Here is a 115343-nt window from a genome sequence, read left to right as displayed (position 1 = left end):
CTTCTTCGATTGCTAGATTAACTCTTGTTAAGCTTTGATACACAATGCGTCCTGCACCGATATTCAAGTGGCCTACTTCAGAGTTCCCCATTTGGCCGTCTGGAAGACCAACTGCTTTTCCACTCGCTTGTAGGGTAGCGTGTGGGTAGTTGTTCCAGTAACGATCAAAATTTGGTTTCTTTGCATGTGCTACGGCATTTCCTTTTTCCTCATCTCGAAGGCCAAAGCCATCTAAGATGATCAAAGCTTCTGGCTTTTTAGGCATTCTGACCAGCCTCCAAAAGCTGTAGGAAAGATTTTGCATCAAGGCTAGCTCCGCCAACTAAAGCACCATCAATATCGGATTTACCCATAAGCTCGTCAATGTTACCAGGTTTCACACTGCCGCCATATTGGATACGGACCGCATTAGCTGTTTCGTCAGTCGTTTCGTCTTTAAGGACGCCGCGGATAAATGCACATACATCATTAGCTTGATCGCTTGTTGCTGTTTTACCAGTTCCAATGGCCCAGATTGGCTCATATGCGATAACAGATTGAGCTACCTGTTCATTTGTTAATCCAGCGATTGCTTTTTGAACTTGTGCTTTGACGATATCTTCTGTTACGTCGCTCTCACGCTGTTCAAGCGTTTCACCGACACAAATGATTGGCGTTAGGTTATGTTTGAACGCTGCATGAGTTTTTTGATTCACGATCTCATCCGTTTCACCAAATAGCTCACGACGTTCAGAGTGACCAAGTATGACATAGCCTACTCCAAGGTCGTTAAGTGCTACAGGGCTAATTTCACCTGTAAACGCGCCGCTTTCTTCAAAGTGCATATTTTGAGCACCAACTTGAAGTGCTGTACCCTCTAGCTCATCCGTTAAATAATCAAGGAAAAGAGCAGGAGCACAGACAACGGAATCTACGCGATTGCCATCAGGAATAAGTCCTTTCACTTCGTCAACAAAGCTTTTTGTTTCCGTAAGTGTTTTGTTCATCTTCCAGTTACCTGCGATGATTGGTTTGCGCATGTTCACTCACCATCCTTTATAAGATTAAAAACATAAGTATTTTATTTGTCGTTAAGTGCGACAACACCTGGAAGTTCTTTGCCTTCCATGAACTCAAGAGAAGCACCGCCACCAGTAGAGATGTGGCTCATTTGATCAGCATAGCCAAATTTCTCAACCGCTGCTGCAGAGTCACCGCCACCAATAACGGAATACGTATCTTCTGCGTTCGCAAGTGCTTCAGCTACTGCTTTCGTACCATTAGCATAAACGTCTAGTTCAAATACCCCCATTGGTCCGTTCCAGATAACGAGTTTCGAGTCAGCGATTACTTTGCTATACGTTTCTCTCGTTTTCGGTCCGATATCAAGAGCTTCCCAATCGGAAGGAATTTCTTCAATGCTTACCACTTTCGTGTTGGCATCATTTGAGAAATCATCACCAATGATAACGTCTTGTGGCATATAGAAATTGACGCCTTTTTCTTTTGCTTTATCCATGAATGATTTCGCTAGATCGATTTTATCTTCCTCAAGAAGAGACAAACCAACTTCATGGCCAAGTGCTTTTACAAATGTATAAGCAAGACCACCACCGATGATCAAGTTATCTACTTTATCAAGTAGGTGATCAATCACACCGATTTTATCTTTTACTTTTGCTCCACCAACAATAGCTGTGAATGGACGGGAAGGTTCTGTTAGAGCACTTCCAAGAACTTCAAGTTCTTTCTCCATAAGAAAACCAGCTACAGCAGGAATATGATGAGCGATACCTTCTGTTGAAGCGTGAGCACGGTGTGCTGCGCCAAAAGCATCATTTACGTAAAGATCTGCCATTGCAGCAAATTTTTTCGCAAGGTCTTCATCATTCTTCTCTTCTCCAGCTTCGAAACGAACATTCTCAATAAGAAGAAGGTCGCCATCTTCTAGATCTGCAATCGCACGGTCAACTTCTTCACCATAGACTGCATCTGTTTTTGTAACGGTTTTGCCAATGAGGTCGCTTAAGCGGTCTGCAACCGGATCAAGACGTAGCTCATCAACAGCTTCACCTTTTGGACGTCCAAGGTGGCTTGCAAGAATGACTTTCGCTCCCTGATCAGACAAATGCTTGATCGTAGGAAGTGCTGCTTTAATGCGCGTTTCATCTGTTACCTTTCCATCTTCCATAGGTACATTGAAATCCACGCGGCAGAATACCTTTTTGCCTTTTAACTCAACGTCACGAATTGATTTTTTGTTCATCACGCACGTCCTCCTCTGCACAAAGTTTTAAAAGGTTCACCTTTTAAATAAAGCTATATCGTTAGTAAAGACAATGGAAAAGGAGGAAGGCCCAAGACTTCCTCCTCCTCTATTAACAATTCTTATTATAGCCCTTTTGCAGCGATGTAGTCGACTAGATCTACTACACGGTTAGAATAGCCCCACTCGTTGTCATACCAAGAGATAACTTTAACCATGTTTCCATCGATACCCATTGTAGAAAGACCATCTACGATTGAAGAGTTCGGGTTACCGTTGTAGTCTTTTGATACTAGTGGCTCGTCGCTGTAACCAAGGTATCCTTTAAGATCGCCTTCAGCAGCTTCTTTAAGAGCAGCGTTTACTTCATCAACTGAAACGTCTTGATCAAGTTCAGCTACAAGGTCAACGATTGATACGTTTGGTGTAGGTACACGCATAGCCATACCATTCAACTTACCATCAAGCTCTGGAAGTACAAGAGATACTGCTTTAGCAGCGCCTGTAGATGTTGGAATGATGTTTTCAGCTGCTGCACGAGCACGACGGTAGTCTTTGTGTGGAAGATCAAGAATTTGCTGATCGTTTGTATATGAGTGAGTTGTTGTCATAAGACCACGCTTAATACCGAACTTGTCGTTCAATACTTTAGCTACTGGTGCAAGACAGTTTGTCGTACAAGATGCGTTAGAGATAACGTGATGGCTAGCTGCATCGTACTTGTCTTCGTTAACACCTAGAACAACTGTAATGTCTTCGTCTTTAGCTGGTGCGGAGATGACAACTTTCTTAGCTCCTGCTTCAAGGTGCTTCGCAGCATCGTCACGGTTTGTGAAACGGCCAGTGGATTCGATTACCACTTCAACACCAAGATCTCCCCATCCAAGTTGTGCTGGGTCGCGCTCAGAAAGAACTTTGATTTCAGTTCCGTTAACAACAAGATTCTCGCCGTTAACTTCAACTTCTACATTAAGTTCTCCATGTACGGAATCGTATTTAAGAAGATGTGCAAGCATGTTTGCATCTGTAAGATCGTTTACAGCTACAACATCAACACCAGGGTTGTTTAATGCTGCACGGAATACGTTACGTCCAATACGTCCAAAACCGTTAATACCTACTTTTGTTGCCATTGTGTAGTTCCTCCTTGAATTTCCTCGTTTCCCGAGGTGTGTTTTATTTAATAAAGGGAATCTCCCTCTAATAACGCTTTAGCGGCACCTTCATCTGTAACAAGAATGCTTTGAATCCCTGTCTTTAGATAAGCTGCGATGGCTTTTGCTTTCGAACGACCGCCGGCTACCGCAATGACTAATTCGCTACGCTCTAAATCTTCGAGTTGCAGCCCGATTGTCTTCACTTTGTGAACAACTTCTCCTGACTGATTGAAGTAATACCCAAACGCTTCAGCAACAGCATGTTCTCGCTCGATTTTTTCAACAACATCAAGCGTCGACTTACGTCTTTGTGCCATCGTTCTAGCTTCCCCAATCCCATGAACCACAATACCGGCTGACTTAATAATCTCAAGGATATCTTTGACGCCCGGTTCTTCGATAAGGGATTGGTATGCTTCTTCACTCAACTGATCTGGAACATGGAGCAAACGATAGTCAGTATGGGCTTTTCTTGCCATCTTCGCACATATCGTGTTCGCCTGATTTTCTACCTGTTCACCAAGACCTCCTCGGGCTGGGACAAACAGCGTTCCTTCCATTTCTGAAGAAGGAATCATCATATCAGCTACACCTGCGAGCGTGGTACCGCCCGTTACAGCAATTACTCTATCTTTTAGCTGAAACTTTTTCAAGCGTCCCACAGCGGCTCGACCCATTTCTTTTTTTACCCAGGGTATATCATCACTATCACCAGGGACAATAAACACTTCCGGTATGCCTAGCTTATCTTTCAGACGCTTTTCAAGGTTATCGAGACCGGACACTTCATTCATAACCGGTTCAAGTTCCAACAAAAGCTGTTCACCCTCTTCTGTCAGGTGCATACCTTGTATCGACATATGTAGTAGCCCCTGATCTTTCAAGAACGTTACTTCGCTTCTGAGAACCCGCTCGGTGATATCCAAACTGTTCGCAAGACTTCTACGTCCAATAGGCTGCATAAGTCTTAATTGTCTCAATACCCGATAGCGCTTATTCATAACTTCTAGCATGTCCGGCAATAATTTTTGTTGAAGTGACAATAATGAGCGCATAATTCGTCTCCCCTGCTGTTCTTCTTTTTTCCCGAGACGTAATATGTCCCGCTTAGACATTTTCAGTCCCACCTGGATCAAAAAGAACTTCTTACAGTTTTCATTGTAGCAGTTGCCAAAAGCATGGGCAACTATGTTATACTTAAAATTTTAAAGTAAGCGTTTTCTTATTGTTTTTTTTGAGATTTGACCATAATCTACGATTTCACCTTCGATTTCGACAACTGGAATCATGAGCATAAATTTTTCCAAGAGCGCCTCATCACTATAAATATCTACCGTTTGTAGTGAGAACGTCACTTCCTCCTGTAACTCCTCAAGAAGATAAGCTGCTTCATCACAAAGTGGACATGTCGCCTTCGAATATAAAGTAACCGATTTACTCATCAATTAAACCTCCCTTCTTTCAATTTTCTAGTTTACTTAACAAGGTATTTAAACGCAAAAAAAGAGCCACCTTCCCGGCAGCTGTTACGTAAATCGCTTTCGCTTAGATGAACTTAAGATCTTTAATTCGTCTCGATATTTTGCAATTGTTCGTCTTGATACTTCAATTCCACGCTGGATATGAAGAGCTTCTACAATTTTCTGGTCTGATAACGGTTTGAGTTTATTCTCATTCTCCACAAGTTCTTTAATAAAGAGCTTAACACTGGAAGAAGAAGCCCCTTCCCCAGATTCACTCGCTAACTTTGAAGTGAATAAATCTTTTAGTGGGTACAAACCATGTGGCGTTTGAACATATTTACTTTTAATTGCCCGACTTACTGTCGATTCATGGACATGAGCTTCATTAGCTACTTCTTTCAATGTGATCGGTACAAGGTCACTCATGCCATTTCTTAAAAATCCTTGTTGATGGACAATCACAACGCCCATAATTGCCCTTAACGTCTGCTTTCTTTGTTCAATGCTTTTCATTAACCAGCTGACTTGCTGGTATTTGTCCTTCAAATAGTCGGCTGCTTCATTATGTTTAAATGAACGATACGTGTTGCTCACTTTCATTGCCGGCAAATCATCATCAAGCAGTGTAACCGTAAATCGTCCATTTTTCTCTTGGATCATAACATCCGGTACGATGTACGTTGTTTTCTCAGTAAACCACTTCGTTCCTGGACGCGGGTCAAGGTCTGCTACCAAATCTGCCGCCTGTTGAATGTGCTCGACAGGAACGTGGTACTGCTTCGAAAGCTCACGGTATTTCTTTTCTGCTAACGCTTTCAAATGATCAGATACGAGCAATCGAGCAAGTTCAAAGACCTCCCCCTCTTGATTTAGCTGTAAAGAAAGACATTCCGATAAAGAGCGAGCCCCTATACCTGGAGGGTCGAGTAACTGAACCTGTCGTATCGCTTCAGTTAACTCAAATTTGTCACAGTCTAAACAACTCATCACTTCTGTTTCGTTGATTCGTAAGTAGCCACTTTCATCGATGTTATCAATTAAATAATGGACAATTCCAGTTATTTTTTTTGGAAGGTTTATGCACCTCGTCTGCTCGTGAAGCTCATCGTGCAGACTTCTTCTTGTTTCCGCATATTCCAGCGGGTCTTGTCTAGTCCCATTCTCGTAGGAACGTTTTGAAGAACGAACGCCGCTCTCCCATGATGGTGACTGTAATTCAATAAGTGGATTTTCAAGAGCCTGTTCTTTCACGTACTCCAGTAATTCAGCCGTAGAATATTGGAGTATAGAAATCGCTTGATGCAACTGGGTTGTCATGACTAGTTTCGTTGTCTGCTTTTGTATCAATCCTAATTCCATCGCAATCCCTCCACCTTCATCATACTATATCGTTTCATTTTATGGTATGAAAAATCGAAAATGAGCAGAATTTTCTGTTTTTTAATGATGGTTCTTGACACCATTTTTAATAACAATGATGAAATCGCCCGTCCCTCAGTCAAATTTCTACATAAACTGTCTTATAGAGAGAAAAAAGGAGGCAAATGCCATGGATTTAGCGGTATATGGAATTGCTTTGCTTCCAGTCATCATTGGAGTAGTACATCTCTTCAAGGTGTTTGGTTTTCCGGTAAGATTTTTACCCATCCTTTCAATCATCATCGGAATTGTGATGAGTCATGTTTACGTCGAACCGGAAGATTTCAAAAAAGCCTTCTTTATCGGATTATGGCTCGGACTATGCGCTACTGGTATGCACTCAGGCTTTAAACACACGATGAGTGGAACAGGCAGCAAAAGACATGATGATGATCGTGATTGTTAGAAGGCACGACGGATAGCAGAAAGAGTGGACGAGTTCTACTCTTTTTTTCTTTTTCTTATTCAAGAAATCAATCAACAACCGATCGCGTTCTTCTGAATTTGTCTACCATACATAATATAATAAAGTATAAAAAATCCCTCTCGCATCAGCGAAAGGGATTGGAATTATGTATATGGTGCGCCCGGAGGGATTCGAACCCCCGACTGACGCGGTACCGGAAACCACCGCTCTATCCGACTGAGCTACGGGCGCGCTTTATTAGCGCAAAGATTATTATACGGGATCACCCCTTTTTTTGCAAGGTATTTTCCCTGTACCGTTCTTTCATTTGAATGACTTCGTTACTTAAGTCTGAAGCTCTTGACGTGTCAATTATCTCATAGTAAAGTAAAACCAAACACATGTTCTGTTAGGCGGTGGCGATCGTGTTCCAATTAAGTAAAGAAGAATCGAAGGCATTAAGAAACTATCTCTTACTTCCTTACGTAAAAAGAGTGCTGGAAATAGATATGAAATGGGTACAACATTCTAGAGTGAAGCTTCCGCGCCCTTACCTGGAACTGATTCGATCAGCTATGTCACTTGCCTCAACTGATTTAAAATGGGCAAAAGCCATTCTCCATGAAAAAGGAATTCGCGTGTACATTGAAGAAACTAAAGAAGACGTTATCATTTGCAAAGTCTTTTGCCGTGGCTACAATCAAACATACCGATATTCATCTATCCAAATTCGTAACCAGGTAGAGAGAAGAATTCTAACTTATTTTGTATCAGATGAGCGCCTCAAAAAAAGGAGCACGCGGTCTGTTTAAAATAAGGTGAGGCGGGGAAAATGGATGTAGATAGAGAAAGAAAAACACTACTACCTTACCCTTTTCAAAAATAGCACAGCACATTATTTGACCTATATTGACCTTTTAGGTATGATGAACGTACAGCAACTACATATTCCATAAAAATAAAGGAGGAATTTTAAATGGTTTTAATTCCAACGGTAATTGAACAAACAAACCGCGGTGAAAGAGCGTACGACATTTATTCTCGTCTTCTTAAGGACCGTATTATTATGCTAGGAACAGCAATTGACGACAACGTTTCTAACGCTGTAGTCGCTCAGCTTCTTTTCCTTGCTGCAGAAGATCCTGATAAAGATATCTCACTTTACATTAACAGCCCTGGTGGTTCAATCACAGCAGGTATGGCGATTTACGATACAATGCAATTCATCAAGCCTAAAGTATCAACAATCTGTATCGGTATGGCTGCATCCATGGGTGCCTTCCTTCTTGCTGCTGGTGAGCCTGGAAAGCGTTATGCGCTCCCAAACAGTGAAGTAATGATTCACCAACCGCTCGGTGGTACCCAAGGTCAGGCTTCTGACATTGAAATTCACGCAAAACGCATTATTCAAATGCGCGAAAAGCTGAACAAAATTCTTTCTGAACGTACAGGTCAACCACTTGAAACAATTGATCGCGACACAGATCGTGACCGTTTCATGGAAGCAACAGAAGCGAAAGAATACGGCTTAATTGATGAAGTAATGGAAAAGAAAGCATAAACTAGTTTGAATCGAGCCTTTCCTCACTGAGGAAAGGCTCTTTTTTACGCAAAAATTCTTTAGGACAACAAAAAAACGAAGGCTACCGCTTGCACTTAGCGGTAAGCCTTCGCTCTTTAATCTTTCTGCACAAAATCCATGAGTGATGACATAGCATCCTCTTCGTCATTACCATCGACAGTTAAAATAACAGAAGCTCCTGTTCCAACTGCAAGGCTCATGATACCCATAATGCTTTTGGCGTTCACTTTCTTTCCATCTTTTTCAAGGAAAATATCCGCGTTAAAACGGTTTGCTTCCTGTACGAAAAGGGCTGCAGGTCGAGCTTGTAATCCTGTCTCTAATGTCACAACAACTTCTTTTTGAACCACTTGTTCATTCCTCCCCTTATTTATAACTGCTGATAAGAAAAACGGATCGAGGACTCTTATTTAGCGAGTGTAAAAACGAGTATCAGCAGATGGTCGTTTTCCCTCAAAATAAGTAAGCGCTATCTCAGACTGTGAAAAATTTAGAAAAACCTCATTCCCTGCGCTATGAGGGAATGAATGTTTTTCTTTAACCCTGCTTTCCTTCTAGTCGGAAAGCTACTGTCCACCAGTAGTCAAGACTATGGTGAGGACGACTATGAAATTGGCTTACCGTTACGAAGCTTATCAGCAATTTGGTCAATTTTTCTCAATCTGTGATTGATTCCGGATTTGCTAATTGCTCCACCCGTGACCATCTCGCCAAGCTCTTTTAATGTTACATCCTGGTGTTTCACTCGAAGTTCCGCAATCTCCCTTAATTTATCAGGAAGAATTTCAAGCCCAACTTCTTTTTGGATAAAGCGGATGTTCTCAACCTGCCGAAAAGCTGCACCGACTGTCTTATTCAAATTGGCTGTCTCACAATTCACAATCCGATTAACAGAATTTCGCATATCTTTCATGATGCGGACATCTTCAAAGTAAAGCAGCGCCTGATGGGCCCCGACAACACTTAAAAACTCTGTAATCTTTTCACCTTCTTTGATATAGACGATGTAACCTTTCTTTCGCTCAAGCATCTTCGCATTTAAACCAAATTCATTCATTAAGTTACAAAGTGACTCTGTATGCTCTTCATACATGGAGAAGATCTCCAGATGGTAAGAGGTTTCAGGGTGATTAATGGAACCCCCAGCAAGAAATGCTCCTCTTAGATAAGAGCGTTTACAACAGGCCTTTTTCGTAAAGTCACTCGAAATCGTTCTAGTAAACGTAAATGCATTATCCATAATGCCGAGATCTTCAAGAAGCTCTCTCGCTTTTGCTGAGACCCGAACAATGTAAACATTGTTTTTCTTCAATCTCATCTTCTTACGGACAAGCAGTTCAACATCATAATTATAAATCCGCTTAATAAGCGTATAAATCCTTCTTGCAATGGCAGCATGTTCTGTCGGAATGTTTAAAATCAACTGTCTGTTTCCAAACGAAATGGATCCATTCATTCGTATAAGAGCTGCTAGTTCTGATCTTGCACAACAAGGTTTGCTTTCTAACTGCGTTAATTCTTTCTTTGTATCAGCAGCAAATGACATTGCCATCCCCCCTTTTTCATGCAGGGGCCCCACTGACCCATCATGCTCTTCTATCGTCTAATAAAGATAGAAGAATCGATGATATTTTTTTCGCATCATGGCGTACATATTTCTCATCGTATTGGATAATTTTATCACTGATTACATGAAAACCAAAGCTCTTCAGACGATTTTCGTCATATTGCACAACCTCTGCTCGTTCTTGTGCATAACGTTTTTCATAAAAAGAGGGAATCATTTCTTCATTTACAATAATCGTATCCATAAGTTTATAGCCAATGTGATCAATGAGTGCCTGCACGTGGTCACTCGCCGTATAATTTTCTGTTTCGCCTAACTGAGTCATAACGTTACAAACATATACTTTTCTTGCTTTTGCCTGCTGAATTTCTTTCGCGATGCCTGGCACAAGTAAATTCGGTAAAATGCTTGTATATAAACTACCTGGTCCAAGTACAATTAAATCTGCTTCACGAATGGCTCGAATCGATTCGGGTAGCGCTTTGATCCCTGGTGGTGAAAGAAACACTCGTTTAATTGCTTTGTTTGCCTTTGGAATTTGGGATTCACCTTGTACAAACGTTCCATCACGCATTTCCGCATGTAACACAATGCTTTGATTCGATGCAGGGAGAACTTCACCACGTACGTTCAAGACGCGACACATTTCTCTTACGCCTTTTACAAAGTCTCCGGTAATATCGGTCATGGCTGCGAGCATTAAGTTGCCAAGAGAATGACCAGACAAACCATTTCCGTTTTTAAAACGATGCTGCATCAATCCCTCTAATAATGGTTCAACTTCAGATAAAGCTGTAATAACATTTCGCACATCGCCTGGAGGAGGAATATCAAACTCGTCACGCAATCGACCTGAACTACCTCCATCGTCGGCTACTGTTACTATGGCAGTGATGTCGACAGGAAACTTTTTAAGTCCACGTAGAAGTACCGATAGGCCTGTTCCTCCGCCAATGACGACAGCCTTTGGCAGATTAGTCTCATCCATATTATTTGTGACCCTTCCCTTTTTCAATATCCCGATGCGTAATATTTGTTCGATACTCTGATTCAAAGTGATGGCCGATGTGTTCAGCAAAAGCAACAGAACGATGCTTTCCGCCCGTGCAGCCAATGCCGATAACTAGCTGACTCTTTCCTTCTCTCTTATATTGCGGGAGCATATAGGCAAGCATATCAATTAACTTCTCAAGAAAGATTTGTGTTTCCTTCCACTTAAATACATAGTTCGCGACTTCTTCTTCCACACCTGTTTTTGGACGCAAATGCTCCACATAATGAGGGTTTGGAAGAAAGCGAATATCAAATACAAGGTCAGCATCAATCGGAATGCCGTATTTAAAGCCAAATGACATCACGTTTACGCCAAAGTTTTCTTTTTCATTGTTCGAAAAGCGCTCCATGATTTTCTCTCGAAGTTGCACCGGTTTAATATCGCTTGTATCAATAATTTGTTGAGAGCGGCCTTTCAACTCTTCCAACATTTCACGTTCTTTTTGGATACCTTCCAGTGGCAAACCTTCTGGTGCCAGCGGATGAGAGCGCCTTGTTTCTTTATAGCGTCTGACGAGTGTGGAGTCTTTTGAATCAAGGAAGAGCACTTCTGCATCCAAGCGATCATGTGAATCCAAATGATCAACGGCTTCCACTAGATGATCAAAGAAATCTCCGCCGCGTAAGTCCATCACGAGCGCTACTTTATTTAACTTTCCTTCTGATCCGTCAACCATTTCAACGAACTTCGGTAAGAGAGCTGGCGGCAGGTTATCAATACAGAAGTAGCCAATATCCTCAAAACACTGCATCGCAACCGTTTTACCCGCACCACTCATTCCTGTAATAATGACCATATGAATGCGTTTATCGATTAAATCGGTCATTTTCCCCACTCCGTTTCTCAATTTCTCTTATTGGTACACGTTTTATTAAGACGGGTCTAGTCGATAAGAAAGTAATTTGAAGTCGGGGGTATAGGTGAACGTTCCATAAATAATTCCATGGCCTTTCATCATATAGTCAAGAATATGATAATCTCCCGGAGCCATTGGAAGGTCACTCACATCATCTGTTTTTACCCAAGCTACTTTTCCTTCTGCTGACTTTTCTACTGATTCCCCATCGTATTCCGTTGCAAGAAACGTAAACATCATCCATTCAGACTTAGTTACTTCATTTTCTTTAATAATGAATGTGAAAATCCCCTTAAGTTTAGGGTTCTTTAAATAGACACCAGTTTCTTCTCGGAACTCGCGAATCACCGAATCACGGATGGATTCTTCCGATTCCATCTTTCCACCTGGTGCAACCCACCAACCTCGGCGCGGCTTTTGTAGTAAGAGTACGCGATCATTTGCTTCGTCGTTTAAAATGCAGTTTGTTACTCGTTGCACAATTGTCACCTCAATTCAATCATCCTGTTAGTATACGAAAGCCTGAAAGAAGCTCAGACTTCAAGATTTTCTACCCATAGTATACTATGATTGCTGACCATGAACAATGAGAGCGGTTTGGATTAGCCATGAAGATTTATCTCATTCAGGCAAAAAAAGAGCACGGTGCATAAATGCCCGTGCAAAAGAGTGAATCTATTTAAAGGGGGTTAAATCTATTACTAGTTTACCCCATTTGTATTTCACCGCTGTTACAGCAAAATTAAAAGGGAATGACGCGGTGACAGGCACCACCCGATACCGCTCGAAGGCTGTCGAAACGGGTTTTAATGCAAGCTATAAAGAAAAAGCAGAGGGTCGCCCTCTGCTTTTATACCGAATTAGACTAGCGCTTCTTTTCCAGCATCTTCTAATGATTCAATGTAGTGCTGAACAGATTGCGCAGCAATACTACCATCGCCAGTTGCCGTTACGATTTGACGAAGCATTTTGTCACGAATGTCACCTGCTGCATAGATACCAGGAACCTTCGTCGCCATGTTTTCGTCTGTCACGATATAGCCTTCTTCGTTTGTAATATTAAGACCGCTAACAGCTTGGTTTAATGGAAGCATACCGATGTAAATAAAGACACCATCCGCGCTGAATTCACGCTCTTCACCAGTTACTGTGTTTACAAGAAGCGTTTTATTCACTTTACCATTTTCACCCAGAATCTCTTTCACCGTATGGTTCCAGATGAAATCAATTTTTTCGTTATCAAACGCGCGCTGTTGAAGAATTTTCTGTGCTCGTAGCTGATCACGTCTGTGTACAATGGTTACTTTAGAAGCAAACCGTGTAAGATACACGCCTTCCTCAACGGCTGAATCTCCACCACCTACGACAACAAGCTCTTTGTTCTTAAAGAAAGCTCCGTCACAAACCGCGCAATAAGAAACACCACGGCCGCTATACTCTGCTTCTCCAGGAACACCAATCTTCTTGTATTCTGCACCACTCGTTACAATAATGGCTTTTGCATGAAATTCTTGATTTCCTGATACGACTGTCTTGTAGTCACCGTTATCACGAATTTCTTTCACATCACCATATTGATATTGAGCGCCAAATTTCTTCGCGTGCTCAAACATTTTCGTAGAAAGGTCTGGACCAAGAATGCTATCAAAACCTGGATAGTTTTCTACATCTTCTGTATTTGCCATTTGTCCGCCCGGAATCCCGCGTTCAATCATAAGAACGTCGAGATTAGCACGAGAAGTGTATACAGCTGCAGTCATACCTGCAGGTCCGGCACCGACAATAATGACATCATAAATTTTTTCACTCATCTGCTTCACTTCCTTCACGTTTCTATCATTAGATTATATTGATTATCAAAAAATAATATTTCTTATTTAGAATCATATCTGATTGTTGGTCAAAAGTCTACCAGTCTGCTCAAACGCCCTTTGTTTCAAGTAAGTCCGTTAACTTTTTACGATACGCATAGACAGTCGATCCAGAGACATCAAATGCTTTGGCGACTTCGATTTGAGTGACATTGGTTTGTTTTACTTTATGCCACATGTAAAACATCGCAGCAGCAGTTGCTTTCACGTTTTGAAAGGCTTTGCCACTACTTGAAAGTTTAACATAACAAGGTAACCAGATCATCGCAATTAGCTCATGCAAATCTGAGTCACTAATATCAGTCTGTTCGAGCTCAGCGATAATACGCATACCTGATCGTACGTACTCAGGAAAATCGGTCTGCGTTCGAACGGTATACGCTTTTTCTCCATCGACGATTTGAACGGCATCGTCAGAAAGTGTAATGGCAATATACGCCGAAAGCTCCTTAACAAGAAGAGGTTCATCCTTACGTTTACAATAAGTTTGTAAGATTGAAGCACTTTCTGGATCTCGCCTCGTATAGAGAAGCATGAGATGAGTCATTCTGGCGTGATAATCATGTTTTCCGTCATGCTTCTCATCTTCTTGAGGCATTTGAGACCGATAGCTAACCTGGCTTTTAAGAAGCGTACCTGCTTCTAGCTCTGTGAGATAACGCGACGCCATTTCATTTGCCGCGTCAACACGTTGAACCTTCTTCCAGTAGCGTTTTGCAAGGTCAGGACGATCAAGCTGAAACGCTGAAACAGCGATCCAATGATAAAAGGGCACGTCCCACACATGTCTTGTATTCTCCACTTTACGAAGCCAGTGAAAAGCAAGTTCATGTTCACCTAAAAACCCAAACGTGCTTCCTAATTTATAAGAATGATCTGGATGGATCGGATAGACATTTTTCAGTCTTTCGAGCATCACATCACGTTTAACATATTGTCCAAGGAAATCATAGAAAAGCGTTAAGTTACAAACCGCGTTTAGATTCCCTTCATTTTTCGTTAAGACGTCATCGAGTACTTCGACGGCTTCCTCATACTGCTCACTATAAAAATAAGCGAGGGCAAGGTTATTGTAAGCAGGCCAAAACTCAGAATAAACTTCTGTCATCCGCTCAAGTAACTCAATCGCTTCAAGAAAATGTCCCGCTTCAATCGCTTTACGAGCGGCTTCATGCTCTTGAATCAGCTGTTCTTCTTCGCCGATTTCTTGTGGAATATTCTCAGATTGCTCGAACAAAATCAGATCAACTAACTCTTCGGCATCTTCCATGAACTCACCTTCTGGTTCATACTCAAGATAAGCTCTTGCATGCTCTTCCGTTTGTTTAAACAGACCCATATGTGCAAAGTTGTTCGCAAGGAAAAAGTAGCAATCATAGTATTCAGGATCTAGATCGTCAAGAACAAATTTCAGCCATTCATTTGATGCTTCATATTCGCCTAATTCCGACAGGACCGCTGCAAGTTGACATATATAATCGACTTCTTCGGGGACAAGTTTAACCGCACGTTCAAGATGCTGTCTTGCTTTATCCAAATTCCGTTGCTGATAGGCTCTCATAGCCTTTTTATAAAAATAATCTCCGTCCTGAACGAACGGAATCAGTCGGCCTTTCATTTCCGAAGAAGCATGAAGTTCTTTCCTCATGTTTCCCCCCAATAATCTTTCTTCAAGTAATTCTATTACCAGTCATATCCGTTCAAAAGTATAACATACATCTACTTCCAATCGTAAAAGAAAATAAGTAGAAAAAACTGGCTAAATGCTCAGGTACGCTCTTCGAATCGTTTTGGTCTAATGCACCCCAAAATAAAAACGAGCTCTTCGGCTCGTTTTTATTTCCACATATCTTTTTTGCGCTTTGAGATTTCTTGCGCAATAAAACCAATTCCCATTCCAAGCAGCACACCAGGGCCTGGTTCACCGAGAAAAAGTCCAATAGCAAGTCCCACAAACATGAACCCTACAAACATGTAACCTCTCTCCATTTCTCGTAATTGAATTTACTCTTGTCTACGAATGGGAGAGAAAGAAGTTTCATTATTTTGAAGCGTGTCGTTCCTCAAGTACCTGAAGAACGTCATCGAGCGCACATTCCTGCTCTCTCAACAACACCATCAAATGGAAAATCAAGTCGGCTGATTCCCACGTAAGTTCTTGGTGGTCGCGGTTTTTTGCTGCAATGATGACTTCGGAAGCTTCTTCGCCAACCTTCTTTAGAATCTTATCAACACCTTCATTAAAGAGATATGTTGTATAAGCTCCATCAGGACGCTCAGCTTCTCTTTTAGCAATCGTTTGTTCGAGTGTATTGAGGATAGCAAAACGATCCCCATTTGACTTTGGTTCTTCTGAAAGAAGAGATTCACTGAAACAAGAGTAAGTCCCTTTATGACAGGCCGGTCCCTCGGGATTTACAAGCACAAGCACTGCGTCTTGATCACAATCATAGCGAAGATCAAGAACGGTCTGCGTATTGCCTGAAGTCTCTCCCTTATGCCAGAGTTCTTCGCGTGAACGGCTGTAAAACCACGTTTCCTTTGTTTCAATTGTTTTCGTTAGTGACTCTTTGTTCATATAAGCTAGCGTTAACACTTCTTTACTCGCTACATCCTGTACAATCGCTGGCACAAGGCCTTTTTCATCAAATTGAATCATTTCGGTATTCATCGAATCGCCACCCCGTTTTGTTTTAAGTAATCTTTCACATGCGATAGTGAGGTTTCTTTATAGTGGAAGATTGATGCGGCTAAAGCAGCATCTGCTGAAGCATCGTGGAAGACCTCGAGAAAGTCTTCAGAAGACCCTGCTCCTCCTGATGCAATGACAGGAATGGAAACAGCTTCGCCAATCGCTTTCGTTAGAGGAACATCAAACCCATCTTTACTTCCGTCCGCATTCATACTTGTTAATAGAATTTCGCCAGCACCCATTTCCTGAGCTTTGATCGCCCACTCAACAGCATCCCATTCCGTTGCCGTACGACCACCGTGGGTATAAACGCGCCATGAATTTGTTTCTTCTTCCCACTTTGCGTCAATTGCAACGACCATGCACTGTGTTCCAAAATAATCGGCGCCTTCACGAATTAATTCCGGACGAAGAACAGCGGCTGTATTCATCGATACTTTATCAGCTCCGGCACGAAGCACTCGTTTCATATCTTCAAGCTTATTAATTCCACCGCCAACGGTAAAAGGAATAGCAAGTTCCGCTGCCACCTGTCGCACTACATCGACCATCGTTTCTCTTCCTTCATGAGAAGCAGAGATATCTAAAAAAACAAGCTCGTCTGCACCTTCCTCATCGTACACTCTCGCTAATTCAACAGGATCACCGGCATCTCTAAGCCCTACAAACTGGATGCCTTTCACAACGCGGCCGTCTTTCACATCCAGGCACGGGATAATTCGTTTCGTCAGCATCCCTAGACCTCCAGCGCTTGTTTTAAAGTAAATTGATTCGTGTAGAGAGCTTTTCCGATAATTGCACCACTAATGGAATCACTTCTTTGTTCAAGACTTTTCACATCATCAAGGTTGCTGATCCCACCTGAAGCAATCACGTCTTTACCGGTAGCCTCACCAAGCTCAGCAATTGCTTCAACGTTTGGACCTGATAGCATTCCGTCTTTTGAAATATCCGTAAAAATGAAAACCTCTGCGCCATGCTCAGCAAGCTCTTTTCCAAGATCGACTGCTTTGATTTCGGATGTTTTTAGCCAGCCTTCAACTGCGACATATCCATCTCTTGCATCAATTCCGATCGCAATCTTTTCTTTATATTTCGCGAGCATTCTTTTCACAAAGTCTGGATCAGATATGGCACTGCTACCGAGAATAATCCGATCAACACCGTTTTCAAGGTAATAAGCAACGTCTTCTTCCGTTCGAATTCCTCCTCCAACTTGAACACGCGCCGATAAGTTGTTGGCCACCTCAAGAACGTGGCGATCATTTACACGCTTTCCCTCTCTTGCCCCGTCAAGATCAACCATATGAATCCACTCGGCTCCATCATCAGCAAATTGCTTTGCCATATCAAAAGGCGAATCGCCGTAAACCGTTTCTTTATCGTAATCACCTTGCAAAAGACGTACACATTTGCCGCCTCTCATATCAATAGCAGGATAAATGGTAATTGGCATCTTATGCGTCATTCCTTTCTACGTATTGGGCATAGTTTTTTAGAATCGTAAGACCAGCATGACTGCTTTTCTCCGGATGGAACTGGGTGCCAAACACCTTCCCTTTACCAACAACAGCCGGAACTTCCTCAGCATAATCAGCTGTTGAAATTAAAACATCACGATCATCTGTATCCACATAATAGGAGTGCACAAAATACACGTGCTCATCACCGACACCATTCATTAAAAAGGAATCAGGCTGATGAATCACTAGCTTGTTCCACCCCATATGCGGAACTTTATAGGCATTACCAAACGCATCTTTGCCAGGAAACTTCTTTACTTTACCCGGTAAAAAAGAGAAGCCCTCCGCATACCCATTTTCATCACTTTCTTCAAAAAGAAGCTGCATGCCAAGACAAATGCCAAGTAACGGTTTACCTGCTTCCACTTCTTTTTCAATAAAAGCTTTTAACCCCGTTTCCGTTAAAATCGCCATCGCATCACGAAAAGAACCAACTCCAGGAAGGAGAAGTCCAGTCGCTTTGGCGAGCTCCTTCTCATCCTCTGAAACAAAATAGTCATAACCGAGACGCTCTAGTGCCTTACTTACGCTGTATAAATTCCCCATCCCGTAGTCAATAATACCGATCATTTAAAGCATTCCTTTCGTTGATGGCACACCTTTTACTCTGGGATCGATTAGCGTTGCCTCATCTAGAGCACGTCCGAGTGCTTTAAAAATAGCTTCAATAATGTGGTGTGTATTGTGTCCGTAGTGAACAATCACGTGTAAGTTCATTCTTGCTTCAATCGCAAGCTTCCACAAAAACTCATGCACCAATTCAGTATCAAACGTTCCAACACGATTCGATGGAAGTTCCACACGATATTCAAGGTGTGGTCGGTTGCTTAGATCTACGACAACCTGAGCAAGCGCATCATCCATCGGAACAAACGCATTGCCATATCGCTTAATGCCTTCTTTTGACCCAAGCGCCTGTTTTAGTGCTTCACCAAGGCAAATTCCAATGTCTTCTGTTGTGTGGTGATCATCAACTTCTGTGTCCCCATTTGCCGCAATCGCTAAATCAAACTTGCCATGCTTCGTGAACAAATCAAGCATGTGAGTAAGAAAAGGGACACCGGTTTGCAAATCAGTTTTTCCACTTCCGTCTACCCCAAAGGATAAGTTAATCGATGTTTCAGAGGTTTCTCTTGAAATGGAACTTTTTCTTTCTTCGCTCATTTTAAATCCTCCAATCGAAGTTCAACAGCTCTTGCGTGAGCATCAAGCCCTTCAAGCTTAGCCAGCGCTGCGATGCTGTTACCGTTCTTTCTCAATGCTTCTTTACTATAAGAAATAACGCTTGATTTTTTAATAAAGTCATCTACTGACAATGGACTTGAAAATCGGGCGGTTCCATTCGTTGGGAGAACGTGATTAGGTCCAGCAAAATAATCCCCAACTGGCTCGGAGCTATATGGCCCAAGGAAAATCGCTCCAGCGTGACGAATTTTCCCTAGCAGCGTCATCGGCTCATCGACCATAATTTCAAGGTGCTCAGGCGCAAGTTCATTTACAGCTTCAACCGCTTCCGCAAGGTGATCCACAACATAAATCATGCCATAATCCTCAATCGACGTTGCGGCAATGTCGGCGCGCGGAAGTGCAACGAGCTGTTGCTTCACTTCTTCCTGTACGCGCTCAGCAAGAGCAGATGATGTTGTGACAAGAACGGCGCTTGCCCGCTCATCATGTTCAGCTTGGGATAAAAGATCTGCTGCAACATAAGCTGGATTCGCCTGTTCATCAGCTAACACAACGATTTCACTTGGACCAGCGATCATATCAATATCGACGATCCCAAACACTTCTCGTTTCGCAAGTGCAACGAAGATGTTACCCGGTCCTACAATTTTATCAACCGGGGAAATTGTTTCGGTCCCGTATGCGAGTGCCGCAACTGCTTGAGCGCCGCCTACTTTAAAAATTTCCGTAACGCCTACTTCATTTGCTGCAACAAGAACACCAGAAGGGACATTTCCCTCTGCATCAGGCGGTGTGACCATTGCAATTCGCTTTACACCCGCAGCGATGGCCGGAATGACGTTCATGAGTACCGAAGAGGGATAAGCGGCTTTTCCACCAGGAACATAGACGCCAACAGAATCAAGTGGCGTCACTTTTTGTCCTAGCATTGTACCGTCTTCAGCCGTCGTAAACCAGGACTGACGGCGCTGACGCTCGTGAAACGTTTGGATGTTCTTTGCAGCCTGTCTAATCGTTGTGATGAGTTCATCAGATAAATCGGTATAGGCGCTTTCGATTTCTTCAGCTGAAACGCGCAGTTCAGTTAAGTCTGCTCCATCAAACTTCTTTGTGTTTTCCTTAATCGCTTCATCACCAGTCGCTTTCACTTGTGAAAGAATCGAAAGAACAGCCTGACGCTGCTCTTCCGTTCCTTGCTCAATCGAGCGTTTAATGGAAATGCCTTCATTACGATTAACGATTTTCATCTGCACTCTCTCCTTCCACAACTGCTGAAAGACGTTCGACCATATCGTCAATAATGGCATCTTTCGTTCGATAGCTTACTGGGTTCACAATAAAGCGCGATGTGATTGGCTCAATAAATGCCGTTTCCATTAAGCCGTTTTCTGTTAAGGTTCGACCTGTTGAAACAATATCAACGATGCGATCCGCTAGACCAATCAGTGGCGCAAGCTCAATCGATCCGTTTAGCTTAATGATTTCAACTTGCTCACCCTGCTGACGGAAGTAATTTGACGCAACGTTCGGATATTTTGTTGCGATTTTCGGTGCCACCCCTTTAATAGGACCATCTGAGAGTCCTGCAACCGCGAGATAACAACCGCTAATTTTCAGATCAAGCACTTCATACACATTCCGTTCTTCTTCAAGCATCACGTCTTTCCCAGCGATTCCAACGTCAGCTACGCCGTGTTCCACATAAGTTGGAACATCCATTGGTTTCGCTAAAATAAAACGAAGATTTTCTTCTTCTATATCAATGATTAACTTCCGTGAATCATCAAACTCAGGGGGAAGTTGATAACCTGCATTTCGAAGCAATTCAACTGCTTCTTCAAAAATACGCCCTTTCGGCATGGCCATCGTTAGCATGATTACATCCCCTTTCCGCTCTTACCGATTAAATAGGTTACATCTTCAAAACGCTCAGAGTAAGCATCAAGATTCGTTATACCGCTTAACTCCTGCACAACAACTTTCTCGCCATCCGCTCGTCGTTCTGACGCCTGTTGAATGGCTTCTTCTCTTCGTTCAGGGCTGAAGATAATGGCATTAGGCAAGCGCTCATGATCCGTTACCCCTAGTGCTTCCGCAAGATGATCAAGGCGAATACCAAAACCCGTTGCCTGAGCTGGACGATCAAAGCGCTCGAGCAACTCATCGTAACGTCCTCCATTACTTAGAGGCACGCCAAGGTTGTTCGCATACCCTTCAAATACAACGCCTGTGTAATAACTCATATGACTTACAAGTGTAAAATCAAATTTTACTTGATCTGAAACACCATAAGCTTTGAGCGTATGTAAGAGTGTGCGAAGCTCATTAAGCACTCGTTCACCAGCTTCATTTGGAAGAAGTTCAATCGCTTCTTCTAATTTTGATCCATCACCACGAATCGTCAGTAATGCCATTAATCTTTTTTGATCAATTGTGGATAGCGGCATTTCCCGAACATGCTGACGGTAGCCTACATAATTTTTCTCATATAAATAACGGCGAAGGACAGCCGCTCGTTCTTCATTTCCAACGATTGAAAGAAACAGTTCTTGAATAAAACCAACGTGCCCAATGGCGATTTGAAAATCTTCAAGGCCTGCTTCTTCTAAAACAGCAGCCATTAATGCAATCACTTCTGCATCAGCACTAGTTGTCCGATCTCCGATTAACTCGACGCCGATTTGTTCAAATTCAGCGGGTTTCCCACCTTCGTCTTCCTGTGCGCGAAACACATTGGAATCATAGGCAAGCCGTAGTGGAAACGGTTCGTTTTTAAGACTTGAAGCTGCCACACGAGCAATTGGGGCCGTCATGTCGGGTCTTAAGACGAGCGTATTGCCACGCTGGTCAAGTAGTTTAAAAAGCTGCTGATCAAGAATGGCAGAAGCTTCGCCTACCGTTTCATAGTACTCTAGCGTGGGGGTGTTCATAAAACGATAGCCCCATCCCTCTGTTACACGCTGAATCTTTTCACGAATGCTTGTTTTCAAGTCATATAGGACCGGTAGCGTATCGCGCATACCGAGCGGTTTCTCAAATACGAATGGTCTTGTCATTTTGTGCACCTCACATTTCCTTTAGTTCGCTAACATACTAACAAGATGAAGTTATTTGTAGTTTACACGGCTTTATTTTTTTCGTCAACCAATAAGGGGCATTATTCCCTTTACTCCTTTTCTGTACTCCAATGTGAATTACCTTTATTTTTTAGGTGATCTTAAAGAATGATGTCGATTTTTGGGTTACTGTCTCATAATTGTGATCACTTCTTCGTAGATTGGGGTAATAACTATGATAGAAACTTTCTTTTCCAAATAATGAAATCTATAATGAGGAAAAGATTAAATGATGAAAAGAGAGGATGTGCCACGTGGTTAATAAAATTTTCTTTTTCCTCGTGATCATCGGCGTTCCCCTATCCGTTGCAGGAAGTCTTCTTCATTGGTCACAAACACTCATGTTTGTCGTCTATTGCTTAACCATTGTTTCTCTTGCCGCTTATATGGGAAGAGCAACCGAAAGTCTTGCAGTAATCTCAGGACCAAGGATTGGTGGCTTGCTTAACGCAACCTTTGGAAATGCAGTTGAACTTATCATTTCAATTTTTGCATTAAGAGAAGGTTTAATTGAAATTGTACTTGCTTCACTAACAGGATCAGTTCTAGGAAACCTGCTCCTTGTTGCTGGTTTGTCATTCTTCGTTGGAGGATTAAAGTTTAAAAGACAAAAATTCAACGTCTATGACGCCAGGCACAATTCCGGACTGTTAATGTTTGGAGTGATTGTGGCATTTGTTATACCTGAAGTGTTCTCAATGGACATGAGTGACGCAGAAGCGATTTCATTAAGTACAGGCATATCCATCATTCTTATCGTTCTTTACCTTGCTGCACTCTTCTTTAAGCTCGTAACCCATCGAGGTGTCTACCAGCACGTTTCTAATCAAGAAGGGAGCGATGCCGGCGGCAAACACGCTCACGAAGAACCTGAGTGGAGTCGAAAAAAAGCGATGCTTGTGCTAGCTCTGTCGACTGCTGCAGTGGCCTATGTATCAGAAAGTCTTGTGCATACATTTGAAACAGTTGGGGATACATTTGGCTGGAGTGAATTATTTATTGGGGTCATCATTGTAGCCATTGTAGGAAATGCGGCTGAGCACGCTTCCGCTATCATCATGGCTTACAAAAATAAAATGGATGTAGCTGTTGAAATTGCAGTTGGTTCAACCTTACAGGTGGCCATGTTTGTTGCGCCACTACTCGTCCTTATCTCCCTTTTCTTCCCGGTGCAAATGCCACTTGTCTTTACGTTACCAGAGCTAGTGACGATGGTAACAGCCGTATTGCTAATGATTGTCATCAGTAATGATGGCGAAACGAACTGGTTTGAAGGAGCGACGTTACTCGCTGCTTACTTAATTATGGGGATCGGATTTTATTTACTTTAATCAAGAAGCCTGCAATTTGCGGGCTTTTTTGTTACAGTAACTGAGGGAAGATCTTCCGCATAACGTGTTAGAAATTGGACTTCATCCTCTTCAGGATGATGGAATGTCCACCTAACGGATCGAACGAAAACGCAGAAAGTAGGCGAAAACATGATTCACCGTAAAACAAGTCGAGAAATTCAATTAATGAAAGAAGCTGGAGAGGTTCTGGCTGATTGCCACAAAGAACTTCGTAGCATTATTAAACCAGGTGTTACAACGAAACAAATTGATGATTTTGTTGAACTCTTTTTAGAAGAACGCGGGGCGACACCAGAGCAAAAAGGCTATCAAGATTACCCTTACGCCACATGTGCTTCTGTTAATGATGTCATTTGTCACGGGTTCCCAGGTTCAAGAAAACTGAAAGAAGGCGACATCGTTACAATCGACATGGTTGTGAATTTAAATGGCGCACTCGCTGATTCTGCATGGACGTATGCAGTAGGAGAAATTTCAGAAGAAAAGCAGCATTTGCTTGAAACGACGAAAAAATCTCTCTACTTAGGTATCGAGCAAGCCGTCATTGGCAACCGCATTGGCGACATCGGCCATGCGATTCAAAAATATGCTGAAGCAGAAGGATTTGGCGTTGTTCGAGATTTCACTGGACACGGCATTGGACCGACTCTTCACGAAGAACCGATGATTCCACATTTCGGTCAGCCCGGTACAGGCGCTAGACTGAAAGAAGGTATGGTGATTACAATTGAACCGATGCTAAACATTGGTAAACCATACAGCACGATTGACGAAGATGGCTGGACAGCTCGCACAGTGGATGGCTCTACATCCGCTCAGTATGAACATACACTAGCCATTACAAAAGACGGCCCAGTTATTCTAACAGATCAGGGTGACGAGTAATTACAAGAAAGCCCGCAGCATCTGCTGCGGGCTTTTATATATCGTGCTTTGCTCGTTCTTCTTTCGTATAGATGACCTGCATTGGATTTCCACCAACAAAAGCCCCTGCTGGCACACTTTTATGAACAAGCGTCCCAGCTGATACAATCGCCCCATCACCAATCGTAATGCCCGGCAACAATGTACTATTCGCCCCAATCATCACCCCATCACCAATGACAACATCGCCAAGGCGATACTCATCTATCAAATATTCATGAGCTAATATCGTTGTATTGTAGCCTATAATGGAGTTTTTTCCGACTGAAATCTTTTCCGGAAACATAATGTCGAGCATCACCATAAGGGCAAATGCCGTTTGGTCACCAATTTTCACACCTAGGAAGGTTTTATACAACCAATTCTTCATAGGAATAAAAGGAGTGTATCGAGCGAGCTGGATCACAATAAAGTTCTTCACGACCTTCCAAAACGGAACGGTTTTATAAATTTGCCAGAGAGCATTGCTACCAGTAACGGGGTACCGCTCTGTGTTTCTCACTTATCGGCTCCAGCAATCGAAAGAATTTCTCCCATATGATCAACCAGGTAATCTGGCTTAAATGAGGCAAGAAAGTCGGATCCTTTAATCGTCCAGGACACACCAACTGTCGTTACACCCGCATTTTGTCCAGCGAGAATATCATATTGGCTATCACCAACCATCAGCGTTTCTTCACGAACAGAACCCAGTTTGTTCATGGCTGTTTCAAGCTGCTCTGGATGTGGCTTAGGATGTTCAACTTCATCAACTGTGATAACGACAGGGAAGAATTGATCAAGCTTTGTTAGCTTTAATCCCATTTCTACCGTGTTTCTCATTTTTGACGTTACGATTGCTAGTTTGTATCCTTTTTCAGATAACGTCTTCACCGTTTCAAATACGCCATCAAATTCCGTGACAAGGTGATCATGATTCGTAATATTATGATCACGATAAAAAGCGACCATTTCTTCTGCACGACTTTCATCATGCTTTGCGAACGTTAAGTAAAGCGGCTCTCCAATAAACTGTTTTAATTCTTCATCCTCATAACGTCCGGGATAAAAATGATCAAACGTATGTTTAAATGAAGCCATAATTAAATCATTTGTATTAATTAATGTTCCGTCTAAATCAAATAAAAGGGTGTTAATACTCATACGATGGATCCTTTCTTTTTGAAGCATTTAGTTCACGACGTTTCCATATAACTGAGATGATTACCGTTAAAAGAATGGCTGTTACTAATCGAACGAGAAGCAACCAGATGACCGGAATCCCGAGTGGAATAAATATGAGGGTATCCTCAATGACAGCATGACACGCCACGAGAAAAATAAACGCTAAATAAAGATCTTTCTTCTCAACGCCATCTTCTTTTGCAGCCTGAATCATAACCCCTGCTCCGTATGCAAGGCCAAAGACAAGTCCTGCAGCAAGCGTTGTCGATGTGTTTTCTTTCATGCCAAGGCTTCTCGTCACAGGTGCCATCCAGCGTGAAAAGGTTGTAAGCCAGGATAAATCTTTCATAACCTGAATGAAAATCATTAGTGGAATGACGATCATAGCAAGCTGCAGAACGCCTAATGACGCTTTTTCCAACCCTTGAAGAAGAATGGGTCCAAAGCCGCTCACCGTTTCATTCGTTTGAGAAACAAGTCCATAAGCTGCCTGCTCGCTCCCACCTTGCCAAACAAGATTGATAGCAAAAGCCGATACGACGGCAAGTCCAATTCTTACAGCAAGAATGACCCAAAGCTTTACACCAACTCTTGCCGCAACGCCCGATTCAATCAGCAAATTATGGGAGAAGGATAGCATAACAGCTAAAATGAAAACTTCTTTAACCGTTAAGTCTAGTGTTAAGATTGCCCCGATTCCAGCATAAAGATTTAAGAAATTTCCTATTACTAAAGGAATGGCAGCGTCCCCTGACAAACCGATCCATTTCATCACAGGAGCGATCAGCGCAACGATCCATTCGAGGACAGGAGTATACCGAAGGAGGGTCATTACTAACGTAATCGGAAAAATGATTTTTCCAAGTTCCCACGTTGTCATCAGTCCTGCTTTTAAACCACGTCGCAAAATCCCCACACTGACACGCCTCCTAGCTTTTTTCGTTATATGGCTTAGCTTTCATCACCTTGCGTCGATAAATAATCAAGGCAACCGATACAATAATCAATACGACTGAGATTACCTGTGCCACTCGAAGCGATTCGGTTAACATTAGGCTATCTGTTCGTAATCCTTCAATAAAATAGCGTCCAAATGAATACCAAATAACGTAAGAAAGGAAAACTTCGCCTTTCTTCACTGACGTTCGTTGCAGAATCACAAGCAACACAACGCCAGCTAAGTTCCAAAGGGATTCATATAGAAACGTAGGGTGATAATACGTACCGTCAATATACATTTGATTAATAATAAATTCTGGCAGCATCAGGTTTTCAAGAAACGCTCTTGTAACAGGCCCCCCATGTGCTTCCTGGTTCATAAAGTTTCCCCAGCGACCAATTGCTTGCCCAAGAAGGATACTTGGTGCAGCGATATCAGCAATTTTCCAGAAAGAGAGACCACGCTTTCTTGTGAAAATGATTGCGGTAATAACGGAACCAATCAGAGCACCGTGAATCGCAATTCCACCTTCCCAAATCGCAAAGATATCACCTGGATTATCTTTATAATAGCTCCATTGGAACGTGACGTAGTAAATACGGGCAGAAATGATTGCAATCGGTACAGCCCATAAGATTAAATCAACAAACGTTTCTTTCGGCAATCCCTGTCTTTGTGTTTCCTTGATGGCTAAAAGCAAACCAAGGTAAGCACCTAGTGCAATGATGATGCCATACCAGTAGATTGAGATCGGTCCAAGCTCTAGCGCGACACGATCAAGTGGCTGTATTGAGGCTAACATGTCGTTGTCTCTCCTTTATCGATATCCTACTTAAGATTAGATGCTATCGTGTTCGTCCCCATCTTCAATTTCTCGCGTCAATCGTTCTGAAAATTGTTTCGCTGCATTCATCCCCATATTTTTCAAACGGAAGTTCATCGCCGCTACTTCAATAATAATGGCAAGGTTTCGGCCAGGTCGAACAGGTACGACAAGTCTTGGCACATTTGAATCAATGATTTTCATGTACTCTTCTTCAAGCCCAAGGCGATCATACACTTTCTTAGAATCCCAAAGTTCAAGATTCATAACAAGAGAAATCTTCTTATAGTTTCGGATTGCACCTGCACCAAATAACGTCATAACGTTAATGATTCCAAGGCCGCGAATTTCTAGAAGGTGTTGAATTAATTCAGGAGCACTTCCTACAAGCGTATTTTCTGCTTCTTGGCGGATTTCTACTGAATCATCAGCTACGAGCCGATGGCCACGTTTTACAAGTTCAAGAGCTGTCTCACTTTTTCCAACACCACTTGAACCCGTAATTAAAACTCCGACACCATAAATATCAACAAGCACGCCGTGGATAGCCGTGTTCGGCGCAAGCTGACTTTCAAGATAGTTTGTTAAACGGCTGCTCAAACGAGTGGTTGTCATCGTTGACCGTATAATGGGAACATCCTTTTCTTTCGATGCCTGAATCAGTTCTTCAGGAACGTCCATTTCTCTCGAAAGTACGATACCTGGTGTCTCGTCTGTACAAAGCTTTTGCATACGCTCCATCTTTTGTTCCTCAGTGAGACCATGAAAGAAAGACATCTCCGTTTTTCCAAGTAGCTGCAAACGCTCTGCAGGATAATAAGTGAAAAAACCTGCCATTTCAAGTCCTGGACGTGAGATATCACTCGTTGTGATCGGTCGATGGATCCCTTCTTCACCACTCACTAATTCTAAATTGAACTTTTCAATCACATCTTTCATACGAACTTTAACCATTCGTAAACCTCCTATGTATGAACCAAAGCAACGGTTCCAATTCAACTTCCCCTATTGTACCATTTCCTATTTCAAAGCACATATAGATTAAAACCAATTTATGATAGGGATTACGCACCTCCCGACCCCAACAAAAAAACCGAAGCATCTGCTCCGGTTTTTTAAGTCTTATTTTACTTTCAACGGTACAACCGCATCGTGCATTTGCTTATCGAGTTCCTGAATGTGTGCTTGCTTCATTTCGTTTGACCAGTTAAGTCGCTTCGCCATGTACTCAATGACAGGCTCTTTCCAACGACGGACCCAATCAATATCAAAGTAAAGTGCACTTGTTCTACGGTTGAAGTAATCAAGCGGCGTTGCCACCATCTCTTCTTCGATCCCATAAATAAGGGTTGAGAACACTTCAAGACTTAAGTGATGGAAGCTTGCCTCTGTTCCAATCGTTTCAATGATTTGATAAATTCGTTCAATATTAGAACCGTAACGCTGTACGAGCGTTTCTGCTTCTTTCACGCTTAAACCAAGCGTAGTTCCGCGTCGTACTTGTTCCGTTGCGTATTCTTTAAAACCTTTGCTTCCGCCAACGTACCCGCCTGATAGCACCATGTTTTTCGTTGTCGAAGCTGGGAACTTTTTATATTTTTCTTCTTTAAATTGATCTGTAATCAGATTGACCACTTTCTCAGCCATTTTACGGTAGCCCGTAAGTTTACCGCCAGCAATTGTAATTAAACCAGAGTCAGAAAGGAAGATTTCATCTTTACGAGAAATTTCAGATGGATCTTTTCCTTCTTCGTGAATCAATGGACGAACACCAGACCAGCTTGATTCCACATCTTCTTTCGTTACATTAATGCCAGGGAACATGAAGTTCGCTGCATCAACAATATAGTCTCTATCTTCGACCGTCATCTGAGGATGTACAGGGTTTTTCGTATATTGTGTATCCGTTGTACCGATGTACGTCTTACCAGCACGTGGGATCGCAAACATCATCCGACCATCATCAAACGGTGTATCGAAATACACGGCTTGCTGGAGCGGGAATTTAGACTGATCAAAAACAAGGTGAACACCTTTCGTTAGGAACATGTGCTTTCCTTTTTTCGATTGATCAAGCTCGCGAATTTCATCTACCCATGGTCCCGCTGCGTTTACGACTTTTTTCGCGCGGATTTCACGTGTTTCACCCGTTACAACGTCTTTCGCGCGAACGCCAACTACTTTCCCATCTTCATATAGAAGCTGTTCCGCTTTCACATAGTTAACCGCTTTTCCACCGCGATGAACAGCTTCCTTCATAATTTCTAGCGTTAGACGAGCATCGTCCGTGCGGTATTCTACATAATACCCGCCGCCTTTTATATCACTTTTACGAAGAAGCGGTTCTTTATCTAACGTCTCTTTCTTCGACAACATACTTCTTCTTTCTTTTCGTTTCACACCAGCTAATCTGTCATAAAGAGCCAAACCTGCTCCAGTAGAGAACTTCCCAAACGTACCGCCTTTAATAATTGGTAGTAGCATCCATTCCGGCGTTGTGACATGTGGCGCGTTTTCATACACAATCGCACGCTCTTTCCCCACTTCAGCAACTAGCCCTACTTCGAAATTTTTAAGGTAGCGAAGACCACCGTGTACGAGCTTCGTTGAACGACTTGACGTACCAGCAGCGAAATCCTGCATTTCGATAACAGCTGCGTTCATTCCTCTCGAAGCTGAGTCAAGTAAAATCCCTGCACCGGTAATTCCTCCACCTACAACGAGGACATCTAGCTCCTCTGAGACGATTTGATCAAGTACTACGCTTCTTTGCAATCCTGAAAATGGTTTAACCAAGATGAACACTCCCTTTTGTTATATGAACAATTACTTAATTAACTTCAGTTTCTATAATTCTTCTCCTCAGTACTTTACCCCTAATAGAGGGTTTCTTAAGCATTGGTTTAAACATTCCTACAAAAACTCGATTAAAGAACAAAAAAAGACCACAACACACCAGAGCATGACAATCCATGCTTGGGCGCTGTGGTCTTCTCCTATTCTCCGACCAGAACACTATTAACTTAAGTTCATTATAGCATAACCTGTATGCTATGCCTAGAAAAATGGATTATTTAAAAGCCATTGTTGCATTTACAGCTTTTTTCCATCCTCCATATAGCTCTTCTCGCTCTTCTTCTTTCATTTTAGGATCAAACGTCTTATCAATCATCCACTGCTGCTTAATTTCTTCTTTATCTTTCCAGTAACCAGTTGCAAGTCCTGCAAGATAAGCCGCACCAAGTGCTGTTGTCTCACTTACCGTTGGTCGTTCAACAGGGACACCAATAATATCGCTCTGGAATTGCATAAGGAAGTTGTTATTTACAACACCTCCATCAACGCGGAGTGTTTTAAGGTCAATGCCAGAATCAGTGGTCATCGCATCAAGCACATCTCTCGTTTGATAAGCAAGCGATTCAAGCGTTGCGCGTACAAAGTGCTCTTTACTAGTTCCTCTTGTTAGACCAAAGACAGCTCCCTTTACATCACTATCCCAATACGGCGTTCCTAGTCCAACAAACGCTGGCACCATATAAACGCCATCAGTGGACTCAACACGTTCTGCATAACGCTCACTTTCAGGTGCTTCGTTAAACATGCGTAAACCGTCACGTAGCCATTGGATTGCAGATCCTGCAACAAAGATACTACCTTCTAAAGCGTATTCCACTTTACCATCAACGCCCCACGCGATCGTTGTAAGAAGACCATTTTCAGACTTAACCGCTTTTTCACCGGTATTCATAAGCATAAAGCAGCCCGTACCATACGTATTTTTCGCCATTCCTTTATCATAACAAGCCTGTCCGAATAGAGCTGCTTGTTGGTCACCTGCCACACCAGCAATCGGAACATTTTGACCAAAGAAATGATAATCAACAGTATTTGCGTAGACTTCAGACGAAGGACGAACTTCAGGAAGCATCGATTTAGGAACATTTAACATTTCAAGCAACTCTTCGTCCCACTTTAAGTCATAAATGTTATACATCATCGTGCGAGAAGCATTTGTGTAATCGGTCACGTGGGCTTCTCCACCGGAAAGTTTCCAGATCAACCACGAATCAATTGTTCCGAAAAGAAGGTCACCATTTTCCGCTTTTTCGCGCGCTCCATCTACATTGTCCAAAATCCATTTAACCTTTGTTCCAGAGAAGTAAGCATCAATTAAAAGACCTGTCTTGTTTCGAACCATGTCTTCATGACCCTGATCTTTTAGCTCCTTAACGATACCAGCCGTTTGACGAGACTGCCACACAATCGCGTTGTAAATCGGTTTTCCGGTATTTTTATCCCAAACCACTGTTGTTTCACGCTGATTCGTAATTCCGATCGCTTCAATATCTTTGGCAGATAAATCAGAAGCAGAAGAGAGAACCTGTGCCATTACCGAAAGAATTGAGCTCCAGATTTCTTGAGCATCGTGTTCAACCCAACCAGATTTAGGAAAATGCTGCTTGAATTCTTTTTGAGCAACGTTTACAATTTCACCTTTCTTATTAAAAAGAATCGCACGTGAGCTTGTCGTTCCTTGATCCAATGATAAAATGTACTTTTTTGACATGTTGTTTCCTCCCTAAATAGAATTAAATGATTAATTTTTCGCTTCAGACGAAGCATGTACTGTATCTTGAAGCTTATCACTAAGTTGATAAAGAATTGCAAATAAAATTGCTACAATGACAGTAGATACCCAAAAAACAGTGCTATAAGTTGCTTCTGTTACCGCTTTAAAAAGAATGGCACCATACATTCCGCCACAAGCGGGACCTATAACCGGAATCCAAGCATACTGCCAATTCGAATCCCCTTTGCCTGGAATAGGCAAGAAAAAGTGAGCGATTCTTGGGCCAAGGTCTCGAGCAGGGTTAATCGCATACCCCGTCGTACCACCAAGAGAAAGTCCGATTGCTACAATAAGGAAACCTACGATGAAGGGATTCAGTCCATCAGTAAAATCATTCGAACCAATCGCAAGAAGTCCAATCAAAAGCATCGCTGTTCCAATAAACTCACTTAAAAAGTTACTAAACGTATGCGGAATAGCAGGATCGGTAGAAAATACTGCCAATTTAAGCGCTTTATCGTCTTCTCTACGGAAATGAGGAAGAAAATGAAAGTACACGATACATCCACCGAGAAATGCACCAATCATTTGCGCCAATATGTAGCCTGGTACATCACTCCACGGAAAATCACCAACAGCTGCTAACCCTAACGATACAGCAGGATTTAAATGAGCGCCACTTACCTGACCAACTGCATAAACCCCCATAGCAACACCAAGGCCCCATCCTAGGGCAACGACAATCCATCCCCCGCCTTGAGCTTTCGAATCTTTTAAGTTAACGTTTGCAACAACGCCACCACCAAATATAATAAGAATCATTGTACCTAATATTTCACCTATAAATGGAGACAATTCGGAACACCTTCTTCCTGAGTTTAGTTAAAACTCCTCTCTGAGCCTATTCCCTCTTTCTATCATTCTAAAAGGGAAATTAAAAAAAACCACAGCAATCTCTCCTATCAACTGACAGGATTTGTGCGTGGTTCTCCTCATCTCAGGCACGAGCTATTAACCTAAAACTAATTTAACCAGATATATGTAAGCGATGTCAAGTGGTTCAATCCGGTTGAAAATGTTTCCATAACTCTTTTTTCGATGTAGTCACCGCCGCCGCTCCTCCACTTAACGCTGCCTCTACGTCTTCAATTGTCCGAATAAATCCTCCTGCGAAGATCGGAACTTTAATTTGATCATGAAGTTCTTCAAACACCTGAGGAATAATACCTGGCAACACTTCTACACAGTCTGGTTTCGTATTTTTCACCATACTATAGCTCGTATCGAGCGCCATCGAGTCGAGCATGAACAAGCGCTGCACAGAGAGAATGCCTCTTCTTTTGGCTACTCCAAGCACACTGGATCTTGTCGAGATAAGGCCCGCTGGCTTAATTTCTTGACATAAAAATTCAGCACCATGTTCATCATTCCGTAAGCCTTGAACAAGATCTGCGTGCAATAGAATCTTTTTACCTGCTCGATTTCCCTCCCGAATAACTGATTTTAATTGGCCGATATGCGTATCTAAAAGGACTATATATGTATATTTACTATTTAATAATATTTCAAAATCACGCATTTTCCTCACCGCTGGTAGGATGCTTTGGTTATGAAACGACATCGATCATCCCTCCTTTTCTTTTCATCATACCAGAATAACGAGAAACTTCCATCTGGAAGAGCCTTCCTACCCAAACAGCTTAACTGAACCTAATTTTGGACTGAGATTTACTTCCTCCTTCATCTGTCTGGTTCTTCCTCTATGAAAAAAAGCACACTCTCGAGAAGAGAGCGTGCTATTATGCTTTCCGACGAATCGGTTCCATGATGAACTTGTCAATCAATAAATTTAACAATCCGATTACTATGGCAGCAAGAATTGCCATTCCAAAGCCATCAATGACGAATGCATCACCCATTAGCGCCGCTGTAATCATAAGAGTGATCGCATTTATCACAACCAGGAACAAACCTAGCGTAAGAATCGTCACAGGAAGGGTAAGCAGGATAAGGAACGGCTTAATAAATACATTCACAAGCGAAAGGATAACGCTCGCGAGAATAGCCGATCCGAGCCCTTGAATAATAAAACCATCAAAATATCCTGCTACAACCATTAACACGACGCTATTCACAAGTAAACTTAAAAGCCAGTGTCGCATCATACCCCCCCTATCCATTGACCTTTTTTAGTATAGGCGTTTCTTTATCCTTTATTCGATCTTCTAAAGATAAGAAACTGAAATTGAACCAGCTGTTGAATTCGCTTCGATGCGATAGCTGTGTTCAGACTCTTCTTCTGTTCTAAACTTCTTCAAGCGATGTGAAATCTCTTTTTTCTCGCGAAGAATACTCATGTTATTAAGATCCGTAGTAATCGCTCCGATTGTCGACTTAAGATCACCTTTTATATTCATGCCTTTAGGGATAACAATTTGTATTGTACCGTTAACCGTTTTGAAATCCGCACGACCATTAACAGCTTTTTGGAGCGTATGGCGAATGGCTCCATTCATTGATTGCGCGTCTGTCTCAACAAATGTGCCATCTATTGTAATTGGACCATTTGCCGTTTCAAGTTCACAAATTTCACCAGTGGACTCTTCTACCACAATCGCGCCATTTCCTGTTTCAGCTTCAAGTACGTTTACGTTCGATTTTCGAATACCGATTTTCCCATTAGCTGTTTTTAACTTAGCTTTTGCTGATGTAATACTCTCACCTGTTACATCACCATTAAACGTCGTGATCCACACTCCCTCATAGTTAGAGGCAGGGACATAGATCACTAGATTCACCTTGACATCAGCACGTTCTGACTTGAACGTCATTTTTCCATTGTCGACTGAAAAGTAAGTATCTCGTAACAGCTTATCCATTGCATCCTGTTGATTCGATACACGGTATACATTGGCACGACAATCGATTTTCACATCGTTTCGTTCCCACGTCTGAAATGTAATTTCGCCATTTCGTACATGCACATCAAGCGTCTCTGGTGTAGCTTCGAGTTGTTCATAAACGTGAGTTACTTCTTCAGATGAACCAAAATTAAAATCGAGATCCATATCTTTTACTTTTTGAATAAGTGATTCGACAAACTGCCCTACCTTATAGCTAGGAGCGGTTCGATCAGTGTGAGTATCTGTTGACTTCTCAAATTTCCTTTCCTCTGACCCTTCATTTGTTCCGACAGCTTTTAATAGTTTAGCACCTTCATCAGCCGAAATTTTACCGTCTTCAATCATTTTAAGAATCATTCTACGTTCTTCATTCATTCAAAACATCTCCTTTTTGTTTATTCGTTTAAACTATTTGAACAATTACCACCGGAGAACCTGAATTCCTTTTACAATGTTCCAGATAAAGACCACAACATTAAGTAAACTAAACAAGATAAAACCTAAAATGATCACCACACCGACATCCATCACAAATACAGCTAAAAGAGCCAGAATGATCGTAAGAAATGGAAGAAGGTGAGAGACAATCGAGCGCTTCGCATGATAGGACACTTCTTCATCCCTCACAACAAAATAAACAATGATCGGAAAAAGAAATGGTGCGAAAAACACGCTAAAATAACAAAGGGAGGACATTACTTTTTCTACAGACATAATTGCTTCCCCTTTCAATATTCTCTACCTAACTATACGATTCGTCAAAAAGAAAGTTTCAAAAAGAAATAAGAAAAAAACGAAAAGACAGCGATTCGCTGTCTTAACATTTTATACTGACTGAGTTTGCTCTAGTTTCTTCTTCATCCGGTTTTTATCTCGCTCAAGAATTGGCGCAAGATAGTTTCCTGTGTATGAACGTTCTTCTTTAGCAATTTTTTCAGGTGTTCCTGTTGCAATAACTTCACCGCCACCATCGCCACCTTCAGGACCTAAATCAATGAGATAGTCCGCTGTTTTAATGACATCCAAATTATGCTCAATAATGAGCACGGAGTCACCATTTTCAACGAGACGTTGAAGAACTTCCAATAAACGCGAGATATCATCAACATGCAATCCAGTCGTCGGTTCATCAAGAATATAAAGCGTTTTTCCAGTTGATCGCTTATAGAGCTGTGAGGCAAGTTTCACACGCTGCGCTTCGCCGCCTGAAACAGTCGTAGCTGGCTGGCCAAGTTTAATATAACTTAAGCCTACATCATAAAGGGTTTGAAGCTTACGGTTAATCTTTGGAATGTTTTTAAAGAAATCAAGTCCATCTTCTACCGTCATCTCCAGAATATCCGCGATATTCATGCCTTTATACTCAATTTCTAGCGTTTCTCGGTTATAGCGTTTCCCATGACATACTTCACAAGGAACGTAGACATCAGGCAAAAAGTGCATTTCAATCTTAATGATTCCATCACCGCGACATGCTTCACAACGACCGCCTTTCACATTAAAGCTAAACCGTCCTTTTTTATACCCTCGTACTTTTGCTTCATTTGTCTGAGCAAAAACATCACGGATATCATCGAACACACCTGTATACGTTGCTGGATTCGACCGAGGCGTTCGCCCAATAGGAGATTGGTCGATATCAATAACTTTATCGACATGCTCAAGACCGTTTATTTTTTTATGTTCTCCAGGCTTGTCCTTTGCTTTATGAAGCTTCTGAGCAAGCGCTTTGTACAAGATTTCATTGATCAGCGTACTTTTTCCTGAACCAGAAACGCCTGTTACACAAGTAAATAAACCAATCGGAATTTTTGCTTTCGTATTTTTAAGGTTATTTTCTTTTGCCCCAATGATTTCAATGTACCTGCCATCAGGCTTCCGGCGCTCTGTTGGCACAGGAATGAACTTTTTACCTGAAAGATATTCTCCAGTTAAAGATTCTTCATCATCCATAATTTCAGCCGGAGATCCTTCAGATGTAATATAGCCACCATGTGCTCCCGCTCCGGGACCGATATCAATAATATGATCAGCAGATAACATTGTATCCTCATCATGCTCTACGACAATAAGCGTATTGCCGAGGTCACGCATATTTTGAAGAGTTGAAATTAACCGATCGTTATCACGTTGGTGAAGACCAATTGATGGTTCATCTAAAATATACAACACACCCATTAATCGTGAGCCTACCTGAGTAGCGAGTCGAATGCGCTGAGCTTCCCCACCTGATAACGTACCAGCGGAACGATTAAGTGTTAAATAATCTAAGCCAACGTTAACAAGGAAACCAAGGCGATCCTGAATTTCGCGTAAAATCATCTTACCAATTGTCGCTTCTTTTGCCGTTAGTTCCAATTGGTCGAAAAATCCTGCTGCATCTTTAATCGCATATTCAGTTGCTTCTCCAATATGCTTTCCGTTAATTAAAACAGAACGAGCTTCCTTCTTTAGACGGTAGCCTTTACATGTGGGACACGGTTTTTGTGCCATATAAGCTTCCATTTGCTCACGAATGTAGTCAGAGCTTGTTTCACGATAGCGACGCTCAACGTTTGGAATAACACCCTCAAATGGCACATTATTCTCGCGAACCTGGCCAAAATCATTTTCATATCGGAAATACACTTTTTCTCCATCGCTGCCATAAAGCACTTTATCAAGCTGCGCTCTTGGGATTTTGTTTACAGGAGTATCCATGTCGATACCGAAATGATTGCACACACTTTCAAGTAATTGCGGATAATAGTTTGAACTAACTGGTTCCCATGGAGCAAGTGCATGCTCACGAAGCGACTTCTCCCAATCCGGAATAACTAAATCAAGGTCCACTTCAAGCTTCAGCCCTAAACCATCACAAGAGGGGCAAGCACCGAAAGGACTATTAAACGAAAACAGTCTCGGCTCTAGCTCTCCAATCGAAAAACCGCAATATGGGCACGAATGGTGCTGATTAAAGAGCAATTCTTCTTGTCCCATTACATCAACAATTACTTGACCACCACCGAGAGTAAGAGCGGTTTCCAATGAATCTGCTAGTCTTGATTGAACGCCATCTTTTACAACAATCCGGTCAATAACAACTTCGATTGAATGCTTCTTGTTTTTTTCTAATGTGATTTCGTCAGCTACTTCCATCATTTCACCGTCGACACGAACGCGAACATAGCCCTGCTTCTTAATATCCTCAAGCACTTTCACATGTTCACCTTTACGTCCTGAGACAACAGGCGATAGAATCTGTAGCTTCGTACGCTCTTCATAAGTAAGAATACGATCGACCATTTGCTCAATGGTTTGTGACGTGATTTCAACGCCGTGACGAGGACAAACTGGTCGACCAATCCTTGCATATAACAGGCGAAGGTAATCATAGATTTCGGTTACCGTTCCAACTGTTGATCGCGGGTTACGACTTGTGGTTTTCTGATCAATTGAAATCGCTGGTGAAAGTCCTTCAATAGCGTCTACATCCGGCTTATCCATTTGACCAAGAAACTGCCTTGCATAAGCTGATAAAGATTCAACGTAGCGACGCTGTCCCTCTGCATAAATTGTATCGAAAGCAAGGGAGGATTTTCCCGATCCTGATAAACCTGTAACCACCACAAGTTTATCTCTCGGAATCGTCACATCAATATTTTTTAAATTATGGGCTCTGGCCCCTTTGACGACGATCTCATCGTTTGCCATTTGTTCGTCATCCTTCCGCTTTAAGCTCTAATAATAGGTCACGAAGTTCAGCAGCGCGCTCGAAATTAAGGTCTCGCGCAGCATCCTTCATTTCTTTTTCTACATTTTCAATCACTTTTGCACGTTCTTGTTTGTTCATCTTACCTGGGGTTGGTACTGTATATTCTTCGCCTTCTTCAGCTGCAATAGTGGCTCGGATGCCTTCACGAACTTTTTTCTTAATGGTCGTTGGGGTAATACCGTACTTGGTGTTGTATTCTTGTTGAATTTCACGACGTCGACTTGTTTCGTTCATCGCAATTTCCATCGAATTCGTAACTTTATCGGCATATAAAATAACATGTCCGCTGGAGTTACGCGCCGCACGTCCAATTGTTTGAATTAAGGAGCGTTCTGATCTCAAGAAACCTTCTTTATCCGCATCCAAAATGGCGACAAGTGACACTTCAGGAATATCGAGTCCCTCTCTAAGAAGGTTAATTCCAACTAATACATCAAATACCCCTAAGCGTAAATCACGTAGAATCTCAATTCGTTCAAGCGTTTTTATTTCAGAGTGCAGGTAACGTACCTTTACCCCCATTTCAAGTAAATAATCCGTTAAGTCTTCTGACATCTTTTTCGTGAGGGTGGTAACAAGCACACGTTCATTACGAGCGGAGCGCTGATTAATTTCATCTAGTAGATCATCAATCTGACCTTCGATTGGACGCATTTCAATCGTAGGATCAAGAAGCCCAGTTGGACGAATAATCTGCTCCACAACTTGCGTCGAATGCTCCCCTTCATATGGACCGGGCGTTGCCGATACATAGACAAACTGATGAGCTTTCTCTTCAAACTCTTCAAATCGAAGAGGGCGATTATCTTTCGCAGAAGGTAGTCGGAAGCCGTGATCGACTAGCACGCCTTTTCTCGCCTGGTCACCGTTATACATACCTCTTACTTGAGGAAGCGTAACATGAGACTCATCGACCATAATTAAGAAGTCTTCTGGGAAGTAGTCCATTAACGTATATGGCGTTGCTCCCGCTTCACGAAGTGTTAAATGTCTTGAATAGTTTTCAATTCCTGAACAGAATCCCATCTCGGCCATCATTTCAATATCATATCTTGTTCGCTGCTCTAGACGCTGTGCTTCGAGAAGTTTTCCTTCGTCATTTAGAACTTTAAGCCTTTCTTCAAGCTCAGCTTCAATTCGCTGGATAGCGATTTTTAACTTTTCTTCACGGGTTACGAAGTGAGAGGCTGGGAAAATGGCTACGTGCTCTCTCTCCCCTAGAATCTCACCAGTTAACGAATTCACTTCTGTAATACGATCAATTTCGTCCCCAAAGAATTCAATACGAATGCAGTGCTCATCACGAGAGGCTGGGAAAATTTCCACAACGTCTCCTCGAACGCGAAATGTCCCGCGTGTAAAATTAATATCATTACGCGCATATTGAATATCGACCATATCCCGCAGTAACTGATCGCGATCTTTCTCCATTCCTTTTCGAAGAGATAGCACTAAGCTCTTGTATTCTTCTGGATTACCGAGACCATAAATACAAGAAACACTCGCTACGATAATAACATCATTACGCTCAAATAAACTGGATGTTGCTGAGTGGCGAAGCTTATCAATTTCATCATTAATACTTGCATCTTTTTCAATAAATGTATCGGATTGCGGTATGTAAGCTTCCGGCTGATAGTAATCATAATAGCTGACGAAGTATTCCACTGCATTATGTGGGAAGTACTCTTTAAATTCGCTATATAACTGTCCTGCCAGCGTTTTATTGTGCGCAATAATAAGGGTAGGTTTATTCACTTCTTGAATCACGTTTGACATCGTAAACGTTTTACCGGTTCCAGTTGCACCAAGCAACGTTTGATGACGTTCATTTTGTTGAACACCTTTCACGAGCTTCTTGATTGCTTCTGGCTGGTCACCTTGAGGCTCATAATCCGATACCAACTCAAACTTTTTCTCCACCATCTTCGCCTCCGTTCCTATCTTTCCTGTGATTTATTATAACACAGATGTTAGGCAAAACTTCAATTAAAGCGAACTGACATTCGCGTTTTTTTACTAACTTTCTCTCGAGATGAAACTCCTGTATGCTGTTAAAGGTGGACAGAGTGATTCAGCTTCTGTTTACCGTTTAACTAGCTTTACTAAAAAGGGGTTTTATTATTGTTATTGCTGCTTTTATGGGCTTTACCAACAGGCATAGCCATTGGAGCGATCTCGGGTTTTTTCGGGGTGGGCGGTGGGTTTCTACTCACACCTATCCTTCTACTTCTTGGGTATTCGCCATCAACCGCCATCACAATCAGTTTACTTTACAGTATGAGTACATCGCTTTCTGGAGCTTTAACGTATATACAAAGTAAGAAATTCACAGCAAAAACTACACTATTTCTATCAATTAGTGGCATGATTGGAACTCAACTTGCTAAGCCACTCGTCCTCTATCTCACTAAAGAAGGACTAGATGATACGGTAATCTCCCTATTGTATATCTTTCTTTTAGGGTATTTTTCACTATCAATGCTGTTCGAAGCTAAAAAAAACGCTGGGAATAGAAGTACTACTACCTTTTCCCCTCTTGGACCAATCCTAATCGGCTTACTAGGCGGATTTGTTTCTTCAATTCTTGGCGTTGGGGGCGGCTTCGTGATGGTACCGTTATTAATAAGTGTATTAGGTATACCAGCCCAACTAGCCGTTGGTACATCACTTACGTCAATCTTCTTCATTGTATCGACAGGTTTTTTCTCTTACATACAAACGGTCTCGATCCCGATTACGCTTGCTACTATTCTTGTGATTGGGGCATTAGTTGGGGCTCGATTTGGGGCAAGTGTAACAGCTTCTTTTCCTGAAAAAATGATGAAGAAGTTACTTGGCATACTTTATTTTTTTACAATGATAAGTATTGTTTTAAAGCTACTTCATCAAACAATTCCTGGCCTCCTCATTCTAATCGGATACATTATGACGTTAATGGGGCTATTTCTTTACCAGTATTGGACGAAAAAGAAGCGCCTATTCTTTTTTGAATAGACGCTACTTCATTTTTTTCTTGTTCTTTTTTTGGGTTTGCATCGAAAAATAAAAACCTACGAGCGAAGACAGTATTGTTAATAAAATAAGGTGAATGGGATGGTCAATACCACCGAATACAGCCCACATAAATAAAATGGTTAATCCAAAGCTAACGTATGTGTTATATGTTACTCGTGTAAACACGACCATAATTATCGCTGGAACTAATAAAGCAATTAATATTCCCTGCATACGGATGAGTTCCCCTCTCTCTAAACACTTCTCTCCCCATCTTACAACAAGATAGGGAGAGAAAGCTATGATGAGTAAGGAATTCTCTCTTTTAACTCGGTGAGGCTGATTACGGTTTAGTCTTTACACCCCAGTAAATTGCGTAGCATCCCACGGTTTTGGCGTGCCGAATTCACGCGCTAATTTTCGACTTTCGCCCTTTCTTCCTCTACGAAGTTCTTTACGTTCAGCAGCTGTTTCATTCAAGAATTTTTCTTCTTCCGTTTCAGGATAAACACCAGGTACTTCAACCGGGTTCCCTTCTTCATCAAGAGCAACAAACGTTAGAAGCGCTGTTGCACAAACATGACGTTCACCGGTGAACATTTTCTCCGCAATAGCTTTCACAAAAACTTCCATTGATGTTTTATGTGTCCACGTTACCATTGATTCCAGACAGACGATGTCTCCCTGATGAATTGGGTGAAGAAAATCCACCGAATCGGTTGAAGCTGTCACACAAGGTCTTCTTGAATGACGAGTTGCTGAAATAAGAGCAACATCATCAATAAACGCCATTAATTGGCCTCCAAATAACGTTCCATGAATATTCGTATGAGTTGGGTTAACGACTGTCGCTTTCGCAGTCCTAGACTCATTCGTTGACTTCATGTGGCTATTTTCTAATTCATTGTTCATTCTAATCACCTTTTCTTTCTTAATAAAGCCGCTCTTTTTTTGTAAGAGAATTGGAAAAGAACGCTCTATGACTAAATGACTTTGGTATTATATTTAAAGCATTTTTCGCTAATACGACTGATTGGGTATTCTGTAGATTCAGCTAACATCATGAGAATATTAAAAAGTGATGACTTTGAAATCGTAATTCCATAATGCTTTTCGAGTAAATCCGAGAGGTAAAGAGGTCCCATACCGACTTGTGACCGTTCCAAGATTTTCACAACTTCCTTTGTTGGGGCTTCTGTTACTACCGAAGTGCTGCCATTCATTTGACTCATAATCGTTTCACGCTCTATTTCAAACTTCTGAAGCAACTTCATTTCTCTCGCATTGAGATCCATCAATTGTTGCTGTAGATGAGTTTCTCCAGTCATTGTGACATGCTCCTTTACGTTAAGAATGATCAAATTGTAGCAAGGGATTTCTGAACAAACAAGACTGTCAAAATCCGTGTAAACGCAACCATGCAGGTGTTCAGTCGATTCTGACTCTTCCATATATTTCTTGAATAGACCCTATAACAAAATGGCATAGAAATTTAGACATTTTTTTCAAAAAGAAGGTTTAACTTTTTTGAACACGTTTTGCAGAAAAAAAAAGAAGAAGGCAGATACCTTCTTCTTTTTCAATCAATATTATTGGGCTTCTTCCTGATCCTCAAAGCGATTTTCTTTTACGAACAATAAACCAAGTTCATGATGCGTATTGTTATAAAGTGCTTTTTGTTCGAACCTTATCTCTCCATTAATGTCGAGAACCTCTAATTTACAAAAGGCGGCATTCCGTTGAAGTGCTGTATAGAAGTCGACGCCTTTCCCTAATGAAAGACCATTTACTTTTGAAATCACTTCACCAACCTGTAGACTCATTTGATCGGCTGGAGACCCAGGAATGATTCCTAAAATGACTAAGCCTTCATTTCGCTCATTAAAATAGGCGGGCTTGTTTTTACCACGATGAAGAAGTAATATTCCAGCTCGTCCTACTATGACTAAGCCAATCGCAGTTAAAGCGACCCACTCGTTGTCGAGAAAATAACTGATTATACCAAGGATCAGTGTTCCAGCACCTAGAAGAGCAACTTGTCTACCGTTAGTTTTCATTTCAGGAAGCGGTAGGGCATGGTGAATAAGTTTTCGAAAACCAATTGGGAACGGAAGGAGAAGAAAGGCATAGGTCTCGTTACCGAAATCCAGAAGTGGCCACCAAGAAAGAGATTCAACATTACCTACCGGAAGAAAAAGAAACAATGGTAAAAGCCATAATCTCTGCATTTCATGGGATCCTACAATCTTACCACGCTTACTTTCAACAAGTCTTGGAGAAGTCTGCTTCCCGGCGTTCGTAGCAATTAAGAACCCTTCGATAAAGACTAGAAGCCCAACTAAAAGGGCGAGCGCTACAAGCGAAACTGATCCAATCCCTTCTTGCATCCTATTCAACGTATTGTTGCCAAGATCACGTGGCGTATAAAACAACGCCGCAAAAACTGGAAGAATCATAACAAAAGCTGGAGACAAAAAACGAATTTGTCCTGTGATTAAAAGTAATAATGCTGCAATGCTCATGACGACCGTCGTACTGAAAGGAACTGTTAGACCTAGAAACAGATTAAAGAGCAAAAAGGCAGCTCCAATGATTAAACAAGGTACGATAGCAAACACGACGTCATCCAGCACATCGTGCACTCTCGTATGAAAATCTCTGCGGTCACGTTTTACTCGTGACCTCCCAAGAAGAAATGCTCCGATGATTGTGATATACGTGAGGGGATGTAGAAAAAAGCTTATAATCCCTTTAAGTATAGATAGGCCAAAAGTGTCCATTTAGTAATCCTCCATGCGTAAGTTCCTATTTATCTAGAAGTCATAAATCAATATGCAGAGCAAAGCGACTGCAAACAGAGAAATTCGAAAAAAAATTCCGCAGGTTTTCCTGCGGAATAGCTTCGACATCAACCGTTCAATTCCTTCTTACGATTATTTCGTAAGAAGCTCAACTGCTGTTTCGAGCTGCACATCGTTATCAGGATTGCGAATGGAATCAATAATATTCTCCTGAAGTTTTTGAGCCGTCTTTTCGTCTATTTTACCCGATACATTTATATCATTCGAACGTTGAAAAGCTTTTACAGCTGTAACTGTTTTATCACTGAAGTAGCCATCTGTTCGACCTGGTTCAAATCCAAGTCCTTTTAACATCACTTGAGCAGATTCCACTTGTTCATTGTTTTGATCAAACGATAGTGTTTTTTCAGAAGACAATGGATTAACATAGAAGTAATCAGGCTGTTTCGCCTCAACTGTAGGCTCAATTCCTTCTTTGTGAATCCAATTACCATCAGGTGTTAACCATTTAAACATCGTTAATTTAATGTTGCTACCATCTCCAAGGTCCACCGTCGATTGAACCGTTCCTTTACCAAATGAAGACTCACCGACCAAATCATAGCCGCCAGCTTCTTTCAGCGCACCAGCGAGAATTTCTGCAGCTGAAGCACTACCACGATCAATAAGTCCTACGATTGGATAGTCTTTTTTCTCTTCAAGAGAAGAAACAGATCCCTGCTTCTCACCCTCACGATCTTCTATTTGAACATATGGCTTATCATTCGGAATCAGTTCCTCAGCCATATCTGAAACGACATTCAAAAGACCACCCGGATTATTTCGAACATCCAGGACAAGACCGTCGATTCCCTGATCTTCGAGCTTTTCTAATTCTTTAGAGAAACTTTTAGCAGTATCTTCTGAAAAGGACGTTACTTGTAAGACACCGATTGTCTTCCCATTTTCTTTGATGGTGTCCGCATGGACTGTCTCGATTGGAATTTCGTCACGAGTCACTTCCACCGTCATCACTTCTGAAGCCCCAGGACGTAGAACACCAAGTGTCACAACCGTTCCTTTTTCACCACGAATTTTTAGAACCGCATCATATAAATCCAGTCCTTCCGTGCTTTCGCCATCAATTGTCATAATTTTATCGTTTGGACGAAGACCTGCTTTTTCCGCTGGAGAGTCCTTATAAGGGGATACAATGGTGACTCTTCCATCCATCATATTCACCTCTGCTCCAATTCCTTCAAAAGAAGAACCAAGCGATTGACTAAATTGCTCAGCTGTCTTTGGATCCATATAAACAGAATAAGGATCTTCTAGCGTATCCACCATCCCTTTAATGGCCCCATCTAACAGATCTTTCTGATCAATATCGCTCACATAGCGATCTTTAATTAACTCATAAGCTTTATTAATTTTCGTTAGCTCTTCTGACTCTATTTCATTTCCTGATCCAAGCGTTAAAGATTTGGCGCTTCCTTCAGGCTCGTCCTGAAATAGCGTAAAGGCTGCATATGTACCACCTGAACCGATAACGAGGGCGATCAAGACAAGCAAAGCCACAACTTTCCCCTGTATCTTCATTGTACTCACCTCTTCTGATTTGAAGGAAAAGGCACCCCATCATAACGATGCGATGCCTTTTCATCTTATTGTACTATATGATTCAGTTGTTTTCATTATGTTTCCATCTCAGACTGTGAGGGGAAAGGAAAATGGATAATACAGGATAATCCGTTTATCGAATGTAGTTCATTGGGTCAACGGCATTAGACTTACTGGAATTCCATGAACCTTTGTGAATTTCAAAGTGTAAATGTTGTCCAGTAGAATGTCCGGAGTTACCCATTGTACCTAAATAAGTGCCTTGACTTACCGTTTGACCAGTAGATACTGCGCGATTTTGTAAATGAGCGTAAACAGTCGTGTACATCTGTCCGTTAATACTATGTGTGATGAACACTACATTACCGTATGAATCTGAGTGATAAGATCTTAACACAGTACCATCAGCTGCCGCTGATACAGGGTTACTGCCACCTTGAGCAATATCAATTCCCGCATGGAATGTGCCCCAACGTTGTCCTAGTCCAGATGTAATTGGACCTGCTGCAGGCTTAATGAAAGATGCGTTACTTGATGGTGCTGGTGCCGGTTCTGGTGCTGGTGTTGGCGCCGGTGCTGAGTTTGAACTGCTTGAGTTACTTGAACTGCTGGAATTACTTGAGCTTGAAGCTGCTTCTTTTTTAGCTTTTGCCGCTGCTTCTGCTTCAGCCTTTTCTTTTGCCGCTTTAGCTGCAGCTGCTTTGCGCTCTTCTTCAGCTTTACGAGCTGCTTCTTCCGCACGTTTGATTTCTTGTTTGACAGCTGTTTCTTGGGCAGAAAGAATTTCAGCCGTTTCATTTAAGTCCATCATGTGGTTATGAAGTTCGCCTTCTTCTTCTTCAAGAGACTTCATTAACTTATCTTTTTGTGCTTTTTTAGAATCAAGATCTGCTTTAAGATCCTCAAGCTCTGCTTTATTTTCTTCAAGAGAAGCTAACTTATCTTCCACTTGAGCTTTCTTTTCTTCAACGGCTTCCTTGTCTGCTTTATGCTCTTCAAGAATTTTCTTATCTTGATCGGCGATCGTATTTAGAGCAAGAACGCGCTCTACTAAATCACTGAAATCTGTTGCTCCTAGAAGCACTTCCATGTAGTCAACCGTTCCGCCACCGTTTTGTTGCATGGAACGAACACGGTCTTTCAGAAGTTTATCACGTTCAGCAATGCGTTCTTCCAATGCTTTAATTTCATCTTTTAATTGATCAATTTCAGTATTTGTTTCTTTAATTTCTTGCTCTTTTGCTGTGATTTTTTCGTCAGTTTCAGCTACTTCTTTGTTAAGCTTCTCAATTTCCGCTTGAACGTCTTCTTGCTCTGCTTTTACATCAGCAAGTTCAGATTCCTTTTTCTGCAACTCTTTTTCATTTGACGACTGCTTTTCTTTAACATTATTAAGTTGTTCATCAAGATTCTCTGCACTAGCTGTTTGTGGAAGTGCTGCTGACAGTCCACTTAATCCTAGTGTTATTGTTAGAGCTGTTGCCATTATTTTTTGCTTCAATCTTTGTTCCTCCCCCAAAATAGATCAATCTATTTATCTGTTACTCTTTTCATTTAAACTTTTAAGAATTTACGCATTGACGTAAGACTTCCCCATACGCCAATAATGACACCGAGGACAATTAACAACCCAGATAGCTGATAGACAAACGGTGTTACTGGTAGTAAATCGATAAATAAAGTCGGAAAACGATTCGCTATTAACTCAATTAAATAGTAGTATCCATAGATTAGAATTCCTATTGGAATAATTGAGCCGAAGATCCCGATCAGAATACCTTCTATTAGAAACGGCCAGCGAATAAACCAATTAGTCGCTCCTACTAGTTTCATAATTTCAATTTCATGACTTCTGGCAACAATTGTTAGTTTAATTGTGTTAGAAATGAGGAACATTGCTGTGAATAGTAATCCAACGACAAGTGCTAGTCCAACATTTCGTGCAATTTCAAGTACTTTAAACAGTCGATTAACCGTGTCTTCAGCAAATTCAACGTCTTGTACATTATCTAGCTGCTGAATTTGTTTTGCCACATCATTAACATCTTGAGGATCCGTGGTTTTAACTAAGAACGCATCGCTTAGAGGATTTTCTTCTTTTAGCGATTCAAAAACCTCTCCATTATCTCCGAGGTTCTCAATTAAATTATCCAATCCTTCTTCTTTAGATTGAAAAGTAACTGTTTCAACTCCTGAAATGTTCTCAATGCTTTCCTTTAGTTCATCCTGCTGGTCTTGCTTCGCAGTTAAATCGATGAACGCACTGATTTCAACATCGCTCTCAAGTTGATCCCCAAATGCTTTTAAATTCAGAAGCAGCGCGAGACACACCCCAACGAGAAGGAGCGTAACGGTCACTGCAGAAATAGAAGCGAAAGTCATCCAGCCATTTCGTCCAAGGTTCTTAAAACCCTCTTTTCCGTGTCGACCAAACGTTTTAATTTTCATACCCGTATTCACCTCTTGCTTCATCACGGGTTACTAAACCACCATCAATTGCAATAACACGTTTTCTGAATGTATTCACAATATCTTTATTATGGGTTGCCATAATAACAGTTGTACCGCGATTGTTGATTTGATCAAGTATATCCATAATGCCCCATGCTGTTTCTGGATCCAGATTCCCCGTTGGTTCATCTGTAAGCAGAATGTGAGGGTTATTGACGATCGCTCTTGCTATTGAAACCCTCTGCTGTTCTCCTCCAGAAAGTTCGTCCGGAAGGAATCTTGCTTTGTTTTTCAAATTAACGAGACTCAACGTTTCCATGACTCTCTTGCGCGTATTTGCTTTGCTTTCTTCGATGACTTCAAGAGCAAAAGCGACGTTCTCATAAACTGTTAGCCTTGGTAAAAGCTTGAAATCCTGAAAAACAACGCCGATTTCGCGGCGTAGCTTAGGCACATGCTTATTCTTTAATTTGCCAACGTCTTTTCCATTAATAACGATTGTTCCACTTGTAGCCTTTTCTTCCCGGTACATCATTCTCATAAAGGTAGATTTACCAGCACCACTTGGCCCAACTATGTAAACAAACTCGCCTTTATCAATCTTAATATCAATTCCGTTAATCGCTTTAATGCCATTGTTATACGTTTTCCAAACATCTTTCATTTCGATCAAATTGTACCACTTCCTACTTGCTTAAATTCTCGATGCAAATTCTTAGGAGTAAGGTTCTTATTGATAGTTCGTTTTTGAATTAGTTCCTTTACATCTGAAGATATTATAACAAACAAATTCGCTATTTTAAGACAAATTTTTATTACATTTTTGTTTCAAGAACGTTCAATATGACATCTTCTGCAATAATGCATTAATAATCAATAGAATCTTACACAATTTCGCTCTATATTTCGGGAGATAATAAATGGATGGTTGGATGTAAAAAAGGTTATTATTTTAGCGTATCAAAAAAGCACTCTATTCGAGTGCTTTCACCATTATTTCATATCCGCTAGCCAAGAAGCTAAATTTTCTTCTTGTTCTGTATCTCCTCTTAGAATGTTTCCAGGCATTTGGCCCTTCCCATTCTGTATCACCGCTAGGATTTCATCTTTTGATAACCGAGAGCCTATGTCCGAAAGCTTTGGACCTACTTTCCCTTGAAGGTTTTCACCATGACAACTCAAACAATTCGTTTGATAAGTCGCTTCTGCAGCTGATGCATCATATTCTCCGGACGACTCTTCTGCATTTTCAGAAGCGTTGTTTGAAGAACTGTCATTACTGCTTTCATTTTCACTGTTTCCTCCACCACACGCTGCAAGGCTAAAAAGTAAGACAACTGCAAATAAAATCCCGATCCATTTCTTCATAATTCCACCCTTTTCCAATCTTTTTCTATACTATTACCGGGTTATTCTCTTTTAAAACCTTCTCCTAACACTTCAGTTGCATTCGAAACAATAACAAACGCTGACGGATCAACGCCTTTTACTAGCTCTTTTAGCTTTGTAACTTCATTTTGCGCTACAACCACCATAAGGATTGGTCGTTTATCGTTTGTGTAACCACCCTGACCAGATATTCTCGTTACTCCTCGATCAATGACAGTAATGATTCCTTCTCGCAACTCTTCTTCTTTATCTGAAATAATGAGGGCCATTTTTGAGTAACCAAGACCCAGCTGAACAACATCAATCGTTTTACCTGTTAAGTACATCGCAATCAGGGCATAAAGAGCTTCTTCAAGGCTAAAGACAAATGCTGATGCCACGACAATCAGCCCATCAATCATAAAGACACACGTACCAAGTGAAACGCCCGTATACTTATTCACGATCTGAGCAGCAAGATCAGTCCCACCTGTTGAGGCTTTTCCTCTAAACACAATTCCTAAACCAATACCGACACCTAAACCACCGAACAAAGCACCTAATAAAGGGTCGGTTGTCGCGGGTTCAACATTTTCAGTTAACTTTACGACAAAAGGGAGGAAAAGTGTTCCCACCAATGTTTTGGGACCATATTTTTTACCAAGAAAAATCAAGCCGCTAATAAACAACGGGATGTTAAATGCCCACTGTACATAAGCTGGTTTCCAATCAAAAACCCCTTTTGTAATTGTACTGATTCCACTCACTCCACCAGAAGCAATACTATTAGGAAGAAGGAAAAGATTAAAGGCGATCGCTACGATGGCTGACCCAACCATAACGCTTACATATTCCAATATCCGATGATAAGGTGAAACTTTTCTCGCTGTAAACTTCGCTAACGTTGCTATCATAACTCTACTCACTCACTTACTTCTATGATTTTCGTCACTGCTTATCCATAAGCCAAAGCCTTTCGTAGTATATCACCGGGTTTATAGGGTGTAAACCGCATTGTAGCAGCGCGTTATCAGGTTGAAGTGCTCTTCTATTCTTTCTTACTTTGCCCCATTTCCTTCAAATCATCATTGCAAGTATTTCCTGTTAAAATAGGAAAAAGCCCTTCTTTCGGCAGAAGGGCTTTTCCTTAATTATGATCATTTAAACGAGATCGCAAGAACGCATCGATAAAAGGATCAAGATCCCCATCCATGACAGATTGAGTGTTTCCGACTTCCATATTTGTACGATGGTCCTTCACCATACTATAGGGGTGGAAAACATATGAACGAATTTGACTACCCCAACCAATTTCTTTTTGCTCGCCGCGAATTTCATCAAGCTCCGCTTCTTGTTCTTCAATTTTTAGTTGATATAGCTTTGCTTTCAACATTTTCATCGCTTGTTCGCGGTTTTTTATTTGTGAGCGTTCTCCCTGACAACTCACAACAACATTTGTTGGAAGGTGCGTAATTCGAACAGCAGAGTCCGTCGTATTAATGTGCTGTCCGCCAGCTCCACTTGCACGATACGTATCAATTTTCAAATCTTCGGTACGAATATCAATTTCAATTTCATCGTTAAATTCAGGCATCACTTCACAAGAAACAAACGATGTGTGACGTCGACCACTTGAGTCAAAAGGTGAAATACGAACAAGGCGATGAACGCCTTTTTCAGCTTTCAAATAGCCGTAAGCATTATGACCTTTAAAGTTTAGGGTAACGCTTTTCACGCCTGCCTCATCGCCTGGAAGATAATCAAGTGTCTCCACTTTAAAACCTTTTTTCTCGCCATAACGTGTGTACATCCGAAGAAGCATCGATGCCCAGTCCTGAGATTCCGTACCGCCTGCACCTGGGTGTAGTTCAAGGATGGCGTTATTCTTATCATGTTCTTCACTTAACAGAAGCGTTAATTCGAATTGATTCACCGCTTTTTTTAGATCCTTAATTTCAACTTCAAGATCTTCAAATAGCTCCTGATCGTTCTCTTCCTTCACTAATTCATAAGAAACTTCAAGGTTCTCATAATTTTCTTGAAGTGAATCAAATTCATTTACTGCTTCTTTTAACGAATTGGATTCGTTGATCACTTTTTGAGCAGCATTCTGGTCATTCCAGAAGTCTGGATCTGTCATCTGAATATCTAGTTCATCAATCCGGGCTCTCTTATTTTCGAGGTCAAAGAGACCCCCTAAAATCATTTAGTCGTGTTTCAATTGTATTTAGTTCGCTTCTAATTTCATGCATTTCCATCGTTTGCACCTCAAGTTTTTCGTTATTTTACATAGAATAGGCAGGTGTTCAGCTTTGAACACCTGCCCGGCATTATTCTGCTTTGCCGTGACAATTCTTATATTTCTTGCCACTTCCACAAGGGCAAGGGTCGTTTCTACCGATGTCCTGTTTTTTCTTCACAGGTTTTGGCTTCGAACTTACTTCTTCTTTTGGATTTACGGCTTTTCCTTCTGCTACTTTTTCTCGCTTCAAATTGCTTTCAATTTGAGCTCTCATGATATAGGTCGATACTTCTTCTTCGATCTCAGTAACCATATCTTCGAACATTTCGTATCCTTCGAATTGATATTCACGAAGAGGATCGTTCTGTCCGTAAGCTCTTAGGTGGATACCCTGGCGCAGTTGATCCATCGCATCAATGTGATCCATCCATTTGCGATCCACGCTGCGAAGAAGAATCACTTTTTCGAATTCACGCATGCGTTCAGGTTCAAACTCTGCTTCTTTGTCATCGTAGTTTACTTTCATTTTCTCAACGAGAAGTTCTACAATTTCTTCCTTATCAAGGGCTTTAATATCTTTCACTGTTACTTGACCTTCCTGAAGGAAAATTCCTTTCGCATGATCAAGGATAGCCTGGTGATCCCACTCTTCTTGAATGTCTTCATCACCTGTGTGAGCATCTACAATTCGCGTAATGACAGAGGTTAGCATTGTTTCAACAATCTCGCGTAAATTATCTGACTCAAGTACTTCCGCACGCTGAGCATAAATAATCTCACGCTGCTGTCTCATGACATCATCGTATTGAAGAAGCTGTTTACGTGCATCATAGTTGTTTCCTTCAACGCGTTTTTGAGCTGATTCGACAGCTCTCGATACGAGCTTCGATTCAATCGGCTGGTCCTCTTCCATTCCGAGGCGGTTCATCATGTTCATCATATTATCTGAACCGAATCTTCTCATCAGTTCATCTTCCATTGAAATGTAGAACCGTGATTCACCAGGGTCACCTTGACGACCTGAACGTCCACGCAGCTGGTTATCAATTCTACGACTTTCATGACGTTCTGTGCCTAGAATGAAAAGACCACCAAGATCTAATACGCCAGCTCCAAGCTTGATGTCTGTTCCTCGCCCTGCCATGTTCGTTGCAATCGTAACAGAACCTTTTTGGCCTGCAGACTCAATAATCTCCGCTTCTCGCGCATGGTTCTTTGCGTTTAAGATGTTATGTGGAATGCCACGTTTCTTTAAGAATTGTGAGATTAACTCTGAAGTTTCAACTGCAACTGTACCAACTAATATAGGTTGTCCCTTTTTATGGCGCTCCTCAATTTCTCTAGCAAGGGCCTGGAACTTACCATTCGTTGATTTGTACACAAGATCTGGATAATCCATTCGAGCAATTGGTTTATTTGTCGGAATTGCAATAACATTCATATTGTATATGTTACGGAATTCTTCTTCTTCTGTTTTCGCAGTACCAGTCATCCCAGAAAGCTTCTCATACATTCTAAAGTAGTTTTGGAATGTAATTGTTGCAAGCGTCATACTTTCACGCTGAATGACTAAACCTTCTTTTGCTTCAATCGCCTGGTGAAGCCCATCACTATAGCGGCGGCCCGCCATCAAACGACCAGTAAAGGAGTCAACAATCACCACTTCTTCATCCTGAACGACATAATCCATATCAAGCTGCATAATGAAGTTCGCTTTCATCGCCTGGTTAATGTGATGATTCAATTGAACATGCTTGTAATCATAGAGGTTTTCAATTGAGAAGAATTTCTCTGCTTTAGTAATCCCATCTTCGGTTAATTGGACATTCTTTGTTTTAATATCGACATTATAGTCATCTTCTTCTTTTAACGTTCTAACAAATTGATTGGCTTGAATGTATAGCGTTGTGGATTTCTCTGCACTACCAGAAATAATAAGCGGTGTTCTCGCTTCATCTATTAGGACAGAGTCAACTTCATCGATAATGGAATAATGAAGAGGGCGCTGTACCATCTCTTCTTTGTATAGGACCATGTTGTCTCGTAAATAGTCAAATCCAAATTCATTATTTGTTCCATACGTAATATCTGCAGCATACGCTTCTGCTTTCTCTTCTTTTGAAAGACCGCTAATGTTTAATCCTACTGTTAAACCAAGGAAATGGTAAAGTTCACCCATTTCTTCCGCATCACGCTTCGCAAGGTATTCGTTGACCGTAATAACGTGAACGCCTTTACCAGTTAACGCGTTAAGGTAGACAGGCATTGTCGCACTTAGCGTTTTACCTTCACCTGTTTTCATTTCAGCAATGTTTCCTTCATGGAGGGCGGCTGCTCCCATAATTTGTACAGGGAACGGGCGCATACCTAGAACGCGATCTGATGCTTCGCGTACAGTGGCATACACTTCTGGTAACATTTTATCGAGCTTTTCACCTTTTTCAATTCGTTCTTTATATTCTTCCGTTTTGTTACGAAGCTGATCGTCTGATAACTGCTTCATTTGATCTGAAAAAGCTTCCACTTGATCTGCAATCTTTTGCAGGCGGGTTATCTGACGTTCATTGCCGTTTGGTATAATCTTCCGTAATAAACCTTTCATAGAAACGCTCCTCTTTTGTTGTCAGTAGAGTGCTATCATATAACTATACTTAGAATTTTATATACTATGTAGCTATTTTAACAATTAGTTGCGAGAGGCACAAGAAAGTAAAAAAAGCTCGCAGTCTGAAATACTATATTAATGAAAGAAAGAAAAAATTTTCTTACATAAGTAAAGAGCAGAGGTTATCCCCCTGCCCTAGTTTATATTTATTCGTTAGTCTTGTTCGATTAGGCCGTATTTTCCATCTTTACGGCGATAGACAACACCAGTGCTTCCTGTCACTGCGTTTGAGAAGACGAAGAAGCTATGACCTAGCATGTCCATTTGAAGAATGGCTTCTTCTACGTCCATTGGTTTAAATGTAAATCGCTTCGTTTTGACAACTTGCAGATCATCATCCTCATCCATGTCAGCTTCAGCGACACTCGTCGTTGTTGGGTTAAGTTCATCGCGGAACATATATTTTACGCTACCTTCCTGACGGAATTTGCGATTAACTTTCGTTTTATGTTTGCGAATTTGACGCTCAAGTTTCTCAACAACCAAATCAATTGCTGCATACATATCCTGATGCTCTTCTTCTGCTCGAAGTAGAAGGTTTGGCATTGGAATCGTAACTTCGATCATTTGCTGATCGTTATAAACCTTCATATTTACATGAACATCAGAATTAGGTGGAGTATCGAAATACCTTTCAAGTTTACTTACCTTCTTCTCAGTGTATTCTCTCATTGCAGGTGTAACTTTAATGTTTTCACCACGGATGTTGAAATTCATCATGTGGCACTCCTCCTTCCATGCTATACCTCTATTATTCGTTATACCCATATCATTCCCCTCTATAAACTTTAAAAAAACTCATTTATTTTTACGTTTTTTTCACAAAACATCCTAAAATACGACAATTTTTAACAACGCTACTCATTACTTCCTTTTTTATCTCACATTCTTCTTAAAAAATGGAAAAATAAAAAGCCCTTATCCAATTGGATAGGGCTTTAAGCGTTTGTTTAATTAAGATACTTTTTCTACATTAGCAGCTTGTGGCCCACGAGCGCCTTCAACAATCTCGAATTCAACTGTCTGACCTTCTTCTAGAGACTTGAATCCTTCACCAGTGATTGCTGAGAAATGGACAAATACGTCGTCGCCATCTTCTCTTTCGATAAATCCAAAACCTTTTTCATTGTTAAACCATTTTACTTTTCCCTGCATCTTGTTCAACATTCCCTTCAGAAATCTTCATGGCAGTGCCATACATTTACTATACGTGGGAGCCTAAACCCTGTCAAAGGGGTTTTTTTGTTGATTAAACTCGAATGAAGGCGCTTTCTATAAAAGTTATCGACACAACCTTATCCCCTACTTAATGTAAGTGAATAAACGTTAGATGCCCCCGCATTTTTAAGTGTAAATGCTGCATAATGGATCGTCGTTCCTGTCGTATAAATATCATCCAGTAAAAGAAGCTTTTTCCCCACTACATTTGCCCCTTCTACGATTTGGAACATTTCTTTTTCACGGTTTATCCTCATTTCTCTGGTACGTTTACTCTGCTTCTCTTCATTTTTTGTTCTCATTAATGGAGAGTCTTGAACAAATCTCGTGCCCTCGATCCACACCTCACATTGATTAAACCCTCTTTCATACATCCTCTCCTCACTTGCAGGCATTGGGATGACTTGATCTATGAACGAATAAGAACTTTTTAACTCACGATGGATTAAACTTGAGAATACTCTTCCTACTTCAACATCTCCTCTAAATTTATAAAGCGCAAGAATTTTCTTCAAAAAATCATTGTACTCGAAAAAGGATTTGTTATGAGTAAGGACCTCATCCCATCCCCTTTCTCCCCATCTCACACAGTCAGAACATTGTTTTCCTTCAACAAACCTAGATTCGATTTGTTGAAGTGAACGCCCGCATTTTAAACAAAGTGGCCCTACAATAGGAAGAAGTTGATTTCGACACGTTTCACAGCAAGGAAGATTGTTTTTCCTTCTAAACAAAAGCTGCCATGAAAGTTGATTGCTAGTATCCTCTCCACACAATGAGCATCGGTCTAATGTAGCCACCCTTTCTCCTCCGCTTCCTGATTCATTTTTCGAATATGCCGTATTGCCGCTATCATCGCATTTGTTTTACCGTAATGAAAAAATGTAACATCTCCTTCTGGATAAGAAGCGCTTCTTCCAGCTCTTCCGGCAATTTGTACGAGAGCACTTTCTGTAAAAACACCATCCTCCGCTCCTACTACAGCTACTGCAATATTCTCAATCGTTATCCCGCGTTCAAGTATGGTAGAAGATAGTAAGATCGGAATTTCTCTCCTTCGAAACTGAAGAACCTTTTCAGTGCGGTTTGGATCCTCTGAGTGAACGGCTTCACAAAGAAGCCGCTGTTCGTCAAAAACGCATTTTACTTTTTCAATGATTTTGATGGAAGGAAAAAACAGCAATACTGGTTTTTGAGCATTCATTTGTTTTTTAATCCAATCTATCAGAGTATAAGGAATCTGCCCTTTTTCAATTTTCTTTCGCCAATTCCCGCTCCATTGTAAAGTAGGAACTGGTAATGGATAGCCGTGATACCGAGAAGGAATTCGCACCACATTTAGTGTTTCTTGATTTAAAAAGCTTTTAGATGGTGTTGCTGTTAGATAAATGAGTGACCCACTTTGTTTTCGTGCTTTGTTTACATGAAAGCGGAGAGATGGATCAACGCTATATGGAAAAGCATCTACTTCATCAATAATCATGACATCAAAACAATTCTTAAATCGAATGAGCTGGTGAGTGGTTGAGATAACAAAAGAAGAATTGGGGTCTGAATGTCCCGCATAGAGCGGAGAAACCGTAAGTCCTGGAAAGACTTTTTGCAATCGTGGGGCTAACTCTAAAACAACATCTGTCCTTGGAGTAGCTATACATACCGATTTATGTTGAGAAAGGGCATATGCCAATCCATGAAAAAGCACTTCTGTTTTACCACTGCCACAAACGGCCCAAATAAGAACCGAATGATTGTTTTGAATAGCCCTAATCACTGCATGAGATGCCTCTTGTTGCCCTTCAGATAGCTTCCCGAACCACTGTAACGTTAGGTTTTCTATTGGTTCATACTGGCGGCTCGGTGCGGAATACAAGGGGGAACAAGAGGTAACTTTCCCCATGATGATGCAATTTCGACAATATTGGCAGCTCGCCCTTTGACACCTTGCACAAGAAAATGATGAAAATGTATGATTCCCACATCGCATACACATCTCTCTTCCATGAAGTGTTTGAATGCCAGGCTCTAATTGAAGATAGCCATTAACATAGTGGGCATGAAGTTCTTGAAGGGAAAAGGGGATTTCATCTCGCAATAAATGTCTTCCTGAAAGAAAATGAATGATCTTCCTATTCGGTTTAAACCGCTGATTGATTGGTAGTTGAGGGAGGGAAGGATAGTGGCTAATCGGGAAAAATTCGGGGAGCTTAGAAGACTGATAAAGAAATTCAGGTACGATAATCTCCTTATTGTTGAATAAATCGGAAGCAAATCTCATTGATTTGCTTCCATATACAATTTCATGATCATACGCGGTACCAGCCCAGGCCAAGCGCACCTTCCCCAAGGTGAGTTGCTATAACAGGGCCAAAGTAACTTAAAATGATGTTTACATTCGTATACTTTTCTTCTAGTTCAGCTTTTAGACTTTCTGCTTCATCCTTGTTTGTTGAATAAATTAATGTCGCATTTATCAGGTCGCCACCTCTTGCCGCCTCATCAAATAGCGTCATGATTTTATTGAGCGCTTTTTTTCGCGTTCTAATTTTTTCATACGGTACGATTTGTTTATCCTCAAAGGTTAGCACTGGCTTTATTTGAAGAAGACTCCCGACAACAAGCTGCGCGGCATTTAACCGTCCTCCTCTATGCAAATGACTAAGATCATCGACAAGAAAATAAGCGTTCGTTCCCTGACTCTTAATTTTTTGAAGTCTACTTAGGATCTCTTTACTTCCAAATCCATCTTGAGCCATACGGGCCGCTTCCAAAACATAAAACCCTTGCATCATACAGCTGATTTCAGAATCAAAAACGTATACGTCTGCCCCTTCAATCATATCGCCAGCTGAATTGGCGGACTGGTACGTACCGCTAATACCACTCGATAACGTAATGGTGATTATTTCATCGTGTGTACGCGCCAATGTTTCATACGTTTCAACAAAACTTCCGATCGAAGGCTGTGAGGTTTTAGGTAGAATATTTTCCTTTTTCACCTTTTCAAAAAAATCATCTGCTTGAATTTCTTTTTCTTCTAAATATGATTCGTTATCAAATATCACGCTAAGTGGTACCATCGTTATTTCGTACTCGGTTAGCATCGATTCAGGTATATAAGCGGTACTATCTGTTACAATAGCAACTGTTTTCATATAAACGCCTCTTTTCAATCTATTAAATATTTCAACTAGTTTTCATTAAACCCATTCAAGTTAATGATAGAGCATTTCCCCCTTATTGCCAATAAGAGCTTATAGTATTTTTCACATATTTTGTCAACCATTATCCCCCATATTTTTTAATATAAATGTCGCAAAATGAATGTTTTAGTAAATTAGGCAGGGTTTCTGTTACATGATTGTAACCTTATATTCATCGTCCTGTTATCTCAATCATGTAAACTAGCAATCGTGATAGAGAAAATAAAAGGTTTAAACTTATAAATCAGGGGGAATTACAATATGTTTAAGAAAGTCGTGATCACTACTACACTCGCAGGTACTCTTTTGCTAGCACCAAACGTAAGTGAAGCAGCTTTAGGCGACCGTACCCTATACAATGGCATGAGCAACTCTGACGTAACTGAACTTCAAAACGTTCTTGACGATAAAGGTTATTTTGACTACCATACAGCAACAGGATATTTTGGCAACATTACTGAAGAAGGCGTTCGTGACTTTCAGCGCAGTGCAGGAATTGGCGTTGATGGCGTTGTTGGACCACAAACAGTAAGCGCATTAAAAGGCGCAGCAGTTTCTAAATCAAGTAGTTCTTCGAATACATATAGCGGAACACTTCGTTATGGTGACCGCGGATCAAGTGTAACAAGCCTACAAAACCAGCTTAAGTCTAAAGGTTATTACAGCTATTCTGTAGACGGCATTTATGGTTCCATTACACAACAAGCTGTTCGTAATTTCCAAAGTGCTAACGGGCTTAGCGTAGATGGAATTGCTGGTTCAAACACATTTGCAGCTCTTAATGGTTCTTCGGTTAGCTCATCTTCGTCTTCACAAGTAAAGAGTGCATCAACATCTAACTCTTCTGTCGTGTCAATCGCGAAGCAATACATGGGTGTACCTTATGTTTGGGCAGGAACTTCTCCATCTGGATTCGACTGCAGCGGCTTCTTACAATACGTATATAATAAAGCTGGAACTTCCATTCCACGTACTGTAGCTAGCATTTGGGACGCAACAGATAAAGTTTCTTCTCCTTCTGTTGGAGATCTTGTGTTCTTTGAAACATACAAATCTGGCCCATCCCACGCTGGAATTTACATCGGTAACGGTCAGTTCATCCACTCTTCTTCTTCTTACGGAGTAACAATTAGCAGCATGGATAACTCTTACTGGGCACCACGTTACCTTGGAGCAAAACGCGTATAATGCATACAAAAAGAACCTCACTTCGAGGTTCTTTTTTTGTCTTCTTTTTATTTATAAAAAAAAGGCGCGCATCAGCGCACCTTTACCCAGCCTTTTTTGATTGCCTCTACGACGGCTTGCGTTCGGTCATTTACGTTCATTTTCTGCAAAATATTCGATACGTGGTTTTTTACTGTTTTCTCACTAATGTAAAGATCTTCACCGATCGAGCGATTGCTTTTTCCATCTGTAAGTAACTGCAGCACTTCACATTCTCGTCGTGTCAAAATGTGTAGCGGTTTGCGGTACTCCACTTCCTTATACCCAATTTGTGTAGAAGGTCTTTTTCCTTCCGTAGCGAGTCGACGATACTCATTCACAAGATTATGCGTCACTTTTGGATGAATGTAAGCTCCTCCAGAAGCGACAACTTTAACGGCTTCAACTAGCGAATTTGCATCCATCTCTTTTAATAAATAGCCCGCAGCACCAGTCTTTACCGCGTGGGTGACGTACGTTTCGTCATCATGGATCGATAAAATAATAACCTTAGTTTCAGGCACTTGTTCGATCAGCTGTCTCGTAGCTTCAACGCCGTTTACATGTGGCATATTAATATCCATTAAAACAACATCAGGCTTATTTTCTTCAACAAGACGAAGCGCTTCGTCTCCATCATCACCTTCAGCAATCACTTCGAAATCATCTTCCATATCCAAAATACGCTTAACACCTTCGCGGAACAAGCGATGGTCATCTATAATAATAATTTTAGTTTTGGTCTTTGCTGCATACATCTCTTACACGCCCTCCTGTTCATGTATCGGGATTCTTATCAGTATATATGTACCCTTGTTTGGCGTTGATTGAACCTGAATCGTCCCATTTAATAATCCAACACGTTCTTTCATTCCGATTAATCCAAATGATTGATCTTTACGTATGTTCACATCAAAACCAATTCCATTATCTTGAATGGTTACCACAATCTTATCACCATCAAGTTTCAGGTCAACAGTTATTTCAGTTGCTTCAGCATGCTTAAGGGCATTTTGAACAGCTTCTTGAACAAGTCGAAATATAGCCGCTTCTAGGCGAACGTGAAGCCTTTGGATCCCCTCATCATAATCAAAGTAAATGGTTGCCTCTGATCGATCATCTACTTTATTTAAATACTTTAACAATGTTGGCACTAAACCAAGGTCATCAAGCGCCATTGGACGAAGGTCATAAATAAGACGCCTAACTTCTTTTAACGCATCCTCAATCAAAGATTTCATGTCTCTGATCTCTTTGAACGCTTCATCTTTACCCTTTTTCTCATAAATCCGTTCAATTAATTGTGAACGTAATAAGACATTTGCAAGAACCTGGGCAGGTCCATCATGAATTTCTCGTGATAGGCGCTTTCTTTCTTCTTCCTGTGCTTCAATAATTTTAAGTCCATATTCTTGTTTTCGCCTAGCATCCTCGATCACCTCACCGTATTGTCTTAGTTCTCCGCCAAGATAACTAAGAACGGTTGAAATTTGGCTCATAAATGACTCCGCTTTATCCGAGGTGTTTTGAAGAGAAGAAATACGTTGTTCGAGATCCGAAATTTGATCTTTTAGCCGCGTTTCCTTTTCCATACTAACCGAAAGCTTAATTTGCGCTTCTGAGGCCTTTTCATAGGCATTTCGAATTTCTGGCTCTTTGTAGTCCTGAAAGTTCTTACTGATCTTTACAAGCTCTGCACGGGCCACACGGTCCATTTGTAGCCTTTCTTGTCTTAGGCGATGTACGGTTTCCAGTTCTTCTTTTAATAATTGTAGTTGATTATTAACCTTTTGGCACTCGTCATGAGAAAGCTCTCCAATTTCGAACAGTTTTGATTTACTACTATTAATACTCTCCATTGTCCTGTCAAGAATGACATCTAATGAATTTGGATCAAGCCTTTGAAAATCCAAGCTCTTACCCCTCCATTCCTTCAAGGGACGGACGTTTAGAAAAGATAGTCCAAAAGTACTTCTTTTACAAAATTCGTATGTGACCGTCTGTTTATGACTTGAGGATATATATTTGATGGATTAATTTAAGAAACTTATAATAAGAAGGACGCATAAGGAACTCCTTATTTTTCACTCTTAAATAACAATGTTTCCCTATGTACTATTCGATGATAAGATACAAATCCCTTTCATTCACAGGAATGTGCAAGGAATATCTGGAGGTTATTTCTATGCTTACTTCATATTATACCGTTAAAACTGAGGGAGAAAACGAAATTGTGATACAAAAATCTCGCTTTATCGCTCATGTCAAACGAACACCAACAGAAGAAGAAGCTCAAGCATTTATTCAATCCATCAAAAAAAGACACGCTAGTGCCACACACAATTGCTCCGCCTACTTAATTGGTGAACAGGATTTGATTCAGAAAGCAAACGACGATGGTGAACCATCTGGCACGGCTGGTGTGCCAATGCTTGAAGTGCTAAAAAAACGCAAGCTAAAAGACACGACTGTAGTCGTTACCCGTTACTTTGGTGGCATTAAACTTGGTGCAGGCGGTTTAATTCGTGCGTATGGCCAATCTGTCTCCGAAGGGCTAAACGCAACTGGAATCGTTGAGCGAAAGTTGATGACGAAAATAACGACTCAAATTGATTATACTTTACTAGGTAAAGTCGAAAACGAAATCCGTTCATCGAATTATTTATTAGATGAAATTGCTTATTTGGAGAATGTATCGTTCACCGTTTTAGTAAATAGTGGGGACGAGGAACTTTTTACAGAATGGATTACGAATTTAACAAGTGGAAAATGTGAAGTTACTATTCATGATCAGTCTTATATCGAAGTAGATGTCGATAATTAGAAAGAAATAGAGGTAAAATTCATAATTAATTTACAAACTTTTTCCCTCATTTGACATTATTTTTGATATCATAATGAAGTATGTGATCTTTGTCGAAGCATATAACTAAGATAATACGAAATAGCATAGTACGCGTTTTCAATTCTGCTATAAAGGGAAATGTGTCATAAATGCTGATAAAGTAGGTGAAAAAATGCCAACCTGGCTTGACCTAAGCATCGCATTCTTAATTGCACTCGTAACAACCATTGCGATTACCCCATTAGTTATTAAATTCGCTATAAAAATCGGGGTAGTTGATCAGCCAAATAACCGAAAAGTTCATAAGAAGTTAATGCCAAGATTAGGTGGACTAGCGATCATTATTGGTTTCTTCTTCGGTTATCTTTACTTATCACAATTTTTTGATACACCATTACGCCTCATTCTAGGTGCCGTTATCATCATCATTGTTGGTGTTCTTGATGATAAATATACCCTATCAGCGAAGGTTAAGTTTATTGCTCAGATATTAGCCGCCATTCTTGTGGTTAGCTCTGGTCTTACAATTGAGTTCGTTTCTCTGCCTTTTATAGGTAAAATTGAACTCGGTATGGCCAGCTACGTTGTTACAATTCTCTGGATTGTCGGGGTAACGAACGCCATAAACCTTATTGATGGACTGGACGGATTGGCTGCTGGAGTTTCAACCATTGCTCTTTCTTCAATTTTTGCCGTAGCGATTTTAAACAACAGTCTATACGTTGCAGCGATTTCTCTTGTATTAATTGGCGGTTCTATTGGATTCCTGGTGTTTAATTTCCATCCTGCTAAAATATTTATGGGAGATACCGGGGCATTATTTCTTGGATACATGATCTCCATTTTATCTGTGATCGGCTTTTTCAAGAGTGTCGCTATTTTTAGTTTTCTATTGCCCGTCTTAATTCTTGCCATTCCTATTTTCGATACATTTTTCGCCATCTTTAGACGTATTAAAAACAAACAAAATATATCTGCTCCAGACAAGGCACACCTTCATCATAATTTGTTAGCTCTAGGATTTGGACATAGAGGAACGGTATTAATGATTTATGTAATGGGGATTTCTTGTGGGGTTGCTGCTGTAGTTTTTACATCATCAACGTTATGGGGATCTTTCTTCATCATCATCTTGCTGTTATTTATGATTCAATTCACTTCTGAATTAGTTGGTCAGTTAAATAATAAGCGTACTCCCCTCATTACCACGATTAAGAAATTGCTTACCCTAATCAATTGAAAAAACAGGCTTTGAATAAATTCAAAGCCTGTTTTTTCTTTTAATCTTTTCTCAAGAATTCTGGAATAAGTAAAAGAGTAACACTAAGCGCAATACCGATTAACAAGCCGAAAATTGTCCTTTGGAGCGGATCGCCAGCCGTTGTTGAAACGGTGACAGGCTTATTGATCACGGTGTCCCGCATGTTCATTAAATTTAATTGTAACTCATAGATGAACTGTTCCTTGTCTACCATTGATTCTGGGCTATCTGGTAGCTCTTGAAGTCTTTTGATCTTCTCATTAAAGAAAGCGGTACGCTCCTCTTTTACTTTATCGCTTTCAGAAATAAATGCTTGTGTAATCTCCATTAATGTATCTGAGACTAACTTTTCATCATTACCATCCAAGCGTAGAGTTAATAATTTACCAGGCTCTTCACCAACAACCAAATTATCGGCAATATCCTCAACTGGCATTGATAAACCATATTCTTCATCTAATTGTCTAAGGTAAGCTACATTCGTTAAAAAGTCCTTCACAGTTACTGGCTCAGTGATTCTGTCATATTCAAAATTCCCAAGTGCGATTTCCGATTTAGCTGAATGACTCACTGGAGATGAATATTCTAATACATAAGAAATACCAGCAGTGAGTATAGGTAATAGTAAAAATAACCAGAAATACTTTTTAAACCTTTCACTAATCGTTTTTGAATATTTTTTTAACATTTCTTTGTTACCTCCTGCACCCCTAGGTGGCTCATTAATTGTTTGTTGGGTAACTTTCGTATTCCTGAAATAATAAGTGATAAACCCAATACTAAAAGCGAAAAGCATCCAGTGATAATTTAAAGTAAGTACGGAACTTGGACTAATACTCGCCATAGCAAACACGATTAGACTAATGGTCAACGTTTGAGCAATCATTTTTTCATTTTTATCCATCGTTCTCTTAGAAATTCGATAGAGTAAAATGAGTAAGGAAAGGTACATCGCAAGGTATCCACCAAATACGATGGCCCCGTAGTTGACTAGAATTTCTCCCCACCAATTATGTACATTGGAAAAGACTCCAATCGGAAAAATCGGCTCATTCTTCAAGAAAAAATCAGCATTACCCGCTCCTACGCCAAAACCCATACTTTCTGCAAAATAATATTGAACGTTTTTCAAGATGTTCGCTCGTATATCAAGAGAGCCTCCTTCACTTCGCTGGAAATTAGTTGAAATGAAGTTTGTCAGTAACGTTATAACTTTATTATAGAATATGAATGATACGGCTATGGCAGATAATACACCACTGAATACAAGAATCCTTCTTGTTGTTTTTTCACTGTAAAGAATAAACCATCCTCCAAAACCGATAAGGATTGAAATATAATTGGCTCTGGAATTCGTAAGGTAAATGAGATAAATGGTTATAACAATTAAAGTAAGCCCAATTAGTTTTATCAGAAGAGGACGACGATGTTTCATGAAAAACCAGACAAAGAACATACTTATCACGAGATAGCTTGCGTAGTCATTTTCATTGCCAAAAACAGCTGTTGGTACTCCCTGCATATAGTATGGTAAGTCGTTGATGCGTGATAAGCTAAGATGTTGCTCTGTAAAATGGTTCCACAGTCCAAGACCTATAAGTCCAATGTAGACAACAATCCATATATAGAAAAAAGCCAAATAATTTTTCATCTCTTTAAAATAGAAAGTAACTAACACAATGAGTGATAATCCTGTAAAAAGATAGAAGAGATTTCTAATTCCGTATGTTATGGACGGCGCCCATGTAAGAGAGAGACATGCATACAAGAACCAGAAAATAAGGAAAACGAATATTGGCTTCGTTCTAATTGATCCCCAATCGAAAAAAGATTTATTTCGTATGTAGATCACTGTACTTATTCCAATGATCAATAGATAAAATACTCTAAAAGGAAAAAGACCTATTGGACCTATATTTAGGACTATAGCGGGTCCAATAAAAGAACTCGCAATTAGAAAATACATAACAGAATCTTTAAACGATAGAGATGAGAAGACACCTTGTCTGATCAACTTCAAAAGTGTGAGAACAAATAGAATACCGACTGCTGTAATGGCAGCTAATTTCTTGTTTTGAATCAGTAATTCAGGGGCTAATAGAAAACTCACTAGAGCAGAAAGAAGTACTGCAATAACGACTTGACTAAACGTCTTTCGAAACAAATAAAGCATCCCATTCATTTGATTCACCTCCTCCTTATGTCTATATCGATTCGGCAAATGCGTGAATCTTTTGACAGGAATTTGTCGAACAATCAAATTAAATCACTTCATATAACATTTTTCAACATGCTTTGCATTTATATCCTTTCAATTGAACGTACCTATCTAGATTAATTCATTCAATACTTTCTTTGATTCAAGGATATTGTTGTATGTTGGGATCGTATTACGATGATCGCGATGCCCAATTAACTGAGGTTTCAAGTGAAAGTAATACTCGTTATCACCAAAGTGTTTTTCGACAAAATTAAGGTAGTCCTGAATATTAGTTTCAATATACACTTCAGCTTTTTTGCCCTCACCAAAAACCAACCCATTCAAATGATTCATAATTGGTAGAAAATAAAATCGAGTTTGCTGAGATTTGTAGTAGTGCAACAAACTCACTTTCTCATTATACACTTCTGTAATATCAAGAATCCGATTAGAATAAACGGGAGAAATCGGATTTTGTACTTCATACATCATTAAATAAACATGATCTAATACTCCATTTTGTTCCTTCGCTAACTCATAAAGCTTTTTACTAACAGCATAATGATCAGTATGAGTATCAATAATTGAAGGGAAGAATACAACATCTGGATTCAATCGACTCATCATAGAACCTAATTCTTCAGTCAAATCTGTTGTTAATAATTCTGAATCACTGGCGCTTAAAAAGTGTAAATGATTTAGTGGAAGTCCAATTTTCTTTGCAACGGTCTCCGCTTCTCTTTTCCGCTCTATCATAATCTCTTCGCCTTGCAAACCTATCGAACCGCGCTTGTTGCTCTGAGTTAGATAAGCAATATGAACTTCTTTTCCTTCTTTTAAATACTTTAAAATCGCCCCGCCACACCCGATCATATCATCATCTACATGTGGAGCTAACACAAGAATTTTTTCGCCCGGAAGGCTTGTTATAAGTTGATTTCTTTCTTCTATTCTTTCTCTATTGGAATTAATAAAATCCTTAGAGAATTTGTTATTCCTACTGTTATATGTTTTTAATAGTAACGGTTTAAGGCTTCGTTTTAACGTTGAAAGCATCCTCTTTCCTCCCTCTCTCTACGCTGTATCCGCATCTCCAGCGCTTATATACCAGTCTCCGAAGTCATTCTGATCATCGTTAAGTTGATTTACAGCGAATTTGATTGCGGTTTTTCGCTTTAAAAAACCTAAACTTAAAAACGAAAAATTCACTTCACTTTTCTCATATGACCATATTTTTACAATGTCGAAACTCTTAGAGCGCAAATAAGCTAAAAGAACTCGCATGATTTTCTTCTGATTTACCTCTTCTCTCATAACACATTCCAATATTGTTCCTACAATTCTCTGACCATGCTTGTTTTTTCGTATTATGAAAAATCCAACGATCGCACGGTCCACTTCTACTACTAATTTTTCATATTCTGATTCTGGTTTCTCGCTGTATTTCCACTCTAAAAATTCTTTACTTCGCCTTTGATGGATTCGAGTTTTCAATGAAGTTTCAATAAAATCAACAATTTCATCATCAAACTGCCTTACTTCTGAAATGGTCATGTTCGGTGGCAGGCGATTGTTTTTATACATGTTATCTTTTACAGTTAACAACTGTTTAAGAACAGGGATTGAAGGAAAGAGGTGTTTGTAATTCAATATTTTCATTCGATTTGAAATTGAATAGATTTCTTCCCACCCTAATTTATTCAATGGAGGAAATGAATTTTGATTGGGGAACGTCATAATTTTCTGTACGCCCATCTCTGTCAAATGCTCAATTGCCATTTGATTTAACTTCTTGTAAATCCCCATTCCTCTATAAGTTCCATCTACCATAGAATCGACGGATTGTGCACCTTTAATCATTTGCTCGTCTCGACAAAGGTCAGTTAATAAAACAACGCGAGAACCTACCATCTCATTTTCCGAATTAAAGGCACAAAAGATAACGGCTGGATTGTGAACGTTATTAAATTTCCATTGGAAATAGCTTAAGGAGATTTCCTTATTAAAAACTCTTTTATATAGGTTCACATATTTGTGGTAATCCTCTTCTTCATATAAACGATAGGAGATGTTATTTTGGGTCAATGATTCGTTCAACTGCCTTTCCTTTTCAATCTTCCTATGAGCTTGTTCTTTTCCTCCGTAATCACACCCATCATCCATAATGAAATGAGGTACAAGAATACTCCTATACTTATTTGTATCGCCAATAGAAATGGAACGTTTTCGATTGGAAGGTAATTCCCAAGAAATACGCCTACTCCCATGATCGAAGATGCAAGTATAATCTTAATATGATCAGAAGAGAATTTAATTCTTAAATCAGTGAGATGATTTGTTTTATAATAGGATAGTGCGAAATAGACAAAATAAGCGATTAATGTCGCACAAGCAGCCCCCATATACCCGTACAGTGGTATAAAGATAAGGTTTAACACAATGTTCGTTCCTGCTGCTACAAGTGAGATATTGGCGATTTCCTTACTTTTCTTAACAAGCTCAAGGCTTTTATTTAAATATTGTCTTATTCCAAGAAACAAGAAACCAAATGACACAATCGGAATAATTACAAAGCCTTCTTGGAAATCATTTTTAATAAAAAGCGAAGTGATGTGATTTGATACGACGGATAGACCGATAACGGCTGGAAGAATGAGCATAAAAAAGTACTTAAAAATGTTATTTAAAACACGATTCACTTCAGTAGTCGTACCCGTACGGTGTTTTCTAAATAAAATCGGTTCAGCGGTCGACATGAAGATCGTAATAAGCGGCATCATGATTTGTTGTGCAAATGAATAATTAATAGAGTAAATTCCTACTTCACTACTATCTCTTAAAAACTCAAGCATATAACGATCGGACAAAGTTAACAGCCAGTGTACACCAAGAATTAAAATAAAAGGTAATCCATAAAGAAAATATTCTTTCACATACGCCAGGTCTAAAGAAGTCATTTTTATGATTCGCATGTGCTTCTTTTCTTTTATTAGTACGACAACTGTATAAATGATATCTGATACGATCGTCGCTAAAAGAATCGCACCGATGCTTAAATTGAAATTGCTCAATAACAATAGAAACGTCCCAAATCGAATGAGAATGGTAATTGTGGTTAAGATTGTCGCAAATCTCGCTTTTCGATTTGCTCTAAGGTACGAAAAGAAGAAAGAGTGCAAATTTGCAGAGAACAAAAGCACAATTGTTAACCAAAGATATTCGCTTGGAATAATGCGATTAACTACTCCTAATGCACTCATGATGTAGAGGAGAATCGCTATTATTGAGATAATCGCCGTTAACGCAACAATTGAAACGGTTATTAACTGTTTTTCTTTTGGGTCCTTTTCATCATTTGTATAGTAACGAATAAAAGCAACATTTATCCAGTTAACCGATATTATTCCTAATAACCCAACTGAGGCATTAATTAAGCTATATTGGCCATACTCAGCTGTAGTGAAATTGCTAGTAAAAATCGGTACGAGCATAAAACCAACGATCATCGGTACAATGTATGTAATTGCGTAGTACACTAAATCATGAAAAAAGGATTGTTCTTTATTGCTCATGTTTGTTGCTCCTCGGTAAAAATTAATCATTGCCGTTTCATTTCTCAACAGCCACAAATGAACATTTTCCATAAAAACACATCTAGGGAATTATTCCATAGATGTGTTTTCATGATTCAAATGCGTTTTTAAAACTTGCTTTATTTCAGCAACATTCTCTTCATTTGGTTCAAAGTAATATACACCGTCTATTCGAGCATCTTGCCCAGTAAATTTGAGGTTTTCAATATCAGCAGAATTTAGCTTTGTAAACTTTTTCTGAAGCGAAAATAGCTCTGTTGCGGTTAAGTTTGTTTCAATATTTCCACTCAAGTGATCAGCGATTTCATCAAGTTTGAATAAGTTCTTAACAGATAAAGTTTTATCAAGGGCGGCGTTAATGACTTGACGCTGACGATCACTTCTTCCAAAGTCACTATCAAATCTTCGCATGCGAACATATGCCAGTGCTTCTTCACCATCAAGCTCCATTTGGCCCTCGGTAAACTGGATCTTCTTTCGATTTACTTCGTCACTATACTCCCAAAAATCAAACGGTACATCCACTTCTACTCCACCGATTTCATTAATAACACCTTTAAATCCTTCAAAATTCACCTTTGCATAATAATCAATGGGAATGTCTAAGAAGCTTTCAACCGTATTAATTGTCATATCCGGGCCACCAAATGCATGCGCATGATTTATTTTATCCATAGAATCTCTACCGATAATCTCTACTCTTGTATCCCGGGGGATACTCACCATTTTGGCTGTTTCCTTCTGAGGATCAAGGGTTAGAAGGATTAATGTGTCAGTACGCCCATGCTCGCCTCCAGTTGAATAATCTTCAACCCCCATTAAAAGGATGGAGAAAGGATCTTTGCTAATTTCCACTGCTTTATCTCGAAGCGCTGACTGTTTTCCTCTCTCTAGCTCATTATAAGTCTTTTTAGACGCCTGATACCCTTCAACTGCTACGTATGCACCATAACCAACGACGATCATGACAACGAACAAAATAAGAAAAAAAAGATTCCGAAACAATGAACGCTTTCGACGTCTTCTGATTCTTGATTTATTTTTTGACAAAACAAACGCCTCTTTTCATCTGTTAGATCTGCTCTATACTTCTCATGATAAAGGTTTTCTCAAAAAATGTAACCTTTTCCTAGTAGAATGTAAGTGACGTATAGAGCAAACTCTAACACACCTTGTGCTTATTGATTGCGCAATAATTGACTCTCTGGGACCTGGCGCAATGGTTTGGCCGGTGAGCCAACGACAAGCATTTCTGGTTCCACGTCTTTAGTCACGACACTTCCCGCTGCCACCGTTCCATCCTTACCAATTGTTTTGCCAGGGAGGATCGTTGCATTGGCGCCAACTCTTCCACCATCATGGATTGTTACACCTTTGAAATGGTCATATCGTTCAGATGACCTTGCCAAATAATTATCATTTGTTGTAACGACATAAGGAGCAACAAAAACGTAATCGCCAAGTTCTGAGTACGCAGTAATGTAGGCATTTGTTTCTAACTTGCATTTCACGCCAACTCTACAGTCATTCTCAACAGCTACTCCACGCCCCACAATTGTTTTCTCTCCAATTGTTACACGCTCACGTATCGTTGCTAGATCAGCTACAAAGACATCATCTGCAAGGACCGCATTAGCATAAATAATAGAAGAAGTTCCAATTGTACATCCAGAGCCGATGATGGCTGCTGGCAATTGTTTTACCTCTGGAAGGATCGAATTCTTTGCACGTGCTGGTTGTTTTCCAATGATCGCGTTATCCTGGATCATCACACCGTTCCCGATTTGTACACCATCATAAATAATCACATTATGGCCAATCACGACATTTTCACCGAAGGTTACATTTTCGCCGATTACTACATGCTGTCCTACTTTTATTGGATCCATTTTTGTTCCCCTTTCTTTCTTATTTAGTTAAAAAATTTGCTAATCATATCCACAACATATTCCTGCTGCTCTGCTTTAAGTTCAGGGAACATTGGAAGAGAAATGGCTTCCTGACAAGCCTTTTCCGTAACTGGTAGATCGCCTTCCTTATAACCAAGATCTGAAAATACTGGTTGCAGGTGTAGCGGTTTTGGATAATAAATCATTGTAGCGACACCTTGCTCTTTCAAGTATGCCTGAAGTTCATCCCGCTTAGGGACTCGAATGGTGTACTGATGGAAGATATGATAGTTATGTTCCTCAACAAAAGGTGTTGTAACTGTGTCACCCAGACGCTCATTTAATAATGCTGTATAACGTTCCGCTTTCTCGATTCGTTGTTTGTTCCAATCCGTTAGATGTGGAAACTTTACATTTAAAATAGCAGCTTGAAGCTCGTCAAGACGACTGTTGTAACCTAGAATATGATGGTAATATTTCGGTTTACTGCCATGCACGCGAATCACGCGCATTTTCTCAGCTACTTCATCATTATTCGTGATGATCATCCCAGCATCCCCATATGCCCCAAGGTTTTTTGTAGGGAAAAAGCTATATGTAGCCGTTGTACCAAGCTCCCCTACTTTTTTACCTTTATACTCAGATCCAATTGACTGGGCTGCATCTTCAATAATAGCTAGATTGTGTTTATCGGCAATAGCCTTCAAAGCATCCATATCAGCCATCTGACCATATAAATGAACGGGAATAATGGCTTTCGTTTTATCCGTTACAGCCTCTTCAACCTTTTTCGGATCAATATTAAAAGTCTTCTCATCAATATCAACAAATACCGGTGTCGCGCCAGCACGTGCAATGGCACCCGCAGTTGCAAAAAAAGTAAAAGCAGGACAAATCACTTCATCGCCTTCACCTACATCACAACCTAATAAAGAAATATGTAGAGCGTCGCTTCCGTTTGCAACGCCAACGCTGTGAGCAGCATGACTAAATTCTGCTACGTCACTTTCAAGTTTTTTCACATTATCTCCGAGAATGAAACGTGCACTCGACATTACTTCTTCTAAAGCAACACCGATTTCACCTTTAAGTGATTGATATTGTTCGGTTAAATCAAGCATTGGTACTTTCATTATAGACCCTTCTTTCATTCATTTTGATAAACTTTTATAGATACTAATTAATGTTGTGCTTTCTTTTTCCCAATTATATTGCTCTTCGATTGCCTTCCTTCCATTTTTGCCCATCACCTCAGCTTCTTCAGGATGCGCCGTCATCCATTCTATCGCTTGAGCGATTTCGTTTGGTTCAAGGGGATTCACGCAAATCCCACATCTGTTGCCTTCGATTATTTCTTTCCACAGAGGAAATGCAGAACCGATGACTGGAATACCTGCAGACATATATTCAAACATTTTGTTGGGCTGGGCATTTATATGGTTTGGAAGTGGATGATAAAGAACGAGTCCGGCTAGGGATTCCGACATGACATCCGCCACGATTTCTCGGTTTACAAAACCTAAGTCTTTCACCTGACTCCATCCTTTATAGGATTGAAGATCAACCTTAAGTTGCTGTGGGGCAATATTTCCACCAAATATTAACTGTGCATTCGTTTTTTCGATAGCTTGAACCATTTCATGTGCAGCTCTTACCTTTGTAATGCCCCCTATAAAACATACTGTTGAATTTTTGTTAGACCAGTCCGTATCAGGAGCGTAGAGTTCACTAAGAATAGGATAGTTATTGACATTATAGGCATTTGCTCCGATTTTTTTAAATCGTTCACAAATATAGGGTGTAGCAGCAATGACTGCGTCAAATTTTTGGGCAGCATAATTTTCATACCGTTCAAAAACAACACTGATACTTTTACGCAAAGGGGAAGGAATCCACTGCTTTTCCAATATTTGTCTCGGAACATCCTCGTGAATATCATGGATCACTTTTTTCCCCTTACGCTTTAATTTAAGACCAGTTGGTATGAGTTCTGGATCATGAAAATGGTAGATATCTGCATTTACCTTGAGAGCCGCTTCGTAAACAGCTTTCGTTGTTTTGATCATTCTGCTCCTCTCATTCGTTGCATCAGAAGGAATGCCAATAATCTTCACACCATCTTTTGTTTCAGATGTTGCATTCGGAACGATATAAGTCACATCGTACCCTTCCATATTGAGAGATCTGCATTCTTTAATGAAAATTCTGATATCGTGAGGAGAATGAACAGATGTTAGATGACATACTTTCATTACTCTCCTACCTACTTTCAGCTTGAACTAACTTGCTATAAATATTGGTTAACATAGAAATCACAGCTTCCTCGCCAAATCTTTCTTTGCAATCTTCATGAATAAGATTAGGATCATATTTTTTATAATGTTGGGACATATAAATTAGAGCTTGAGAAAGTTGATGAATTTCGCCAGTAGGAACTAAAATCCCATTTAACTCATTCACAATCATGCTTGGACCACCACTATCTGTTGCAATAATAGGCGTTCCAACAGATAAAGCCTCTACCAATACTACACCAAATGTTTCATAGTAGCTGGATGAAACGAATACATCGGCAAGCTGCATTTCTTTCTTCACCTGTTCCCTTGAAAGCGTTCCAATAAGTGTAACTCTCGATTCAAGATCAAGCTCATTAATGAGGCGTTGTAACTTATCTTTTTCTTCGCCCATCCCACCTATACGTAATTCTGTATCTCCATGAGGGAATGCATGATGAAAGGCATGAATAAGTAAATCAAGACCTTTATTTGCATTTAAATTCGCAACAGCCAATAGTCGAAACGGTTCTTTAGATTCCCTGTTCTTTTTCGGTCTAGCATCAGACATATCAATAAAATTTGGAACGATGTCCACTTGTTGAGTCGTATAGGAAACCATATCTCTTTTTAACCCAGGTCCTACTGCCAATAATCTATCCGCTTGACTAAAAGCCTTTTGTGCTAGTTTTTTTTGATAGGGCTTTAACATATTTCTCCCAAAGGCAGAAGAATGCTCCGTAATAATCAATGGAATATTTTCATCGCGACTTATCGCAGCAGCCCCAAAACCTCCCCATAAACAAGAATGGGCGTGAATGACATCGGGTACACCTACTTCTTTTACAATGTCTTTATACATTGCTCTTAAGCGTTTTTTATAGATCATTTCAGTACTATATGGTGCATTTGCAAAGTAGTTATAACCTTTATAGCGATAGGTTAATACCCCATCTTCTACTTCCTTACTTCTTGATCCTTTAAGTACGTTCTTATTAAAAGACTTCAAACTCCAAATCTCAGGAAAAGCAACAGTTACCTGATACCCCGCTCTGCTCAATGCCATCGCTTGCTCTTTGTAAAAAACTCCTCTATATGGCTTGCCTTCCATTGGATAGCCAGAAGGTACAATTAAAACATGCATAGTAAACCTCCTATCGGCTATTGTTTGATGTTCAACAATAAATCATCAACAATCGTTTGCCAAGAATACTCCCTTAACACAAACTGACGTCCGTTGTTCCCTAACAGTTTTTTCTCACCTTCAGGTAAAGAAGCACTTTCAAGTATTTTCATTGCTATATCTTCTACATTTTCGGGTTCAGCGATAATTCCGCACTTCTCATTTTCCAAGAATTGAGCGCTCTCTCCTGCGCCACAGTACAAGACAGGTGTAGCCGTTGATAGCGCTGGAAAAATCTTTGAAGGTCTCGCCCCTTTAAAAAGTTCTAGGTTTCTTAAAGAAACGATGCTATAGTCCGTTACTGAAAAAACTTTGGGCATTTCTGTCACTGGTACAGAATCATGAAACAAGGTATTTGTTAACCCTAACTCTTTAGAAAGGTCTACGAGATTTTGTTTCTCTGGCCCATCTCCCACTAGGAGAAATTGAATAGTTGAATCCTTCTCTTGTACGATTTTAGCAGCTTTGAGAATTGAATCTAACCCCTGCGCGTACCCTAATCTACCTGCAAATGTAAAGACTGTCTTATTCGTCAGGTTTAACTTATTCATCCACGTCTCACTAGGCGCTTCTGGTTGAAAAGATTCGGTATTCACTCCATTTGGAAGAACAAATACATCTGACTTTGACTTCCCCTTTTGAATTAAGTAACTTTGTATCCCTTCAGTGGCCGCCGCTAATTTCCAAGATTTACGATAAAGAAACAATTCCAATCGTTCTGCGAAACGAATAAATGTTTTATTCTTAACAATCCCTAATTCCACTGCTGATTCTGGCCAAATATCTGCAATATTAAATACAAATTTAGCTTTTTTCATTTTTGAAGCAACATATCCCGTAATACCGAGAAATAGAGGTGGAGAATTACAAATAATCACATCAGCTTTTTTAGCTTTTACGACTGAATAAAAAGCGCTAAATGTAAATGAAAAATAGGAAATTAGCCTTCTCCAAAAGCTTCCTTTTGGAGAAGGGTAAATCCAGCTTCGATGAACGGTAATTGTTTCATATTTTTCTTTTTCGTAAAATTTCCCTTTATACTTCTCAGGTATAATGCCATGAGGATGATGAGGAAATGCAGTGATGACCTCTACTTGATGACCTCTTTTCTGAAGTTCTTTACTTACTTCATAAAGACGTATTTGTGGTGCACCAATTTCTGGCGGAAAGTGTTGACTTAGTAATATGATGTTCATTTAATCTCATCCTTGTCTGCTCAAAAGCTTATCGAATCATGTCAGAAATATGCACGGATGCTTTTCCATCGCCAAACAAATCTTGGTAAATTGGAGCTACTGTTTTCTCAACAGCTGACACGATTTTCTTAGGGTCAGTTCCTACAAGTATATTGGCATTTCCTTCAAGTGTTTCGACCCACTCTGTTTGTTCTCTCATAGTAATACATGGAATTTGCATGAAATAAGCTTCTTTTTGTACGCCACCAGAATCGGTAATGATCTTTCGAGCGTTGTTTTCAAGTGTTAGCATGTCTAGATATCCAACCGGATCAATAACATGTAGCCCTGGTACTTCTGTTAAATCAAATCCTTGATCTTCAATCACTTTTCTCGTTCTAGGATGGATAGGCCACACTTTGTCACCCTTAATTTGTGTAAAAGCTTCTAAAATATCTTTCATTTTTTCGTGGTCGTCTGTATTTTCCGCTCTATGAACTGTGATTAAATAATATTCTTTCGAAGTTAACTTTTGTTTTTCTAGAATTTCAGATTTATCTTCTGCTAGCTTCAGGTTATAATCAACTGCATCATACATCACGTCACCTACATTAAAAACGTTCTCAAGAATATTTTCATCTTTCAGATTTTGTACGGCTGTTTTAGTAGGACAAAACAGTAAGTCTGACACGTGATCCGTCATAATTCGATTAATTTCTTCAGGCATTTTCTTATTAAAGCTTCTTAATCCAGCCTCAATGTGAATGACCGGAATATGTAATTTAGAAGCTGCGAGAGCTCCAGCAAGGGTCGAATTTGTATCACCATAGACAAGTAAATAGTCAGGCTTTTCATCAACAAGAATCTCTTCGATTTTTGCAAGCATTTCACCCGTCTGTTTCCCGTGATTGCCTGAACCTACTCCAAGGTGAAAATCTGGTTTTGGAATTTCTAGCTCTTCAAAGAAAATATCAGACATATTAGCATCATAATGCTGACCGGTATGAATAATAAGTTCCGTATGTACTTTTCTTAGTTCTCGAGACACAGGTGCCGCTTTAATGAATTGCGGTCTTGCACCTAAAACCGTCATAATTTTCATATCAACTTACTCCCTTCAATCTTCTTTCTCTGAATAAAAGGCATAGATGAATTCCATCTACGCCATTTATAATTAGTTTGTTTTATAGTTTGTAGTATTTCTCTGGTTTTGTAACGTTTTTAAATGCATTTCTTGTATCAAACAACACTGGGCTATGAGTAGCGATCATCTCATAATCAAAGGAAGAGTGATCCGTTGCAAGTAACACTAGATCAGCATTTTCAAGAAGTTCCACATCAAGGGCCACGGTTTCAGAGACTGTTTCAGAAAGTTTAAACGACTTTACGTGTGGGTCTGCTACAATCCAATCAGCCCCTGCTTCCTCTAGTTGGTTTAAAATTGGAAGGACAGGTGATTCTCGAACGTCTTCAATATCTTTTTTGTAAGCTACACCAAGTACAACTACTCTTGCACCATTCAATGCTTTTTTATCTTTATTTAGAATTTGCATACAGCGATCAATGACAAAATCAGGCATACTATTATTAATTTCTCCCGCAGTCTCAATTAATCGAGTGTGGTAATCAAATTCTCTCGCTTTCCAAGTGAGATAAAAAGGATCAATTGGGATACAATGTCCGCCAAGACCTGGACCTGGATAAAACGGCATAAACCCATAAGGTTTCGTAGCAGCTGCATCAATAACTTCCCATACATCAATATCCATCTTATTACATAGGATAGCCATTTCGTTAGCGAGGGCAATATTAATGTTACGGAATGTATTTTCGAGAATCTTTTCCATCTCAGCTACAGATGGACTAGATACTTCATGCACTTCCCCTTCTAATACATTTCGATACATTGCGGAGGCTACGGCCGTACAGGAAGGGGTAATTCCACCGACCACTTTCGGTGTATTCTTCGTATTATAAATCTTATTACCTGGGTCGACTCGTTCTGGGGAGTATGCAATAAAAAGATCTTCTCCACAAACACGCCCTGTTGCTTCTAAGATTGGTTTTAGTATTTCTAACGTTGTACCTGGATAAGTTGTACTTTCTAGAACAACAAGCATGCCACTATGAAGGTGTTTTGCGATCTCCTGTGACGAACTTTCCACGTAAGAAGTGTCTGGTTGACGATAGATATCGAGTGGCGTTGGAACACAGATGGCCACAGCGTCTACATCAGCAATTCTTGAATAGTCTGTTGTAGCAATTAATTGTTTTTTCTCAACGTACTCTGCAAGCTCCTCGTCTACAACATCACCAATATAATTGATGCCTTCATTCACCTGGCCTACTCGCTTCTCCTGAACATCAAACCCTATAACGTTATAGCCAGCTTTCGCTTTTTCAACGGCAAGGGGCAATCCAACATACCCTAACCCAACAACTCCAATCGTTGCTGTCTTGTTTTCAATTTTAGATAACAGTTCCTGCGCCTGAGTATTTAATTGAGCATTAACCACGGTCATACCTCATTTCTCTCTAATTAGTCCTGAACTTTTATAGGAGTATTTTGATCTGATGATTCATATAGTGCTAGGACAAGTGATAACGCCTTTTTACCATCTTCACCAGTCACAACTGGAGACCTATCTTCTACAATGGCTTTCACCATATCTTCTATAATCCATTGATGACCCGGTTTACCAAACGGATCTGCTTTTATTTTTTCAATTAAGGTATTACTTTCTTGATCATCTAAATCTTCAATATTGATATGCTCAATAAATGTCGCATTACGGCCACCTATTTTCACTGTCCCAGTTTCCCCAAAAAGACTAATGGTCTCTTCTAAGTTCTGTGGATAAATAGTTGTTGCTGCCTCAATCACACCTAAAGAGCCATTTTTAAATCTAACTACGCCTGTAGAAACGTCTTCTGCTTCAATGTCGCGAAGTCGTGTCGCACTCATACTATAAACTTCGTCAACATCACCCATCAGCCAAAGGATTAAATCTAAATTATGTATCGCCTGATTCATCAAAACGCCACCATCTAATGATTTAGTACCTCTCCAGGGAGCTTGATTGTAATATTCTTGATTCCGATTCCACCTAACCGTTGCATTAGCGTGGCTTAATTTACCTAACTTTCCTTGATTCATTAATTCCTTTATCTCTATCATCACAGGACGAAATCGATTCGGGTGAACAACAGAGAGCTTCACGTTATTTTCTTTACAAACATCAATGATTTTCTGAGAATCTTCAAGAGTAAGAGCAATGGGCTTTTCTACTACTAAATGTTTCCCGGCGTTTGCCGCTTTAACAGCCAGGTCAGCATGAAAGCCACTTGGTGTACAAATATTAATGACATCTACTGAATCATTTGCGATGAGTTCTTCAAAGTTGTGATAACCTTCTATATTATATTCTTTAATGAATGGCTCCATCTTCTCTGTAACCGTATCACATACGGCGAATAAACTTGCTCCTTCAGCGTGCATAATGGCTTCTGCATGCTTCTTGGCAATGTGACCGCATCCTACAATTGCAAAATTCATAAAATAAATGTCTCCTTTAAATAACATGCTAATGATAGTTTTCTACACATTATGACAAATTATGTTTAGAGTCGGAAACCCTTAACATATATAAAATTTCTACTATTGTTATTGTATATTAAATTTTCACAATATCAATCGTTTTACTGGAACACATTGTTAAAAGAAAGTAAAGATTGCTAATAAATGATTACAGAACGAAACAAAAAATACCTGCAAAAGTGCAGATATTTTGTCGATTTGGTACTCGTTAGAAAATGGAGCAATGAATATGAAAGATGAGTTTCTCTTATTGACCTGTAAAATAACCAACTAGGTAATCCGCCCAAACCTGGTGACCCTTTTTGTTAGGTTCACTCTCTTCCGTCAAATATTCCGCCATCTTTTCACTATCCTGATTTGGCCATTCATTCCAGTGATTAAGATAAAGATAATCATTGTCTTTAGCATACTTCTTTAATTGATCTACTTGGAGAGGATAGTATTTGGAATCGTATAATGGATTTGAAGGTTGTAGAATAATAATCATATCTTCATTCACATTTTTATAAGTGGAAATGATACTTGTAATAGCATCTAGTGAATCCTCAATACGAATTTCTCCATTATCCTTAAGGAGAAATGGTTCCAGTAGAAGGACATCAGGAGTTGTTTCTACTCCTTCTTCTCTTATTATTCTCATGGCTTCTAATGAGTTTTTATCTCCGAGTGATCTTACATTAATGGAGAAAACCTCTTTCCCATAGCTTTCATCCAATTCGCTTTGCAAAATAGATGGCCAAGAATCATCACCATCAGAAGTAGCATCTGAACCGACTGCTGCGATAGTGATAGACTTATTATCTGACACCTTTTTTTGTACCAATTCTTTTAATTCCTTTGAGAAATTGGACATAGCACCATCTAAGCTATTTCCTGCCTTCTCATCTGCTACTGTTGACTTTTGAGTTTCCTTCGCATTAGCTTTAATACTCATCGTTTCTATCTTGTTCTCCCAGTGCATTTTCCCTAATAAAATACCACTTACACAAATAATAAATAAAAAGAGTAATAAAAACTTTTTCATACCTTCCCCCTAAAACCCCTTGATTAGCCATCTTTTCTAATACTTTCCTAAATATAAATTATATAGAAACCTTCTATTAAAATAAACAGGATTCGGCATGATTAAAACAAATTCATGATATTTCTTTCACAGTCTCTATTTAGCCAAAAAAAGTAGCTTTGATCCGAAGATCAAAGCTACTCGTTCTTCCAATTACTTGACTAACTTTTGCAACTCGTCTTTCGCTACTTCACTTACTGCTCCATTTCCACCTAATACTTTCACAGATTTAATATCATTCGTATACAGATATTTTGTTAGGAAAGACTCAACTTCTGTTGGAACATCATCTTTTTGAACCAAAACTAGCGTTCCTTTGTTCATAGATACGAGTGGTGCTGAAGAAAGTGCGTCAGGGAAAGTTTGACCACTTGCTACATATAACGTATCCGTAGCGTCAGCAAACTCCTCTTGAATCGCTGCTAAAGTACCATAACGATTTTTCCCTTTCAATCTCATCGTATCAAAAGCAATGCTTTCTACTTCATTATAAACAGTGTCAGAAATTGCTCCTGTACCTCCAAGAACATACACAGCTTCACCTTTAAGAATTTCTTTTGCTTCTTTAGATAATTTCTTTCCATCTGTAAGCACAATTGGCATTTGCTTCTCGCCAGCAATACCAGCAGCGCTAAGTGCGTCTGCATAGTTCATACCAGTCGCAAGAAACACGCCTTTTCCTACATAACCATTCTTTTCTTGTAAGTGGTTTACAATGGCTAAGTTCGTATCGAAACGACTTTTACCAGATAAACGTTCAACATTTTTTGTGCTGATTCCAAGCTCAGCAAGTTGAAGAAGTACATCGTCGGAGACAACACCTGTACCACCAACAATTACGGCATTTTCAGCACCTAGACGTGAGATTTCTAATCTAACCTTTTCTGACAGTTTCCCTTTAGGTCCTGCAAGAAGAACTGGTGCTTCATACGCACTTGCTAGTGGACCAGCTGATAAAGCATCTGGGAAGTCGTATCCAGTCGTGATAACCACAGTTTTACTATCTTCCTCAGTGAAACCATCAGGATACATCTCTTTTGATACTTCAATAGCAGTCGCTTCGCGGTCTGAACCTTTAATAACATCCACTACTCCGCCATCAACAGATACAGGTAGAATTGAAAGAACTTCGTCAGTAACAGCATCCTTTAAGAATACGCCCGCTGTGTAATCACCAGATGCATCTGGTGTTGTAATCTTCACATCGGTTTTAAGTGATTTCCCAATACCTAGATCGAAAGTTTTATTAGTAGCGGATAGTTCACCCAGACCTTCTTCACCAGGATTTAGAACTCGTTCTTCCGTTATTGTAAGATCAACTTCTGTTGCTTTTCCGTCACTAGACGAATAACCAAAAACAGCTACCAGGTAAGTACCATCTTCTAGCGCTTTCATATTTACTTTTTCATCAGAAGAAGCATCACCTGAAGACGCTACCGGTACATACCCATCTTTTGTTTTCTTATAAAATTCTAAATCAACGTCATCACCTGGATCTTTCGGATTCGAAGTTGCTACCTCTAAAGAAATATTATTTTCGAGCTTCAACTCTTCCAAATAATAATCTTTATTTGGAACTTCAATGCGACTTTTACTTGATTCTGCCTTACTAAAATCGCCAGTTTCGATTTTTACTTTTTTAGCACCTGAAAGATAATTTTCGAATTTCACTTCTTTTGTTGTCTTTGTACCTGGAGCGACAGAACCAAGGTCAACTTCGCCTGGAGTAGCTACAACACCTTGTACAAAAGCTTCGAAGTTAAATTTGTTTACTTCTTTACCTTCTTCAGGAGCAATCGTACCGTAGACCGCTACTTCCCACACACCGGCTTTAGGACTTTCAAAAACATTTTCTTCTACTTTAAGGGAAGACGCTTTTGGTCCATAACCGGCATATCCTTGATATTCACTTACTTGCTTACCATCCGGGTCATGTACTAACATTCTTACTCGACCTTGATATTCACCATTTTCCTGAAGAGCAGAAAGGGCGAAACGGATTTCTTCCATTCCTGGCTTTACGTCAAAGTAATAGTGTTCGGTTTTAGAAGATTGTACTTCTCCTTGATCACTAAAACGATATTTGTTTTCTGAAGTAAATTCTTCTCCAACAATAATCGTTTGATAAGAGCGCGCTTCAACATAAGCCGTCGCCTTATCATCAATGACTAGCGTTCCTTCGTTTCTACCAACCTGAAGCTGGTCCTTATCATAAGTAACAGTAATTTTCTCACTTTGACCCGCTTTAAGCGTAATCGCCTTCTTAGATGGAGTAAACCAACTTTCACTTGGCTTAATTGTTAATTCTTTTGTTTCATCAGTAGGGTTTTCAATAAGAACTTCTACTTTTTCCGGTATTTCTTGATTTCTTACGTATAGCCCTGGACCACCTGAAACTTTTTCACCGTGGTAAACTTGGACATTCACTTCTTTTACATCATTAATAAAGTTGTTTTTCAAATATTCATAGGCAGCAGGGATATCAATTAAACCAGCACCCTGCTGAGAACGTTCATACCCTTCAAGTGGCTGCGCAGTTTGAATTAACGCTTCACGTGCTGATTCGTAATCAAAAGGAACCCTGTCTTTTTCAGTAGCTTGTTTCAAAAGAGCAAGTGCGCCTGCTACGTAAGGTGCTGACATACTTGTACCTTGAAGTACTGCATAATTACCTAATTGTGCTGGATAAGAAGCAAATGATGCTCCTGGCGCAACAATATCAGGTTTTTGCATACCATCTTCCCTTGGACCATTAGAAGAGAAGTACCAAAGGCCGTCCCCTTCTTTTGGCGTGCCATCAGCGTTCTTTCCAAACGGATAAGCGTCATATTCGGTTGCCCACATTTCTTCATCCATGTGTGCACCTACAGAGATCGAAGCTGTACTCGTTCCTGGTGAACCTACTGAATCAGCCCCAGGTCCTTCGTTTCCTGCTGACATAGCAAACATCGTACCAAATTCTTCAGATAATAGATCTGCTAACTCGTCATCTGCATCTGTGCCGTCATTTAAATCAGGTAAAGAACCTAGACTCATATTAACAACATCTGCGTCATACCCGCCTAGAGATTCTGGTAGGGCAGCATCTACCATCGCTGACATGATGCTATAACTAGCCGCTCCACCTTCAGCTTTAAATACTTTAAGACCTACTAGCTCTGCTCCTGGCGCAACACCATCTTTAGCAACAGCTCCTGTTTCGTTCGATCTTGCTGGCCCATTAGCTGCTGTTATACCCGATACGTGAGTGCCATGTCCGTTGACATCAAAGAAAATATTCACAAATGGATTCTCTGAATCTAATGAATTGATGCGGAAATTAGCTCCAACCAACTCATCCTCTACATTGACATCAAATGTACCAGCTTGATTGTTCGCATAAGGAATTTCATCAGCGAAGTCCATGTCATTATCTTTATCAATGTAAACTTTATCATCAACCATTAGCACACCAAATTTATCTGCATCGTTACCTTCTACATCCTCATCGTGGTCTTCCGTCATTTCACCATCGGCATTTAGGTCACCTGAATTCAGGTCAGGCGCCAGAAAGCCGAAATGATACTCGTCATCCGAGGCATCAATCCCGTTTGTCTTATATGTATCTTCTCCAACAGTAAACGAATCCCCCTCATCAACTGTGTTGTCGAAAATCACATCGCCTTCAGCAAGTGGAAAATCTGAATCTCTTTCATTCGTTTGGTCTCCAATCGTGTAATCATGCACACCGACGATTTTAGATTTACCAAAGTATCCCTCAGCAAGCTTTTCAGTGAAAGCTTCATGACCTGGGTCTGGACCCGAGTCAATAATGGCGACTCTCGTTCCAGAGCCATCATATTTATTATGGAATTCATCCACACCTGTGGCATCATGTGTTTCTTCTGTTTGGGGGCCAACTACTTCTTCTGCAGCTTCATTAATAGGTGCTATTTCAGGGTCATCGAATGTCTTTTCCAATTCAACCGTTCCGTTTTTACCAAGTGACGCTACGTCATCAAGTCCATAAACTTCCATTACTTTATTAGTTGGAATTTCTGTTAAGTAGACATAGTTCTTATGGTTATCAAGTACTTTAACACCCATTTTTTCAAGTTGCGAAGAAAGGTCTTTCTTTCCTTTTGTGACAACAATCAACTCTTGTACCGCAGCATCACTAAAAGCAAGAGCTGAAATCTCTTGTGAAATAGCTGGTTTAAACTTCTTTGTTTCTTGTAAGGCAGCTTCCGCTACATCAGGATTGTATCCAACGTTAGAGAACGATGATGCCAATAAGGTCGCGCCAGCAAAAACCGTAATAAACTTTTTCTTAAATGTCATTCGTGTATTTCCCCCCAGTATTGTTATAAAAACGCTGCTAAAATATCCCTCCCCTGATTTATTTTAGAAAATTTTCTGCATTTTCAGTTTAATCTTGTTTTTTATGTCCGTCAACAAATAAATGTGTAATTTTTTACAAAATATATAATTCTATGACACTATTTCTTATTGTTTTGTGAAAAAACACGGTAATAAAAGAAAAAAGCTTCGAAGTTTATCGAAGCTAGTACAGTAGTTTTTTATCAATTTTCCAGGCAATTTGGGGAGAAACAGCACCATAACCTCCAAGAAAGTGATAATCTTGGAATCCTTTATTTCTTAAATAGGTTAATTCTTCATTCACACTAGCTAGCATTTTTCGTGGATGAGTTAACATAACTGAGCTTTCTACTTTAGTAGCCAGAGCTCCTCCCACTAATGCATCAGGGAAGTTCGTACCAGTGGCAATATACAGTGATTCTTCCTCTAAACCAAACTGTTTAATAACCTTGTAATTCGTTGCGTAGCGATCTTCTCCACTAATTCTATTGTAAGGAATCTGGAGAGATTCCATCGTTTCGTTAGACATCGCCCCTGTACCACCTATGGCATAAGCATGACGAATTTCTTTAGAATTGAGATAAGACTTCACAACGGCTGGCGCCTTGTTTTTTTGAACAAATAATACGGGGTAGTCATACCTTCCAGCGTATGGAGCAATGGAAAGAGCATCAGGAAAATCTTCTCCCGAAACGATCATTGCTTCTTCTGTTTCAAAAGGAATAGCATGATTAATAGCAACTGCAGTAGCATATCGATCTTTTCCTGATAATCGAAGTGTGTGAATACCTAATTGCTTTAATTCATTCTCTGCTACTTCGGATACAGCACCAGATCCTCCTACAATAACAACGTGAGTAGCCTTTAGTCTCTTTAGTTCTTCTATATTAGCCTCAGCTAAAGCATTCGTTTGCTGAAGCAATATCGGCGCATCTAGATAAGACGATAAAGGGGCTGCTGCTAGACTATCTGGAAAGGTTAAGCCACTTGCTAAAATCACGAATTTCCCATCCATGTTTTCACCATTTAAGGTAACCTGTTTTTGATTTAATTTATCCCAACCGTGCTTAGAAACCGCAACAGCTGTGTGAACGGCCGTTTTGCCATAAATTCTATTTTTCGTTTCAACGTATTCTAAAGCGGAAGAGACATTCAAGCGTCCACTTCCCATTCCCTCCAACTTACTGATTGGATCGGTACTCGAAGTGAGCACATCTTTTACCTGAGCACTCGTTAAAAATGGACTGTTTTGTAAAATCATGCTAGCTGCTGAGCTTACAAGCGCTGTGGACATACTCGTCCCACTATCTGTTTCGTATGAGTTTAGCCACGTGCTATAAATATCCGTACCTGGAGTGTGAAGATCGATCTCTGCTCCCCAATTTGAGAATGAGGCTTTTTCATTCGTTCCCGTTTGGGTTGATGCTACTGCGATCGTCGACTTATATGCGGCAGGATAAATAACCCGATTTTGATTATCATTTCCACCTGCTGCCACAACGACTACCCCACTCTCAGCCGCCATTTGAATCACATCACTCATTGCTTTCATATTGCTGTATGTACCAAGACTTAAATTAATCACATCTGCTCCATGAGAAACGGCATATTCAATGCCTTGAATGACTGTGGACATTTGTCCTGTCGTACCTTCCATCACTTTAATCGGCATGATCTTGACCCCGCGGGAGATAGAAGATATCCCCACTCCATTATTCGTTTCTGCACCGATCAACCCCGCAACGTGCGTACCGTGGCCATTTTCATCGTCTGGTGTTTTAGAAGGAGTTACGAGATTAATTCCATTAGCAAGATTACTAGCTAATTCCGGGTGATCGAGATCGACACCGGTATCTAAAACGGCAACAGTGATTTCATCAGATCGTACATATTTCATCCATGCTTGTTCAACAGACATTTCCTGAAAAGAGGACATTTGCTTAGTATATCCAGGATCATTTACAGGCGTTGAACCCATTAAATAAACAGGTACATCTTCTTCAGCGTATTGCACATTCGGTAGACTTTCCAATTCTTTTATAAGCTTTTTACTTTCTGACTTCGGTGCTTCAATCGTATCAAACTGACTGGAAATCGACTGAGCCTTCACTCGATCACTAGATTCTGAGTATTTCACAATCACATTGACAGTTTCTTCTGCTTCAACTTGTGGTGTTAAAAGCAAAATAAAGCTCAATGTGAAAATAACAAGAAAAATGTTACTCTTCTTCAATTCTTTTCCCCCTAAAGTTCCATGCTAGTTTTAGGATAATGAAAAGGCAGAAGAATTGAAAGGTGTTTATGAGAAATTTTTGGAAGTTGCGCTGAGAGGTTAAAGAAGTCTTAACTTAGAGAGGATTGTGTTTCTTTCCTTACGTGGTCGTTTACCAATTGTTCATACGATGATTGAAGTGAGGCGTAGCGTTCTTCTAATTCCGACTGATCTTTTCTTAACGTGCCAACAATTTGAATCAAATTCGCAATTAAGATTTCTAAGTTTTTAAAACGATCTTCCATTTTTCTCCTCCATCCTGTATGTTATAGTTAATATATACCATAAAGTATCGATCATTGCATTATGAAATATTGGGAAACATCGTTCGGATTTAGCGTGATAATCATGCAAATTCTTTTTATATTTCCCAACCTCAAAACTATTCTCTTTTCTGAGAATTTTTAGTAAACTGTAATCAAATAGTTCTAGGAGAAAGGAAGCAAAGAATGATTGGAGCAAAAATCCGATACTTCAGGCAGATGAAAGGCATCACGCAAGAACAACTCGCTTCCGGAATCTGTTCTATTCCGTATTTAAGTAAAATCGAACACGGTCTTGCCCAGCCAAGTGAAGAACTTGTTGGACATCTTTGTAAAGAGTTAGGCGTTTCTCTAGATCAGGTTGATGATGAGGATAAAATGAACAGGCTTCACAATGATTTAGACTCCTGGTACAAAGAAATGCGTCTAAGAAACTTTGAGGAAGTTGTTAGTTACAAGAAACTGATAGATGAAGAAATTGACGGCGTGGAAGATCCTGATATGCTGACGAAATATCTTCTTTTATCGTTTAGGTATCATATTTTATTTAGAGAAACTGATAAAGCGAATGATATTCTTGAGAGGTTGTATCACGTACAAGAAAGACTATCTGAGCAACTTGAATTCTATTATTTTTACTTTTTAGGCTTATACTACTACCAAAATAGTAAATTTAAAGAAGCTGGTGAACAGTACAAAAAAGCTCATTTTCTTCTTACTTCGATGAAATCAAATTCTGCAGAATGGGCAGAATTTTACTATCAACAAGCACTTGTACACAATCGTCTTAGTCAAATTACTTTATCTAATAACCTTGCAATAAAATGCCTTGAAATGTTTAATAAAGAATACAATTTCAAAAGAGCTTCAGACACTGAAATTCTTTTAGGAGTAAACAATAGAGTTATCTTAAATTATGGAGAAGCCGAACATCACTTCCAAAATGCACAAAAATATGCAGAATCTTTTAATGATAAACGACTTAAGAGTATTATTTACCATGACCTTGGGTATGTATACTCTTGCCAAAACGAATCGGATTTGGCTTTAAAATACTATCAATTAGCTTTACAAAATAGTGAAGTGCACGAAATTGAAGATCGCGCTAAGACTTTATATTTAATTGCTTCAGAGTATATTAAAAGCGGTAACTTTGATCTCGCTCGTAAATCAATTAATGATGGTATGGTGCTAGTTACAAAAACAGAGTACCTAGAATATATCCACCATTTTAAAATCTTGATTTTAAAACTTAGTAACAAGCAGAGTGAAAATCAAGAGTTAATCCTTAAAGATGCAGTTAAATACTTTGAGGAAAAAACACGTTGGTACTATGTTTCAGAGTACGGTGAAATGCTGGCAGACCATTATTTTAATAATGGCCAATATAAAAATTCAAGTTTTTATTTTAGGTTAGCGAACGATGCCAGGAAAAAAATCATGAATTAGAAAGGGAGAAAAACATGAAAAAGTTAATTGTAAATGCACTACTTATTACTAGCTTAGTAGGAGTTGTTACTCTAGGTAACCACGACAGAGTACCTGATTCTCACGACAGAGTACCTGACTCAAGCCCATCTAAAACTGAAATTCATATCTAATACGAAAACCCGGCTCAATTCTGCCGGGTTTTTATTTGCCCCATCTCCCTCCATAACGCTATACTAATCATAGTTTAACTAGAATAGGAGTGTGCGAACATGGCTTTTTATATGTTTGATGTTGACGGCGTTTTAACAGATGAAAACGCTAGACCAGATGAAGATGTTGTAAAACTGATTGAACAATTAGCAAAAGATGAGCACATCCTTTCTTTTGTGACCGGTCGTTCGAGAGGATGGCTTTCTGATCATCTTTTTCCTCTCTTTGATGATGACATTGACTGGTCTTCCCTTTATTGCGTATCTGAACACGGTGCTATAAAAGGACGCGGAACAGATATTTCTTCATGGGATTTGGATGAAGAATATGTGATCTCTGATGAAGTGAAAGACAAGTTATACAAAGTAAGTCAGGAAGAGAAGTATGAAGGTCTGATTCAATGGGACCAAACGAAAGAATCCATGGGTACGGTTGAAGCCGTGCACGGTGATCCTGGAGATAAGGAACATTTAAAGAAAACTCGCGAATCGCTTCAGGAATACGCAGATGACGTACAATCGATTTCTTCTGAATCGGGTAACAAAACCGCTGTCTCGACTTATGGGGTCGATGTGATTCATCCCGATTTATCCAAGAAAATTGGAGCTACGTGGATACTTGATGAAATTCAATCAGCTGAGGAAGTATTTGTTTTTGGAGATAGTAGTGGTGACATGGTGATGGCTGTAACCGCAAGAGAGCATGAATTAGAGAACATTACATTTTACTGGGTTGGTGAGGGCGAGACGCCAGAAGAAGATAACATCACTTCTGTTTCAAGTGAAGCTTCCTATGCAGACGGGACCAAGGAAATATTAGAAAAGCACATTGGCTAATCCAATGTGCTTTCTTTCTGTATTAAACCAGTTCTACTGGGCGATTTTGTTTAATCGATTCATAGCAAGCTTCAATAGCTTTTAAGTTATTCACTGTCGCCTCACCGGAATATAACGGCGTTTGATTGTTTTGAACACAGTTTGCGAAGTGTTCGACCATAAGCGTATATTGCTCACCTTCAACTATTTCTTCTCTCACTTTGCCTTCACTATTCTTAATTTGAATCGTTCCATTTGCTCCCTGAGCATCAGGGCGGTAAGCGTACGGTAGACGAATGCTTCCTTTTGTACCAAGAATCTCATAAGAATTGCTCATCTGGCGTTCGAAACTACAATCAAACGAAGCCGTGACGCCGTTCGCAAATGTTAAGATGCCTGAAGCAGAAAGGTCAACGCCTCCACCTTCCGGAATAGCTGCTTCAGCGTAGACTTTAAGTGGTTCGTTGCCAATGATGAACCGCGACGAATGAATGCAATAACATCCCACGTCCCAAATGCTTCCCCCACCTAGTTCACTGCTGAGGCGAATGTTATTAGGTTTATCACCCAGATAAAATGAAAAATTCGCACGCATATGCTTTACATCACCAATTTCACCGGACGCGATTACATCCCTTACAACTTCGTGCTGAGGGTGGAATTGATACATAAAGGCTTCCATAAATATAACGCCATTTTCTTCACAAGCTTCCACCATCTCCATCGCATCACGAGCTGTAATTGCCGCTGGTTTTTCACAAAGAACGTGTTTCCCTTTCTCAGCAGCTGCAATGGTCCATTTTTTGTGAAGCGTGTTTGGAAGCGGAATATAGACTGCGTCAATTGAATCATCCTCCAACATCGCTTCATAACTGTCATGATAATGTGGAATGCTCATTTCCTCTGCAAATTCTTTGGCTTTGCCACTGCCACTTGCTACGCTCACAACTTCAGCACCACTAGCGTTTTGAATCGCAGGGATTACCGCTTTCCTTGCAATATTCGCCGTCCCCATTATTCCAATTCTCAATCCCATTTCATGCACTTCCCTTCTATGTACTTATTACTAATTTTACCATTATGTTGAGTAAACTTCCCTGATGATGTTTCTATTTACCTTTCATCTACCCCCAACGTAACATGTTATAAACCGAAACATTAAGTAATCCCTTTAATCCCCCCTTTTGATTATAAGGAAAACAAGAGCCGGCCTCGTATAACGAGGCCGGCTCTTTTCATTAATCAACAAAACGTCGAATCACTTCAATGAGTTCCGGACGAATGTGTTTTTCTAAATCCTTAATTTGTGATTGATTGCGATATTTTTTCTCAATAATATCGCGCTGTTTACTATTTTCAAGCATCCAATGCAACCATTTACTGTCAGCCGTTTCGGTGAATGCTTCATTATGTTCATACTTATCATGAAGGTCTTTCAATAAATGCCCAAGACTTTTTTCTGGGTGTTCATTCCAATAGGTTCTCAAGGCATCGCAAAGGATTTCAATTTCTTTCTTTTCGTGCAAAAAATCCCCTCCTCTTAATTGACTATTCTACCACCAAAATTGATTTATTCCGAAAATACACTACTCTTGATCAATTATTTAAATCATACCATATCTTCACTAAAAATATTTTCTCGTTAGGAAAAAGTCACCTTCTCAATATGAGAAGGTGACCAGTAACTTAGTTTATCTTCTGAAAAATGTCGTTCATAACGCCTTCAGATATGGCTCCCGTTCCCCCAAGCAAATACATACTTTGGGCAGCTTTGTTTTCATCAAGATAACGACTTACACTTGCTGGTAATTTCTCTTTTTGAGTTAAAATCACTGGAGCACCCATGGCTGCTGCCAGAGAAGAGCCCGGCAGTGCATCAATAAATACATCACCATTAGCAAAGAATAAGTTCGAGTTTTCAAAGTCTAATGTTTTTGCAACCTCGACACTTGTTAAATAGCGATCTTTTCCTGAAATTCGAAGTGTATTGACTCCTGAATTCTCAAGACCACTTTTAATAGAATCAGAAATGGCACCTGTGCCACCTATTAAGGTTGCCTGTGTAATGTTGGTGGTTTCTACATAGTTCTTTGTATAATCACTCAACGCCTTTTGACCGGTTAGCAAGATTGGAATTTGTTTTGCAGCTGCATAAGAAGCAATTGATAGAGCATCTGGTGAAGAGTCATTTCCTGAAGCAAGGATCGCCTGATTAAACCCGCCCACTTCTTCAGCAATTTCTACGGCAGTCGCGTAGCGGTCCTTTCCACTGACACGCTCCACTTCTTGTACATAAAGCTTTTTCTCTAAAGTCGATTTGATATTTTCAGAAACAGCACCTGTACCGCCTAGAATATAAACTTTCTTCGGCTGAAGGCGATCTATTTCCTGTTCCACACTTTCTTGTAAAGCGTTAGAAGGTGTTAATAGCAATGGCGCATTGTACTTTTTGGCAAGTACACTCCCCGTTAAAGCATCAATGGCAACATCTCCGCGACCAATTACAACAACTTCAGAATGGTTCTGCCACCCGTATTTCGAAATGGCCACACTCGTATCATAACGACTTTTTCCATACAATCTTTCCGATGTAATCGTCGTTTCTTCTTGCACTAAATTCGTATTCGGATAATAGAAAGATAAGATTTCATCAAATGTGCGACCTTCTTTTGACTGCTGATAAGCACCATATTGACTCATGCCAATCCCATGTCCAAAGCCACTTCCATTAACTACATAAGAGTCGGATTTTGCATCAATTTGTTGGATATAAGGACTTTTCATAATTGAAGTGCCAATCATAAAGCGAAGATTATAGGATGTATCTTCAATCTTCATCGTATGCTCTTTTAACAAACCTTTTTCATCTTTATCAAAACCACTATCTTTTTTGAGGAAGTACTTGAATGTCATGCTTCCTTTTAAAATATCATTAGAAGTAAATGGTGGAAGAGTAAAAGTAAGATTCGTTATTTCTGTAATTTTAATTTCATCCGTTGAGTTGATTTTACCTTCTTTTTTGAGCCAAGATTTCATATTCGTAATTTCTGCCGCATCAGAGCTCAGTTCATTCGTCTTAGTCCACCAGGATTCAGGATTTTTCAAATCCAATTGACCAGTGTCGATTTGTTTTTTCCCTATTGTATAATTCCAACTATCGTATGGCGATAGTTTAGCGTCATACGGATCGGCTTTTGTTTGAAGGTAAGGAATTAACTTGCTCCCCCACGAATTTGTATTCGACATCACCATACCACCATTTGTAGAGGAATAAAAAGCACCTATGTACGTGTCACCACTTTTTAGTGTTTTTCCTGCAGTTTCATTAATGGCAATATTTGTAGTTGAATACCAATCATAGCCTTTATAAACTTGACTAGACTGGCTATCCGTCAAGTTATCTTTTCGAGGAAATGCAAATGTCCTCGCCGCAACTGCTTGTGCTTTTAAAGCTTCCATTCCTCCGTTCGTTCCCCAATAAGCTGGCATTTCACTAGGCACTACGCCTTTTAAATATTCTTCCATCGGAAGTGTATTAATGGGACGAATGTATTTCCCATCAACCGTAAATTTCATTTCACCTAGATACCTTTTATCACCGATTGCGACAAAGCTATCCATCGCATTTGTGATGGTAGGTACAAGCGTCATTGCACTCCCAAAGTTAGCTAACTTTGTGTTTCCTCGGTAAAGCACCACATCGCCTGATTCAGCTTTGACACTGTACTCCCCCGCGTTGGAACTTTCAATTTCAATTTCACTACCTTGAATTTGATAACTTCCTGTTACATTGAACTTTAAAACCGTCGTATCTTTCACATAGTTTACTAGTTTAACGGTAACTGTTTCTCCCGCTGCCTGCACACCATGCATCGACAAAGAAAATGCTAAAATGCCAACCAAAAGTGACGTCAAAAGTTTCAAATCTTTTCCCCCTAAGATTTTTTAAGAAAATATTAGTTCTATTCTCCCTTTTTAACACTTTAGCATAATTTTTACATTAAAATAGTCACTAAATGACGAATCTTACAAAAATAACATAGAATACCTATAATTAATGTCGAAAAAACTAGGTAATTTAACCTATAAACACACCTGAAAACGTTACTTTTGCTCATAACAAAAGCTCTTGCTATGCAAGAGCTTTCTGTAACCGGCATAAATACCACAATTTCATGAGGAAGATACTATGTAGGCACCCCGCTATATCAACGAATACGTCTGTTAAGAGCGCTGTCCGATTTGGCATAAACGCTTGTATAAATTCATCTGTCACCGCAATAAATGTAACAATTAAAAGGACAAGGATTATACTATAAATGGAGTCTCTCGCTTTAAATAAGTGAAACAAGCAAATTGCTAAAAAGCTGTAAACAAAAAAATGACCGATTTTTCGTATGATAAAATGAGCAAAACCACTTTCGCCATTGTTTAATAAACTTACTGTTAATGGACCATACTGAAGTTCTCTTGTTTGGATAAGCTGCGCAAGTCCGTTAACAATAATCGGCGCAGGCTCATGTCCAAGTAATGTAAGTGAGGCGATACACGAAAGAACAAATCCGATACCGAGCCAGAGCTGGATACTCACCATCACAATTGTACGAGATAAAGTCATATCCTCCGCCTCCTTTTCAAGCACATTACAGTCTTACCTGAATAGGAGTCGTTTATACGGATGCTTCTGCCATTTCCTTTAACTTAGCAGCTCTTTTTTCTAGAAGGTTCTTCATATATTTTTTAAGAAAGAGACCGTTAGCGATACTGCCTAAAATCCCCAAAGGCGCTTTATATGCAAATTGATCGATCATTAGCGTTACACCGTTCAGATCTTCAAAGCGATGGGTATGAACAAACGATTTAAATGCACCTTTTGTCATTTCATCAATAAACCAGTCGGGTTCATTCATCCCTGTAATTTTAGCTGTTAACCGTTGCTTCACTCCAAAATGAGTGGCTTCCCATGTAACGGTATCCCCTTCCTCCATTAATCCTTCTGTTACTCCCTCAATCGCTTTTTCCTTTGTTTGCTCTGTACTTTTCACATGCGCCTCGACATTTCGCGCATAATCAAAACACGCTTGAACTGGTGCATCAATAAGTGTTTCTAAATAGATGACAGGCATCGTGAGTTTCTCCCTCCAACTTTTAACCTAAGTAACAACCTAAATTATTGAAAAAAAGTAGGTCATAACGATTATTTCTTATAAATCGACAAATTATCCTAAAACCATTAGGCATGTGAGCCGATAACTTAATTATACAGTTCCATGACATCTTCTACTTTAGTTACCTAATTTTCTGTAAAGATAATAGACCGGGCTCGTATGAAGCGGAAATGGAAAGCCCCTGAAGAAGTTTACTATCAAAAAAAGCGCAAGGAAAAGATGCTTTTCCTTGCCCTTCGTCTGTTAACGATTTTATTAGGAATAACCATTGCTGTTCTAACAAAAAGATCATATGATTCAGCTTTCCTTTTTTCGTGATCGTCTAGGTGCTTCAGGGTTTGGAATACTCTCTTTAGGAGTTTGATTATTCGTTAACGCAGCGTTCGATTGTGCTTTTCGCTTTTTCATTAAGACCAACCTCCCTTCCACTTTTAGTCTTATCTATCATGATTTTTTCATGCGTAAATGGGTGAAAAAGCCGATCGTATTTACTGTAAAACGATTATTATTTTAATCGAGACGATTCCATCCGACATTGGGAAACCTTCTTTACAAAATCTTCATAAAGGAAAGCAGTTTATCAGCATTTTCCCAATATACACGGTAAACAGAATAGGTTATACTTAGAATTGAAGTCATTTTTCGACAATTTTTACTTTTTCATGACACCGTTTACTTGATGACTACTTATAAATGTTCGAATCGTACGAGAATGGCAAAATCATTGAAAAGTGATGACGCAAAGCTATAGGGACTTCACGGACTGTTTTATCCGACAGTCAGCCAGCTGCCGAATACGGCCTCCGCTGCGATTTCAGCAAGAACCAGGGGGAGATTTGATTATGAAAGAAACATGGCTAACGCCTGAAGAAATCCAATATCGAAGACAGCGTAAGGAGAAGATGATTTATCTTTTGCTACCTGTGTCTGCTATCGTCATTGGAGCGGCTATTGCCTTTCTCACGCAAATGACTTACTAATCCCGAAAGAAGAGAACGATCGTTCTCTTCTTTTTATTATGAAAAAAAGATAACCCCTTTAGGTTATCTACTTCGTGTGTTCTTAGTTGTGGTTGATTTATGTAACCTTTTTACACCCATGAACAGAAGGCGAATGGCTAAATAGACGAGGAACAAAACGATAAATCCCTGTAACCCTACTACTGCATCGGCAAATTCCATATTTCCTCTGCCAGTGATTTTCTGCTGAATCTCAATGGCAAAGACGATCACGAGCAATACTGTTAGTGTATAAATGAAGGAAATGGCTGTGATGCTCCATTTTGAAAGCAAACGAAATATAAATTGGACAACGACAAATCCTCCCATTCCCATTAAACCAATGATCCAGAAATGGAGATCCTTATCAGTGACCGAAAAACCCATCCCGTTCATGATACCAATGACAATGTCATGAAACTCATTAACAATCGCCACAATCAACTTAATAAATTCTCCCATATCACACAATCCTTTTTGAGCAACTTTAATCTAGTCATATTAAGGACCAGTGATTCGCTTCTGTTTGGTTAACTACCATTTTAAAACAAAAATTATTTCTTTAGTGTTTCTGCACTATAAAGATAATCCTCATTATTTGCCAGGATTTTTGTAAGATCTTTTCCGCAATAAGGACAAATCCATTCTCCTTGATAATTGCTACTATACGAAGGCTTTTGACATTTGTCACATGTTTTCTCTACCATCTTATCACTCCATTCAATCGCATTTAAAAAAATGCTAGTTGTTATCCTTCTAAGCATACCAACAAACATATTTTACCAAAGTAAATGATTTTTTCAAGTATTAATATTCTGAACTCGAGACATTTAACTGTTAACATACAAAAAAATAATGAGATAAGCAGCATAAGCTGTTAACCTCATTAATTAATAGAAAAAGACTTGTTTCGTTGATTCATTGTAGGACGGCCGATTGACACATAGTGGATGGGATATTTCTCTACTTCACCTAACGAATAACAATTTCGACCATCAACAATAATAGGAGAAGTCATCCACTTCACATAGTTACTTAAGTCAAGTGTCTTAATTTCATTCCATTCCGTTAGAATCAGCGCCACGTCTGCTTCTTCTAACGCTTCGATTAACGAAGCTTTATAGAGGACATCTTCTGGTAAATGTTTTTTTGCATTCGCCATGGCAATTGGATCATAAGCAATGATTTCAGCGCCGTGCTTCTTTAAAGCATGCGCAATCGGAATAGACGCTGCTTCCCGCATGTCGTCAGTGTTAGGTTTAAAAGCGAGCCCTAGTAAGGCTACTCTTTTCCCTTGTAGTTCTCCCACTGCCTCAACGGTTTTTTCAATTAATTTCTTTTGCTGAGTATGGTTCACTTCAATCACTGACTTAAGTAATTTAAAGTTATGCTGATTGTTGCCAGCCAATTGCACGAGCGCGTTCGTATCTTTTGGAAAACAGGAGCCACCATAGCCAATTCCCGCTTTAAGAAACTGCTCACCAATTCGACGATCTTTTCCCATGCCAAGCGCAACATCCTCAACGTTTGCCCCTACCTTTTCACAAATTGCAGAAATTTCATTAATAAAGCTAATCTTTGTAGCAAGAAACGCATTGGACGCATACTTAATCATTTCTGCACTATTAAGATCGGTGTGATAAATCGGCAGTTCAAATGGTTCGTTGATTCGTTCTAACACACTAGCTGCTTCCTGATTATCCGCTCCAATGACAATGCGATCCCCATGAAACGTATCGGAAACAGCTGATCCTTCTCTAAGAAATTCGGGATTTGAAACAATGTCGACTTTTATTTCATTTATTGACATACTCTCAATTAATTCTTTTATTCGGGCATTCGTTCCAACTGGGACCGTACTTTTTGTAACAACAATAACATTATTTTGGAATGAGCTTGCAATATCGTAAGCAGCCTGTTCAATGTATTGTAAATCAGCTGTTCCATCAGGAAGCTGGGGAGTTCCTACAGCAATGTAGATCACTTCCACTCCGTCAAAACCCTCCTGATGAGAAGTAGTGAATTGGAGCCGACCCTTTCGCAAATTTCTTCTCATCATATCTTCTAAGTAAGGTTCGTAGATTGGTGAATGACCATCTTCCATCATCGATACTTTCATATGGTCCTTATCAATGCACGTGACACAATGTCCTATTTCAGCAAGACTAACGCCTGTGACTAAACCGACATAGCCAGCACCAATTACAGCGATTTTCATCACAAATCTCCTTTTCATTATGATTTCCTTTTTAGTATAAGTGCGCCTGAATCATTTCAGGCCACATTCACTTGATCAACACAAAAAGTTAACATTTTTTCTATAAACCACTCCCTATTATGCATGATTTTCGGTATGATAGGGATTAAATTGCTTAAGAAAGAAAGTGGAAAATAGATGAAATTCATAACGAAGAGGAAGTTTTCTTTTTTGGCCATTGCGATGATGGTTATTCTTTTCATATCGTCCCATACCCCTTATCAAAAGCAAGATGTGAAACCCTTTTTTAAGGGAATGGTCTCGATTCAAGAGGAGGACTTGCCTCCGATTGCATTCACTTATGATGGGGCGCTTGTTACACCGTCAGCGCCATATGAATACGTCGAGTTTTTTCTTAGAAAAGGTGCCCATGTTGTCTCGTTCGGTCTGCTCGCATTTTTATGTATCATGGCATTAAAAGAGCAGAATAAAAAAGCACCGATTTTCCTTGGCTCAATCCTGGCATTTCTTTATGCGCTGTTTGATGAATTTCATCAAAGTCTCGTTGAAGGAAGAACGGGTCATTTAATTGATGTTTTTGTTCCAGATTTGCTCGGTATCCTGCTTATCCTCATGCTTTTTCTCATTTTCTCACAAAAGAAAAAACACGGTCAAAAGCCCCGCCAATGATAGCGGGGCTTTTGAAGCAATAGGCTAAATATCTTGTCTCATTTCAGATGTGCGTGACTTATCATTGACCTTCTCTTCGTTCTCCGTATCTTTCCCCATCCCTTTTAAAAAGGTCATCAGAATGGTAAGCGATCGGTTAATTTCAGGGTCCTTTAGGGCACGAAGTAGATCAAAATACCCTGTTTTCTCCATTCCCTCTGAATGCTCTGCTACATTCTCAATCCCCGCATTTACTTTTAATAATAAGGGTTCCAGATCCTGCACGTTAATTTTACCAGCTGCCCCAAAGAGAAGCATAAGGTTTTTTAATGCAGTTGTATTCTCAGGAACATTTAATAAATCAACGATAACTTTTAAAACGCGATCTCCTTCACCAAACATACCATTTAAGAGAGTGAGTATACCACGTTCCTTCATTCCACCTACCACATTTAATGTTTCAAGAAGGGCATCTTTATTTTCAATCAACGCATCTTCAATTTCCTTCAGATCATTCGCTCGCTTCTCTTCTTCTGAAACTTGGATACGCTTGATTTGCTTAATGGCTTTTGCCATAATTAATGCCCTCCTTTTTCACCATTTCTCCAGGGAAGAGATAATCTTTCCTTGCCCATTTCCGCTCAACCATGACACCTTTTTGAGGCTGTGGATTTCCAAAGCGATGATTCACCTTAGGAAGGGGCGAAGTGCCTTTGTCTTTTAAAATTTCCATTTTTGCTTTTACTTCTTTATATACAGGAGTATCCGTATCTTTATCGGCATAACTACTCGTTAATAAATTAATTGCCGCATCATCCTGATCATTCAATGGAATATAAACTTCTTTCCCCTGCACGCGATCCGTCACAAGACACTTAATTTTCACGGCGCCATACGGCGAAGACAATCTCACCAACGTTCCGTCAGTTAGCCCTCTTTCTTCTGCCAATTCAGGAGAAACTTCAACGAACGTACTCGGTGTTTTCGCTTTAATGCCTTCGTTTTGGTACGTCATATTTCCTTCATGGAAATGTTCCAACAGACGACCGTTATTCACATGAAGATCATACTGCTCATCGTATTCAATTGGCTTCGTCCACTCAACAGGGAATAGTCTTGCTTTTCCATCTGGAAACGGAAAATCCTCTGTAAATAGAAGCGGTGAATCTGTGCCATCTGCTGCAACTGGCCACTGCTGACTCTTATAACCTTCGAGTCGCTCATAAGAAACGCCTGCAAACATATCTGCAAGTTGAACAGCTTCAGCCATAATGTCACTCGGGCTGTCATAATCCCAGCCTGCTCCCATTTCATTAGCAATCTCCATAATAATTTGCCAATCCGGCTTCGAATCTCCAAGTGGCTCTAGCGCCTGATAAAGACGTTGGAAGCGTCGTTCCGTGTTCGTGAAGGTTCCTTCCTTCTCAAGACTAGGACTTGCCGGTAACACAATATCTGCAAATTGAGCCGTTTTTGTAAGGAACAAATCTTGGACAACGAAGAAATCAAGCTTCTCAAAAGCAGCGTGAACATGATTGATGTTTGAATCTACGATTCCCATGTCTTCTCCTTTTAAGTACATTGCTTTTAGTTTCCCTTCATGAATGTGTTCAACCATTTCATGATTATTTAAGCCGATTTCTTCCGGGAGTGGCGTCCCCCATGCTTTTTCATATTTATCACGAACTTTTTCATCTGTCACATTTTCATAACCAGGCATTTTATCCGGCATGCTTCCAAAATCACTTGCACCCTGCACATTATTATGTCCGCGTAGTGGATAAGCACCTGTACCAGGTTTTCCATAGTTACCAGTGACAAGAAGGAGGTTTGAGATCGCCGTACTCGCATCAGAGCCACCGCCATGCTGTGTGACACCCATAGCCCAAAGTGCAACCGTTGTTTTGGCTTCGTGAATCATTTCCGCGATTTGAATTAATTCCGCCTCATCGATCCCGGTTACTTCAGATGCATAGCTCATTGTGTATTTCTCGAGACTAGCAATGTAGTCATCAAGACCGTTAACGCGATCTTTTAAGAAAGCTTCATCTGCCCAGCCTTGATCAATAATGTATTTAGTTACTGCCGAAAGCCAGACAAGATCAGAGCCTGAAGATGGACGAATGAAAAGATCAGATCGCTCGGCCATTTCATGTTTTCTAAGATCGGAAACAATGAGCTTCTGTCCGTACAATTTGTTCGCACGCTTCACGCGCGTTGAAAGGACTGGATGAGATTCCGATGTATTTGATCCGATGACAATAACAAGCTCAGACATTTCGATATCTTTAATCGAACCAGCATCACCACCGTGGCCAACTGTACGGAATAACCCAACCGTTGCCGGAGTTTGGCAATAGCGCGAACAGTTATCGATATTGTTCGTACCGATCACACTTCTTCCAAACTTCTGCATTAAGTAGGATTCCTCATTCGTACACTTAGATGAACTAATAAAAGAAAGAGCATTTGCCCCATGATTTTCCTTTACATCAGAAAACTTTTGACTAATCAATTTCAGTGCTTCTTCCCATTCCGCTTCTCTAAATGAATCCCCTTCACGAATCAATGGCTTTGTTAAACGTTCTTCACTGTTCACATAATCCCAGCCAAATTTCCCTTTGATACACGTGGAGATTCCATTAGCAGGGGCCTCTACCTGTGGCTCAACTTTTAAAATATCTCGCCCTTTTGTCCAAACATCAAAGCTACAGCCGACACCACAATAGGTGCAAACGGTTTTTGTTTTCTTGATCTCATTTTCTCGCATTGCGGATTCCATATCAGAGATCGCTAGGATTGAATTATAGCCTGTTTCAACATTTTTCGTTAGCTCAATCATTGGGCGAAGGGTATCCTGTTGAATGCTTGTTAATAATCCTGCTTCTCCTTCCATCCCCTTTTCCATCATCGCATTACACGGGCATACGGTTGAGCAATGTCCGCAAGAAACACAAGAAGATTCGTTAATGGGAACATCGTTGTCCCAAATCACGCGTGGGCGTTCTCTTTCCCAGTCAATCGTTAATGTTTCTGTCACCTGAACATCCTGACAGGCTTCCACACAGCGGCCACAAAGAATACATTGATCAGGATCATACCGGTAAAAAGAATTGGAGTTATCGACTGGGTCTGGTTTTTGTTCAAACGGGATCGCCTGGTGATTCATTTTCATTTGTTTTACTGTATTATGTACTTCACATGTCCCGTTATTGTAATCACAAACAGTACAATAGAGTTCATGATTATGAAGAATACGATCCATAGCAATATTCTGTGCTTCTTTAACGTGTGTAGCTGTTGTATTGATACTATCTCCATTCGAAATAGCCGTTGAACAGCCTCTAACAATTTCACCGTTCACTTCCACCATACAAGTATCACATGTTTCAATTGCCCCTAGACTCGGATGGTAGCATACGCTAGGCAAATCCAGATTATTTTCATTAAGTGCTTCAAGCACGCTTTTTTCACTTGATACGGCTACACTCTCTCCGTTAATCGTTACGTGGATGGAATCCGACAAATGACATCACCCTTTTTGTTATTTTCTAAATCACTTATTATTTCTTTCCCTACTTTCATATGATTTAGACAATATTTTCTAAAAAAATTATGAATCTATTAATCATTTACTCATTGCTCGTTGAGAATTTGTCGACCAGTTGCATATTTGATGAATCAATTCATTGACGGATGCCGAAATAAAAAGCACAGCTCATAACGAGCTGTGCTTCAATTGATTTTTCAAGTGATGCAGAAAAGAGTCCTTCATTGGTAAATCCACTTTCCCAGTTACCGCATCAACCATATAAACCTCTCTTCTGCTTCCTTTAATATAGCCTACCCAATAGGGCAAATAGAGTTTAGAAGGTTCGTCTAAAGAAATATGGATCTGTTTTCTCTTTTTCTCTTTTCCAAAAGCTTCCCAGTATAGCGCATGTTTTGCCTTTTCTGGATTTGGAGAGCAATGAGCAAAGGTTTCCCCAGGAACTTTTCCTTCTTTCAGAGGATAATCCACTGGTAGAATAGCAGCTTGCTCAGAAATCGATTCAATCGCTATTCTTCCGTTAATTCCCTCTTTTAATGAGGTTGTTTCCAGGTAGTACGCATACATCCAGAAAGGGAGATAGACTAGTTCACTCGATTCAACCTCTTTTTTGTTTTCAACGATACGCAGCAGAAAACTCGAAGTATATTGCTTCATCGCTTTTAAAGCCTTCTGCCGGTCAATTGTAGGTTCAATATAATAAGCCATCTTTTCGATAACCCCTCTCTAGATCAACCCTATTAGATAAAGGCCAATCATAACAACAACGAAATATCCAATTAAATATAGCGGCCATCTTGATGTGCGGCGTTCTTCTTCAATTTCTTCATCACTTAGAGACGTTGCAGCTTCGGAACGAGCTTTTAATACTTCTTGTATGTCATCATCTAGGTCGAACAGCGTTAGGCCCGCTAGCTTCTCGGCTTTAGGTTTTGCACCAATAAGACTAACAACATATCCCACTCCTACCGAAACAATCGCTCCGACGAAATTATTGTATAACCATGATACTTCGGCAAACTGTGTAACGCCCCAAACGGACAACATCCCGGCTATAATACCAGTCACGGCACCTACTCCATTTGTACGTTTTGTAAATATAGCAAGGATAAACACTCCCAAAAGTGCACCATAGAAATAAGAGCCGATCTTATTTACAGCTTCAATAACCGGACCAAGATTAGCGGCAAAGAAAGCGAAAATTGTTGCGTAAATTCCCCAAAAAATTGTCGCCCAACGAGAAGCCTTTAGATAGTGCTCATCCGATGCATTCTTTTTCACAAATTGACCATAGAAGTCACGAATCGACACGGCTGACAATGAATTAAGAGCTGAGTCTAAGCTCGACATAGCAGCTGCGAAAACCCCCGCAATGATCAGACCCGAAATTCCTGCCGGTAACTGATTTACAACGAATAGTGGAAATAGCTCATTCAAGTTATCAATATTCGGATCACCAAACGTTTGATAGAATGCAAACAAAAGTATACCGATAAATAGGAAAAGTAGCATTTGCGGAATTAAAAGAACCCCGCTTAGAACGAGTGAAAGCTTACTTTCACGTATTGACTTACTTGTTAAAACACGCTGAATTTGACTTTGATCTGTTCCAAAGTAAGCAGCATGAAGGAAGAAACCACCAATCACACCTGCCCAAACACTATATTCAACAGAAAGATCAAACGAGAAATTGAGTGATTCAAGCATACCAGCATCTGAAGCGCTGCCAAGAATACTACTCATTCCGCCCGGAACTTTCACTAAAATAACAACGATACTAATTGCAGCTCCTAACCATAAGACAAACATTTGAATGACGTCAGTCCAGATAACCGCACTGATTCCACCAAGCACCGTATAGGATACCGCGATCACAGCCATTAAAATAATCGTTAGCTTAATGTCCCATCCTGTTACGACAGATAATACTAATGCAGGTGCATATAGAACAACCCCAGTCGCAAGTCCTCGAGCTACTAGAAAAAGGGCTGCAGACAATGTTCGTGTGCCTGCTCCAAAACGTCTCTCCAAATACTCATAAGCTGTATAAACTTCTGCTCGATAGAAAAATGGGACAATTGTTGCGATAAGAAAAGCCATTGCAAGAGGTACGTTAATAAACGTATTGATGCGCTCTAGTCCACCTTCATACCCCCAACCAGGAGCGCCTATAAAAGTAATCGCACTCGCTTGTGTCGCCATAACTGAAAGTCCAATTGCCCACCATGGGATGCTTCTTCCTCCAAGAAAGTAGTCTTTTGTCGTGTTTTGCTTTTTACCGAAACGCGCTCCAAACCATGCAATCCCCAGAATATAAACTACAAGCACAATGTAATCCAGCATTGTAAATTGACTCATCTTCTATTCCCCCTTTTCTTCACTAATCCATTGGTATAGCGTCATAAAGCGCTTGCTAGCACGATATAATAAATCAGGTCCTCGTCTTATTGCTTCCTTCAATTCCATTGGTTCATCAATAATAGGTAGAACGGTCATGATGCCTTTCTCTTTATCTTCTATAATTGTTGAAGTCCCAGCGAAAGCGATTGCAGGAACGTTAACAGATTTAGCTAGCTCAGAAATACCTGAAGGTACTTTCCCATATAACGTTTGGGAATCTAACTTTCCTTCCCCTGTAATCACCAAATGACTTGACTTCATTTGTTCTTTAAGACAGCTATGTTCAGCTATTAAAGAGAATCCGCTCATAAAAATGGGATCTAAGAAAGCTAGTAAGCTAAAACCAAACCCGCCAGCTGCTCCGCTCCCCTCGCTGTTCTCCAAATTCATGCCGATTTTTTCACTCACTCTATTTGCATAATTATTCATTCCAGCTTCAAATCTAGTTATATCACTAACACCTTTTTGTGGTCCGAACACAGAAATAGCGCCTTCCTCTCCAAGTAAAGGATTTGTTACGTCAGACGCTACCACCACTTCCACATCTTTCAGACGAGAATCTAATGATGTCAGATCAATAGTAGAAATATGAGCCAGTGTAGCTCCATTCGCCTTTATTCTCTCACCTTTCTGATCGCGAAATTGCACACCTAATGCTTCAAAACAACCCGTTCCTGCGTCTACAGTTGCACTACCACCCAAACCGAGTATGATTTTTCGAGCTTTCTTATCGAGAGCGTGTTTGATTAACTCTCCTGTTCCATAAGTAGATGCATGATCTGGATCTAGTTCACTTTCTTCAAGCAGCGGAAGACCAGATGCAGAGGCTGTTTCAATAATCGCAGTAGATGTAGATTCTACCCAACTATATGCAGCCCTGATTGGGCGACCGAGCGGATCACTGATGCCATCAACCGTGACCTCTTGTCCATTAAGAATGTTCGCTAATGCTTCAACCGTGCCTTCTCCTCCATCAGCCATCGGAACAAGAATTGTTTCTGCATCAGGAAAGACTTCCTTTATCCCACAATTAATAGCTTGAGCCGCGGTAAGACTGCTCATGGACCCTTTAAAAGAATCAGGAGCTATCACGATTCTCATGAACTCACCTCCGATGAGCGCAACCAAAGCACTTTATAAGGAGATAACGTTATATCTGAAGAAATTTCACATTTGGAAATGAGATCGAAAGCAGTACCATCAAAATAAGAATCCAGTATTTCTCGTTTAAGCGTAACGGTGTCATCTGAAACATTTGTAATCGCTACCACTCTGTCTCCTGTGTGTTCATTCGTTCGAACAACAGAGAATACGCGACGATCCAATTCTAAAACTTGTTGAGAAGCATTTGGGTGAAAAGCTTTATTTGATTTGCGAATTCGGATTAGTGTCTTAAGGTCATTGAACACTAGATTCCGTAAACTTCCTTCTGTTTGAAGCTCTTTTTCCAGACTTGATCTTGTTAACTTCTCGCGATTAATCGAACGATAACGTCCTGTTTCTTTGACGCCATCCTGATCGTTTTGAGATCCTAGTAAACTATGAATGTAAATACCAGGAACACCCATCAATGAAAGCAGTACAGATTGAGCTGCAATAAAACGCTTTGATTTCTTCTCATTCGATTCACCGTTAGTTGAAATCGCATCCAAATAATTGATGTTCAATTCATATGGGCTCTTAGTACCGTCTCCATTATCTTTATAAGATACGTATCCGCCATTTGCTTGTACTTTATCCGCCATTCTCTGTACTTCAGACGTTGTTAGAATACCTTCAACTGGTCGAACTCCTATTCCATCATGAGAAGCAAGAAAGTTAAAATACGTCGTTGAGTCTGTAGTCGGTTCAAGTGATTTTGCCCATTGCGTCAACTCCGATGCCTCTCCTGTTTGAAACGAATGAAGCGTTAATGGAGGTAAAGGGAATTGATAAACAAGATGTGCTTCATTTGAACCGTTTCCAAAATAACTGATGTTATCTTTATGAGGAACGTTGGTTTCTGTTATAACGATGGTGCCTGGTGCCGCTTCCTCAAGCACTTCTCTCATAACCTGTACTAGCAAATGCGTTTCTTCCAGGTGGATCGATGTCGTGCCGAGCTTCTTCCACATAAAGCCTATCGCATCTAATCTTAAAAAACGGGCTCCTTTCTCAACATAGGTGAGAAGAATATCAAGTATTTCAAGAAGCACACGATCACTCTCATAATTTAAGTCAATTTGATCTTCACTAAACGTCGTCCAAATGTGCTTCTCTCCATTACTCGTTTCAACTGTTGTTAATAGAGGAAGCGCTCGCGGGCGCGTCACTTTGCTATAGTCAGCCTCAGGATCGGCTTCAACGAAGTAATCCTGATACGCCTCGTTACCTTTCAAATACTCTTTAAACCATTTGCTTTTACTTGAAATATGATTAATAACCGCGTCAAACATTAAGTCTGATTGATGAGAAAGTGCTCGAATGTCATCCCAGCTACCAAGCTCTTCATTTATCGTTCTATAATCCATTACAGAAAAGCCATCATCACTGGAGTAAGGATAAAAAGGAAGAATATGCACGGCATTAATTTCATTTGTAAGATGATCCGATAAAAATTTTCGAAGCGTTTTAAGAGGGGCCTCTCCTTCTTCTTTAATAGAATCACCATATGTGATCATCATAATATCTTTTTCATCAACCCATTTTTTCTCAGGCTCGATTTGCTTCTGCTTATACGTTTCAATTAAATCCATTACTTCTGAGGTCACAGAAAGCGCTCGTTGCTCTCCGTAGAGCTGTCCTAATTTATTCACTATGCTTTTCTTCACTGTCGTTTCCATATGTCCTGCCTCCCGGTTGTTATTCTACTATTAGTGTATTAAAGGTTTCGAAAGCATTCTATGTTACGAAAAACCAAAATAAAAGCTAATTTATCTTTTGTTTTGGTATACATAACAAAAGACACCTTCGAGAAGGTGCCTACACAGGGTTTGATTTATAAAAAGCAAGAGCCACTTGTAGAAGAACAGAATCCTCATAGTTTCGTGGGTCATATCCAGTCCATTCACTTATTTTCTTTAAGCGGTATTGGAGAGTGTTCTTATGAATAAATAATTCACTAGATGCTTTTTGGATGGAGCCGTTTGCTTTGTAGAATGTTTCAAGTGTTTGAATCAATTGATCTTTTTTCTCCACTCTTTCTAAAGGAAGAATACGCTCAACAAAATCTAATCTCACTTCTGGCGAAAGATCATACAAGAAAGATTCAATACCTAGCTGATCATAGAAAAATAAATTACTTTGCTTTCGGGAATGAAGCAAGGCTTTCTCTGATTCTTGTACAGATTTTGAAATTTCTCTTGGCGTGTTATACATCCTTCCAATACCGGCTGCCATTGTAAAAGGATAAGTTGATTCAATCGCCTGTTGGATTTGTTCCAAACGAAATTGAATCTTACGCTTACGATTCGATTCAGGAACCTGATCATTAACAGAAAGTAACAGTGTATATCGAGTACTTCCTGTTGGGATAATCACATGCTGACTATTAGGTGGGAACCTCGATTGAATTTCCTGAAGAATAGCACGACGAAAACGTTGAATCTCAAGTTCTCCTTTAACATCAGCTTGATAGCTTGATAGCTTTTCATATATTAAATCATTCATTCCAATCATATCAAGAATAACTGCCACTCTTGGGATGTGAACATTAATGCCAAGAATCCAGCCTCTTGAGGCAAATAATTTATCGTTGTCCCACTTACCATCAATCCATTCATCAATAAACGCTTCTTTTGCTCGATCTTCTAGCTCAAGTTGCTCATCCAGATAGGCTTCCTTAACAAGAATCTCAGTCATTTTTTGAATAACCTCACCCATCTGCTTGATTTCTTCAGGTTCTCCAGTAATGCCGATCACACCAATAATCTGGTCATGCAAGAAAACGGGTAAATTTATTCCTTTTCTTGTCCCTTCTAACTCATTATCCTCTTCGATCACTAAACTTCTTTGCTGTTGCAAAACATTGTAGGCTCCTTCATGAAAGTGCCCAATACGATTTGGGTCCGTACTGGCAATAATCTTTCCTTCGCCGTCCATAAAATTAATGTTACGACTAATGATTCCTTCTGTTTCCTCTACAATTGATTGAGCAAGTGGAGGTGAAATAATCATCTATTTACGCCTCTTTTCTATAAGTTTAGCGTCACACTTTCTTACTTGAATGCTTCTTCTCAAAAGAATGTCATTATCATAAAAAAACGGGCAGCTTCTTACCCGCTGACCCGCTCTTCTAAATTTTTCACTCCGACACTTACGTTAAGCGTTTGAGCACCGCCGATATAAACCCCTTTTAACGGAGAAATATCGCGATAGTCTCGTCCGACTGCTATACGAATATGCTGCTCTCTAGCAATCGCATTATTCGTTGGATCGAGTCCAATCCAGGCTAACCCCGGAACTTTCACCTCAAGCCAGGCGTGAGTTGCTGCATCGCCACGATAAGCGGAGTTTTCTCCAATGTAAATGTATCCGCTCACATAGCGTGCTGGAATCCCACGGTGCCGGCAAAGAGCAAGCATTAAATGGGTGTAATCCTGACAAACGCCCGTACGATGAGTTAAGATTTTCTCAGCTGTTGTCTCTACGTTCGTTGCTCCAGACACATACTCCATTGTGTTGTAAATATGTTCATTTAACTTCACTGCAAAATCAAGCTCATCTTGCGCATTTGCCCAGAGTTCTCGCGTTTCTTCTTCCATTACATGCTTTGATATCGTCGTATAATCCGTCTCAATCATATATTCGGTATACGCCTGTTTAAATGAATCTGAGTGAAGTTCCGTTCGCTGCTGATCTGTCAATGGTAACGTAACATCTAAGGCTAGCGGATGCACTTCAACCGTTGAAACGGTTTCAATTTCAAGATCTTGATGCTCGCCCCAAAGATAGAACGTCTCGACATAGTTCCCCCAATAATCGGTATGACCATAAGTCTTGCTTTCAGGTTGGATACGGACTTGGTAGTCATGAAGCGTTTGTTGCACATCATGCAGCGGACGCAATCTGAACTGATTGATGCTCTGCCTTACTGGCAACTCATATTCATAAGTGTTCGTTTGGGTAACTTCGTATTTCATGGTATCACAACTTCCCCCAGATAATAGGTTTTCGTAATGTGCATGCCAATCGTCATACAGCGGTGTTGAAAACTTTGAAGAAACGCATGGGCACCTTGATTGAGAATTTCTTCAATCGAAAAATCGTAAAGATCATTGGAAAGATGTTCGAGCTCCTGTGCAAGTGACTCTGAATAATGTTCAACATGACCATCTTCGAGCGCTACGAAGGCGTTACGTACTTTTTGGATACAGTACATCATTGACCTAGGAAACTCAGCATTTAGAATGAAGAACTCAGCTACATTCCGACTTTTAATTAACGGACGATACGTTTTAATATAAGCTTCGTGTCCACTGACTGACTGAAGAACAGACCACCAATGATGATACTCGACAATTTCTTTATTCTGATAGCACTCTAAATTTTTATGATAATACACATCTAGGATGCGAGCGGCTTTTTCAGCCCTTTCCAGGTGTTTACCCATTTCCATGAAAAGGTAAGCATCCCCTCGTGGCATTGTTGCTTCAACAATTCCTTGAAAGAGAAGAGAATCCTTTTTTACAAACTCACAAATGTCACTAATTTCTTCCATTGTCCAGGGGGTATGACTCTGCTTCTTTAATTTTAAATAAAACGAATTGATGCTCTCCCATAATTCATTCGGAATAATTTCTCGAACGGCTCTAGCATTTTCTCTTGCGATCGTAATGGTATTTAGAATAGAATTTGGATTTTTTAATGAGAACAATAAAAAGTCCATCACATTTCGATCGATTGGATGTTGATATTCTTCATCAAACACCTCTTGAAAACCGCTAATTTCAATGAGCTCGTACCAGTTTTGATTCGTTTCATCAATCGGATTAGCATTTTCAAGACGGCTCGTTAACTTTACTGCTATTAATCGCGAATTATTTTCTGCTCTCTCCACATTCCTGGCTAACCAATACAATGAATCAGCTACTCTGCTTAGCATCGAAAGTGCTCCCCCCTCTTCTAAATATGTACTGGATTTTCTTCAAGCACCCATGTATCTTTCGCGCCTCCACCTTGTGACGAATTGACGACAAGGGAACCTTCTTTTAGCGCGACACGTGTTAAACCTCCTGGGAAAACGTGCGTCTTTTCTCCTCCAAAAATAAAAACGCGAAGGTCAACGTGACAAGCGGCAAAGCGGTCTTCTTTAAAAGCCGGCAAGCGAGATAGCTTGATTGTTGGCTGAGCGATAAATTCAGATGGGTTTTTAAGAATTTGTTGTCGATAGGCTTCAATCTCTTCCTCAGAAGCATGAGGGCCAATTAGCATATTGTAGCCACCTGAAGCGTTCGTATGTTTTACGACTAGCTCTGACAAATGATCAAGGACATATTCTAGCTGATCGTCATATCGTAAAAGATATGTATCAACATTTTTGACTAGTGGCTCTTCCTTTAAGTAATAACGAATCATGTCAGGGACAAAATGATAGATCGCTTTATCATCAGCAACCCCGTTGCCAATTCCATTTAAAATCGATACATTTCCTGCACGGTAGACGTCGATCAAGCCTGGCACGCCAAGTAAGGAATCTTCACGAAATTCAAGTGGATCCAGAAACTCATCATCGATCCGTCGATAAATAACATCCACTTTTTTTAACCCTCGAGCGGTTTTCATATAGACTTGTCGTTCCCTTACAACAAGATCTCTTCCCTCAACAAGCTCAATACCAGTTCGCTGAGCGATAAAAGAATGATCATAGTAAGCTGAATTATGAACGCCAGGTGTTAATAGGACAATGGTCGGTGATGAACTGCCTTCTGGAGCAAGTGAAGCCATAGCGGAATGAAGATAGGAAAACTGCTGTTCAAGAGACTGAACAGAATATTGATTAAAAAATTCAGGATACACTTTTCTCATGACATAACGATTTTGAAAAACATAGGAGAGGCCCGAGGGGTTCCGAAGGTTATCTTCTAAAACGCGATACTCGCCGTTATCGTCTCGAATTAAATCAATGCCCGCCATAAAAATGTGCTGCCTTCTTGGAAGATCGATCCCTGCTACTTGCTGAAAGAAATGCTGACAATTCACGACGAGATCACGTGGAATAATGCCGTCTTTTAGGATGTGTTGTTCGTGATAGACATCATCTAAAAATGCATTCAAAGCATCGAAGCGCTGCATGAGGCCACGCTCAAGCTCCTGCCATTCATCTGGAGGAATAATTTTTGGAACAAAATCAAACGGCATCGTTCGTTCCGTTCCTTCGTTATCACTATAAACTGTAAATGTTATGCCCTGCCTGAGAAAATCACTCTGCGCCAACTCATAGCGCGATTGCAATTCTTCAGGCGCTACTTCGTTTAATTTTTCATGGAACGGTTTGCAATGTCCTCTCGGCTCCTTGCCTTTCTGAAGCATTTCGTCAAAGTAACCATCTACATGATAAGAATGAAACATCGGCACTCCCCCTCCATTTAAGTACGTTCACATATTAATTTTAACATTTTTCTAACTATTCTAACAAATTTTTAGATAAAAAGGCGAAATTCCTCTATTTGTAGAAAGAACTTCTGTTTTGACAACAAAAAAGAACAGCATAAGCTGCTCTTTCAGTCGCTATCCTTTTACTGACCCTGCAAGTAATCCTTTCACAAAAAACTTTCCGAGAAAAATATAAACGAGAAGAGTAGGAAGTGCGGCTAAAAGCGCTCCGGCCATTTGGACGTTCCATTGCACAATTTGACTTCCGGATAAATTCTGTAGCGCAACCATGACGGGCTGCTGATCCGATGTCGTGATCGTTACAGCAAATAAGAATTCATTCCATATGTTCGTAAACTGCCAGATCGCTACAACCACAAAGCCTGTAATCGATAGGGGAATCATAATAAAACGGTAGACCCCTAGAAATCCCGCACCATCGATTTTCGCGGATTCAATCATTGAATCAGGAATGCTTGCATAGAAGTTTCGAAACATGAGTGTTGTAATCGGAATGCCATACACAACGTGAACAAACACAAGTCCTGCGATCGAATTATACAATCCAATTTCTCTCAGAAACTGAATGAGCGGGATAAGGATACTTTGATAAGGGATGAACATCCCAAATAAAATGACAGTAAACAGCGTATTGGCGCCTTTGAATTTCCATTTAGAAAGAACATATCCGTTCAGTGAACCTAAAAGAGCTGAAAGAAGCGTAGCCGGTATGACAAGATAAAAACTATTTAATAAATTCGGTGCGAGCTTCGTAAATGCTTCGGAATAGCTACTAAAATCGAAAGATGTTGGCAGCTGCCACATTTGACTTAATGTCACTTCTTCAAGCGGCTTCAAACTCGTAATAATCATCACGTAAACCGGCATAAGGTAAAAGCAAGAAAGGGCAATAAGTAGAAAGTAGAGAATGGGACGTGTGAACGATCTTATAGCCACTAGGCTTCCCCCTTCCGACTCGACCAGAGGTAAGGAACGATAAAGATCGCAACCGCTAAAAGCATGACGACAGCAATCGCTGCGCCGTTCGCGTAATAATTTCCTCTGAACGTCGTTTCATACATATACACACCAGGTACGTCTGTGACAAAGTTTGCACCCGGCCCCGTCATCGCATAAATTAAATCGAAAATTTTAAGCGAAATGTGCGCCATAATAATAATCACGCTAACAGTAATTGGACGAAGAATTGGCATAATAATTTTCCAATACACCTGAAACTCATTTGCACCATCCATCCGAGCCGCTTCCCTTACTTCTTCCGGAACACCTCTTAAACCGGCAAGATACATAGCTACTGAAAAACCGGTCATTTGCCAGACGGCCGCGATGACAACCGCAATCATTGCAATCGGGATACCAAATTCGATTTTCCCCCATCCAATCGCAGGGAAAATCGTTGTATCCGTATACCACTTTGAATCAAGACCGAGCTTTGCAAGGAACAAATTCACCCCTGTGGAAGGATTCAATAGCCACTGCCAGACCACCCCTGTGACGACAAAAGAAAGCGCCATTGGAAAGAAAAAAATGTTTCGAAACAGCGACTCTTGCTGGATCTTTTGGTCTAAAAGAACAGCCAGAAACTGACCCACCACGATCACCGCTAAAATAAATATAATTGTAAAAAAGAAGGTATTTCGCAAGTCAGCTTGAAAGCGAAAATCACTAAACAGATAAAGATAATTTTTCAATCCGACAAAAGAAAAATCTGGGACAAGCGAATTCCAATTGCTTAATGATACGTAGCCGGTCCATCCGATAAAGCCATAAACGAAAACACCAACTAAAAGAATCGATGGAATAAGAAAGCCAATCGCAAGCATGTGATCTTTTGTAAGCGACCGTTTTTTTCGCGTTGATACAGTGACCGATCTCATCTCAGTTTCTGTCTTCATCATCATCCCCCTTACCATTCAAAAAGGGAGAAGAGCCATTCTTCTCCCTTGCTCAATTTACTTAAGATCACCCGAAGCATCTTCAAGGGAACCAATTAATTGATCAACATCTTGTTGCGTTACAAAA

106 protein-coding genes, 1 tRNA gene and 1 riboswitch (2 of these 108 running past the window's edge) are annotated in these 115343 nt (G+C 40.1%); of the genes, 13 read left to right on the top strand and 94 right to left on the bottom strand.

Annotation, left to right across the window (positions count from 1 at the left end):
- The 7 genes from gpmI to rpoN all read right to left on the bottom strand — a co-directional run.
- Nucleotides 1-265: the 5' end (the start) of a 2,3-bisphosphoglycerate-independent phosphoglycerate mutase gene (gpmI, locus tag LCL91_RS10310; RefSeq protein WP_224882171.1), read on the bottom strand. The gene continues 1268 nt to the left of window position 1, outside the view; the window shows 265 of its 1533 coding nt (coding positions 1-265); it begins with the start codon at nt 263-265; its stop codon lies off the left edge, out of view.
- Nucleotides 258-1019 carry a triose-phosphate isomerase gene (gene tpiA / locus LCL91_RS10305; RefSeq protein ID WP_224882170.1) on the bottom strand — a complete coding sequence of 254 codons (762 nt, stop codon included), beginning with the start codon at nt 1017-1019 and terminating at the stop codon, nt 258-260. Before tpiA ends, gpmI begins: the two co-directional genes overlap by 8 nt.
- Before the next feature lie 41 nt (nt 1020-1060).
- On the bottom strand, nt 1061-2245 hold the full coding sequence (locus tag LCL91_RS10300) for a phosphoglycerate kinase (RefSeq protein WP_224882169.1): 1185 nt from the start codon (nt 2243-2245) through the stop codon (nt 1061-1063).
- 125 nt (nt 2246-2370) lie between these two features.
- Entirely contained in the window at nt 2371-3378 is a 1008-nt protein-coding gene (gene gap / locus LCL91_RS10295; RefSeq protein WP_224882168.1) for a type I glyceraldehyde-3-phosphate dehydrogenase, read from the bottom strand.
- Between the two features lie 47 nt (nt 3379-3425).
- On the bottom strand, nt 3426-4457 hold the full coding sequence (locus tag LCL91_RS10290; protein ID WP_224882356.1) for a sugar-binding transcriptional regulator: 1032 nt from the start codon (nt 4455-4457) through the stop codon (nt 3426-3428).
- A 150-nt stretch (nt 4458-4607) separates the two neighbouring features.
- The gene (locus LCL91_RS10285) at nt 4608-4844 is read right to left on the bottom strand and encodes a glutaredoxin family protein (RefSeq protein WP_224882167.1); all 237 of its coding nucleotides are present in this window, start codon (nt 4842-4844) and stop codon (nt 4608-4610) included.
- An 84-nt stretch (nt 4845-4928) separates the two neighbouring features.
- Nucleotides 4929-6224, bottom strand: coding sequence for an RNA polymerase factor sigma-54 (gene rpoN / locus LCL91_RS10280; protein WP_224882166.1), 1296 nt, complete (start codon nt 6222-6224; stop codon nt 4929-4931).
- 190 nt (nt 6225-6414) lie between these two features.
- Between rpoN and LCL91_RS10275 the strand changes: the two genes are divergently transcribed.
- The gene (locus LCL91_RS10275) at nt 6415-6690 is read left to right on the top strand and encodes a hypothetical protein (protein WP_224882165.1); all 276 of its coding nucleotides are present in this window, start codon (nt 6415-6417) and stop codon (nt 6688-6690) included.
- 173 nt (nt 6691-6863) lie between these two features.
- Here the strand turns inward: LCL91_RS10275 and LCL91_RS10270 are convergent.
- Nucleotides 6864-6942, bottom strand: a tRNA-Arg gene (locus LCL91_RS10270).
- A 173-nt stretch (nt 6943-7115) separates the two neighbouring features.
- On the opposite strand from LCL91_RS10270, the gene LCL91_RS10265 reads away from it, so the two are divergent.
- Together LCL91_RS10265 and clpP are read left to right on the top strand one after the other, a co-directional pair.
- Nucleotides 7116-7502 (top strand): hypothetical protein, encoded by a 387-nt coding sequence (locus LCL91_RS10265; protein WP_224882164.1) that lies wholly within the window; start codon nt 7116-7118, stop codon nt 7500-7502.
- Nucleotides 7503-7666: 164 nt separating this feature from the next.
- Nucleotides 7667-8251, top strand: coding sequence for an ATP-dependent Clp endopeptidase proteolytic subunit ClpP (gene clpP, locus LCL91_RS10260; RefSeq protein WP_098445023.1), 585 nt, complete (start codon nt 7667-7669; stop codon nt 8249-8251).
- A 116-nt stretch (nt 8252-8367) separates the two neighbouring features.
- On the opposite strand, the gene LCL91_RS10255 is transcribed toward clpP, so the two are convergent.
- From LCL91_RS10255 to LCL91_RS10180, 16 genes are all read right to left on the bottom strand, one after another.
- Entirely contained in the window at nt 8368-8622 is a 255-nt protein-coding gene (locus LCL91_RS10255; protein WP_098445024.1) for an HPr family phosphocarrier protein, read from the bottom strand.
- A 254-nt stretch (nt 8623-8876) separates the two neighbouring features.
- On the bottom strand, nt 8877-9818 hold the full coding sequence (whiA, locus tag LCL91_RS10250) for a DNA-binding protein WhiA (RefSeq protein ID WP_159784952.1): 942 nt from the start codon (nt 9816-9818) through the stop codon (nt 8877-8879).
- A gap of 40 nt (nt 9819-9858) precedes the next feature.
- Nucleotides 9859-10827 carry a gluconeogenesis factor YvcK family protein gene (locus tag LCL91_RS10245; protein WP_224882162.1) on the bottom strand — a complete coding sequence of 323 codons (969 nt, stop codon included), beginning with the start codon at nt 10825-10827 and terminating at the stop codon, nt 9859-9861.
- 1 nt (nt 10828) lies between these two features.
- Entirely contained in the window at nt 10829-11719 is an 891-nt protein-coding gene (gene rapZ / locus LCL91_RS10240; RefSeq protein ID WP_224882160.1) for an RNase adapter RapZ, read from the bottom strand.
- A 45-nt stretch (nt 11720-11764) separates the two neighbouring features.
- Complete coding sequence (locus tag LCL91_RS10235; RefSeq protein WP_224882158.1) at nt 11765-12238, bottom strand: 8-oxo-dGTP diphosphatase; 474 nt, start codon at nt 12236-12238, stop codon at nt 11765-11767.
- A gap of 371 nt (nt 12239-12609) precedes the next feature.
- Nucleotides 12610-13560: a thioredoxin-disulfide reductase gene (gene trxB, locus LCL91_RS10230; protein WP_224882156.1), complete on the bottom strand. Its 951-nt coding sequence runs from the start codon at nt 13558-13560 to the stop codon at nt 12610-12612.
- Nucleotides 13561-13669: 109 nt separating this feature from the next.
- Nucleotides 13670-15268, bottom strand: a complete 1599-nt coding sequence (locus LCL91_RS10225; RefSeq protein ID WP_224882152.1) for a tetratricopeptide repeat protein — start codon at nt 15266-15268, stop codon at nt 13670-13672.
- A 188-nt stretch (nt 15269-15456) separates the two neighbouring features.
- Nucleotides 15457-15594, bottom strand: a complete 138-nt coding sequence (locus tag LCL91_RS10220) for a hypothetical protein (RefSeq protein WP_224882150.1) — start codon at nt 15592-15594, stop codon at nt 15457-15459.
- 67 nt (nt 15595-15661) lie between these two features.
- Nucleotides 15662-16291, bottom strand: a complete 630-nt coding sequence (gene hisIE / locus LCL91_RS10215) for a bifunctional phosphoribosyl-AMP cyclohydrolase/phosphoribosyl-ATP diphosphatase HisIE (RefSeq protein ID WP_224882146.1) — start codon at nt 16289-16291, stop codon at nt 15662-15664.
- Entirely contained in the window at nt 16288-17046 is a 759-nt protein-coding gene (gene hisF / locus LCL91_RS10210; protein ID WP_159784970.1) for an imidazole glycerol phosphate synthase subunit HisF, read from the bottom strand. Before hisF ends, hisIE begins: the two co-directional genes overlap by 4 nt.
- Before the next feature lie 2 nt (nt 17047-17048).
- Nucleotides 17049-17768 carry a 1-(5-phosphoribosyl)-5-[(5-phosphoribosylamino)methylideneamino]imidazole-4-carboxamide isomerase gene (hisA, locus tag LCL91_RS10205; protein WP_224882144.1) on the bottom strand — a complete coding sequence of 240 codons (720 nt, stop codon included), beginning with the start codon at nt 17766-17768 and terminating at the stop codon, nt 17049-17051.
- 1 nt (nt 17769) lies between these two features.
- Nucleotides 17770-18405 carry an imidazole glycerol phosphate synthase subunit HisH gene (gene hisH / locus LCL91_RS10200; protein ID WP_224882143.1) on the bottom strand — a complete coding sequence of 212 codons (636 nt, stop codon included), beginning with the start codon at nt 18403-18405 and terminating at the stop codon, nt 17770-17772.
- A complete protein-coding gene (hisB, locus tag LCL91_RS10195) occupies nt 18406-18999 on the bottom strand; it encodes an imidazoleglycerol-phosphate dehydratase HisB (protein WP_224882142.1) in 594 nt (197 codons plus the stop codon).
- The gene (hisD, locus tag LCL91_RS10190) at nt 18996-20270 is read right to left on the bottom strand and encodes a histidinol dehydrogenase (RefSeq protein ID WP_224882141.1); all 1275 of its coding nucleotides are present in this window, start codon (nt 20268-20270) and stop codon (nt 18996-18998) included. The genes hisB and hisD overlap by 4 nt, the downstream gene beginning before the upstream one ends.
- Nucleotides 20257-20898 (bottom strand): ATP phosphoribosyltransferase, encoded by a 642-nt coding sequence (gene hisG / locus LCL91_RS10185; protein WP_159784985.1) that lies wholly within the window; start codon nt 20896-20898, stop codon nt 20257-20259. The genes hisD and hisG overlap by 14 nt, the downstream gene beginning before the upstream one ends.
- A gap of 2 nt (nt 20899-20900) precedes the next feature.
- Entirely contained in the window at nt 20901-22079 is a 1179-nt protein-coding gene (locus LCL91_RS10180; RefSeq protein WP_224882140.1) for an ATP phosphoribosyltransferase regulatory subunit, read from the bottom strand.
- A 305-nt stretch (nt 22080-22384) separates the two neighbouring features.
- On the opposite strand from LCL91_RS10180, the gene cax reads away from it, so the two are divergent.
- Complete coding sequence (gene cax, locus LCL91_RS10175) at nt 22385-23470, top strand: calcium/proton exchanger (protein ID WP_224882138.1); 1086 nt, start codon at nt 22385-22387, stop codon at nt 23468-23470.
- A gap of 150 nt (nt 23471-23620) precedes the next feature.
- Nucleotides 23621-24376 carry a type I methionyl aminopeptidase gene (map, locus tag LCL91_RS10170; protein ID WP_224882136.1) on the top strand — a complete coding sequence of 252 codons (756 nt, stop codon included), beginning with the start codon at nt 23621-23623 and terminating at the stop codon, nt 24374-24376.
- A 34-nt stretch (nt 24377-24410) separates the two neighbouring features.
- On the opposite strand, the gene LCL91_RS10165 is transcribed toward map, so the two are convergent.
- The 14 genes from LCL91_RS10165 to uvrB all read right to left on the bottom strand — a co-directional run bounded on the left by LCL91_RS10165 (nt 24411) and on the right by uvrB (nt 40492).
- Nucleotides 24411-24917 carry an acyltransferase gene (locus tag LCL91_RS10165; RefSeq protein WP_224882134.1) on the bottom strand — a complete coding sequence of 169 codons (507 nt, stop codon included), beginning with the start codon at nt 24915-24917 and terminating at the stop codon, nt 24411-24413.
- The gene (gene ppaX / locus LCL91_RS10160; protein WP_224882133.1) at nt 24914-25558 is read right to left on the bottom strand and encodes a pyrophosphatase PpaX; all 645 of its coding nucleotides are present in this window, start codon (nt 25556-25558) and stop codon (nt 24914-24916) included. Before ppaX ends, LCL91_RS10165 begins: the two co-directional genes overlap by 4 nt.
- Nucleotides 25548-26459: a nucleoside recognition domain-containing protein gene (locus LCL91_RS10155; protein ID WP_255640003.1), complete on the bottom strand. Its 912-nt coding sequence runs from the start codon at nt 26457-26459 to the stop codon at nt 25548-25550. Before LCL91_RS10155 ends, ppaX begins: the two co-directional genes overlap by 11 nt.
- 49 nt (nt 26460-26508) lie before the next feature.
- The gene (gene lgt / locus LCL91_RS10150; RefSeq protein WP_224882131.1) at nt 26509-27321 is read right to left on the bottom strand and encodes a prolipoprotein diacylglyceryl transferase; all 813 of its coding nucleotides are present in this window, start codon (nt 27319-27321) and stop codon (nt 26509-26511) included.
- Between the two features lie 36 nt (nt 27322-27357).
- Nucleotides 27358-28296, bottom strand: coding sequence for an HPr(Ser) kinase/phosphatase (gene hprK / locus LCL91_RS10145; protein ID WP_224882128.1), 939 nt, complete (start codon nt 28294-28296; stop codon nt 27358-27360).
- A 168-nt stretch (nt 28297-28464) separates the two neighbouring features.
- The gene (locus LCL91_RS10140; RefSeq protein WP_255639994.1) at nt 28465-30138 is read right to left on the bottom strand and encodes a glycerol-3-phosphate dehydrogenase/oxidase; all 1674 of its coding nucleotides are present in this window, start codon (nt 30136-30138) and stop codon (nt 28465-28467) included.
- A 274-nt stretch (nt 30139-30412) separates the two neighbouring features.
- Complete coding sequence (glpK, locus tag LCL91_RS10135) at nt 30413-31909, bottom strand: glycerol kinase GlpK (protein WP_224882126.1); 1497 nt, start codon at nt 31907-31909, stop codon at nt 30413-30415.
- A 30-nt stretch (nt 31910-31939) separates the two neighbouring features.
- A complete protein-coding gene (locus tag LCL91_RS10130) occupies nt 31940-32767 on the bottom strand; it encodes an MIP/aquaporin family protein (protein ID WP_224882125.1) in 828 nt (275 codons plus the stop codon).
- 205 nt (nt 32768-32972) lie between these two features.
- Nucleotides 32973-33533: a glycerol-3-phosphate responsive antiterminator gene (locus LCL91_RS10125; RefSeq protein ID WP_224882124.1), complete on the bottom strand. Its 561-nt coding sequence runs from the start codon at nt 33531-33533 to the stop codon at nt 32973-32975.
- 178 nt (nt 33534-33711) lie between these two features.
- Nucleotides 33712-34074: a phage holin family protein gene (locus LCL91_RS10120; protein WP_224882123.1), complete on the bottom strand. Its 363-nt coding sequence runs from the start codon at nt 34072-34074 to the stop codon at nt 33712-33714.
- 63 nt (nt 34075-34137) lie between these two features.
- Nucleotides 34138-35190: a DUF4097 family beta strand repeat-containing protein gene (locus tag LCL91_RS10115; protein WP_224882122.1), complete on the bottom strand. Its 1053-nt coding sequence runs from the start codon at nt 35188-35190 to the stop codon at nt 34138-34140.
- 45 nt (nt 35191-35235) lie between these two features.
- Nucleotides 35236-35529 carry a DUF4870 domain-containing protein gene (locus LCL91_RS10110; protein WP_098445051.1) on the bottom strand — a complete coding sequence of 98 codons (294 nt, stop codon included), beginning with the start codon at nt 35527-35529 and terminating at the stop codon, nt 35236-35238.
- A gap of 111 nt (nt 35530-35640) precedes the next feature.
- A complete protein-coding gene (gene uvrA / locus LCL91_RS10105) occupies nt 35641-38508 on the bottom strand; it encodes an excinuclease ABC subunit UvrA (RefSeq protein WP_224882121.1) in 2868 nt (955 codons plus the stop codon).
- 7 nt (nt 38509-38515) lie between these two features.
- Complete coding sequence (gene uvrB, locus LCL91_RS10100) at nt 38516-40492, bottom strand: excinuclease ABC subunit UvrB (RefSeq protein WP_224882119.1); 1977 nt, start codon at nt 40490-40492, stop codon at nt 38516-38518.
- Nucleotides 40493-40693: 201 nt separating this feature from the next.
- Between uvrB and LCL91_RS10095 the strand changes: the two genes are divergently transcribed.
- Nucleotides 40694-41566: a sulfite exporter TauE/SafE family protein gene (locus LCL91_RS10095; protein WP_224882117.1), complete on the top strand. Its 873-nt coding sequence runs from the start codon at nt 40694-40696 to the stop codon at nt 41564-41566.
- Nucleotides 41567-41569: 3 nt separating this feature from the next.
- Here the strand turns inward: LCL91_RS10095 and LCL91_RS10090 are convergent, their stop codons facing one another.
- The 17 genes from LCL91_RS10090 to LCL91_RS10010 form a co-directional block, all read right to left on the bottom strand.
- Nucleotides 41570-41800, bottom strand: coding sequence for a DUF2198 family protein (locus tag LCL91_RS10090; protein ID WP_224882115.1), 231 nt, complete (start codon nt 41798-41800; stop codon nt 41570-41572).
- 123 nt (nt 41801-41923) lie between these two features.
- A complete protein-coding gene (locus LCL91_RS10085; protein WP_224882113.1) occupies nt 41924-42478 on the bottom strand; it encodes an acyl-CoA thioesterase in 555 nt (184 codons plus the stop codon).
- A 71-nt stretch (nt 42479-42549) separates the two neighbouring features.
- Nucleotides 42550-42894, bottom strand: coding sequence for a hypothetical protein (locus LCL91_RS10080; protein WP_224882111.1), 345 nt, complete (start codon nt 42892-42894; stop codon nt 42550-42552).
- 261 nt (nt 42895-43155) lie between these two features.
- On the bottom strand, nt 43156-44346 hold the full coding sequence (locus LCL91_RS10075; protein WP_224882109.1) for a PDZ domain-containing protein: 1191 nt from the start codon (nt 44344-44346) through the stop codon (nt 43156-43158).
- Between the two features lie 153 nt (nt 44347-44499).
- Complete coding sequence (locus LCL91_RS10070; RefSeq protein ID WP_224882351.1) at nt 44500-45939, bottom strand: S41 family peptidase; 1440 nt, start codon at nt 45937-45939, stop codon at nt 44500-44502.
- 160 nt (nt 45940-46099) lie between these two features.
- Nucleotides 46100-47467, bottom strand: coding sequence for a murein hydrolase activator EnvC family protein (locus LCL91_RS10065; protein WP_224882108.1), 1368 nt, complete (start codon nt 47465-47467; stop codon nt 46100-46102).
- Nucleotides 47468-47520: 53 nt separating this feature from the next.
- Nucleotides 47521-48414, bottom strand: a complete 894-nt coding sequence (ftsX, locus tag LCL91_RS10060) for a permease-like cell division protein FtsX (protein WP_224882107.1) — start codon at nt 48412-48414, stop codon at nt 47521-47523.
- The gene (ftsE, locus tag LCL91_RS10055; protein WP_098445059.1) at nt 48404-49090 is read right to left on the bottom strand and encodes a cell division ATP-binding protein FtsE; all 687 of its coding nucleotides are present in this window, start codon (nt 49088-49090) and stop codon (nt 48404-48406) included. The genes ftsX and ftsE overlap by 11 nt, the downstream gene beginning before the upstream one ends.
- A gap of 320 nt (nt 49091-49410) precedes the next feature.
- Nucleotides 49411-49785, bottom strand: coding sequence for a cytochrome c551 (gene cccB, locus LCL91_RS10050; protein WP_224882106.1), 375 nt, complete (start codon nt 49783-49785; stop codon nt 49411-49413).
- Between the two features lie 41 nt (nt 49786-49826).
- Entirely contained in the window at nt 49827-50624 is a 798-nt protein-coding gene (locus tag LCL91_RS10045) for a YitT family protein (RefSeq protein ID WP_420541528.1), read from the bottom strand.
- A 308-nt stretch (nt 50625-50932) separates the two neighbouring features.
- Nucleotides 50933-52043 (bottom strand): peptide chain release factor 2 gene (gene prfB / locus LCL91_RS10040; protein ID WP_224882105.1). Its coding sequence is split into 2 segments (ribosomal slippage): nt 50933-51970 and nt 51972-52043, totalling 1110 coding nucleotides; the frame shifts between segments, so codons are not numbered across the junction.
- Between the two features lie 72 nt (nt 52044-52115).
- Complete coding sequence (gene secA / locus LCL91_RS10035) at nt 52116-54629, bottom strand: preprotein translocase subunit SecA (RefSeq protein WP_224882104.1); 2514 nt, start codon at nt 54627-54629, stop codon at nt 52116-52118.
- Between the two features lie 216 nt (nt 54630-54845).
- On the bottom strand, nt 54846-55409 hold the full coding sequence (gene hpf, locus LCL91_RS10030) for a ribosome hibernation-promoting factor, HPF/YfiA family (protein ID WP_159785058.1): 564 nt from the start codon (nt 55407-55409) through the stop codon (nt 54846-54848).
- Between the two features lie 237 nt (nt 55410-55646).
- Nucleotides 55647-55847: a cold-shock protein CspD gene (gene cspD, locus LCL91_RS10025; RefSeq protein WP_098445063.1), complete on the bottom strand. Its 201-nt coding sequence runs from the start codon at nt 55845-55847 to the stop codon at nt 55647-55649.
- 140 nt (nt 55848-55987) lie between these two features.
- Nucleotides 55988-56710 carry a ComF family protein gene (locus LCL91_RS10020; RefSeq protein ID WP_224882103.1) on the bottom strand — a complete coding sequence of 241 codons (723 nt, stop codon included), beginning with the start codon at nt 56708-56710 and terminating at the stop codon, nt 55988-55990.
- Nucleotides 56698-58239, bottom strand: a complete 1542-nt coding sequence (locus LCL91_RS10015; RefSeq protein WP_224882101.1) for a DEAD/DEAH box helicase — start codon at nt 58237-58239, stop codon at nt 56698-56700. Before LCL91_RS10015 ends, LCL91_RS10020 begins: the two co-directional genes overlap by 13 nt.
- Nucleotides 58214-59062 carry a DegV family protein gene (locus LCL91_RS10010; protein ID WP_224882099.1) on the bottom strand — a complete coding sequence of 283 codons (849 nt, stop codon included), beginning with the start codon at nt 59060-59062 and terminating at the stop codon, nt 58214-58216. The genes LCL91_RS10015 and LCL91_RS10010 overlap by 26 nt, the downstream gene beginning before the upstream one ends.
- Nucleotides 59063-59371: 309 nt before the next feature.
- Here LCL91_RS10010 and LCL91_RS10005 point away from each other — a divergent pair, with 309 nt between their 5' ends.
- Nucleotides 59372-60298, top strand: a complete 927-nt coding sequence (locus LCL91_RS10005; RefSeq protein ID WP_224882097.1) for a peptidoglycan-binding protein — start codon at nt 59372-59374, stop codon at nt 60296-60298.
- Between the two features lie 71 nt (nt 60299-60369).
- Here the strand turns inward: LCL91_RS10005 and LCL91_RS10000 are convergent, their stop codons facing one another.
- Both LCL91_RS10000 and LCL91_RS09995 read right to left on the bottom strand, forming a co-directional pair.
- Nucleotides 60370-61074: a response regulator gene (locus tag LCL91_RS10000; RefSeq protein ID WP_159785070.1), complete on the bottom strand. Its 705-nt coding sequence runs from the start codon at nt 61072-61074 to the stop codon at nt 60370-60372.
- Nucleotides 61075-61077: 3 nt separating this feature from the next.
- A complete protein-coding gene (locus LCL91_RS09995) occupies nt 61078-62229 on the bottom strand; it encodes a sensor histidine kinase (protein ID WP_224882095.1) in 1152 nt (383 codons plus the stop codon).
- A 272-nt stretch (nt 62230-62501) separates the two neighbouring features.
- Between LCL91_RS09995 and LCL91_RS09990 the strand changes: the two genes are divergently transcribed.
- Nucleotides 62502-63140 (top strand): YigZ family protein, encoded by a 639-nt coding sequence (locus LCL91_RS09990; RefSeq protein WP_224882093.1) that lies wholly within the window; start codon nt 62502-62504, stop codon nt 63138-63140.
- Between the two features lie 193 nt (nt 63141-63333).
- Nucleotides 63334-64401, top strand: a complete 1068-nt coding sequence (locus LCL91_RS09985) for a glycosyltransferase family 4 protein (RefSeq protein WP_165997994.1) — start codon at nt 63334-63336, stop codon at nt 64399-64401.
- Nucleotides 64402-64441: 40 nt separating this feature from the next.
- Here the strand turns inward: LCL91_RS09985 and LCL91_RS09980 are convergent, their stop codons facing one another.
- From LCL91_RS09980 to LCL91_RS09900, 17 genes are all read right to left on the bottom strand, one after another.
- A complete protein-coding gene (locus LCL91_RS09980; protein ID WP_224882091.1) occupies nt 64442-66604 on the bottom strand; it encodes an O-antigen ligase family protein in 2163 nt (720 codons plus the stop codon).
- Between the two features lie 147 nt (nt 66605-66751).
- Nucleotides 66752-67678, bottom strand: coding sequence for a PIG-L deacetylase family protein (locus tag LCL91_RS09975; protein ID WP_224882088.1), 927 nt, complete (start codon nt 67676-67678; stop codon nt 66752-66754).
- 18 nt (nt 67679-67696) lie between these two features.
- Complete coding sequence (locus LCL91_RS09970) at nt 67697-68719, bottom strand: GNAT family N-acetyltransferase (protein ID WP_224882087.1); 1023 nt, start codon at nt 68717-68719, stop codon at nt 67697-67699.
- Complete coding sequence (locus LCL91_RS09965; protein ID WP_224882086.1) at nt 68716-70194, bottom strand: lipopolysaccharide biosynthesis protein; 1479 nt, start codon at nt 70192-70194, stop codon at nt 68716-68718. Before LCL91_RS09965 ends, LCL91_RS09970 begins: the two co-directional genes overlap by 4 nt.
- Nucleotides 70195-70284: 90 nt before the next feature.
- A complete protein-coding gene (locus LCL91_RS09960; protein ID WP_224882085.1) occupies nt 70285-71265 on the bottom strand; it encodes an LCP family protein in 981 nt (326 codons plus the stop codon).
- A gap of 128 nt (nt 71266-71393) precedes the next feature.
- The gene (locus tag LCL91_RS09955; protein WP_224882084.1) at nt 71394-72104 is read right to left on the bottom strand and encodes an N-acetyltransferase; all 711 of its coding nucleotides are present in this window, start codon (nt 72102-72104) and stop codon (nt 71394-71396) included.
- Between the two features lie 23 nt (nt 72105-72127).
- Complete coding sequence (locus LCL91_RS09950) at nt 72128-73237, bottom strand: DegT/DnrJ/EryC1/StrS family aminotransferase (RefSeq protein ID WP_224882083.1); 1110 nt, start codon at nt 73235-73237, stop codon at nt 72128-72130.
- Nucleotides 73238-73255: 18 nt separating this feature from the next.
- Nucleotides 73256-74356, bottom strand: a complete 1101-nt coding sequence (locus LCL91_RS09945; RefSeq protein ID WP_255639991.1) for a glycosyltransferase family 4 protein — start codon at nt 74354-74356, stop codon at nt 73256-73258.
- Nucleotides 74357-74363: 7 nt separating this feature from the next.
- Complete coding sequence (locus LCL91_RS09940; protein ID WP_224882082.1) at nt 74364-75521, bottom strand: glycosyltransferase; 1158 nt, start codon at nt 75519-75521, stop codon at nt 74364-74366.
- A gap of 17 nt (nt 75522-75538) precedes the next feature.
- Nucleotides 75539-76756 (bottom strand): glycosyltransferase family 4 protein, encoded by a 1218-nt coding sequence (locus LCL91_RS09935; protein ID WP_224882081.1) that lies wholly within the window; start codon nt 76754-76756, stop codon nt 75539-75541.
- A 28-nt stretch (nt 76757-76784) separates the two neighbouring features.
- Nucleotides 76785-77837: a non-hydrolyzing UDP-N-acetylglucosamine 2-epimerase gene (wecB, locus tag LCL91_RS09930; RefSeq protein ID WP_224882079.1), complete on the bottom strand. Its 1053-nt coding sequence runs from the start codon at nt 77835-77837 to the stop codon at nt 76785-76787.
- A gap of 82 nt (nt 77838-77919) precedes the next feature.
- Nucleotides 77920-79251, bottom strand: a complete 1332-nt coding sequence (locus LCL91_RS09925) for a nucleotide sugar dehydrogenase (RefSeq protein ID WP_425589674.1) — start codon at nt 79249-79251, stop codon at nt 77920-77922.
- A gap of 23 nt (nt 79252-79274) precedes the next feature.
- Nucleotides 79275-80291 (bottom strand): Gfo/Idh/MocA family protein, encoded by a 1017-nt coding sequence (locus tag LCL91_RS09920; RefSeq protein ID WP_224882075.1) that lies wholly within the window; start codon nt 80289-80291, stop codon nt 79275-79277.
- A gap of 289 nt (nt 80292-80580) precedes the next feature.
- Entirely contained in the window at nt 80581-81357 is a 777-nt protein-coding gene (locus LCL91_RS09915; RefSeq protein WP_224882071.1) for an SGNH/GDSL hydrolase family protein, read from the bottom strand.
- A 192-nt stretch (nt 81358-81549) separates the two neighbouring features.
- On the bottom strand, nt 81550-85716 hold the full coding sequence (locus LCL91_RS09910) for a cell wall-binding repeat-containing protein (RefSeq protein ID WP_224882070.1): 4167 nt from the start codon (nt 85714-85716) through the stop codon (nt 81550-81552).
- Between the two features lie 223 nt (nt 85717-85939).
- Complete coding sequence (locus LCL91_RS09905) at nt 85940-87988, bottom strand: cell wall-binding repeat-containing protein (protein ID WP_224882069.1); 2049 nt, start codon at nt 87986-87988, stop codon at nt 85940-85942.
- Between the two features lie 110 nt (nt 87989-88098).
- The gene (locus LCL91_RS09900) at nt 88099-88272 is read right to left on the bottom strand and encodes a hypothetical protein (RefSeq protein ID WP_224882067.1); all 174 of its coding nucleotides are present in this window, start codon (nt 88270-88272) and stop codon (nt 88099-88101) included.
- 204 nt (nt 88273-88476) lie between these two features.
- On the opposite strand from LCL91_RS09900, the gene LCL91_RS09895 reads away from it, so the two are divergent.
- Complete coding sequence (locus LCL91_RS09895; RefSeq protein WP_224882066.1) at nt 88477-89739, top strand: helix-turn-helix domain-containing protein; 1263 nt, start codon at nt 88477-88479, stop codon at nt 89737-89739.
- 251 nt (nt 89740-89990) lie between these two features.
- Nucleotides 89991-90767: an HAD-IIB family hydrolase gene (locus LCL91_RS09890; protein ID WP_224882065.1), complete on the top strand. Its 777-nt coding sequence runs from the start codon at nt 89991-89993 to the stop codon at nt 90765-90767.
- Nucleotides 90768-90789: 22 nt separating this feature from the next.
- Here LCL91_RS09890 and LCL91_RS09885 read toward each other — a convergent pair whose 3' ends face one another.
- The 5 genes from LCL91_RS09885 to LCL91_RS09865 form a co-directional block, all read right to left on the bottom strand.
- The gene (locus LCL91_RS09885; protein ID WP_224882064.1) at nt 90790-91782 is read right to left on the bottom strand and encodes a Gfo/Idh/MocA family protein; all 993 of its coding nucleotides are present in this window, start codon (nt 91780-91782) and stop codon (nt 90790-90792) included.
- Between the two features lie 202 nt (nt 91783-91984).
- A complete protein-coding gene (locus LCL91_RS09880) occupies nt 91985-92272 on the bottom strand; it encodes a hypothetical protein (protein WP_224882063.1) in 288 nt (95 codons plus the stop codon).
- 160 nt (nt 92273-92432) lie between these two features.
- Nucleotides 92433-94670, bottom strand: a complete 2238-nt coding sequence (locus LCL91_RS09875; protein ID WP_224882061.1) for a cell wall-binding repeat-containing protein — start codon at nt 94668-94670, stop codon at nt 92433-92435.
- Between the two features lie 208 nt (nt 94671-94878).
- Complete coding sequence (locus tag LCL91_RS09870) at nt 94879-95364, bottom strand: VanZ family protein (protein ID WP_224882059.1); 486 nt, start codon at nt 95362-95364, stop codon at nt 94879-94881.
- A gap of 52 nt (nt 95365-95416) precedes the next feature.
- Nucleotides 95417-95872, bottom strand: a complete 456-nt coding sequence (locus tag LCL91_RS09865) for an SRPBCC family protein (RefSeq protein ID WP_224882057.1) — start codon at nt 95870-95872, stop codon at nt 95417-95419.
- Nucleotides 95873-96618: 746 nt separating this feature from the next.
- Nucleotides 96619-96709: riboswitch (cyclic di-GMP riboswitch) on the top strand.
- 47 nt (nt 96710-96756) lie between these two features.
- Here LCL91_RS09865 and LCL91_RS09860 point away from each other — a divergent pair.
- Complete coding sequence (locus tag LCL91_RS09860; protein WP_224882055.1) at nt 96757-96894, top strand: hypothetical protein; 138 nt, start codon at nt 96757-96759, stop codon at nt 96892-96894.
- A gap of 63 nt (nt 96895-96957) precedes the next feature.
- Here the strand turns inward: LCL91_RS09860 and LCL91_RS09855 are convergent, their stop codons facing one another.
- The gene (locus LCL91_RS09855; RefSeq protein ID WP_224882053.1) at nt 96958-97374 is read right to left on the bottom strand and encodes a hypothetical protein; all 417 of its coding nucleotides are present in this window, start codon (nt 97372-97374) and stop codon (nt 96958-96960) included.
- 424 nt (nt 97375-97798) lie between these two features.
- Nucleotides 97799-99130, bottom strand: a complete 1332-nt coding sequence (locus tag LCL91_RS09850; protein ID WP_224882052.1) for a UDP-glucose dehydrogenase family protein — start codon at nt 99128-99130, stop codon at nt 97799-97801.
- A 177-nt stretch (nt 99131-99307) separates the two neighbouring features.
- Between LCL91_RS09850 and LCL91_RS09845 the strand changes: the two genes are divergently transcribed.
- The gene (locus LCL91_RS09845) at nt 99308-99799 is read left to right on the top strand and encodes a VanZ family protein (protein ID WP_224882051.1); all 492 of its coding nucleotides are present in this window, start codon (nt 99308-99310) and stop codon (nt 99797-99799) included.
- A 24-nt stretch (nt 99800-99823) separates the two neighbouring features.
- On the opposite strand, the gene LCL91_RS09840 is transcribed toward LCL91_RS09845, so the two are convergent.
- From LCL91_RS09840 to LCL91_RS09780, 13 genes are all read right to left on the bottom strand, one after another.
- Nucleotides 99824-100354, bottom strand: a complete 531-nt coding sequence (locus LCL91_RS09840) for a DUF1641 domain-containing protein (RefSeq protein ID WP_098445098.1) — start codon at nt 100352-100354, stop codon at nt 99824-99826.
- Complete coding sequence (gene fdhF, locus LCL91_RS09835) at nt 100338-103304, bottom strand: formate dehydrogenase subunit alpha (protein ID WP_224882049.1); 2967 nt, start codon at nt 103302-103304, stop codon at nt 100338-100340. Before fdhF ends, LCL91_RS09840 begins: the two co-directional genes overlap by 17 nt.
- Nucleotides 103305-103496: 192 nt before the next feature.
- Nucleotides 103497-104036: a hypothetical protein gene (locus LCL91_RS09830; protein WP_224882046.1), complete on the bottom strand. Its 540-nt coding sequence runs from the start codon at nt 104034-104036 to the stop codon at nt 103497-103499.
- Nucleotides 104037-104054: 18 nt separating this feature from the next.
- Nucleotides 104055-105686, bottom strand: coding sequence for a sodium:solute symporter (locus tag LCL91_RS09825; protein WP_224882042.1), 1632 nt, complete (start codon nt 105684-105686; stop codon nt 104055-104057).
- Between the two features lie 3 nt (nt 105687-105689).
- The gene (locus tag LCL91_RS09820) at nt 105690-106829 is read right to left on the bottom strand and encodes a glycerate kinase (RefSeq protein ID WP_224882040.1); all 1140 of its coding nucleotides are present in this window, start codon (nt 106827-106829) and stop codon (nt 105690-105692) included.
- Complete coding sequence (locus LCL91_RS09815) at nt 106826-108550, bottom strand: sugar phosphorylase (RefSeq protein ID WP_224882039.1); 1725 nt, start codon at nt 108548-108550, stop codon at nt 106826-106828. Before LCL91_RS09815 ends, LCL91_RS09820 begins: the two co-directional genes overlap by 4 nt.
- A gap of 139 nt (nt 108551-108689) precedes the next feature.
- Nucleotides 108690-109883 (bottom strand): CdaR family transcriptional regulator, encoded by a 1194-nt coding sequence (locus tag LCL91_RS09810; protein WP_224882038.1) that lies wholly within the window; start codon nt 109881-109883, stop codon nt 108690-108692.
- A gap of 98 nt (nt 109884-109981) precedes the next feature.
- The gene (locus LCL91_RS09805) at nt 109982-110848 is read right to left on the bottom strand and encodes a transglutaminase family protein (protein ID WP_224882037.1); all 867 of its coding nucleotides are present in this window, start codon (nt 110846-110848) and stop codon (nt 109982-109984) included.
- Nucleotides 110845-111810: an alpha-E domain-containing protein gene (locus LCL91_RS09800; RefSeq protein ID WP_224882036.1), complete on the bottom strand. Its 966-nt coding sequence runs from the start codon at nt 111808-111810 to the stop codon at nt 110845-110847. Before LCL91_RS09800 ends, LCL91_RS09805 begins: the two co-directional genes overlap by 4 nt.
- A gap of 20 nt (nt 111811-111830) precedes the next feature.
- On the bottom strand, nt 111831-113276 hold the full coding sequence (locus LCL91_RS09795) for a circularly permuted type 2 ATP-grasp protein (protein ID WP_224882035.1): 1446 nt from the start codon (nt 113274-113276) through the stop codon (nt 111831-111833).
- 159 nt (nt 113277-113435) lie between these two features.
- Nucleotides 113436-114188, bottom strand: a complete 753-nt coding sequence (locus LCL91_RS09790) for a carbohydrate ABC transporter permease (protein ID WP_255640002.1) — start codon at nt 114186-114188, stop codon at nt 113436-113438.
- Between the two features lie 68 nt (nt 114189-114256).
- A complete protein-coding gene (locus LCL91_RS09785; RefSeq protein ID WP_425589677.1) occupies nt 114257-115198 on the bottom strand; it encodes a carbohydrate ABC transporter permease in 942 nt (313 codons plus the stop codon).
- Nucleotides 115199-115273: 75 nt separating this feature from the next.
- Nucleotides 115274-115343 carry the final stretch of an ABC transporter substrate-binding protein gene (locus LCL91_RS09780; protein WP_224882032.1) on the bottom strand. 1223 nt of this gene lie beyond the right edge of the window, so the window shows 70 of its 1293 coding nt (coding positions 1224-1293); the start codon falls outside the window, past its right edge — the gene reads right to left on this strand; it ends in the stop codon at nt 115274-115276.

Source organism: Guptibacillus hwajinpoensis (genome assembly GCF_020171785.1).
GTDB classification, from domain to species: Bacteria; Bacillota; Bacilli; order Bacillales; family Guptibacillaceae; genus Guptibacillus; species Guptibacillus sedimenti.
The sequence above is the reverse complement of the archived record's forward strand: the minus strand, read 5'-3'. Positions and strand labels throughout refer to the sequence as shown.

What these genes read in the sequence shown, in the direction of transcription:
- wecB (WP_224882079.1), bottom strand. Translation starts at nt 77,837, where the DNA reads ATGAAAATTATGACGGTTTTAGGTGCAAGACCGCAATTCATTAAAGCG.
- LCL91_RS10085 (WP_224882113.1), bottom strand. Translation starts at nt 42,478, where the DNA reads ATGAACAATGAATTAGAAAATAGCCACATGAAGTCAACGAATGAGTCT.
- LCL91_RS10225 (WP_224882152.1), bottom strand. Translation starts at nt 15,268, where the DNA reads ATGAGGAAAGAACTTCATGCTTCTTCGGAAATGAAAGGCCGACTGATT.
- whiA (WP_159784952.1), bottom strand. Translation starts at nt 9,818, where the DNA reads ATGTCATTTGCTGCTGATACAAAGAAAGAATTAACGCAGTTAGAAAGC.
- LCL91_RS10285 (WP_224882167.1), bottom strand. Translation starts at nt 4,844, where the DNA reads ATGAGTAAATCGGTTACTTTATATTCGAAGGCGACATGTCCACTTTGT.
- hisIE (WP_224882146.1), bottom strand. Translation starts at nt 16,291, where the DNA reads ATGAATACCGAAATGATTCAATTTGATGAAAAAGGCCTTGTGCCAGCG.
- secA (WP_224882104.1), bottom strand. Translation starts at nt 54,629, where the DNA reads ATGAAAGGTTTATTACGGAAGATTATACCAAACGGCAATGAACGTCAG.
- LCL91_RS10005 (WP_224882097.1), top strand. Translation starts at nt 59,372, where the DNA reads ATGTTTAAGAAAGTCGTGATCACTACTACACTCGCAGGTACTCTTTTG.
- hprK (WP_224882128.1), bottom strand. Translation starts at nt 28,296, where the DNA reads ATGGTTAAAGTTCGTATGAAAGATGTGATTGAAAAGTTCAATTTAGAA.
- LCL91_RS09945 (WP_255639991.1), bottom strand. Translation starts at nt 74,356, where the DNA reads ATGAAAGTATGTCATCTAACATCTGTTCATTCTCCTCACGATATCAGA.
- LCL91_RS09870 (WP_224882059.1), bottom strand. Translation starts at nt 95,364, where the DNA reads ATGACTTTATCTCGTACAATTGTGATGGTGAGTATCCAGCTCTGGCTC.
- LCL91_RS09850 (WP_224882052.1), bottom strand. Translation starts at nt 99,130, where the DNA reads ATGAAAATCGCTGTAATTGGTGCTGGCTATGTCGGTTTAGTCACAGGC.
- LCL91_RS09820 (WP_224882040.1), bottom strand. Translation starts at nt 106,829, where the DNA reads ATGAGAATCGTGATAGCTCCTGATTCTTTTAAAGGGTCCATGAGCAGT.
- LCL91_RS10245 (WP_224882162.1), bottom strand. Translation starts at nt 10,827, where the DNA reads ATGGATGAGACTAATCTGCCAAAGGCTGTCGTCATTGGCGGAGGAACA.
- cax (WP_224882138.1), top strand. Translation starts at nt 22,385, where the DNA reads ATGTGCCACGTGGTTAATAAAATTTTCTTTTTCCTCGTGATCATCGGC.
- LCL91_RS09810 (WP_224882038.1), bottom strand. Translation starts at nt 109,883, where the DNA reads ATGATTATTTCACCTCCACTTGCTCAATCAATTGTAGAGGAAACAGAA.
- hisF (WP_159784970.1), bottom strand. Translation starts at nt 17,046, where the DNA reads ATGCTGACGAAACGAATTATCCCGTGCCTGGATGTGAAAGACGGCCGC.
- ppaX (WP_224882133.1), bottom strand. Translation starts at nt 25,558, where the DNA reads ATGAGTATTAACACCCTTTTATTTGATTTAGACGGAACATTAATTAAT.
- tpiA (WP_224882170.1), bottom strand. Translation starts at nt 1,019, where the DNA reads ATGCGCAAACCAATCATCGCAGGTAACTGGAAGATGAACAAAACACTT.
- hisG (WP_159784985.1), bottom strand. Translation starts at nt 20,898, where the DNA reads ATGCTAACGATGGCCATGCCGAAAGGGCGTATTTTTGAAGAAGCAGTT.
- LCL91_RS10000 (WP_159785070.1), bottom strand. Translation starts at nt 61,074, where the DNA reads ATGTATGCAGCAAAGACCAAAACTAAAATTATTATTATAGATGACCAT.
- LCL91_RS09790 (WP_255640002.1), bottom strand. Translation starts at nt 114,188, where the DNA reads ATGCCGGTTTACGTGATGATTATTACGAGTTTGAAGCCGCTTGAAGAA.
- cccB (WP_224882106.1), bottom strand. Translation starts at nt 49,785, where the DNA reads ATGAAGAAATGGATCGGGATTTTATTTGCAGTTGTCTTACTTTTTAGC.
- LCL91_RS10290 (WP_224882356.1), bottom strand. Translation starts at nt 4,457, where the DNA reads ATGCGCTCATTATTGTCACTTCAACAAAAATTATTGCCGGACATGCTA.
- gap (WP_224882168.1), bottom strand. Translation starts at nt 3,378, where the DNA reads ATGGCAACAAAAGTAGGTATTAACGGTTTTGGACGTATTGGACGTAAC.
- uvrA (WP_224882121.1), bottom strand. Translation starts at nt 38,508, where the DNA reads ATGGCAAACGATGAGATCGTCGTCAAAGGGGCCAGAGCCCATAATTTA.
- lgt (WP_224882131.1), bottom strand. Translation starts at nt 27,321, where the DNA reads ATGTTAGCCTCAATACAGCCACTTGATCGTGTCGCGCTAGAGCTTGGA.
- LCL91_RS09885 (WP_224882064.1), bottom strand. Translation starts at nt 91,782, where the DNA reads ATGGGATTGAGAATTGGAATAATGGGGACGGCGAATATTGCAAGGAAA.
- hisB (WP_224882142.1), bottom strand. Translation starts at nt 18,999, where the DNA reads ATGAGCGAAGAAAGAAAAAGTTCCATTTCAAGAGAAACCTCTGAAACA.
- LCL91_RS09910 (WP_224882070.1), bottom strand. Translation starts at nt 85,716, where the DNA reads ATGACATTTAAGAAAAAGTTTATTACGGTTTTTGCTGGCGCGACCTTA.
- map (WP_224882136.1), top strand. Translation starts at nt 23,621, where the DNA reads ATGATTCACCGTAAAACAAGTCGAGAAATTCAATTAATGAAAGAAGCT.
- LCL91_RS10180 (WP_224882140.1), bottom strand. Translation starts at nt 22,079, where the DNA reads ATGACAAGACCATTCGTATTTGAGAAACCGCTCGGTATGCGCGATACG.
- clpP (WP_098445023.1), top strand. Translation starts at nt 7,667, where the DNA reads ATGGTTTTAATTCCAACGGTAATTGAACAAACAAACCGCGGTGAAAGA.
- LCL91_RS09840 (WP_098445098.1), bottom strand. Translation starts at nt 100,354, where the DNA reads ATGGCAAAAGCCATTAAGCAAATCAAGCGTATCCAAGTTTCAGAAGAA.
- glpK (WP_224882126.1), bottom strand. Translation starts at nt 31,909, where the DNA reads ATGTCAAAAAAGTACATTTTATCATTGGATCAAGGAACGACAAGCTCA.
- LCL91_RS10155 (WP_255640003.1), bottom strand. Translation starts at nt 26,459, where the DNA reads ATGACAACGTGGGAACTTGGAAAAATCATTTTTCCGATTACGTTAGTA.
- LCL91_RS09895 (WP_224882066.1), top strand. Translation starts at nt 88,477, where the DNA reads ATGATTGGAGCAAAAATCCGATACTTCAGGCAGATGAAAGGCATCACG.
- LCL91_RS10115 (WP_224882122.1), bottom strand. Translation starts at nt 35,190, where the DNA reads ATGAATGAAGAACGTAGAATGATTCTTAAAATGATTGAAGACGGTAAA.
- hisH (WP_224882143.1), bottom strand. Translation starts at nt 18,405, where the DNA reads ATGATCGGTATTATTGACTACGGGATGGGGAATTTATACAGCGTAAGT.
- LCL91_RS09920 (WP_224882075.1), bottom strand. Translation starts at nt 80,291, where the DNA reads ATGAATTTTGCAATTGTAGGATGCGGTCACATTGCCAAGAAGCATGCA.
- LCL91_RS09815 (WP_224882039.1), bottom strand. Translation starts at nt 108,550, where the DNA reads ATGGAAACGACAGTGAAGAAAAGCATAGTGAATAAATTAGGACAGCTC.
- LCL91_RS09845 (WP_224882051.1), top strand. Translation starts at nt 99,308, where the DNA reads ATGAAATTCATAACGAAGAGGAAGTTTTCTTTTTTGGCCATTGCGATG.
- LCL91_RS09950 (WP_224882083.1), bottom strand. Translation starts at nt 73,237, where the DNA reads ATGAAAGTACCAATGCTTGATTTAACCGAACAATATCAATCACTTAAA.
- LCL91_RS09860 (WP_224882055.1), top strand. Translation starts at nt 96,757, where the DNA reads ATGAAAGAAACATGGCTAACGCCTGAAGAAATCCAATATCGAAGACAG.
- LCL91_RS09940 (WP_224882082.1), bottom strand. Translation starts at nt 75,521, where the DNA reads ATGCATGTTTTAATTGTACCTTCTGGCTATCCAATGGAAGGCAAGCCA.
- LCL91_RS10220 (WP_224882150.1), bottom strand. Translation starts at nt 15,594, where the DNA reads ATGTTTGTAGGGTTCATGTTTGTGGGACTTGCTATTGGACTTTTTCTC.
- LCL91_RS10110 (WP_098445051.1), bottom strand. Translation starts at nt 35,529, where the DNA reads ATGTCTGTAGAAAAAGTAATGTCCTCCCTTTGTTATTTTAGCGTGTTT.
- hisA (WP_224882144.1), bottom strand. Translation starts at nt 17,768, where the DNA reads ATGCCAATTACCATTTATCCTGCTATTGATATGAGAGGCGGCAAATGT.
- LCL91_RS09865 (WP_224882057.1), bottom strand. Translation starts at nt 95,872, where the DNA reads ATGCCTGTCATCTATTTAGAAACACTTATTGATGCACCAGTTCAAGCG.
- LCL91_RS09890 (WP_224882065.1), top strand. Translation starts at nt 89,991, where the DNA reads ATGGCTTTTTATATGTTTGATGTTGACGGCGTTTTAACAGATGAAAAC.
- LCL91_RS10125 (WP_224882124.1), bottom strand. Translation starts at nt 33,533, where the DNA reads ATGTCGTTTCATAACCAAAGCATCCTACCAGCGGTGAGGAAAATGCGT.
- LCL91_RS09825 (WP_224882042.1), bottom strand. Translation starts at nt 105,686, where the DNA reads ATGAGTCAATTTACAATGCTGGATTACATTGTGCTTGTAGTTTATATT.
- LCL91_RS09805 (WP_224882037.1), bottom strand. Translation starts at nt 110,848, where the DNA reads ATGAAATACGAAGTTACCCAAACGAACACTTATGAATATGAGTTGCCA.
- LCL91_RS09935 (WP_224882081.1), bottom strand. Translation starts at nt 76,756, where the DNA reads ATGAACATCATATTACTAAGTCAACACTTTCCGCCAGAAATTGGTGCA.
- LCL91_RS09795 (WP_224882035.1), bottom strand. Translation starts at nt 113,276, where the DNA reads ATGTTTCATTCTTATCATGTAGATGGTTACTTTGACGAAATGCTTCAG.
- LCL91_RS10300 (WP_224882169.1), bottom strand. Translation starts at nt 2,245, where the DNA reads ATGAACAAAAAATCAATTCGTGACGTTGAGTTAAAAGGCAAAAAGGTA.
- LCL91_RS10010 (WP_224882099.1), bottom strand. Translation starts at nt 59,062, where the DNA reads ATGAAAACAGTTGCTATTGTAACAGATAGTACCGCTTATATACCTGAA.
- rpoN (WP_224882166.1), bottom strand. Translation starts at nt 6,224, where the DNA reads ATGGAATTAGGATTGATACAAAAGCAGACAACGAAACTAGTCATGACA.
- LCL91_RS09915 (WP_224882071.1), bottom strand. Translation starts at nt 81,357, where the DNA reads ATGAAAAAGTTTTTATTACTCTTTTTATTTATTATTTGTGTAAGTGGT.
- LCL91_RS09990 (WP_224882093.1), top strand. Translation starts at nt 62,502, where the DNA reads ATGCTTACTTCATATTATACCGTTAAAACTGAGGGAGAAAACGAAATT.
- LCL91_RS09785 (WP_425589677.1), bottom strand. Translation starts at nt 115,198, where the DNA reads ATGAGATCGGTCACTGTATCAACGCGAAAAAAACGGTCGCTTACAAAA.
- rapZ (WP_224882160.1), bottom strand. Translation starts at nt 11,719, where the DNA reads ATGACCGATTTAATCGATAAACGCATTCATATGGTCATTATTACAGGA.
- hpf (WP_159785058.1), bottom strand. Translation starts at nt 55,409, where the DNA reads ATGAATTTCAACATCCGTGGTGAAAACATTAAAGTTACACCTGCAATG.
- LCL91_RS09965 (WP_224882086.1), bottom strand. Translation starts at nt 70,194, where the DNA reads ATGAGCAATAAAGAACAATCCTTTTTTCATGATTTAGTGTACTACGCA.
- LCL91_RS09830 (WP_224882046.1), bottom strand. Translation starts at nt 104,036, where the DNA reads ATGGCTTATTATATTGAACCTACAATTGACCGGCAGAAGGCTTTAAAA.
- cspD (WP_098445063.1), bottom strand. Translation starts at nt 55,847, where the DNA reads ATGCAGGGAAAAGTAAAATGGTTTAACAATGAAAAAGGTTTTGGATTT.
- LCL91_RS09855 (WP_224882053.1), bottom strand. Translation starts at nt 97,374, where the DNA reads ATGGGAGAATTTATTAAGTTGATTGTGGCGATTGTTAATGAGTTTCAT.
- LCL91_RS10080 (WP_224882111.1), bottom strand. Translation starts at nt 42,894, where the DNA reads ATGACTGGAGAAACTCATCTACAGCAACAATTGATGGATCTCAATGCG.
- LCL91_RS09975 (WP_224882088.1), bottom strand. Translation starts at nt 67,678, where the DNA reads ATGCTTTCAACGTTAAAACGAAGCCTTAAACCGTTACTATTAAAAACA.
- LCL91_RS10275 (WP_224882165.1), top strand. Translation starts at nt 6,415, where the DNA reads ATGGATTTAGCGGTATATGGAATTGCTTTGCTTCCAGTCATCATTGGA.
- LCL91_RS10075 (WP_224882109.1), bottom strand. Translation starts at nt 44,346, where the DNA reads ATGGACACTTTTGGCCTATCTATACTTAAAGGGATTATAAGCTTTTTT.
- LCL91_RS09800 (WP_224882036.1), bottom strand. Translation starts at nt 111,810, where the DNA reads ATGCTAAGCAGAGTAGCTGATTCATTGTATTGGTTAGCCAGGAATGTG.
- LCL91_RS10045 (WP_420541528.1), bottom strand. Translation starts at nt 50,624, where the DNA reads ATGGTTGGGTCAGCCATCGTAGCGATCGCCTTTAATCTTTTCCTTCTT.
- LCL91_RS10090 (WP_224882115.1), bottom strand. Translation starts at nt 41,800, where the DNA reads ATGCAGGGAATATTAATTGCTTTATTAGTTCCAGCGATAATTATGGTC.
- trxB (WP_224882156.1), bottom strand. Translation starts at nt 13,560, where the DNA reads ATGAGTGAAAAAATTTATGATGTCATTATTGTCGGTGCCGGACCTGCA.
- LCL91_RS09980 (WP_224882091.1), bottom strand. Translation starts at nt 66,604, where the DNA reads ATGAATGGGATGCTTTATTTGTTTCGAAAGACGTTTAGTCAAGTCGTT.
- LCL91_RS10120 (WP_224882123.1), bottom strand. Translation starts at nt 34,074, where the DNA reads ATGCGACACTGGCTTTTAAGTTTACTTGTGAATAGCGTCGTGTTAATG.
- LCL91_RS09985 (WP_165997994.1), top strand. Translation starts at nt 63,334, where the DNA reads ATGCCAACCTGGCTTGACCTAAGCATCGCATTCTTAATTGCACTCGTA.
- LCL91_RS09955 (WP_224882084.1), bottom strand. Translation starts at nt 72,104, where the DNA reads ATGGATCCAATAAAAGTAGGACAGCATGTAGTAATCGGCGAAAATGTA.
- ftsX (WP_224882107.1), bottom strand. Translation starts at nt 48,414, where the DNA reads ATGAAAATTAAAACGTTTGGTCGACACGGAAAAGAGGGTTTTAAGAAC.
- LCL91_RS09900 (WP_224882067.1), bottom strand. Translation starts at nt 88,272, where the DNA reads ATGGAAGATCGTTTTAAAAACTTAGAAATCTTAATTGCGAATTTGATT.
- hisD (WP_224882141.1), bottom strand. Translation starts at nt 20,270, where the DNA reads ATGAAAATCGTTAATCGTAATGAAGGCATTTCCATTAAACGCTCGATT.